The sequence below is a fragment of the Devosia sp. ZW T5_3 genome, assembly GCF_044987315.1.
Lineage (GTDB): Bacteria > Pseudomonadota > Alphaproteobacteria > Rhizobiales > Devosiaceae > Devosia.
Map to the genome: position 1 here is coordinate 1 of NZ_JBJDRE010000013.1, position 110,066 is coordinate 110,066.

Here is a 110,066-nt window from a genome sequence, read left to right on the forward strand (position 1 = left end):
AAGTGGACAGAACCCGCTCCCCAAGCTAAGCAAACCGCGCCTCTAACTTCCGGTACGCGTGCCATGCCCGAATTGCTGCTCGAACTTTTTTCCGAGGAAATCCCCGCCCGCTTTCAGCGTCGTGCGGCTGAGGACCTGCGCAAGGGCGTGACCAATGCGCTGGTGGATGCGGGCCTGGTCTATGAAGGCGCCAAGGCCTTCGTGACGCCCCGCCGCCTGGCGCTGACCGTGACGGGCCTGCCCGCCCGCTCGCCCGACACGCGCGAAGAAAAGAAGGGCCCCAAGGTCGGCGCACCGCAACCCGCCATCGATGGCTTCCTGCGTGCTGCGGGGCTGGCCTCGATTGATCAGGCCAAAATCGAAAGCGATCCCAAAAAGGGCGATTTCTACGTCGCCCATATCAGCAAGCCCGGCGCCGATGCCGTTGATCTGCTGTCGGCCATTCTGCCCAAAATTCTCACCGATTTCCCTTGGGCCAAATCCATGCGCTGGGGCACAGGCACCTTCAATTGGGTGCGCCCGCTGCGCGCCATCACGGCGACGTTCGGCGCCGAAAACGAAGAGCCGGTCGTCATCCCCTTCGCCTCCAATGAGCTGAATTCGGGCCAGACCACGTTCGGTCACCGGTTCCTGGCGCCCGATGCCATCAAGGTGCGCCGTTTCGACGATTATGCGGCAGCGCTGGAGCGCGCTAAAGTGGTGCTCGACATCGACCGCCGCAAGGACATCATCAAGACCGATGCCGAGCACTTGGCCTTCGCGCAGGGCCTGACGGTGATTGCCGATGAAGGCCTGCTTGAGGAAGTGGCGGGGCTGGTCGAATGGCCCGTCGTCATGATGGGCTCGTTCGATCCCGATTTCCTCAAGCTGCCCGAAGAGGTGATCATCGCCACCATTCGCGCCAATCAGAAATGCTTCTGCCTGCGCGATGCCAATGGCAAGCTGGCGCCCAATTTCATCATCACCGCCAATACCATTGCCATCGATGGCGGCGCAGTGATCACGGCTGGCAATGAGCGGGTGATCCGCGCCCGCCTTTCTGATGCGGCCTTCTTCTACCAGGGCGATCTGGCGCTGCCGCTCGAACATGGCCTGCCCAAACTGGAAGACACCGTGTTCCACGCCAAGCTTGGCACCCAGTTCCAGCGCGTCGAGCGGCTGGTCAAACTTGCCGGCGAAATCGCCCCGCAAGTGGGCGCCAATCCCGAGCGCGCCAAGCGTGCCGCCATGCTCGCCAAGGCCGATCTCACCACCGGCATGGTCGGCGAATTCCCGGAATTGCAGGGCCTGATGGGCCGCTACTATGCCACTGCGCAGGGCGAGCCCGCCGATATCGCCACCGCCATCGAGATGCACTACAAGCCGCTCGGTCCCACCGACAAGGTCCCCACCGAGCCGACATCCATCGCTGTGGCGCTGGCCGACAAGCTCGATCTGCTCACCGGCTTCTGGGCCATCGACGAAAAGCCCACCGGCTCACGCGATCCCTTCGCTTTGCGCCGTGCGGCACTGGGTGTGATCCGCATCATTTCGGAAAATGGGCTCAAATTCCCGCTCAAGGTCGAGCCAGACCTGTTGGCCTTCTTCCACGACCGGCTCAAGGTGTCCCTGCGCGATGCAGGTGCCCGGCATGACCTGGTCGATGCGGTCATCTCGGCCGATAGCAACGATATCCTGACCGTCACCCAGCGCGCCGAGGCCCTCTCGACCCTGCTGTCGTCCGAAGATGGCAAGAACCTGCTGGCTGGCTACAAGCGGGCTGCCAATATCCTCGCCGCCGAGGAAAAGAAGGACGGCAAGAGCTACGCCGGTACTGTCGATCAAGACATCTTGCAGCTCGCCGAGGAAACCGCGCTGGCCTTCGCCGTCGATGCCGTGCACGCCGCCGTCTCGGCCCATGTGGCCAAGGACGACTACAAGGGCGCCATGGCTGAACTCGCGACCCTGCGCGCGCCGGTGGATGCCTTCTTCACCGCAGTCCTGGTCAACGACGCCGATCCGGCCGTCCGTGCCAACCGCCTGAACCTGCTGGCCCGCCTGCGCGATACCATGCATCTCGTGGCTGATTTCTCGAAGGTTGCCGGGTAAGGCAAAACGCCTGTGGGTCTGTGGGCCCCAATATCTCCACAACGTCACCACCGGGCTTGTCCCGATGGTCCATGGGATATTGCAGCACCGCTGGATTACCCGGACGAGCCGGGTAATGACGGCGTGGGTATGTCGAGCGAACTACCTTAGGCCGGCGTGGCGCACAAAACGCTGCCCATGTTCGTGCTGAACATGAACGAGGTCCTGCCGCCCTCGGTGCTGAAGCTGCCCGTGAGCCCGATATCGGCCAATGGGCCGCTGATGGCATTGACGCTATTGCCCGACGACGCCATTTGGCCTGTGCCGCCAATGGCGGTGCTGGAGCGGAAATCGTAGTCGCCCGCCGGCGCAAGGCTCAGCGTGCCGAAGGCGGCGCCTTGCATGTCGACGCAGAGATAAACGCCGGGCGGCGGGAACTGGGCGAAAGCGGGGCTCGTTAGCGCCATGGCCAACGCCGCACTGATCAAAAATCGTTTGCTCATGGGATGATATTGCGCTCGGTTGGCATCAACGCCAAATTAAACCGGCGCCGCTGCAAAAGGAAATATGCCAATGAGTGTCGGTTTGCTCGCTCTGCTCGATGACGTGGCTGGCCTGGTCAAGGTCGCCGCAGCCTCATTGGACGATGTTGCGGGGCAGGCGGCCAAGGCCGGCGTCAAGGCTGCGGGCGCGGTGATCGACGATGCGGCGGTGACCCCGCGCTATGTCGATGGCTTCACCGCCGACCGCGAATTGCCCATTGTCGGCAAGATCGCGCTGGGTTCGATCAAGAACAAGCTGATTTTCCTGCTCCCCGCAGCTCTCCTGCTCAGCGCCTTCGTGCCCTGGCTGATCACGCCATTGCTGATGATCGGCGGCGCCTATCTCTGCTATGAGGGCGCCGAAAAGGTGCTGCAGGCGCTGTTCCCGCATGCGGCCCATGGCCACGAAGCACAGGTGGAGGCCGCGCCACCCAATGCGACCGCGCTCGAGGAATCCAAGATCGCGGGGGCAATCCAGACCGATTTCATCCTCTCTGCCGAGATCATGACCATTGCCCTGGCGGCGATCGAAACCGGCAATATCATCAATGAAGCCATCATTCTGGCGGTCGTCGGCATCGGCATCACCGTCGTGGTCTATGGCGGCGTGGCGCTGATCGTGAAGGCCGACGATGTCGGGTTGTGGCTGGCAAAGAACGGGCGGACCGGCGGTGGCCGCGCCTTTGGCCGAGGCCTTGTCACCGGCATGCCGGTCTTCATGCAGATCCTGGGTGTGGTCGGCACGGCCGCCATGATCTGGGTCGGCGGCGGCATCGTCATCCACGGGCTGGTGAGCTTTGGCCTCTCCGCTCCCGAGCATGTGGTTGAGGCCGCGGCAGAGTGGGGTCAGCATTTGCTGCCGGCCATTGGCGATTTCGCCGCCTGGTTCATGACGGCTTTGGTCGACGGCATTGCCGGTCTGGCCCTGGGCGCCGCGCTGATCCCGATTGCGGGCTACGCCATCATGCCGGCCTGGAAGGCGATCCGGGGCCTGTTCGGCGGCAAGAGCGCCGCGAACCATTAATCAAAGATTGGACCGCGACGGCGCGCCACCGCGTTTGAACGGCGCCATGCCTTCATTGGCCAACTGATCGGCGCGTTCGTTCAGGTCGTGGCCATTGTGACCCTTGACCCAGTGCCAGGAAATCGTGTGGCGCTTGGTCGCTTCGTCCAGCGCCTGCCAGAGTTCGAGATTCTTCACCGGCTTCTTGTCAGCGGTCTTCCAGCCATTCTTCTTCCAACCGTGCATCCAGCTCTGCACGCCGTTTTTCACATATTGGCTATCGGTATGCAGCTCGACAATGCAGGGCCGCTTCAGCGCGTTGAGCGCCTCGATGGCAGCGGTCAGCTCCATCTTGTTATTGGTGGTCAGCTGCTCGCCGCCACTCAATTCCTTGGTCTTATCGCCATATTGCAGAATAGCGCCCCACCCGCCGGGCCCCGGATTACCCGAACAAGCGCCGTCGGTATGGATGATCACGGTGTCGGTCATGGGGCGGGCCGTTTCAAATCGTAGAATTGGTGGGGCATATCGGCAAACATCGCCGCATAGGTCGGCCGCATGCCGATCTTTTCGAGGACACGGCGAGACGCCGTATTGTCGCGATGTGCGAAAGCGATGAAATAGTCCTCGGGCCGGGTGGCAAAGAACCAGTCCCGCAGGCCAATCGCTATTTCGGTGGCATAGCCCTTGCCCCATGCCTGCGAAAACAGCCCATAGCCCAGTTCTGGCTCACCCGTCCGGGCATGGAGGCTAAATCCGGCACGGCCAAGCAATTGGGCATCGGCGCGGCTTTCGAGGCGGTGTTTGCCCAGGCCATGCTGTTCGAAATCCGCTATCCAGCCAGCAATGCGCTCGCGGCACTTCTCCATCGACCATGGAGCCCCCGCAATGTCATAAAACCGTGCCACCAGCGGGTCGGAATGCAGCCTGAACAGCTCATCGACCTGATCGGCCCGCCAAGGCACAATGCGCAAGCGCTCGGTCTCAAGGATCACGCGATCGCTCACCGCGCGACCGCAGCTTCAATCGTGCGCAGCTCGCGCGGGATGTTGAAGGCGATGTTTTCCTTGGCGGTGACGCGCGCTTCGACCTTGATGTCATAGCGCTGCGCAAAGGCCTCGATCACCTCATCCACCAGCTTTTCGGGGGCGGAGGCGCCGGCCGAGACACCCAACGATTTGATACCTTCAAACCGACCCCAATCGATATCGGCCGCGCGATCGACCAGCATGGCGATCTTGCAGCCGGCACGCTCGGCCACTTCAACCAGGCGCAGCGAATTGGAGGAATTGGGCGAACCCACCACGATCATCGCGTCGACTTCCGGCGCCACGGCCTTGATGGCCTCCTGCCGGTTGGTGGTGGCGTAGCAGATGTCTTCCTTGTGCGGGCCATTAATGGCGGGGAAGCGCTGCTTGAGGGCGGCGACGATCTCGCGGGTGTCATCGACCGACAGCGTGGTCTGCGTCACAAAGGCCAGCGTTTGCGGATCGCGCGGCTCGAAGCGGTTCGCGTCATCGATGGTTTCGATCAGCGTGATCGCGCCCACGGGCAATTGCCCCATCGTGCCCACCACCTCGGGATGGCCCTTATGGCCGATCAGCACGATTTCGTGGCCTTCGGCAAAATGGCGCTGGGCTTCCACATGCACTTTGGACACCAGCGGGCACGTCGCGTCGAGAAAGAACATATTGCGCGTCCGCGCATCGGCCGGCACGCTTTTGGGCACGCCATGGGCCGAGAACACCACCGGCGCGCCGGTATCGGGGATTTCGTCGAGCTCTTCGACAAAGATCGCGCCTTTATCGCGCAACCCGTCCACCACATATTTGTTGTGCACGATGGCGTGGCGCACATAGACGGGAGCGCCGTATTTTTCGAGCGCCAGCTCCACGATCTGGATGGCGCGATCGACGCCCGCGCAAAATCCGCGGGGGGCGCAGAGCAGAATGTCTAGTTGTGGCCGCTTTTCCATATGAGATCAGATGCTTTCGGCGCTGCGCCAAGTCAAGTCTTGTTGCAGCCGGTCTGGGTCATAGGCATTATGCACCCGTAAATATGGCAAGGACTTAACGGTGAGTTTGGCCCAGGAAATGTTCGCGATCGCCCCGGCCATGGGGAAGGCGAACCTGTCGGCCAGCCAGCTCAAGCTGCTGAGCGGCAAATCGCGCTGGATTTTTCGCGTCGGCGAAGCCGGCTTTCCAACCGTGCCCTCCATCTGCATCACCCGCGCCGCCTGGGATGCCCTGCAAGCCGAGCGGGCGCGGCGGGACGTCAAGCTGCGCACCCACTGGATCGCATGCCTCTTCAAGCTGGTGGACAAGGATGGCAATCCGCCGGTCCTCGTGGTCCGCACTTCGGCCGCCACGCATAATGGCGGGCTGATGCCGGCGAAGCTGGGCATTTCGGCCCCCGCCAATCCCGAGGATTCGGTCGATCCGGCCCGGCCACTGGCCAAGGCGATCAAGAATGCCTTTGACAGCTATGGCTTCGGTCAGGGCTGGACCAGCCCCCGCCAGGACGATGATCGGGGCAAGCAGATCGTGCTGGTGCAGGCGCTGGCCGATGGCGAGATCGAGCAATTTTTGACGCGCAATGCCGTGACGGGCGCGCTGGGTGCCTCGCCGATCAATGGCGGCCCGCTCCCCCGGCTGCCGGAGACTATCGAGCCGCTGGTCGCTTTGCTCGACGCCAAGGCCGGGCGCCATATGGTGTGTTCGGTCGCCATCAAGCGCGGTCAGGTGACGTTTGTTTCCGCGCGACCCATGCAGGTGACGGCGGCCGCGGATCTGGAAGCCGCGGTCGACCGCGTCAATCGCAAGGTCTGGTCGGCGCAAAATGCCGTCTCCCGCGTCGATCCGACGCGGCTGGCCCAATTGCTGCATCCGCGCATCCGCTCGACCGAGGGCGCGACGCCGATCGCGACGGGCCTGGGCGTATCGCCGGGCGCCGCCAGCGGCATCATCGTGTTCAACCCCGAAGACGCGGCGCGGCTGCGGGCGCGCGGCAAACACTGCATCCTGGTGGTCAACGAGACCGGCCCGGCCGATATCGAGGGCATGAAGGCGGCGACCGGCATCCTGACGGCGCGCGGCGGCATGTCCAGCCATGCCGGCGTCATCGCCCGCATCACCGGCAAACCCTGTGTTGCCGGGGTGCGCACGCTCTCGGTCGATGCCGCCGAAATGGTGTGCCGCATCGGCGACCGCGAATTCCGCAGCGGCGATAGACTCACCATCGATGGCAGCGACGGCTCGGTTTATCTGGGCACCCTGTCGCTGGCACAGCCCCATATCGGCGGGGCCATCGGCACGCTGCTGGGCTGGTCCGATGCCAGCCGCACCATTGCCGTGCGCACCAATGTGGAAACCGTGGAATCGGCCAATACGGCGCTCAGCTTCGGCGCCGAAGGCATTGGCCTGGCGCGGTCGGAGCACATGTTCTTTTCGCCCGAGCGCATGGTGGCGCTGCGCCGCATGATCCTTTCCGAGGACGAGGAAGACCGCAGCCGTGCCGTCAACGGCCTGGTGGATTTCCAAACCGGGGACTATTCGGCCCTGTTTTCGGCCATGAAGGGCCTGCCGGTCACCGTGCGGCTATTCGATCCGCCCTTGCACGAATTCCTGCCGCGCAGCGACGAGGATATCGAGGAAACCGCCGCTTCGCTGGGGCTGGCCGTGCGCGCGCTACGCCTGCGGCTTGAGCGGATCGCCGAGATCAATCCCATGCTGGGCCATCGCGGCGTACGGCTGGCCATCACCTATCCCGAAATCCTGCAAATGCAGATGCAGGCCATCATGGCCGGCGTGCGGGCGGCCAGCGAGAAGCAAAGCGAGCCGGTGGCCGTCGAGGTCATGGTGCCGTTCGTATCGACCGCCAGCGAAGTCGCCTGGGTGCGCGAGCGGGCCCATGCCATTGCCGCCAATTCGGGCCTGCTGCGCTCCGAGCGCGTGAAATTCTCCTTCGGCACCATGATCGAGCTGCCGCGCGCCTGCCTGCGCGCCGGGGACATCGCCAATATGGTGGACTTCATCTCCTTCGGCACCAATGATCTGACCCAGACCACGTTCGGCATTTCCCGCGACGACGCCCCAACCTTCCTAGCCGCCTATCAGCGCAAGGGCATCTATGAACGCGACCCCTTCGTCACCATCGACGAAAAGGGCGTGGGTGAAATGATCTCCATTGCCATCGAGCGGGGTAGGGCGGCCAATCCCCATCTCAAGATCGGCATTTGCGGCGAACATGCCGGCGATCCGGTCTCGCTCAAGTTCTTTGCAGGGCTCGGCGTCGACTATGTCAGTTGCTCACCCTATCGTGTGCCGGTGGCACGGCTGACGCTGGCGCAGACTTCTGCTTAAATAGTGCCCGACACTCCCCATATAAGGGCAATGAAGACTGGCGCCAATCGACCGGTCAGTTTGGGACGGGAACAAAGACCAAGTGAAATTCTTGCCGGTTTTGGCGCTGCTGCCGCTGTTTTTCGCAACTTCGCCACAGGCATTCGCGCAAACCAGCGGCGAGCAATGCGCTGCTATTGCTGGCGATGTCGAACGCCTGATCTGCTATGACGGAATATTCCGTGCCGCCACGACCAGCGGGCAAGACGTCAGCGTTTCCCTGGAATCCGAGCAGTTGATCCCCGCGCGTCCCAGCGGCCGCGCTCCGGCTGTCATGACCGTCTCCTGTGACGCGGGCCTGCTCAGCGTCGCCTTTGCTTTTGCGGGCAATACCCTCTCGGCACTGGGCAATGATGCCGGCCTGACGCTGCAATATGATGTGCAGGCCGCCCGCAGCCGTACCTTGCCGGTCAATGCCGACAATACCGCCGTGCTGATCAACAATAGCCGAGATGCGGAGGCGTTTCTTGATGGTCTCGTGGGTACGACCAACCTGACGGCGCGGGTGACCCCGGCCAATTCGCGGTCGCTGTCGGTGCGGTTCCGGGTGGATGGATTTATCGAGCAAGTCGCCCCGGTTCGGGCCGCCTGCAACTAGTCCTGCGACAAATCAGCCTTCACATTTCGGCCGGATAACGGCCATGTTGAGTCCTTTTGCGTGCCGGATTGCTCGTTTACGCGCTGCTAACCCTAATAAGCGATAACTTCTTCTATCGGCATTTTAGCGTCACTTTCGCCGATCAGTAGTTTTGTTGCGTAGCGTTGAGTAGTGTTTGATGGCCAGTCCACACCGGACCGCGGCGCGTTTGCGCCCGGCTAGAGCGGTTCGTCGGGGGCATCCCTTTGCCAAGCTGATGGCGGTAGGGGTGTTTTGCACCCTAAGCTATGCCGGCCTGACCGGCGGGGCCTTCGGCCCGGCTGCTGATCCCCTTGGTGATCTGGGCCTGCCCGGCGTCAAGATTGCCGAAGCCAGCCTGTCCTTTACCGGGACCGATGCAGTCATTACCGGTTCGGTCGATCACCTCTTCCAAACTGCCAGCTTCACCGGCCCCAACCGTGCCGAAAAGACCGACCGGGTCAGGCCAAAGGTCGATGCGCTCGCCATTTCCCGCAGCTTCGAGGAGGTGCGCACCCGCCTTGCCGCGCTTCGCTCCCCGCCACCGGACCCGACCGATCTGGGTCAATCCCGCCTTGCGGCCGTCACCGGCCAGGGTACGGGCGATGTGGAAGAGGGGCCGCGCATGTCCGTGGCCATGATCAATCCCAATGCTGCCGCGGCGCTCGACGCCATTGCCGGCATCGCCCCCAATGCTGGTGGCCCCATGGCGGCGCTGCCGCCGGGCGATCCCATTCCCGCCGTTGCCTCCGAACAACTGGCCTATGCCCGCGCCAATGCGCCGGTTACCGGCGGTTTCTCGGAAGGCGCTGTCATGCAGGCGTCCACCAAGGAACTCTGGTGCCTGGCCACTGCGATCTATTTTGAGGCGCGCGGCGAGGCCTATCGCGGGCAGGTCGCGGTGGCTCAGGTCGTGCTCAACCGCGTTAGGGATCATCGCTATCCCGATACGATCTGCGGCGTGGTGTTCCAGAACCAGCACCGGCGCAATTCCTGCCAGTTCTCGTTTGCTTGCGATGGCATTCCTGAGGTCGTTAATGACCAGAAATCCTGGGCGCAGGCTGAGGACATTGCCAAGCGCTTCACCGATGGCGAGCTGTATCTGACCGAGGTGGGCGACGCGACCCACTATCACGCCACCTATGTGCGCCCCGCCTGGGCTCCGCGCATGCAGAAGGTGACCCAAATCGGCCTGCACGTCTTCTACAAGTTCAAGAACGGCTGGATGTTTGGCTGATCAGCAGACGCGAACCGAGGCTGTGGCGATGCAGACGACGTCGCCCACCTGGCTCAGCGCAACGGCGCCTGTGTTGAGATAAAACCAGGAATTGCCGGGCTTGCTGTTGAACGAGGACCACCCGCCATTGCTCCAGAACGAGAAATGGTTGCGGTTTCGGTTATGCGGCCAGGGCGCGCGCTCGACCGAGATGCCGGGATACTGGATGTGGTTGGAGAACATCGCGTCGGTTGAATAGGTGCCGGTCGAGGTTGTGGTGATGTCGACATAGGACACTTTGCCCCTCTCGATCTTTTTGACCCGCGTGCTGGACAGCGGGGTGGTCGAAACCCAATCCTCGTTCTCTACCAGATAGTTAGTGCCTTCGAACTTGACGAGTTGGGAGGGATCAAATCCCGGCGCCGCAAACTCATCCCCGAATGCCTTGACCACAAAGCCAGGCCCGATTGCTGCCAGAACAGTGGCGCAGACGGCGCCGAGGGCCATGCCCAACAGCATATGACGATCTGGCAGATCCATGGTTTCCGTCCCGAAATGAAGCGTCGGCAGAGTTCTGTTAACGCTTCAGTAACCACGGCGGACGGCGCGTGGCAAAATTCATCCCTTGTTAGGGTTAATATCCACGGCTAGAGGGCGATGGCCTCGAAGGCGTCGACGAAGCGATCATGGGCTTCGCGGGTCGGCCAGGGCCGGATCAGGCGATCGAAGGCTTCGACGTCGAAGGCCGGCATGCTGGGTTCGCCGAAGAGTTTTCGCGCTTCGGTATCTTCGAAGCCGGCGAGATGGATGGCCTCGAAAAACGCGGCTTCGCGGTCGGCTTTCTTGATCAGCTTGGCAAGTGCGCCGGTCTGCGCAGAGGGCAGCGAGAAGCGCAGGTAAATCGCTGACAGCAAACGATTTTCGACGTCTTTGTAATTGCCGCCCATGGCCGCCTTGAAGGGCGAGATGATGTCGCCCATGACATATTCAGGGGCGTCATGCAGCAGGGCCTGCAACTGGGCGACGCCCTCGCAATCGGGATTGTGGGCACGGAAGAGTTCGAGCACCAGCACAGAATGCTGGGCGACGGAAAAGGGATAATCGCCCAGTGTTTGCCCGTTCCAGCGGGCCACACGGGCAAGGCCATGCGCGATGTCGGAGAGCTCGACATCCATCGGCGAGGGATCGAGAATATCGAGCCGGCGACCCGACAACATACGTTGCCAGGCGCGTCCACTAGCGCGTGCCATGATGCCCCGAAAACCAGGAATGAGTTACCTGACTGTTAACCCTGACGGCTCGATTCGCCAACAATGGCTACTCATCTGCGACAGTCTCGCCGAACTGATAGGTGGCCCAGCCCGGCAGGCTGACCGATACCGGTTTGCCATCGACCGTGACCGCAGCCGGATCGGTAATGCGGTCGAGCCGCAAAATGGCGACAGCCTTGCCATCGACCACGGCGCCAATGCTGCCGGCCTCACGTGTGCCGGCCATGACGGGCGTGCCGGCCGCGGCCTCGATGCCAGAAACAATCACCGGCCGCCGCCTTGCGGTTCCGCGATGCTTCATGCGGGACACGACTTCCTGGCCGACATAGCAGCCTTTGACGAAATCGATGCCGTCCAAAATATCCATGCCCAGATCATGAGCGAAGGCATCCATGCCGGGGAAATCGGGACCAAGCTGGGGAATGCCGCGGGCAATGCGGGCGGCGTGGTAGGCTCGGTCATCGGCCGCCCACCCGGCCGTCGCTTCAACCGGAGCGATGATGCGCCAACCCAATTCGGTCCCATCCCGGTGGGAGATCAACTCGGGCGCGGGCGCATCGGAAAAGCCGACGCGGTGGCTTTCCCGCAGATCGTCGATCACCACCTGGGCGCGCAGGCGATACATTTTCATGCGCTTGAAGAAATCGTCGGCCACCGACTGATGCACGTCGAGCCAGAGCGCGTCGTCGGCCCAACCGGCCAGTCCCTCGGCCAAAACCTTGCCCTGCGCGGAGAGCAGCGCCCACCAGGCGGCGACGCCCGGCTCGTGCGGAATGGGACCGGTGACCACGTCATTGACCAGTTTATGCGCATCCGGCCCCGAAAAGCGGAAAACGGCACGGTCGGCACGCAAAAGAATGGTCATCGGACGCTCCGAACAGAGGCTCCCGCTGTGGCGGGAATGACCCGGTGATGGGATGGACAGGCAAGGCCGCGACCTTTTAGAACCAGACGCAATCAACCATCGGCGGGACCACAGACATGGCGCACTACGACACGATTTTCAAGAACGCTACGCTGGTCAACCATGACGGCGAGGGGCAATCCGATATCGGCGTCAGCGGCGGGCGGATCGCGGCTCTGGGGGCGCTGGCGGGCGACACTGCCGATGCGGTGGTGGATTGCAAGGGGCTGCATATCCTGCCCGGCGTCATCGATACGCAGGTGCATTTCCGCGAACCCGGCCTGACCCATAAGGAAGACCTTGAATCAGGCTCGCTCTCGGCGGTGATGGGCGGGGTGACGGGCGTGTTCGAAATGCCCAATACCAACCCGCTGACCACCAGCCGGGAAACCTTTGAGGCCAAGATCGCCGCCGGCACCAATCGCATGCATTGCGACTTCGCCTTCTATATCGGGGGCACCCATGAAAATGTCGGCCAATTGGCGGAGCTCGAAAAGCTGCCCGGCTGCGCCGGCGTCAAAGTGTTCATGGGGTCTTCGACGGGCTCGCTGCTGGTGGCGGACGATGATGGCGTGGAAGCCATTCTGCGCACGATTTCCCGCCGCGCGGCCTTCCACTCCGAAGACGAATATATGCTCGAGCAGCGCAAGCATCTGCGCGTGCCGGGCGATCCCTCCAGCCACCCGGTCTGGCGCTCGCCCGAAGTGGCGCTCAATTCCACCAAGCGTCTGGTGGGTCTGGCCCGCAAGACAGGCAAGCGCATCCATGTGCTGCATATCTCGACCGGCGAAGAGATCGCCTATCTGGCCGACCACAAGGATGTGGCCAGCGTCGAGGTGACGCCGCACCATCTGACGCTGGACGAGACGGCTTACACTCGGCTGGGCACCTATGCCCAGATGAACCCGCCGGTGCGCGACAAGGCGCATCGCGAGGCAATCTGGGGCGGCGTGCATAATGGCGTCGCCGATATTCTGGGCTCCGACCACGCCCCACATACGCGCGAGGAAAAGGACCACGCCTATCCCGATTCCCATTCGGGCATGACCGGCGTGCAGACGCTGGTGCCGACCATGCTCGATCACGTCAATGCCGGAAAGCTGAACCTGGCGCGGTTTGTGGATATGACCAGTCATGGGCCCAACCGGCTGTTCGGTATCGCCAATAAGGGCCGCATCGCTGTGGGCTACGATGCCGACCTGACCATTGTCGATCTCAAGCGCCGCGAGACCATCACCAATCAATGGGTGAAAAGCCGGGCCGGCTGGACGCCCTATGATGGCGTGACGGTGACCGGCTGGCCCGTGGGTACGATCGTGCGCGGCAAGACGGTGATGTGGCAGGGGGAATTGGTGACGCCGTCGACAGGGCAGCCGATGCGGTTTTTGGAGGCGTTGGCGGCGGGGTAGGGGGCTATCGCTGGGGGACCATTTTTCGCGCCGATACATCGCGCGTGTTGCGCGCGCTTGGTGCATGGAGAAGGCAAGAGGGCGGCCCATTGGTCATAATCAGACCCGCCGAGCGCGGTGACGCACAGACGCTCACCACATTGATGCATCAATCGAGTGCCTATGCCGGCACTTATGCCAGCATTCTGGACGGCTATGCGGTTACGCCCGAGCAGATAGACGGTGACATTTTCTACGTCGCTGACCTTGAGGGAGCGATTGCTGGCTTTTACAGCCTGACGCTGGGCGATGAGCCGGAGCTCGATCTTATGTTCATTGCGGATCACGCGCAGGGAATGGGATTGGGTGCCAGGCTGTTTCAGCACATGATTGCCCAAGCCCAGGGGCGTGGCATCGCTTCAATCACGATCGTCTCCCATCCGCCCTCCGTCGGGTTTTACCAAAGGATGGGTGCCACGATCACCGGAACCAAAGCGCCTAATGTGAAGGTGAGCTGGGAACGTCCAATCCTGAGGCTGGTCGTCTCAGAGTAGGGCTTGGATTACGACGCGAGCGGGAATGACGCGGTGGTGAGAGGCGTGAGTTTGGCGCGTAGGGAGTGCGTGCTTGGCGGGATGGTTTGAACCGACCTCGTCGCGGGCATTGGCGCCGCTTGGGTCGCCGGCTACAAACTGACACACATCATGAGGACGATGACGATGGCCGAAGTGTTGGACGCGGGACCGTTTTTTCACGGTACGATTGCGGATTTGCGGGTGGGGGATTTGCTCAAGGCGGGGTATCGGTCGAACTATCGTCCTGAAGTGGTGATGAACCATATTTACTTCACCGCCCGTGTGGACGGCGCCGGGCTGGCCGCCGAAATCGCGGCGGAACTGGCCGGAGGCGGAGCGGTGCCGCGTGTTTATGCGGTGGAGCCGACCGGGACATTCGAGAATGACCCGAACGTGACCGACAAGAAATTTCCCGGCAATCCCACCCGGTCATATCGCAGCAGCGCACCGCTGCGGGTGGTTGGCGAAATCACCGATTGGACCAAGTTGACACCCGAAGCATTGCAGATGTGGCGGGAACGACTGATCGCGGTGCCCCCGGACAAGCGGGGCGAAATCATCAATTGATGGTGGGTGCCAGAGGGCGGCACTTGGCCGGCTGCTACTGCAAAACCCGATCCAGATTGTATTCGCCCGAACGGATGCGGTCGGGGAGCATGGCGATGAGGTCCGCGGTGGCTTCGTCGCCGTGGAGTTTGACGAAGGTGGCGAGCGCGGCGAACAGCGAGGCGTGGGCCAGGGCCGCGCTTTCCAGGCCATCGTCTTCGGCGTGGTTCCAGGCTTCGGCCAGATATTCGAGCGCGAGTTGGCGCTCGCTCTGCTCGCGATCGAAGGGGCCCAGCCCGGACGCCGGCGAAAACATGGACTTGGTCGTGGTCATAGGCCTTGGGTTACCACGCTGGGAGCGTGAGATCGCGTAAGAAGTAACCCGAAGGTTAACGGGTGGTGCGAAATGCTATCGAGTTAGTAAACCGTTTAACCTCTCGTTAACCCACGGTCTATTCGGCAAACCGCGTATGGATGTCGCGCGCGGTGCGTTCGGCCTCGGTCAGCAGGCGCGTCAGGGCTTCATGCGCGGCGGGGGTGCAGGCGCGGTGAAAGCGGGCATAGGCGGTGTAGCCGCCGTTGAACGCTCCGGCGAGGCGCTGGCGGCGATCTTCGTCGGGTTCGTCAAGGCTGATCAGATCGGACATCTGGGCACGCCAATCGGTAGTGCCGGCCTTGCACAGCGGCTGCAGAAAATAGAGGCTGCCCATGATCTCGGCCAGCCGCTCCATTTCGCGCTGGTAGAGCGGATCGATGGCCATGGCCGGCGGGGCAATGAGGCCCAGCGTCAGCAGCACGATCATCGCTTTGAACAGTCTTGCCATAGGTCCCGTCGCCCTTGTCCGCGGCGCTTGTATCAGCTTTGCGTCACCGCCGCGAAGGCCTTCGCGAGGACGTCATCGAGGCGGCTGGTGGTGCGGAAGGCGACGAGGGCTGCCGGGGCCACCCATTTGTGATCGCTGATTTCGTCGGAGGCAAAGAAGGCGCCGGAAAAATCGGTGCTGGCGAAGACGGCGAGCCGGAAGGTCTCGCCCTGGCCCAGCAATTGCACCATGACGGGTTTCAGATTGCGCACGGCAAGCCCCACTTCCTCGCGGATTTCCCGTGTCGCGCATTGCTCGATGGTTTCGTCCGCCTCAATGCGGCCGCCGGGCAGGGTCCACAAATGCTGGTAGGGCGCATAGGCGCGCTTGATCAGCAGCACCTTGCCATCGCGGATCAGGGCAACACTGGCGGCGTTCGGGGTCTCGGTCACTGATGGGTCCATTTGCGATTCGCGTTTCCACAGACTACCTCTTTGGCGACCGATTCCGGAGACCCCTCACATGTGCGGACGCTATGCATCGACCTTGCCGCCCGAGCAGATGGCGGAGCTGTTCAAACTGCTCAACAGCGTTGAGTCGGTGCCGCGCTATAATATTGCGCCGACGCAGCCGGTGATTGCCATCTGGGAGGAGTCCGGCCGGCGCGAGGGACACTTTGCGCGCTGGGGGCTGGTGCCGCGCTGGGTGAAGGACCCGCGCGAATTTCCGCTGCTGATCAATGCTCGCGTTGAGACCATGGCGGAAAAACCCGCCTTTCGCGACGCGCTCAAGCATGGCCGCTGCATCATTCCGGCCAGCGGCTATTACGAATGGCACACCAATCCCGATAAATCCAAGCAACCCTATTACATCACCCTGGCTGATGACCGGCCGATGGCGCTGGCCGGACTCTATGCCACCTGGGTAGGGCCCGAGGGCGAGGAAATCGACAGCGTCGCCACCATCACCGTGCCGGCCAATGGGCAGCTTTCCGCGGTGCATGACCGGATGCCGGCCATTCTTGAAGGCGACGCGATCGAGCAATGGCTCGATGTGCGCGGGGTTACGGCCAAGGCCGCCCATCAATTGGCGCTGCCGCTGGAGGATGGGGTGGTCAAGTTCCATCCGGTGTCGACGCGGGTCAATTCGGCGCGGGATGATGATCCGGGGCTGATTGCTGAGGTCACGGTGGAGCGGCCGGCGCCGGTGCGGAAGAAGGCGGCGGGTGGGCAGCTGGATCTGTTTTAGACGCCGATGCTGAAATAGCCCAGCGCGTCGCCCATGGCGTCTTCTTCATAGCCCAGATGGGACAGCAGCACGCGTTCGAGCGCGTGGTAGATGGTCAGCGTGGTCTCGAAATTGGTGGGATTGGGATCGCCGGCGAGGGCGTTGAGCGCGTCGACCAGGCGGATGAGCAATTCATGCACCACGACATGCTCGGCCCGCAGGCGATCGGCGATTTTGCGGAAGGCTTCGCCTTGTTCGGCCAAAGCCGGGAAGATCGCATAATCCTCGATGGAATGGTGGGTGTTGACGATCTGGCAATGCTGGCCGCAGAGGTTCCCGAAGCGGCGATAATTGGCGACGATGGCCAGCTCGGACGTTTCCGCCTCGATTTCAGCCGCGGTGACACTGCCGGCCCTGGCGCGCTCGATCAGCTTGCCGAGCGTGCGCATATTGTGGCGCAGATGATCGTGGATCATCCGCAGGTGCTGGCCCGGCTGGCGCTGTTCCTCGGTGAGGTTTTCCAACGCAACCGGAGGCGGACGGGTGGCGTCGTCAAGGAATTCGACGCCGGCAAGGGGCAGGATCTGGGTCATGGCGCTGAAATGGCGCCTAAGGTGCCATTTCGCAAGTAGGTACTAAAAAGTGACTGTTCAGGGCAGCATCTTGCCCGGATTGAGGATGTTCTTGGGGTCGAGCGCGGTCTTGATCGCCCGCATCATATCGAGCGCGACGGGGTCTTTGACCTGGCGCAACAGATCGATCTTGAGCTGGCCGATGCCGTGTTCCGCTGAAACCGAACCGCCCAGCTTGAGCACGATTTCGTAGATCGCTTCGTGCAGCTTCTCGTCGGCCTCAGCCATGAAGGTCTTGGGATCGGCCCCGACCGGCTGGCTGAAATTGAAGTGGATATTGCCGTCGCCCATATGGCCGAACGGCACCGGGCGGATGCCGGGGAACAGGCGCTCGGCGGCCGCGGAGCCTTCGGCAATGAGCTGGGGTACGGCGGCGATGGGCACCGACACGTCATGCTTGATCGAGGCGCCTTCCTTGGATTGCACTTCGCTCATCTGCTCCCGGAAGGCCCACATGCGGGTGCGATCGGCGAGGGACTCGGCGAGCACCGCATTGTCGATCAGCTGGCGCTCGAAGGCGGTCTCGATGGCGGCCTGCAACAGCCCGGCCTGCCCGCCCGCCATGCGCGAAATTTCGATCAACGCATACCAGGGGGAGGGGCCGGCAGTGGGATCACGATCCAGCATGGCATGGCGCAGTTGCATGTCGAGGCCAAGCGAAGGCACGATCTCGAAGGCATTGAGGCGCCCGCCCAGCCGTTCGCGCAGGAGTTGGAACAGGGTGAGCGCCGCTTCGGGGCCCGCGATATTGACGATGCAGGTCTCGTAATCTTCCGGCTTGGGGAAGAGCTTGAGGGTTGCCGCGGTGATGATGCCCAGCGTGCCCTCGGCGCCCACCAGCAGGTCCTTGAGATCGTAGCCGGTATTGTCTTTTTTCAGCGAATTGAGGCCCTGATAGAGCCGCCCATCGGCCAGCACTGCCTCGACGCCCATGGTGAGTTCGCGGGCATTGCCATAGGTCAGCACATTGACGCCGCCGGCATTGGAGGAGAGCAGGCCGCCAATGCGGGCGGAACCCTGCGAGGCGAGCCAGAGCGGAAAAATCGTGCCCTGCGCTTCGGCCGCCTTGTGCGCGTTTTCGAGGATGACGCCGGCCTCTGCCGTCATGGCGCCGGCCGCGGGATCGACGCTGCGGATTTTGTCGAGGCGGGTGAGGCTGATGATGACTTCATCGCCGCGCAGCGGCACTTGTGCGCCCACCAGCCCGGTATTGCCGCCCTGGGGGATGAGGCCCACGCCGTGCTCATTGGCCCAGCGGACAATGGCCTGCACTTCGACAACCGAAGCGGGCAGCACGATCGCGGCGGCGCTTTTGTGGAAGCGCTTGCGGGGCTCGTTGAGATAATTGCCCATCTGTTCTGGCACGCCGATGACGGCGGCGGGGCCTACCAGAGTGGTGAGTTGTGCAATGATATCGGTGACGGAAAGGGGCATGAAAAAACCGGACTTTGGCGGCCGGACGGCCGGGGCACGAACTTGCCTTGTCGGGACAACCATTGCGGCAAGTGAGCGCCACAATGGCCCCTCGATGGTGGGCAGGCAAGCGCGGCATGGCTGCTTTCCAATTTGGACGGTGGCGTGACCAGGGGAATCCGCTACGGTGAGTGCCATTCACTCTGATAGGACGCGTTGCACAACGCGGGAATAAGCACATGACAGCCTTGGTCTGGCCGGAAATCTACTTCATCCGGCATGGTGAAACGCCCTGGAACGCCGAACGCCGCTATCAGGGGCGCAAGGACATTCCGCTCAACGAAAAGGGCAAGGGCCAGGCCAACCAGAACGGGCTGACGCTGGCGGCTCTGTTCAAGGCGCGCGGGCTCGATCCCAAGGCGTTTGAATGGCACGCCTCGCCGCTCAATCGCACCCGCGACACCATGGATCGCGTGCGGGCGGGCTTTGATATCCACCTGCCCGAGGTGAAATACGATGTGCGGCTGATGGAGATTTCCTTCGGCGTGCTCGAAGGCGAATTGTTCGAGCAGCTGCCGGCCAATATGGCCGTGGCACCGGGCGAGCGCACCGAAGATTATTGGGATTTCCGCCCTGAGAATGGCGAGAATTATCGTGACGTCGAAGCCCGGCTTGAGGAATTCGCAGCGGTGCTGACTGGCCCGTCCGTGGTCGTTGCCCATGGCGGCATCGCCCGCACTTTGCGCGTGCTGATCGAGCATGCCCCGATCGTGGAAGTCATCAACTGGGCGCCCCCACAGGACGCGGTGATGCACTTCACGCCGGGTAAGATGGAACTGCTGCGGGTGGGCGACGTCTGAGGCATCTTGTCGTCTCGTCTCATCAGGCATATGTTGTGGCATATGCCTGAATGGAGGCGCCTATGAGCGAGATCAAAACGGCAAGCCTGTTCCGCAACGGCCGCAACCAGGCCGTACGTATTCCGGTGGAATTTGAGATGCCGGGCACCGAAGTCACCATCCGCAAGGACGGCGACAAGCTGGTCATCGAGCCCAAGGCACACAAGACCTTGGGAGAAATTCTGGCGTTCTACGGCCCGGTTGATTTCCCAGACATCGATGATTCCGATCTCTTGCCGCTCGACGAGCCCGACCTGTGACGTTCCGCGCCATGCTGGACACCAACATCATGTCCACCATGATGCGGCAGGGAGCGGGTCGGCTTTGGCAGCGCGTCGAGCGTTTTGGCACAGGCAATATTTGCGTCAGCGCGATTGCCACCGCAGAACTGCGTTATGGCGCCGAATTCCGGCGTTCGCCACGTTTGCATGCTGAAATCGATGAAATTCTGACGGTTATCCGTTCCGTGCCTTTCGAGGCTCCGGCCGACGCCATTTATGGCTCAATCCGCACGCATCTGCGGCTTGCCGGAACGCCCATCGGCGGCAACGATCTCTTCATCGCGGCCCACGCCTTGGCGCTCGATCTCACGCTCGTTACCGCCAATGTCGGCGAGTTTTCCCGGGTGCCCAATCTAAAGATCGAGAACTGGCTTGATTGACCTGACCGTCCCTCCTGCCTAGAAAGCCCTCAACCATGGGGCCGCGTCATGTCGTTCAATACTTTCGGACATCTCTTCCGTTTCACCACCTGGGGCGAGAGCCATGGGCCTGCGCTTGGGGTGGTGGTGGATGGGTGCCCCCCGGGCATCGTGTTGACGCCGGAGTTGATCCAGCGCGATCTTGATCGGCGCAAGCCGGGGCAATCGAAATATACCACGCAGCGCCGCGAGGCCGATGAGGTGAAAATCCTGTCTGGCGTGTTCGAGGACGAGCGCACCGATGGATCGCGCACGACCGGTACGCCGATCTCGCTGATGATCGAGAATACCGATCAGCGCTCCAAGGACTATGCCGAGATTCGCGACAAATACCGGCCCGGCCATGCCGACTATACCTATGACCAGAAATACGGCATTCGCGACTATCGTGGCGGCGGCCGCACCTCGGCGCGCGAAACCGCGGCGCGGGTAGCGGCTGGGGCGGTGGCGCGGCAGGTTTTGGCGGGGATTTCCATTCGCGCGAGCCTCGTGCAGGTCGGGCCACACAAGATCGATTACAATAATTTCGATTGGGACCAGGTCGACCAGAACCCGTTCTTCTGCGCCGATGCCCAGGCGGCGGCGATGTGGGCCGACTATCTCGATGGCATCCGCAAGGAAGGCAATTCGGTGGGTGCGGTGATCGAGGTGGTGGCCGAGAATGTGCCGGCCGGCTGGGGCGCACCGATCTATGGCAAGCTGAGCGCGGATCTCGCGTCTGCCATGATGAGCATCAATGCGGTCAAGGCGGTGGAAATTGGCGCCGGGTTCGAGGCGGCAAGCCTGACCGGCATCGAGAATGCTGACCAGATGCGCAGCGGCGAGAACCGGCCCTATTTCCTGTCCAACCATGCCGGTGGCATTCTGGGCGGGATTTCCAATGGCGATCCGATCGTGTGCCGCTTTGCGGTCAAACCGACCTCCTCGATCATCACGCCGCGGCAGACGGTGACGACGATGAACGAGGACACCGATATTGTCACCAAGGGTCGGCATGACCCCTGCGTGGGCATTCGCGCGGTGCCGGTGGGCGAGGCTATGATGGCGCTGGTGCTGGCCGATCATTATCTGCGCCATCGCGGGCAGACTGGGCGCGAGGGTGCGGTGGGGTTTGAGCGGAACTGAGGGTTCCGAGTACCCCCTCCTAGCCTCCCCCTGATAGGGGGAGGGATCTCTCCACTCTTGGAGCTGGATCGAGTTCTAACCACAAGGCGGTTCCTCCCCCTATCAGGGGGAGGTTAGGAGGGGGTATCCCCTACCGAGCAAACACCAACACCGTCTCCACATTCCCATCGCCACCGGCAATCGGTGAGGTCACCGAGTTCCGGTGCTGGAAGCCCTGGGCTTGCATGAAGGCGATGACGTCGGTCAAGGCGGCCTGGATGGCCTCTTCGCTGGTCACGATGCCGCCCTTGCCGACATTGCGGCGGCCGACTTCGAATTGGGGTTTGAACAGGATCACCGCGTCGGCGCTCGGAGTGCAGAGCGCCAGCGGAGCTTCGAGCACCTTGATGACCGAGACGAAGCTGACATCGGAGACCAATAGGTCAATCGGCTCGGGGATCATCTCAGCGGTCAGGTCGCGGGCATTGACGCCCTCCATGCTGACCACGCGGTCGCTGCCCTTGAGGCGTTCGTGCAATTGGGCGTGGCCGACATCGACGGCGTAGATGCGGCGGGCGCCGCGTTCCATCAGGACCTGGGTGAAGCCGCCGGTGGATGAGCCGACATCAATGCAGGTTTTGCCTGTGGCGTCGATATTGCCAGCTTCGAGCCCGGCCACCAGCTTGAGGGCGGCGCGGGACACGTAATTGGCTGCGGGATCGCTGAGGGCGAGCTTGTCGTCGCGGCCAACCATCTGGTTCTGCTTGACGGCGGTGACGCCGTTGACGGTCACCGTGCCGCGCAGAATGGCGTCGCGCGCGCGGGCGCGGCTGGGCACGAGGCTCCGTTGTTCGAGCGCCAGATCGAGCCGGATACGCTCACTCATCCTTGCACCAGCCGCTTGACCTTGGCGAGCGCGGTGCTGCCCGCCTCTTCATAGGCGACGGTGCCCTCGAACTTGCCTTCGGCGTCGATCAGGAAGGTCAGCGCGGTGTGATTGACCAGATAATAGGGATCGTTGGGCTCGCCGGCCTTTTCGGAGAAGACGCCGAAAGCGGCTTTGATCGCTTCGGTCTGCGCCGCGTCGCCAACCAGGCCAATGATCGAGGGATCAAAGCCTTCGACATAGCCTTTGACGGCGTCGAGCGTGTCGCGTTCGGGATCGACGGTGACGAAGATGATGCGGAGCTGATCGGGCGTCAGGCCGAGCTGGGTGCGCCAGGCGGTGGTTTCGGCCAGCGTGGTCGGGCACACATCAGGGCAGAAAGTGTAGCCGAAGAAAATCAGGCTTGGTTTGCCCTTGAGATCGTCCTGCGTGAACGTGCCGCCGGCGGTCGAGGCCAGGGCGAATTGCTGGGTGGCGAAATTGAGCGGCGCCGGCCTTGCGGGCGGGCGCAGCACATAGAGCGCGGTGGCGCCCAAAGCCACGACGGCGACCAGGCTCCACAATACGATGCGGAAATTGCGGAGGGATTTGCTGGTCATGGCAGGGCGCTAGGCGTCCAGCGGCTCGGTGCCGGTGGGCTTGCCATCGCGGGACAGGGTGATCTTTTCGATACGGGCTTCGGCCGTGCGCAACAGGGTTTCGCAATGGGCCTTCAGGGCCTCGCCGCGCTCATAAATGGCGATGGATTCGGCCAGCGGCGCGCGGCCCGACTCGAGCTTGCCAACGATTTCCTCGAGCTGGGCCAGAGCGGCCTCAAAGCTCAGCGTTTTCACATCGTCATTGGTAGCTTCGGCCATGCGGGGCTCCTTAGATTATGCGTCCAGTTCGGTGATGGAGGGCTGCAAATGGCGGTTTCCTCCGCTTCCGGTGCTCACGTACCCAAAAGTACGTTGCGCTCCGGTTCTCGAAAACCACCATTTTCGCCTCTCCCTGACCGAATTGTCCGCACAATCTAGTCTTCGAGGCGGCCTACGGCGCCGTCCATCAGCATGGCAACGTGATGCGACGCACCGCCCGCCAGCCCTTTGAGGTCATAGCCACCTTCGAGCAGCGACACAATGCGGTTGCCGCAGCAGCGTTCGGCCACATCCATCAATTTTCCGGTGAGCCAGCTGAAGTCCGAGGATTCCCAATTGAGCTGGGCCAGAGGATCGAGGCGATGGGAGTCGAAGCCGGCCGAAAGCAGCAGCAGGTCGGGTGAAAAATCGATCAGCGCGGGGATGATGCGGGTGAGATAGGCGTCGCGCATGGCAGCGCCATCCGAATTGGCGTCGAGCGGCACATTGACGATATTGCCGACGCCGGTTTCGCGGGGATGTCCGGTGCCGGGATAGAGCGGCATCTGGTGGCTGGAGGCGTAGAACACCGTCGGATCGGCTTTGAAAATATCCTGCGTGCCATTGCCGTGATGCACGTCGAAATCGACAATGGCGATGCGCTCGGCGCCATATTTGCGCTGGGCCTCGCGGGCGGTGATGGCGACGGTATTGACCAGGCAAAAGCCCATCGGCCGGTCGATTTCGGCATGGTGGCCGGGTGGCCGAATGGCGCAGAAGGCGTTGTCGGCTTGCCCCAGCAGCACAGCATCGAGCGCCATGAGGGCCCCGCCAATGCCGGTGGCGACGGCGTCGAGCGAGCGGGCGGAAATGAAGGTGTCGGGGTCCAATTGGCCAATGCCCTCGGCGGGGCGGGCGGCGCGCAATTGGGGGAGATAGCGGGCATCGTGCACCAGCTCGGCCAGCATCAGATCGCCAGTCGGCGCATTGCGGCGGACCAGGGCGTCAAAGCGCGAACGGGCGAGGGCTTCTTCGATCGCGACAATGCGGTCGGGGCGCTCGGCATGACCCGGCGGGGTGACGTGATCGGCAAAATCTGGCTGGCTGACGAGAAGCGTGGTCACTCGGGGCTCCGGTTTCCCTGCACTTCGTCTTGACGTGGCGGGGCGTCATTGTCAAACAACGGCCATGACGAAGACTGGTGAATTGAGCGTTCCTGAGCCGAAAACAGTGGACGAAGCAGCCGCGATCCTGCTTGCGGGCAAGCTGTGCGCGTTTCCCACCGAAACGGTCTATGGCCTGGGGGCGGATGCGACCGACCCCGATGCAGTGCTCTCGATCTACGAAACCAAGGGCAGGCCGCGCTTTAATCCGCTGATCATTCACTGCGCGGATATTGCCATGGCCGAGACGCTCGCCGTGTTTTCGCCGGCGGCGCACAAGATTGCCGCGCTCTGGCCGGGGCCGCTGACGCTGGTGCTGCCGGCGCGAAAGGACAATGGGCTAGCCGATGTGGCGACCGCCGGGCTCGACACGGTGGCGATCCGTATTCCCGACCATCCGGTGGCGCTGGAGCTGCTGGCAGCGGTGGGGCGGCCGCTGGCGGCGCCATCGGCAAATCCATCGGGGCGGCTATCGCCGACCAATGCCTATCAGGTGCGGCTCGGCTTTGCCGGGCGGGTGCCGGTGCTGGATGGCGGGCCGTGCCGGGCGGGGGTGGAATCCACCATTATCCGGGTCGATGGCGATCGGTTGATCCAGTTGCGGTCCGGCGCCATGGCGCGAGGGGATATCGAACTGGTGCTGGGGACAGTGGTGGAGCTGGCGGAGAAGGATGCCGCGATTGCAGCGCCCGGCATGCTGCTCAGCCATTATGCGCCCGATGCGCTGATGCGGCTGAATACCGAACCGCGCGAGGGGGAGGCTTATCTGGCGTTCGGCGCGGCGGTGGCGTTTGACGGGCCGGTGCGCAATCTGTCGCCGTCGGGGGATTTGAAGGAAGCGGCGCGGAACCTGTTTGCCATGCTGCATGAGCTGGATGCGGAGGGGCGTGGGGTGATCGCGGTGGCGCCGATTCCGGATGAGGGACTGGGCGAGGCGATCAATGATCGGTTGCAAAGGGCTGCGGCGCCAAGGGGGTAGGGAGAGGAATGCTTCTTCCCTTCTCCCCCCGTGGGAGAAGGTGCCCGAAGGGACACCGAATTCGCGAAGGCGAATTTCGGTTGGGATGAGGGGGCCTTCCGGGCTACTGGGCATGGCGGACGCAGTACCCCTCACCCTGTCATTTCTGCTGAACGCAGAAATGCCGTCCCTCTCCCACAAGGGGCGAGGGGGGCTCTGTGGGTGGGCTAGTTGTCCCGCACCTTATACGGCTTCTGATCGCGCATGAATCTTGCCAGGGCTTCGAGATCCGCGTCGCCGCCGGGGGGTAGCACGACTTTCAGGTTCACATAGAGGTCGCCGCCGCCATGGAGGCCCTTGCCTTTGAGGCGGAGGGATTTGGCGGTGTCGACGCCGGGGGGCAGGGTGAGTTCGACCGATCCGTCGAGCGTGGGGACGCGCACCTTGGTGCCCAGCACGGCTTCGTAGAGCGTGATGGGGACATCGGTGCGCAGGTCCGCGCCGTCGCGGCGGAATTGCTTGGATTTTTCAAAGCGCACGGTAACCAGGGCATCGCCCGGCTCGCCGAAGGGATTGGGATTGCCCTGGCCCTTGAGGCGGATCTGCTGGCCTTCCTCGACCTTTTCGGGAAGCTTGACCGACAGCACCTTGCCCGAGGGCATGCGCACGGGGATCGACGCGGCCTTGTGGGCATCCTCGAGCGAGACGGCCGCAGTGACGACGACGTCATCGCCCTTGGGTGCGCCTCGTGCGCCGCCAGCGGCTGCGCCGGCAAAGGGGTCCCATTGGGCGCCACCGGCCGGGCCGCGACCGGCACCACCGCGAGGCTGGCCGCCAAAGCCGCTCATAAATTCCTTGAGAATGTCCTCGGCCGAGAACCCGCCCTGGCTGGAACGGCCGCCACGTGCGGCGCCCGGATTGAAGCCGGCAAATTTGGGATTGCCGTCGGCATCGATCTCGCCCCGGTCAAACTGGGCGCGCTTTTCCGCATTGGTCAGCAGGTCATAGGCATTGGTCGCCTCGGCAAACTTGCCGTGCGCTGAGGTATCATCGGGATTTTGGTCGGGGTGATACTTCTTGGCGAGTTTGCGATAGGCGGACTTGATGTCCTTCTCGCTCGCCGAACGTGGCACCCCAAGCACGGTATAGGGATCGCGCATCTGGTCCATTCAATGAGTCTGGCGTTGCTTCGCCAAGGTTTCCCGTCCTATATGGCGACCACCCCCCGCCTTGTCCAGTTTTTGGGTGCATAGAGATGTTGCAAACCCTCACCGAACGCCTGTTCGACGACGGCGACCGGGCCGATCTCGACCCTTTTGCCGTGTTTGAGGAATGGTACGCCCTGGCCCAGGAGGCCGAGCCGAACGATCCCCACGCCATGGCATTGGCGACAGTCGACGATGAGGGCATGCCCGATGCCCGCATGGTACTGCTCAATGCCCGCGATGCCAGCGGCTTTTGCTTCTTCACCAATTTCGAAAGCGACAAGGGCCGCCAATTGCTGGCGCACCGAAAGGCGGCGCTGCTGATGCACTGGAAATCGCTGCGCCGGCAGGTGCGGATTCGCGGCAATGTGGAAGTGGTGACGCCGCAAGAGGCCGATGCCTATTTCGCTTCGCGCGCCAGGGGGAGCCAGATCGCATCGTCGGCATCGGCGCAATCGCGGCCGCTGGCCAGCCGTGCAGAATTGTCGGCGCGCGTGGATGCGTTGACCGCCGAAGTGGGCGAAGGGCCGGTAACGCGGCCGGCGCATTGGTCGGGCTTCCGGGTGGTCCCGCAAGTGTTTGAATTCTGGAAAGACGGGCAATATCGTCTGCATGACCGGGTGCGGTTTGTCCGCGAGGGTGCGCACTGGGTGAGTACACGGCTCTATCCATAGGGATTCGGCCGCAAACCCATGAGCGAAACACACGATCCGGCGGGCCATAACGCATTTGACGATCTGGCGCGAGACGCCGTTTATCAGGCAATTTTCGGCCGTCGCGATGTGCGCAGCCAGTTCAGCACGGCGCCATTGGACGATGCCGTGCTGGCGCGGCTGCTCAATGCTGCCCATCACGCGCCCTCGGTGGGCTATATGCAGCCCTGGAACTTCATCATTATCCGCGACATGGCGCGCCGGCAGGCCATGCGCGAGCTGTTCCTGGCGGCGCGCCAGCAGGAACTGCCCCAGATCGAAGCGGACCGGCGGGCGCTTTATGCCAAGCTGAAGCTGGAAGGCATCTGCGAAAGCGCGGTCAATATCTGCGTGACCTGTGACCGAAATCGTAGCCGGAACTCGCCGCTCGGCCGCTGGCACAACCCGCAAATGGACCTCTACAGCACCGTCTGTGCCGTGCAGAATTTCTGGCTGGCGGCGCGGGCGGAAGGCATTGGCGTGGGCTGGGTGAGCATTGTGGATACGCCGGCTCTGCAGCGCCTGCTGGGCATGCCCGACCATGTCGTGCCCATTGCCTATCTCTGCGTCGGACCGGTGCATGGCTTTTCCAATAAGCCCGATCTCGAGCGGGTTGGCTGGGGCACGCGCCTGCCGCTGGCCGACCTGATCATGAGCGATTGTTTTGGCGGCGAGGGTGAGGCCGAACTAAAGCAGATCGCCAGGACCTTGTCCGGCTAGCCGCGGCCGATCTTCAAACTCCCGCAAGACCTTGGCGTTACCATGCGCAGCGAACTGAACTGACGGCGGCAAGTTGCGCATTCTGATCCGGACATCGAGATGGGCTATCTGGGCGCGACGCCTGGGCACGCTGGCCCTGCCGCTGGTGGTGATCCCGGTGCTGCTGCATCGCGAGCGGTTCATTACCGGCGATCTGTTTCTGGTGGCGGTGCTGCTGGCTGGGTTGGTGGCGCTGTTCGCCTTGCTGATCTCGCTGATCGCATTGGCCCGGCTGTGGCATACGGGCGACCAGGGCTGGGGCAAGGCGCTGGCCGGGCTGGCGCTGGCCTTGGTGTGTCTGGCCCCGTTTGGCTGGTATGGGAGCCTGGCCCTGCGCTATCCGCCGGCGACCGACATGGCCACCACCGAGCGTGGGGCCCTACCGCTGGTATTCGAGCCGGGAACGGCCGCCATGCCGGCGCCCAGGCTGCTGACGCCAGCGCAACAGGCGGCGATTTTCCCCAATGCGCAGATGCGCACCTATCCGCTGGCCCCCGAGCAGACCTTTGCCATGCTCGAACGCATGGTGGCCGATCGCGGCTGGGACGTGCGGCTGCTGCGCGAACCCGCTGCCGATAGCCCCGGCCGGATCAATGCGCAGGCCATGACCTTGCCGGGTTGGCGGGAGGAGGCGGTGCTGCGGGTGACGCCCATTGCGGAGGGTTCGCGTGTCGACATGCGCTCGGCCTCGCTCAATGCGCTGCACGATTTCGGCTCCAACGGGCAGCGGATCGAGGAATTTCTGATTGCACTGGATGACGCGGTAACAGTGTTGCTGCGGGATAATCCGGTGGTGGAGCCGGTGGAGGGCGAGGCGGAGACGGCGCCGCTGGCGGTGCCGGTGAATTAGCTGGGCGCTTACTGCCCACACCCACCCCATACGCGGTGTCATTGCCGCGCAGGCGGGAACCTGCGTGGTTGGATGTGGGATCGGAGTGAGGACTGGGGCTACGCCTCCAGCCGCGTTCCAAACCATCCCCGGTGCACCCGCAACAATCCCTGCGCCTCCAGATATTCCACATGCGCTTTGATGGTCATGGCCGCCGCCCGCCGCACCATGAGCGGCTGGGTCGGATAGATCGCCTTCACCACCGCGCCGATGCTGCGCGCGCCCGCCCTGACGGCGGCAAGGGTCTGATCGTTCCGCCATTGCCGATGCGCCAACAAGGTCTTGGCATAGACCGGGCCATCGGCGATGGGGCCGCCATGGGCGGGGACATAGCGGCGATAGGGCAGGGCGATGACCTTTTCCAGCGAGGCCAGATAATCGGCCATCGAGCCATCGGGCACGCTGACCAGCGTGGAATTCCAGCCCATGATGTGGTCGCCGCTGAGCAGGATATCCGTGCCGGTGAGGCCAAAAGCCAGGTGATTGGCGCAATGGCCCGGCGTGGCGTGGACCGTGAGTTCGATATCGCCGGCGGCGATGACCTCGCCATCGATGATCGTGCGGTCGGGCACCAGATCCCAATCGCAGGAATTGCGAATCGGATTGCGCTCGAAACGGCGCAGCGGGCGCGACAGCCGATGCGGGCCGCCAAACCACAGCGGCGCCGCAAGCATGGACGCCATGCGCCGGGCCAGCGCGCTATGGTCGCGATGGGTATGGGTGAGGATGATGAAATCGACCGGGCGACCGGCAATGGCCGATATGAGCGCGGCGATATGGGCTTCGTCTTCCGGGCCCGGGTCGAGCAAAGCCAGCCGTTCGTGGCCGACGAGGAAGCTATTGGTGCCGGTGAACGTATAGGGGCTGGCATTGGGCGCGGTGATGCGGACAAGGCCCGGCGCCACGCTGACCGGCTGGCCGGTTCGCGGCGCAAAGCTCTTGTCATAGGCCGGGGAGGGGGCTGGTCTGGTCATTGCGCTGGCTTTGTCGAGGGACTAAGAAGTCAGGAGTAATGCGCGCCCCGGACGGGCGGCGCTTTGATTTGAAGCATGGAAGGTATGAAATGGCCGTGACTTTGACCACGCCCAACACGCTGCTCGGCGTATTCCAGCCCAAGGGCGACGCTGCCAAGCTGGCGTCCACTCTCGCCACGGTCGTGCTCGGCACGCTGCTGCTGACCATTTGCGCCAAGATCAATGTGCCGGTCTGGCCTGTGCCGGTGACGCTGCAGAGCTTTGCCGTTGCTGCGCTGGCTGCCGCTTTTGGCGCCCGTATCGGGGTTGCTACCGTCGCGCTCTACCTGGTTGAAGGCGCGCTTGGCCTGCCGGTTTTCGCGCTCGGCGGTGGCCTTGCCTATCTCGTTGGCCCCACTAGCGGGTTCCTGTTCGGCTTCCTCGCCATGGCCGCCATTATCGGCTTTGCCGCCGATCGCGGCGCTTCGGGCAAGCCGCTGACCCTGTTCGCCGCCATGCTGGCCGGCGGCGCGGTGATGTTCGCACTCGGCTTTGCCTGGCTGCTCGCCATGTCCGGCCAGGCCGGCTGGATCGACCAGGCCAATGTGGTGGGCTCCGCCTTCGCCAAGGCCGTGCAGCCCTTCATCATCTGGGACGTGCTCAAAATGGCCCTGGCGGCCTTGACCGTGACCGGCGCCTGGGGCCTGTTCGGCAAGAAGCGCTGATCCCTCTCCAATCGAATTGAAAAAGCCGGCCCGTGTGGGCCGGCTTTTTTGTTGGCGCGAGGGCGATTGGCGGCAACGTGCAGGCTTCCGGCGCGTTGATGGGCCGGAGGGCAAAATGGCCAATCACTATGTCGTCGCCGAACAGGACCGCGCCTGGCACTATAGCTTCAAGGGTGCACTGGTGGGGCCCTATACATCCAAGCAAGCGGCCATCGACGCCGCCATCCAGCAGGCCCAGGCCTCGGGTGACGGCGATATCGAAGTGGTGGTGCGCGACGCCGATATGCGCAGCGAAACGGTGTGGCGGCCGAAATAGTGTCGGGAACTGTGTCGGCAAAACAAACCGGGCGCCGCCGATCTCTCGGAGACGCCCGGTTCTATTGGTCGGAGTAGAGTGATTCGAACACTCGACCCCCTGCTCCCGAAGCAGGTGCGCTACCAGGCTGCGCTATACTCCGTCAGGGATCGCGACAATCGGGTCTGCGGCGCCGTGCGGGCGCCATGTCGTGATTGGGCGCTTTATAGCGATGCTTCCGGCAGCACACAAGCGCCTCCACACGCGTTTTTCAACACCCTTCCAGCCATGTTGCGAAGCGCCCCCAAACCGTGTACGAACCGCCCCAGTTGGGGTATCGCCAAGCGGTAAGGCACCGGTTTTTGGTACCGGCATTCCTAGGTTCGAATCCTAGTACCCCAGCCAGATTTCCGCTAAGTTGTTGAAAACGCTGGATTCCGGTCAGGAGTCGCGCCGCAGCGGAAGCCCGCTGTATTACATGGGTGTGTTACATGCTGCTCTGAAGCAAGCCATGGTCACCTATCACGGCGGCCCGAGGCGGCTGATAGCGGATTGAGTAAAGAACATTCCCTCGCTGGACGATTTCGTATTCAACGAGCTTCCAGCCTGTAAACGGGATGATGATCCACAAGATCTATACCCACATTGGCTGCCTTAAGAGGTGTTCATAGCTTGCTCGCCTGAGCCGCACCTCGCGCCCAGGCAATTGCCAGCAGCGAGAATGTCCCCAGAATGAGCGCCCCCCAAACGAAGGACTTAGGTGTCCCATCATAACCCTGCCCAATGAGCGAACCGAGCAGCGTGGCCCCGAGCGCCTGGATAGCGCCAAATGCCGACGCCGCGGTGCCGGCAACCTTGCCCAAGTTCTCCATCGAGAGCGCGCCCAGGGTAGCGTCGGCCCAGGTAAACATTGCCATCATTGCAGTGACCAGCAGGAAAAACAGCCAGAACGGCAGCATCCCAAGAGAGTGCATCAGCACCAGCACAGCCGCAAATCCAACATAAGACGACAGGGCGGTCAGCCCAATGGCAGGCGCACCGAAGCGGCGGATGAGACGGGAACAGACGAAGGCCGCACCCGACTGGACAATGGCGGTTGCCGCCATGGCGAACGGGAAAAACCCGCCCAGACCGAATGCTTCGCCATAGACTGGCTGGGTCGTTGCGATAAAGCCATAAAGGGCACCAAGCAGGAACATGGCGGCCAAGCCGTAGCCAACGGCGTTGCGGTCGCGTGTGATGATGCCCAGGCCCGCCCAGATTGATGCCAAACTGAGAGGCCGCCGGTCCTCCGCGGCCAGCGTCTCGGGCAACTTGAGCCACGTCCAGGCGAGCACAGCCGTCCCAAGTGCGGCCATCGTCAGAAAGATCGCCTGCCAGCCCGCAACAACCAATATGCCCTGACCAATCAGGGGAGCAACAACGGGGAGTATGAGAAAGGCCATCAGCGAGAGTGACATGGCTTCAGCCATTTCACTGCCGGAGTAATGATCCCGCAACACGGCTTGGGAAAGCCGTGTCGTGCCAACGCCGATACCCTGGACGAGGCGAAGAGCAAGCAGCATTTCCATGCTTTGTGCGAATGGAGCCAGTAGGCTAGCGACCACGAACAATGTCAGCCCAGTCAGGATCGGCAGCCGGCGTCCATAGGCGTCAGCAACCGGCCCGACAAAGAACGCCGAGATGGCTGCACCCAGGAGGAATACGCCAACGGTCAACTGCGCCAGATTGGGCGCAGTTGTCTGCATCGCGCGACCTATATCAGGCAGCGCGGCGAGCATGCTGTCGAGAGCAATGGAACTGAGACCCATAAGGGCCGCAACAAGCAGGACGAGTTCGCGTCGTCCCAGACCAGCTATGCTAGATAATTCGTGCACCTACCGGCAGCGACATGACCGTCCAGACCAGCCTTGGATCGTGCGGTCGCTACCCACACAAAATTGCATAGGATCATTCGCTCCGCAATGGGTGGCGTAACCACTCTGGCGCGAGGTTCACCCTGGCGCTTCCAGTGCGTTGTCTGGCAGGACCGATATGGGGTCAGGAGCCGTTGGGCTGCGAGTTGTCCCATTCCAGTCGTTCGAGCGCGGCCGCAAACGACGACTTGAGTGGGCTGATGGGTGGACGCCCCGACGCCATCGATGTGCCACGGGCGTCCACAGATGGGAGGCTGGCGCTGACGCCAAAGCGGCCTTCAATGAGGGGCCGTGACGCTCGCTAAGCCCCAGCGCGACTGCCACCATTTGGGCGATTGTGAGCTCGCGCAAGGTGAGGCATTTCGACATGGCCAGCGGGTTGTCGCGTTCGGCGGATAGTTCAGCCGCCGATATGGGTGAGCTTGTCGGGATTGCGGATCATGTAGATGGCGGTGATCTTGCCGTTTTCGATGGCAAAGGCCGTGGTCTGCAGGATAGCGCCCCGTTCGCGGCTGACATAGCCGGGTAAGCCATCGATCCAGGCCGGGCGGATGAACTGGGTCCAGTCGGGGCCCAGCTTGCGGTAGAGACCGCCATACATGCGCAGCACATGCTCCAGGCCGATAATGGGGCGCAGGAAGGCGAAAACCTTGCCCCCGCCGTCCGAATGCAGCACGACATCGTCGGCCAGCAGAGCCCGCAATGCGGTGACATCGCCCGAATGGGCGGCGGAGAAGAAGGCCTGGGCAATACGGTCGCCATCCTCCCGGGCGACGGGGAAACGGGGGCGAGCCTGCTGCACGTGCTTTCGGGCGCGCGAGGCAAGCTGGCGCACCGCGGGCGCGTCGCGGCCAAGCGTCGTTGCAATCTCCTCGAGCGGCTGGCCGAAGACATCGTGCAGCAGGAAGGCGGCGCGTTCGAGCGGCGACAGACGTTCGAGCGCGAGCATGAGCGTCATGGTCAGCTCGTCGGTGTCGATACCCGGTTCTTCCGGCTCGATGATGGGTTCAGGCAGCCAGCTGCCGACATAGAGTTCGCGCCGGGCGCGGGCCGATTTCAGCTCATCGAGGCAGAGCCGGGTGACGATGCGGGTGAGGAAGGCACCCACATTGTTGACCGCGGACTGATCGGTGTTGGACCAGCGCAGCCAGGCATCCTGCACGATATCCTCGGCAGCGGCGCGGCCACCGAGCATGCGATAGCCCAGACGCACCAGCCGGGGCCGGTGCGTCTCGAACAGATCTGAAGCCTGCTCAGGCGCCATGTGTATCCTCGGGGAAGGGCGGGGGCACGGCAAAGCCGACCTGCAGGCGGTTCCACACATTGATGGCGCCGATCGCCAGCGTCAGGTTGACTTGTTCCTCCGGCGTGAAGGCGGCCTCGAGGATTTCATACTCAGCCTCCTCGATATCGGTTTCCGATAGCCGCGTGAGGCGCTCCGTCCAGGCCAGGGCTGCTCGCTCGCGTGCCGAGTAGTGTGGCGCCTCGCGCCAGGCATCCAGCAGGTAGAGTCGCATGTCGCTTTCACCCGATTTGCGCAGCGAGGTGGCGTGCATATGGATGCAATAGGCGCAGCCATTGATTTGCGAGGCGCGCAGCTTGACCAGCTCCAGCAATCCCGTTTCAAGACTACTCCCCTTGAGCGCGGCTTCAAGAGCCATCAAGGCCTTGATCGCGGCAGGCGCCTTGGCGAGGTGATCGTCCAATCGTGCTTTCATCGTAGTGCTCCTCAGCGCGGCGTCTGGCTGGCGAGCCAGTCGGTATAGCCAACGGTGCCGAGGCGGGCCGTACCGCGCGGCAGCAGGGTGTCATCGGCGAGGCGGGCGCCGAAATAGGGGGCGTCCGGGCTGCCGATTACGGCGCGGGTGTCGCCGACATCGCGCAGATACCGGCTCAGCAGCTCAGACATGCGCACCTTGTCCGGACCGGCGATTTCGAGAGTAGCATTGAGCGGAGCGCCGAGAGCGACATCGGCCATGACCGCCGCAACGTCGGGGGATGCGATAGGCTGGATGAAGGCGGTCGAGAGCGTGATGGTGCCCTCGGCGCCGGCCGACTTGGCGATGCCCCCGAGGAACTCGAAAAACTGGGTCGAATGCACGATGGTATAGGGGATGGGCGAGGCTTTTATCAGGGCTTCCTGTGCCTGTTTGCCGCGGAAATAGCCGCTTTCGTCAAGGTCCTGCGTGCCCACCACCGAGAGCGCGACGTGATGGCGAACGCCTGCGGCTTCTTCCGCGGCCAGCAGGTTGCGCCCCGCCGTCTGGAAGAATTCGAGCACGGCCGCATCCTCGAAGGAGGGTGAATTGGCCAGGTCCAGCACCACATCCGTTCCGGCCATGGCCTGGGCCAGGCCCTCGCCGGTGATGGTGTTGACGCCAGAACTGGGGGAGGCGGAAATGACTTCATGGCCGCGCTCGAGAAGAAGGCGCACGGTCTTGGAGCCGATAAGGCCGGTGCCGCCGATGACGAGGATCTTCATAGTCTTGTCCTGCTGATTGACGCCGGGCCGCGATTGGCAGCGTCTTCAGCAGCAAGACGAGATGACGCGGACCGGTTGTGACATGGGCGGCAAAAAGATTCTGCGCCTGGCATGTCACACTGCTGGCGGCGGTTTCGTCCTGGATGCAGCAACCTTGAGTACGGGGCATCCCATGCATGTCGGAAGATCCTATAGACCAATCGAATTCGCGCTGTGGTCTCGCGGCAGCATAGTGTTCATGGTGGCGGTGAGCCTGTGTGCGATCGGGGTCTACAACATCCCCTCCATTGCCGGCTTCTCCGTGCCCTGGCCGATTGTCGTGGTGCTCGGCACGACGGTTTCGCTGATGGCCGGTTTCAAGAACTCGCAAGTGCTGGTGCGAAGTGCGGAGGCCCTGCAGGCCTTTGCGCAGATATCGGCGAGCAGCCGCATGCTGTCCCGGTTCTGCGCCGATTTCACCGATGAGCCAACCATGCGCGTGCTGGTCTACCGGCACATCGCCTGGATGACCGCACTGCGCCATTGCCTGCGCCGGCCGATGCCCTGGGAGTCGATGGGCCGCAAGGCCAATGCGGAATTTCGCAAGCGGTATCACATCGTCGAGGATACGACGTCGCTGACCCATGAATTGGAGACATTGCTAGGCAAGGAGGCGGCCGCAAAGATACTCGCCAATGGCATGCTGGCTGCGCCGTTGCAGCTGCTCGACAGTCAAGGGTACCAGATCAATCTTCTGTTCCGCGACGCCCGCCTGCCGCCGCAGGTCTATGCCGAACTGCTCAAGCTGATGCGGGATTTCCATGACCAGCAGGCACGCTGCGACCGCATCAAGAACAGCCCCTATCCGCGCCAATATGCCATTGTCAGCGCGATGTTCGTAGCCATTTTCTGCACGCTGCTGCCGTTCGGCGCCGTGCCGGTCTTTGCGGAGATGAGCAAGCTTGGTGGCGTGTGGAGCGTGATTTCCATCTGGCTGACCATTCCGTTCAGCGCGCTGCTGGGCTGGATGTATATGTCGCTCGACCAAGTGGGCGAGAGTACATCAAATCCGTTCGAGGGCGGCGCGAACGACGTGCCGATCTCCCAGATCTGTCGTGAGATCGAGATCGAACTGCGCGCCGCCATGGGCGAGACGGAACTGCCCGCGCCGCTGCTCCCTCGCAATGGCATTGCCACATAGACGCAGGGGCGCAGCCGAGCAACTACGCCGACGGTGGTTGGCTGACGTCGAGGAACGCGGGCAGCCGACCTCTTGGGTCTTGGCTACAGATCGGGGTGGCGCCGGTATTGTGGACGTCTCGTATTATCGCACTGGCGGCGGAGCCGGCATTCGCACTCAGTTTGCCTCACACAACCAATGGCAGCTTCAGGTTAAGTAGGCTTCTAAGCGGCCTGTCACGCGGTCGCCCTGCGTATGTCCTCGGCGAATCCCGCCACCGCCAGGAGTTTTTCGCGGCTGCCAGTGAAGTTCTGGCCACGTTCGCCGTCGAAGGCGAGGTCAATCAGCGTCCGCCATTCCACATCGTCAATGCCGTAATGGCTGTGGTTGGTGGCGACGCCCAGCTTGGTCAAGGTTGCCGCCAGCTGATTGGCTGCGTTTCCGATGTCGCCGCCAAAGATGGCGTGCAGGCCCTCGGCGCACAGACCGCCGTCCCCCTCCACGCCGCGCATGATCATCGGCAGCGAGAAGGAACAGGCTATCCCGTGCGGTACGCCGTAACGCAGCGTGATGGGGTAGGACAGGGAATGCGCGATTGCCGACTTGGTGTTTGAAAAGGCAAAACCGGCCAGCGTTGCGGCACGCGCCATGTGGTCCCGCAATTGGGGGTTGCGCAGATCATTGGCCAGAAGAGGCAATGTCGAGAGCACGCCTTTGGCGGCAGCAACGGCATGCGCCATCGACACCGGATTGGCATTGCGGTTCCACAGGCTCTCCAGCGCGTGGGACAAGGCGTCGAGGCCCGTCTGGATGGTCAGGTCGCGCGGCTTGCCGATCATGAGGTCAGGGTCGACGAGTGCGACTTCGGGATAGAGACCCGGATGGGCCAGCGAATATTTGAGGCCGGCGGCATTGTCCCAGATCGTGCCCCAGCAGGTGACTTCGCTGCCAGTGCCGGCCGTGGTGGGGACGGCGATCAGGGGCAAAGGCTTTACCGTCTCGGCGCCAGCGCGCTTGTTGAGATAGGCGTCGACCACGCCGAAGTCGCCCCGCGCTGCAGCAAAGACCTTGGCAGAGTCGATGACTGAACCGCCGCCGAGCGCGACCACGACCTCGGGCGGTGTACTCAGCCCGGCGAACCGTCCCGCCTGCGCTTCAAGCAGCAAAATATCGGGGTTTGGCGCGATATCGTCGATGACCAATACCGGGGCGCCCGCCTTGGCTTTGAGCTCGGCCGAGAGCGTGCGGAAATATGGCTCGCCATAGGTCACGAGCGCATAGCTGCGGCCGCCGATAGCGTCCGCGAGCATTGCAAAACTGCCGCGGCCAAAGCGAACATCAACGGGATTTCGATACGACCACACGGCAAATTCCTGACCTGATTTCGTTGGGCCAGAGGAAACTGTCGAAAATTCAATCCATTGACTAATACAAATTTTTGCGGATTATCATAGGCTGTGGCTATAGTATTTACTCACCTTCGCTCCTTCCATGCCGTCGCCGAAAACCGCGGCTTCACGGCCGCAGCTGGTGCTTTGAATATCAGCCAGCCGACCGTCACCACCCAGGTCAAAGAGCTTGAAGAGCGCTACGGCGTGGAACTTCTCGTGCGCCGCGGCCGTCGTGTAGAGCTGACGGAAACGGGTGCCGCGCTGTTCGATATCACCCGACGGATCATGAGCCTGCATGGCGAGGCCGAGGAACTTTTGCTCAGCAGCGGGCAATTGACCACCGGCCAGTTGCGGGTGGCGGCGGTGGGACCGTTTCATGCCACCGAGATGGTGGCGCGGTTCCTCGCAAAGTACCCCTCGATAAAAGTCAGCATGCTGCTGGGCAATTCCGACCAGACGCTGGATAGAATTCTGGAACTGGAATCGGACGTGGCGATCCTTGCCCATGTGGTCGAGGACCCTCGGATCTATTCGGTGGCTTTCGCCACGCACGAAGTCGTCGCGTTCGTCAATTCGCAACACCCCTGGTATGATCGCCAGAGTATCACAATGGCTGAGCTCGCCGGCCAGCCACTGATCCTGCGCGAAACCGGATCGACCACGCGTCGTGCGTTCGAAACTGCCGCGCGGCAGGCTGGTGTGCCGATTGAGCCGCTGCTCGAGATTGGTAGCCGAGAAGGCGTGTGGAAGGCAGTCGAGCAGGGACTGGGCATTGGGGTTGTCGCGGATTTTGAGTTTGTGCCACACCCCCATCTCAAGACTGTCCACATTGCCGATGCGGTCATTCAAACCGAATACCGACTGGCCTGCCTGTTGGAGCGGCGTCATTCGCCCAAGATCGAGGCATTCATGCATTCCGTGCTGCAGCCCTGAACGCACTTGCCCGCAATGCATAGAGCCAAGCTATTGATGCATTGAAACTAACTAATTGACCCGCAAGCGAGCGGGGCATGACATCGGGCCAGTCTGCAAAGGCAAGCCCATGCACTTCTCGCTCATCCTGCTCCATATGGCCGGCGCCACCATGCTGTTGCTTTACGCCGTACACATGGTGCGCATGGGTATGGAATTGGCCTTCGGCCACACCCTGCGCAGCATGCTCGGACAGGCCAAGCGGGGCCAGCTGGCAGCGGCAGGCGGTGGCCTGGCCATGGCAGTCATGCTGCAAAGTTCGACCGCGGTTGCCATGCTCGCCTGCGGATTTGCGGCGAGTGGAATTCTGGCAACGCCGACGGGATTGGCGCTGCTGCTCGGCGCCGATCTTGGTTCGGCCCTTGTCGTGCGAATTCTGACATTTGATCTGGGCTGGCTGGTACCGGTTTTCCTGTTCGCCGGCGGCGTCATGCACCTCAAGCTGTCGGGCGAACGGGTCCGCGAGGCCGGCCGGATGGTATTGGGCATAGGCTTGGTTCTTTTGTCGCTGCAACTCATCGCGGCGGCCACCGGGCCATTGCGCAACAGCGCCATGTTGCCGTCGCTATCCGCTTATCTGGCCGACGACTATTTGACGGCGTTCCTGATTGGCGCCCTGTTTACCTGGCTTGTGCATTCGAGTGTGGCCGCTATCCTCATGGTGTCGGCCCTGGCCGCCCAGGGGCTGATCCCGCTAGAGGCGGGCGTTCCGCTTGTCCTCGGTGCCAATCTCGGTGGCGGACTGATCGCCGTCTGGTTATCGCGCGGCATGCCAGTCGCGGCGCAACGCCTCCCGATGGGAAATCTGCTCTTTCGTGCGACAGGGGCCGTTCTGGCCCTTGCCGTCATCAATACCAGCGGCTTGTCGATGCAGGCGCTGGGGGCCGATCCCGGCGCGGCGCTGGTCAATTTCCATCTTCTGTTCAATGCCGCTCTGGCGTTGGTCAGCCTGCCACTGGTGCGGATCGTGGGCGATCTAACCTGTCGGTTGCTGCCGGACCGCCCCGTTGCTGGGACGGCGCATCGGGTCAGCGCGCTCGATCGCTCGGTCATCGGCACGCCGCATCTGGCGCTTGCCAGTGCGACGCGCGAATTGCTGCGCATGGGCGAGCTGGTCGAGGTGATGGTGCGGCCGGTCACGGAGTTGATACGAGCGGGCGACCGAGCAGCCATCCTGCGCGTGCGCGAAATGGACGAGGCCGTCAACCACACCCATACCGCCATCAAACTCTACCTTGCCGAACTCAATCGAGGGCAGATGAGCGTGCAGGAAGCCAAGCGCAGCATCGAGCTGACCGACTTCGCCATCAACCTCGAACATGTCGGTGACGTCATCGCAAAGAACCTGCTCGTGCTGGCGCAGGAGCGTCTCGACAAGAACTGGCGCTTTTCCGCCGAGGGGTGGGCAGAGCTGGTCGCGTTGCATGAACGACTGATCGAGAACATGCACCTCGCGCTTAACCTGCTCGTAACCCGGGATCTTCCGTCGGCGCGTCAGCTTGTCGTTGAAAAGGAACGGATGCGGCGGCTGCACCGCCATAGTTATAGCGAGCATCTGAAACGCCTGCAGTCCGGAACTCCCGAGAGTATCGAGACCAGTGGCATGCATCTCGAGATTGCTCGCGGGTTCAAGGAAATCAACTCGCTGCTGGTCACTGTCGCCTACCCCATTCTGACCGAAAGCGGGGATCTACTGGAGAGCCGCCTCTCCAAGGTGAATTAAGCTATAGCTTTGGCCTATAGGTTCAATTCAGAAATGCGATTTTCCAAATGGAGCCGCTGGGTTCAAACAGTTTGGGAACCGAAGCAACACAATACCAGGCCAAGGAAACCCTATGAACCAGATGTCCCCAATTGCGGTGAATGCGAACGGACGCAGTTATCCTTGGCCGCGCGTGCCGGCAATTGCTATCTGCCTGGACGGCTGTGAGCCGGCCTATCTGGACGAGGCGATCAAGGCCGGATTGATGCCGGCGCTGGAGCGGATCAAGGCCAAGGGTACGGTGCGGACCGCATTCAGCGTCATTCCCAGCTTTACCAACCCCAATAATATGTCGATTGCGACCGGGCGGCCGCCGGCCGTGCACGGCATTTGCGGCAACTACCTCTACAACCCGGAGACGGGTGAAGAGGTGATGATGAATGACCCCAAGTTCCTGCGGGCGCCGACAGTGTTCCAGGCGTTCTACGACGCTGGCGCCAGGGTGGCCGTGGTGACGGCCAAGGACAAGCTGCGCTCGCTGCTCGGCCACGGACTGCGCTTTAACGAAGATCGGGCGATCTGCTTTTCGTCGGAAAAATCCGACACCACCACAATGGCGCAGCACGGCATCGACAACGCTTCCAAATGGCTGGGCCGGCCGGTGCCGGAAGTTTATTCGGCCGAATTGTCGGAATTCGTGTTTGCGGCGGGGGTGAAGCTGCTCAGAGAATGGCGTCCCGACGTCATGTATCTTACCACCACCGATTATGTGCAGCACAAATACGCACCAGGGGTGAAGCAGGCCAACGACTTCTACGAGATGTTCGACCGCTACCTGGCGGAGCTGGACGCGCTGGGCGCCGCCATCGTAGTGACCGCCGATCATGGCATGAAGCCCAAGCACCATGCGGACGGTTCGCCCAATGTGGTCTATGTGCAGGACCTGCTCGACGAGTGGCTGGGCAAGGACGCGGCCCGGGTCATTCTGCCGATTACCGACCCCTATGTGGTGCACCACGGGGCGCTGGGCTCGTTCGCCACTGCCTACCTGCCCAAGGGCGCTGACCGCGCCGATATCATCGCCCGGTTGCAGGGCGTCGAAGACATGATCCTGGTGGTCGATCGCGAAGAGGCCTGCTGCCGGTTCGAACTGCCGGAGGACCGGATCGGGGACATCGTGATGATCTCGGGCGAGAACAAGACCATCGGCACCAGTGAACACCGCCACGACCTGGCGGCGCTCAACGAGCCGTTGCGCTCGCATGGCGGGCTCACCGAACAGGCAGTGCCGTTCATCACCAACCGCGTGCTGCCCGACCAACCCGACGCGCCGGCCTTGCGCAATTTCGATGCGTTCTACTACGCGACGCTGGCTGCCGCGCAGCCCGCAAATTAGGGGCGGCCATCATGAACGTGGTAGAAAAGAACGTGGCGGTACGGCACGAGCCGATGCGCATTGCCGGCCAAAAGGTCGATGCCGAAGGCGTTGTCAAAGTTTATTACCCTTGGGACAACCGTGTCATTGGCACTGTTCCAGCGGGCGGGGCCGAACACGCGCGACGTGCCTTCCAGATCGCGGCAGCTTACAAGCCCAAGCTGAGCCGCTACGAGCGGCAGCTGATCCTGCTCAAGACCGCCGATGCGCTAAACGCGCGCAAAGAGGAGATCTCCGACCTCATCACGCTGGAGCTGGGCATTTCCAAGCTGGATTCGCTCTATGAGGTTGGCCGTGCCTTCGACGTCTTCACCCTGACCGGGCAGATGTGCATCCAAGATGACGGGCAGATCTTTTCCTGCGACCTCACTCCACACGGCAAGGCGCGCAAGATTTTCACGACGCGCGAGCCGCTGAACGCGATCTCGGCAATCACCCCGTTTAACCACCCGCTCAACATGGTGTCGCACAAGGTGGCGCCGGCCATCGCCACCAACAATTGCGTCGTGCTCAAGCCGACCGAGCTGACCCCAATGACCGCGCTCGTCCTGGCGGATATTCTCTATGAGGCGGGACTGCCGCCGGAGATGCTGTCGGTGGTCACTGGCTGGCCGACGGATATCGGCGACGAGATGATCACCAACCCGGACATCGATCTCATCACCTTCACCGGTGGTGTGCCGGTGGGCAAGCTGATTGCGTCCAAGGCCGGCTACAAGCGCCAGGTTCTTGAGTTGGGCGGCAACGATCCGCTGATTATCCTCAACGATCTGTCTGACGACGATCTGGCGCGCGCCGCAGACCTGGCCGTTGCCGGCGCCACCAAGAACTCCGGCCAACGCTGCACCGCGGTCAAGCGCATCCTAGTGCAGGAGCGCGTGGCAGACCGGTTTGTCCCCCTAGTGCTGGAACGCGCCAAGAAATTGCGGTTCGGTGACCCGATGGACCGCTCGACGGACCTGGGGACTGTCGTCAGCGAGCGCGCGGCCAGGCTCTTCGAAGACCGCGTCCATATCGCCGCAGAGCAGGGCGCCGAAATCCTCTACCACCCGGGCCGTCGTGGTGCGCTATTGCCCCCCATCGTGGTCGATCACGTGCCGCACGGCTCCGAGCTGGTTATGGAAGAGACCTTCGGTCCGATCATCCCGATCATCCGCGCGCCGGACGATGACGATGAACTCATCGCGCTGTCAAACTCGACCGCCTTCGGGCTGTCCTCGGGGGTCTGTACCAACGATTTCCGGCGTATGCAGAAATACATCGCCGGGCTCGAAGTTGGCACGGTAAACATCTGGGAAGTTCCGGGCTACCGCATTGAGATGAGCCCCTTCGGCGGCATCAAGGATTCGGGGAACGGCTATAAGGAAGGCGTCATCGAAGCGATGAAGAGCTACACCAACGTCAAGACCTTCTCCCTGCCGTGGTGATCTGTTGCCACTGCGGCTGAGTTTGTCGCCGCAGTGGCCATCCAGCGCTCAGCCGCCCAAGTTGCTGCGTTATCTCCATGCCTGCACCCGCTCAAGTACTGTCGCAAAACTGTCATTTGATCAATGTAACTCGCCGATCGATAGATTTGATCTATACACTCCATAGATAGATGAGATTGGACCGGAACGTAGTGCGGTGCGAGCCTGCCTTATCGCTCCTGGCATACGTCGCCGTAAAAGACGCCGAGATCAGGTCGCATGAGTGAAAGTTTGGGATGGCTCGCCGCGCTGTCGCGGCAGAAACTGGAGCACGACGTGACAACGATTTCCAAAAGAGATTTTTTGAGACTGCTAGGGTTCGGCGCATCCACACTCGGCTTGCAGTCAATGCTCGGAAGTTTTGCATTCGCGCAGGACGGAGCGCTTCCAGGCTGGGCCGCGCTGCCTGACGGCGCCGTGCCGAAGACGGGCGGCAAGCTGGTCTACGCTCAGACCTACCCCAATTGGGCCGTCGGTACCTCCGACAATGGCAAGCATCCCTATTACTGGATCGATCTGCTGACGCGTTCGGTGTGGAACAGCCTGGTATGGGTCGATCACGACTATAATCTGCAAGGTGAACTGGCCGAAAGCTGGGCCGCGACCGATGAAACGCTCAAGGTATGGGATTTCAAGCTGCGCGAAGGCGTGCTGTTCCACAACGGCAAGGAAATGACGTCGGATGACGTGGTTGCCTCTTTCAATGCGCATATTGCGCAGAAGGGCAGTAGCTTCATTACCAAGTGGTTCGAAAAGATTGAGGCGCAGGGTCCCTATGCCGTCCGGTTCACTCTGAATGCGCCTTACGCCGAATGGCCCTATGCCCTGGCCGAATATCGGTTGGTGGTCGTGCCGGCAGCCGAACCGGATGTCATTTTTACGGATGGCATTGGCACAGGTCCGTTCAAGCTGGTCGAGGTCGACAATCGTCGCGGCTTCAAGGCGGTTCGAAACGAGAACTACTGGCTGACCGGACGTCCATTCCTCGATGAACTCGAAGGTTATGTGGTCAATTCCCAGACCGCGATCAACGGCTTCCGCTCGGGGCAGTTCAATGCCGTTTTCAATATCGATCCGACCACCGCTGGCCAGTATGAGACCGATGGCGGCATCATCCACAAATCTGCCGGTGGCGACCAGTTCCTGATCGCTCTGCCCAAGAACCTCGATATCGCCTGGAATGATCCGCGCGTTCGCCTCGCCGTGAGCCTGAGCATCGACCGCCAGGCGATCAACAGCATCGTCTACAATGATCCGGGCACCTGGGTCGGAAACGATACCCAGATGTCGGGGCTCAACGCAGAGTTCCTGGCGCGCGACAAGGCGTATGATGTCGAGGCCGCAAAGAAGCTATTGGCCGAGGCCGGCTATGCGAACGGCATCGACCTGCCGCCCATCGTGTTCTCGCCCTCTTTCCCGGAAATGCCTCGCATCATGGCGATCGTGGTTGAATCGCTGAAAAAGGGGGGGATCAACATGGAAATCCGTGAGATGCCGACCGACGGTTTTGACGCCTACGTAAAGTCGGTCAACGAGCCCTACGGACGTCCTTCGGCTGGTGTGGTGGGGCCACGCAACGCGGCGATCAATCTTGGACGCATGGTGGCAAACGAGCAGGAAAAGGGTGCCTGGACAGGCGAGAGCGCGGATGCATTTGCCAAGCTCTACGCCGAAACGATCGCCGAGCCGAGCGCGGAAAAACGCCTGGGAATGTATCAGGAGCTGCAGCGGATCATCCAGTCGGATACCCCTGCCATTGTGCTGGGGGGCCGCCGCAACATGTTAGCGCATGCTCCGACCGTGAAGAACCTGAAATCGCACTCGCAGAACTGGTCGAGCCGGTTTGATGACGTCTGGATCGAATCCTAAGACCTGAACCGAGGGGCGCGTCACGCGCCCCTTTCCACATCCAGGATCGCGCTATGTCACAGATATTAGCAATGACCGGGCGGCGCCTGCTGATGGCGTTTCTCATTCTCAGCGTCACGGCTTTGATCGTGTTCCTGGGAACGGAGGTGCTGCCGGGCGACGCGCTGACAGCCACCATTCCGGCAGAAGAGCTGCAGTTCTATAGCCCGGCCCAGCTCGATGAGATGCGCAGCGAGCTGGGACTTGACCGTCCCATCCCGGTCCGCTTCCTCGAAGTATGGACCCGGCTGATGACCTTCGATTTCGGCACCACGATCATCAAGCACGAGCCGGTGGCGGCGCGAATCTTTCATCCCATGGTCAACTCCGCCATCCTGGCCGGTGTCGCGCTCGTCGTCATGTTGGCCATGGTGATCTCGCTGGGCACGCTGGCCAGCCTTAAACCCGGCGGACGCCTCGACACGACCATCAGCGCGACGACGCTGTTCACCTATTCCATGCCCGACTTCGTGGTCAGCAACCTCTTTGTCATCGTCTTCGCGGTCTGGCTCGGCCTGGCCCCGGCGGTGATCCTGGCGCCCACCAACGCCCCCAAGCTGACTATCCTCGCGGCTTCCATTCTTCCGGTCCTGGCGCTTTGCGTTCACGGCGTCGCCTATCAATTCCGGTTGCTTCGCGCCGGCATGGTGGAGGCGCTGAACAGCGACTATGTCGAGCGCGCCCGGCTGGCCGGTATCCCCACCTGGCGCATTAGCCTTGTTCACGCCCTGCCGGCCGCGTTGATTCCGATGCTCAATGGCACGGCCACCTTTGTTGCCGGCCTGCTGTCCGGATCGGTCGTGGTGGAGGCGGTGTTCAAGTATCCGGGCGCCGGCGGCGAGTTGCTGCGTGCCCTTTCGCAGCGGGAAATCCCCACCATCCAGGCCATCGCCTTCCTCGCCGCCCTGGCGGTGATCGTCGCCAACCTGCTGGCGGACCTCGCCATCCTCGCTCTCGATCCCCGCGTTCGCACGAGGCCTCAAAATGGCTGATATCCCGGTTTCAACGCCCCTTCGCCCTTTGCCCGGCTTTCTGCGGTCGCGGCGCCTACGGCGCGCCCTGTCCGAGCCCGCGACATTGATCGGGGTCATCCTCGTGGTCGCCCACCTGCTCCTGGCACTCCTCGCACCGCTATTGGCGCCCTATGACACCAGCGCCCTGGTCGGCGCCCCGTTGCAACATCCCTCCTGGGAGTTTTTGATGGGAACGGACCAGATCGGGCGCGACTATTTCAGCCGCATCATCGCTGGTGGTCGCATCGCCTTGATGGTTTCCTTCCTTGGCGTCGCCATCGCCGTGGTGGTTGGGACCGCGCTCGGCGTCATAGCTGGTTATGTTGGTGGTCGGGCCGACGAGATCATCATGCGCATCGTCGATGCGATGATGGCGATTCCCGATTTGATCCTGATTGCCATTCTCATTCTGGCGCTGGGCACCGGACCCGGTGCGCTGATCCCCGTCGTGGCCCTGGTCTATACCTGTGGCGTGGTCCGCGTTATCCGCGCCAAGACCATCACTCTATCGACGCTCGATTTCGTGCGCTCGGCCGAATTGCGGGGCGAAACGCGCCTGGCCGTCATGCTGCGTGAAATTCTGCCCAACCTGATCGGCCTGCTTGGCGTGGAATTGGCAGTCCGGGTCTCCTCGGCAGTGCTTCGCATCAGCGCACTCTCGTTCCTGGGCCTCGGCATCAGCCAGCCCACCCCCGATTGGGGTCTGATGGTGCAGGAAGCCATGGGTGTCATCTTCACCGATCCATGGTTTCTGCTGCTGCCCGCCATCATGCTCTCCAGCCTGATCATCGGCGTCAATTTCATGGTTGATGGTCTCTCGCGCGCCTTCGGCATCACCACAGCGGAGCTTGGCTGAGATGACCACGCCCCATATTGATGTTCGCAATCTCAAACTTGTCTACAAGACCGGCCCGCAAACCGAGCTGGCCGCCATCGATGATGTCAGCTTTTCCATCGGGAAGGGCGAGACGCTCGGCATTGTTGGTGAAAGCGGTTGCGGCAAGTCATCGCTGGCCCGCGCCTTTCTTGCCTATACACGGCCCGGCGCGCGCATTGCGGGTGGCGCCCTCATGGTGGGCGGGACCGACGTCTTTGCGCTCACCGGGGAAGCGTTACACCGGTACCGCGGCGGCCACGCTGCCATGGTGCCACAGAACCCACTTTCCGCGCTAACCCCGCATCGCACTATCGGGCAGCACCTGGTCGAGTTGATCCGGACACACAACGCGGCCGGCGGCGTTTCGCCCAGGCAGAAGGCGATCGAGCTGCTGGCCAGCATGGAACTGCCCGATCCTTCGGCGATCTTCGCGCGCTACCCCCACCAGCTGTCCGGCGGCCAGCGCCAGCGGGTCGTCATTGCCGCGGCGCTGGTGGCCGAACCGGAGCTGATCGTCCTCGATGAGCCGACCACAGCCCTCGACAAGACCGTGGAGACGCAGGTGCTCGATCTGGTCAGCCGCTTGCAGAAGCGTACTACTACCACGCTGATCTATGTGAGCCACGACCTGAACGTCGTCGCCCGCATGTGCGACCGGGTCCTCGTCATGCAGCATGGCAAGGTGCTGGAGGATGGCCCGACCAGGGAGGTCTTCACCGCACCCAAGACCGACTATGCCAGAACGCTCATCGCGGCCATCCCCAAGCTGCGGACGAACTCGCGGTCCGAGCCGGTCCGACTGGCCACAGCGCCGCCGATCCTGAGCATTCGCGATCTCGATTTCAGCTATGGCGGCAAACGTTCGCGGTTGATGTCACGATTCTTCCCGGCGCCGCCTGCCCGTCACACCCTCAAGGACATTACATTGTCCATACCTGCCGGCTCCACCTTGGGCGTCGTCGGAGAATCGGGCAGCGGCAAGTCCACGCTTGCCAGCCTGGTTGCCGGTCTGGTGCACGGCAATAGTGGCAAGATCATCTTCGACGGCCAGCCCCTTTCGGGCCTGGCCAATGGTCGCGGCCGTGAATTGCGGCGGCGCGTTCAGCTCATCTTCCAGGATCCCGCATCCTCGCTCAATCCGCAGCATAGTGTGGAGCAGATCATCGCCCGCCCGCTGCAGATCTTCTTTGGCATGACGCGCGCTGCCAGCCGCGACCGGGTGGTGCAATTGCTCGAAGAACTCGATCTCGATGCACGCCTGCTCACCCGCTCGCCACGGCAGCTATCGGGCGGTCAGCAGCAACGTGTGGCCATCGCACGGGCGTTCGCTTGCAAGCCGGACTTGGTACTGTGCGATGAGGTGACATCGGCGCTCGATGTCACGGTTCAGGCTCAAGTGCTCAAACAGATGAAGCGGCTGCAGCGCGAGCACAATACGGCCTATCTCTTTATCTCGCATGATCTGCCTGTAGTCGCCGAGATGTCAGACCAGATGCTGGTGCTGGAGGCGGGCGAAATCCGCGACTACGCCGACACCGGCACCATCCTGTCCAATCCCAACTCGACCTACACGAAAAATCTATTGCAAGCGTTTGCCAGCGCTTCTGCGCATTCCACCAACAGGACTCTCCAGCATGTCAGCTAACGCCTTTTCCGCCCCGGGCCGCTTCTACAAGGGCAATTTGCATACCCATTCGACGCGTTCCGATGGCCTGCTGGACCCGGAAGAAGTCTGCAAGCGCTATCGTGAGCGCGGCTACGACTTCCTCTGCCTGTCCGATCATTTCCTGCCCGCCTATGACTATCCGGTGGTCGACACGTCGGCCTACCGCACCAATAGCTTCACCACCATTCCCGGCGCCGAATGCCATGCCCTTGCCACCGAGGGCGGCGAGCACTGGCACATCCTCGCCGTCGGCCTGCCGCTCGATTTCGAGCCGAACCGGCAGGACGAAACCGGCTCGAAGCTCGCCCAGCGCTGTCTCGACGCCGGCGCCTTCGTCGTCATCCCGCATCCCGAATGGTACGCGCTGACGCTGGGCGATGCCCAGTCCATCCCGGGCGCCCATGCCGTGGAAGTCTATAACCACACCAGCCAGGTCCGGCAGGCCCGCGGCGGCGGGGCCTATTATCTCGATGCGCTCCTCACCGCCGGCCGGCACATCAACGCTACAGCCGCCGACGACGCGCATTGGTTTTATGAGGGCGACCGTAACCGCGACGCCTTCGGCGGCTGGGTGATGGTGAAATCCGAGCGCAACGAACCGGAAGAGCTGGTTGAAGCGCTAAAAGCCGGCCATTACTACTCAACCCAGGGTCCGAGCATCGAGAATATCGTCGTCGCCGAGGGAACGGTGGCCATCGAGTGTTCGGAAGCCATCCAGATTATGGTCGTCGGCCGCGGGTCCAAAAACGAAGCGATTTCGGGCGATGGCATAACCTCCGCGCGTCTCCCGTTGAAAAAATTCGAGGGGAGCTGGTACCGCGTTATGGTGATGTCCGAAGATGGCAAGCTCGCCTGGTCAAACCCATTTTATTGTTAGCGAACACGGCGGAGCCCGCCTTCGTCGTGATCGACGTCGATTGCATCTGCCGTCCAGTGTGGCCGTGGGTCCCCGTGGGCTATACGCCCGAGCCATGCGCGCATAAATCCTCAGTCCGCTAGTGAGCTTGGGCGTCAGCAATGAAGTGGTCACGCCGTTGGCGGAAGCAAGAGGGCTTCCCTCGTGACAAGGGACCTCTCCGGCGCACGTGGTTATGGCGGCAATCTTTGGGTTGGTCGGATATGGCCTGTTCAAGCTGGGTTCGAAGCCGCGCCCTGGCACTGGGCTTCGTGCTGGGCGACCTGCTCGAGCAAAAGCTGCGTCAGGCGCTGATCATTTCCAATGGCGATCCCTCAACCTTCATTCACTCCCCGCTCTCGGCCGGGTTGCTGCTGGTGGCTGTCATCGCGCTGGTCATGGCCGTGCTGCCATCCATTCGACGCTCGCGCGACGAAGTGTTTGCCGATTCCTGATCTTGGTGGATCCCTGGGCGCAGTTCCGGCGGTCTGCTAACGCTGAACGAGAACAGCGACGCATCAAACTCATCGATCAGCGGCCGTGCCAGCGGCTCGAGCTCGCGGCCAATGGCGGTGGGCGTCACCTGTCGGGTCGTGCGCTGAAACAACTGCCCCCCACTGTGCCTTCCAGCTTCTGGATACGCCGAGATAATGCTGGCTGTGACATGTTGAGAACGTCGGCAGCACGCCGGAAATTGGCAACCTCCATTAGAGCGATGAAGGCTCTCAGATCCAGCGTGTAGCAGTTGAAAATCACTCGATAAACTCCGGACCACCCAAGCGCGGCCGGCGGACGACAGGCGCTTTCTTGGAGCTATCGTGGGCAGGATCGGCCCGCCTGAGGGGAAAGACAACCCAGGCCGTTGCATAGGTGAGCAGCCAGTGCTCGGCTGCCCGCATTTGGATCGGCGCTGAACGACGCCGTGTGATTTGTCCGCAACTGGCTTGAGTTTACCTGTGGCTCGCGGCGGATGAAAGCTGCCCCGCCAACCCGCTTGCGAGCGCCCGCGCCACACCCCTCAGTTCCGCCAATCCCTTCAACCGGCCGATCAGCGGATAGCCTGGCTGCCCGCCACGGTTCAGGTCGTCGAGAATGTCCTGGCCATGATCGGGCCGCATCGGGATTATCGCGTCGGAGCGTCCGGCGGCCTTGCGCCGCGCTTCCTCGTCAACGATTGCTCTGATCAGCGCGACCATGTCGACGCTGCCGTCCAGATGCTCGCTTTCGTGGAACGAGCCGCCCACGCCGTCGCCTTCCAGCCGCACATTGCGCAGATGCAGGAAATGCACGCGATCGCCCAGGCGCCGCATGATGCCGGCAAGATCGTTATCCGGGCGCGCCCCGAGCGCGCCGGAACACAGGGTCATCCCGTTGGCCGCATCCGGCAGATGAGCGAGCATGGCGCGATAATCGGCTTCGGTCGACATGATGCGCGGCAGGCCCATCAGGGAAAACGGGGGATCGTCCGGATGGCAGCAGAGACGTATGCCGAGCCCCGCCGCAAGCGGCACCACTTCTTCAAGAAAATCGAATAAATGCCGGCGCAATCGCTCGCTCGATATGTCGCCATACCGCGCCAGATGTTCCTGCACGGTGTCGACCGACAATCGGTCAGCGGCTCCGGGCAATCCTGCCAGCACGCTTGCCGCCAGCTTCTGTTTGTCGGCGTCGCTCATGCGCTTGAAGCGTGCCATGGCTTCGGCTGCGACAGCTTGCGAAACGCTCTCGGCCGCGCCTTTGCGCTGTAGCAGGTGAATGTCGAAGGCTGCGAAGTCGATCGCGTCGAACCGCATGCAGGTGCCGCCATGCGGCAGTCGCCAGGCTAGGTCGGTGCGGGTCCAGTCGATGACCGGCATGAAATTGTAGCAGACCGTTGAAATACCGGCGGCTGCCAGGTTTTGCAGGCTCAGCTTGTAATTGGCAATGTGCTCGCGCCACCCACCGGTCTGCCGTTTGATGTCCTCTGACACCGGCAGGCTTTCCACCACCAGCCAGACCAAGCCCGAAGCGCGACCGTCGAGTGTCGTGCCGATCTGAGCCTGGCGTCTGGCGATCTCGCTCGCGGACCAGACTGCGCCGTCGGGAACATGGTGCAAGGCGGAGACGATGCCGGTGGCACCCGTCTGCATGATGTCGGAAATGGTGGTGACGTCGGACGGGCCGAACCAGCGCCAGGTTTCGATCATGCCTGGCGCTCGATGGCGGCCCCGTCGGCGCCGAACAGGTGCCAATGGTTTTCGCGCGGCGCCAGATAGAGCACGTCGCCGCGCTTGGCCAGGCTCTGGCCGGCCTCATGCACCAGGATCGGCACCTCGCCCGCCAGGGTGCAGTGCAGGTAGCTATTGGCGCCATATTGCTCGGCGACCCCAACCGTGACCGGCCAGCCGCTCTCTGCATTGCGGGACACCACGAAATCCTCGGGCCGGATTCCCAGCGTTGCTGGAGCCGCGGCCAGCGGCTGTGCCAAGGCACCCGGCAGGGTCAGCGGCGGCAAGCCGGGCGCTTCGAACACCACCTGCCCGGAGGCAGCGGCGGACGCCTTGCCCTCGATGAAATTCATCCGCGGCGAACCGATAAAGCCCGCGACAAACAGATTGCGCGGCTGGTTGTAGAGTTCGAGCGGTGCGCCGACCTGTTCGATAACGCCCTTGCGCAACACGACAATCTTGTCTGCCATGGTCATGGCCTCGATCTGATCATGCGTCACATAGATCATCGTATTGCCCAGCCGTTCATGCAGCTTGGTAATCTCGACCCGCATCAGCACGCGCAGTTCCGCATCGAGGTTGGATAGCGGCTCATCGAACAGGAATATCTTGGGATCACGGGTGATGGCGCGGCCGATGGCGACACGCTGGCGTTGTCCGCCCGACAATTGCTTTGGCCGTCGCTCCAGCAATTGCTCGATCTGCAGCAGCCGGGCGGCATCGGAGACGCGGCGGTTGATCTCGGCCTTGTCCATGCGAATGTTCTCGAGCCCGAAGCTGAGATTTTCCCGCACCGTCATATGCGGATAAAGCGCATAGGACTGAAACACCATGGCCACGCCGCGGTCGGCGGCAGGTACGTCGACGACGCTGGCATTGTCGATGCGGATGTCGCCATCCGAGACGTCTTCGAGTCCCGCAATCAGCCGGAGCAGGGTGGACTTGCCGCAGCCCGAGGGACCAACGAAAACGACGAACTCGCCATCCATGATCTCGAGGTCAACGCCAGGGATGACTTCGACGGCACCGAAGGATTTCTTGACATTTTGAAGCGTGAGATTGGCCATCAATATGGTCCTTACTTGATACCGGTCGAGGCAATGCCGCTGGTAATGTAGCGTTGCAGGAAGATGAAGGCGAAGGCGAGCGGCAGCGCCGTTAGCGTCGTCATCGCCAGCAGGATTTCGTAGCGCACGCCGTATTCGGTCTGAAACGAGGCCAGGGCCAGTTGCAGCGTGTAGGACTCGCGCCGGGTCAGCACGACCAGCGGCAACAGGAAGTCGTTCCAGCGCGACAGGATCGAGAAGATCGCGACAACCGCCAAAGCCGGGGAGGACAGCGGCAGGATGATGCGCCAGAAGATCCGCCATTCGCTGGCATGATCCATGCGGGCCGCCTCGATCAATTCGTCCGGAATGGTCAGCATATATTGTCGCAACAGGAAAACGCCGGTCGGCGTGGCCACGGTCGGCAGGATGACGCCCCACAGATTGCCGACCAGTCCAAGCTGGGCAACGATCATATAGGTGGGAACCAGCACCACGGTTGCCGGGATCATCAGGGTGGCGAGGATCGAGACCAGCGCCACGTTGGAGCCGCGGAAGCGATATTTGGACAGCGCAAAGGCCGCCATGGAATTCATCACCAGCGTGATGATGGTTGCCACCACCGTGATGAAGAGACTGTTGAACAGATAGCGCCACAACTGCCCGCCGGAACTGCTCAGCAGATTGGTGTAGTTCTCGGTGGCAAGGTGCAATTGCCGGACCGGCGTCGCATTGCCCACCGGCACCACGATCCGCTCCTGCGGATTGGCGGGATCGATCATCTGCGCCTGGATGCCGACCCGACGCAATTGCGCCAGCTGACGGGTCTGGCCATCCTCGCCCACCACGTCAAACAAGGGCAGGGGTTCATCATGGCCGTCCACCACTACGGTCTGGGCCGCATAGGGCAGCAGCGTCGGCGGAAATTCGGTGAGGTTTGCCGGCGTCTTGAGGGAGGAAATGGCCACCCACAGCACCGGCGTAAACATCACCAGCAGCCCAAGGAACAGGTAGAGATAAGTCAGCCAGTCGGTCCAATCGAGCCGCTTGCGGCCGCGCCGGCGCGTGGCGAATTCAACGATCGACACTGCTGGTTTGGCTTCGCTGAGATCAGTCATTATTGCCACCTCGCGAAATGCGCATCTGGATACCGGTGAAAATCAGGAGTGCCAGTCCCAGGAACAGCGACGCGGCAGCCGCCAAGCCGAAATTGCGGGGCTGAGTGGCGAAGCCGACTTCGTAGATGTACTGGACCATCAGCATGGTGGCCGAGCCGGGGCCACCACCGGTGAGCACATAGAGCTCGTCGAAAGTCTGCACCGAGCGGATCACCGCCAGGATGAAAACCACCAGCATGACGGGCTTGAGCAGCGGCAGCGTGATCCGGGTGAACACCCGCCACGGGGAGGCAGAGTCCATCTTGGCCGCCTCGTAGACATCGCGTGGAATGGCCTGCAGCCCGGCCAGCAGAATGATCGTGTAGAAGCCCATATGGGCCCAAACGGTCACGAAAACCGACCAGAAGAATGCCGTATTGGGGAAGATCAGCCAATTGACCGGCGTCAGGCCGGCCGCCGAAATCAGCCCGTTGAGCGCCCCGTTGCGCTGCAGGATCCACTGCCAGGTCAGCGCCACCACCACGGGGGACAGCATGACGGGAAAGAAGAAGATGCCGCGGAAGAAACCACGGCCGATAATGTCGCGGTTCAGGCAGATGGCGGTCAGCAGGGCGACGGCGATCATGCAGATCACCTGCACCGGCACGAACACCATCGTATTGCCTAAGGCCCGCCAGAACAGGTCGCGCGAGCAGGTGGAGGGATCGAGATAATTGCCGCAATCGAGCAGGCTCTGGTAATTGGCGCCGCCGACAAAAGGACGATCCCAGGGGAACAACCGGTCGCTGCCGCTAACCGAATAGAAGATGTTGATGAAGACCGGCAGCAGGGCGAACAGCACGACGGCGACCAGGTTGGGCAGCAGGAAGACCCACGGCATCCGCTTGATGCCGACCCCTCGCTGGATACCCGACATTGCCGGCTCGATGAGGCGCGCCGGCAATGACAGGATCGCGCCAGCGGCCGAGGCGAGTTGAACCCTTGCGCTCATGAGACTGTTCCTTGAATTGGATGGATAAGGCCGCCCCGCACAGAACGGGGCGGCCGCTGCGATCAGGGCTGTCCGCCGACCGCTTGAATGGCGAGGTTGACGTCTTCCTTGATGCGTTCCATCGCGGCATCCACCGTCAGCTCATTGTTGAGCACCTGGCTGATGCGGGTGGTCAGTGCATTCATCATCGCCCGCTGATAGCGCCAGCCCTGGAAACGATAGGCGGCGGCATCCATCTTTGGAATCTGGTTGATGAATGTAGCCAGCGCCTCGGAGGTACGGGCCGAGGCCGTTGGATATTCCACCCCATTGGCGATTTGCGAGGCCGCGGACGGAATCTCGACTTCGGTTGAGATGTAGTGATCGAGGTTTTCCGGCTGGGCAAAAAAGTTGATCAGTTTCCCGGCAATCTCGGCATTCTGGGTATGGGAGAACACGGTCATGGCGCCGCCGCCCGGCATCACCGTGCACGACGATGGCCCGCAAGGCGCCGGAACGACGGCCCAGTCGAACAGATCGCCGACTTCGCTATCCATCTGCGCCAGCGTCCAGGAGCCGCCGAAATAGAGAACCGTGTTGGCATTGAGGAAATCGGAAAACAGTTCACGATGCGTCGCGCCGCCGACGGCGCCCCAGAGGTCCATCGGCATGGTGCCGTCCTGGTGCCAGGCGACGAATTGCTCGATGGCGGCACGCAGGCCATCGTCGACCACGGGGTGCCCCGCCTCATCGACCAATTGCGCGCCATAGCTGATGGCAAGGCTGGCAAAGCGGTGGCCTGACCGGTCCATTTCCATGGCAAATTCGGTATTGGTGGCCTGTGCGACCTGCCGCGTTGCCTCGGCCCATTCCTGCCAGGTTGCGCCCTCGGCGGGAACCGGCACGCCAGCCTGCTCGAACAGGGTCAGATTCACATAGGCGCCGTTGACGGTGAGCGTCGTCGGCATGCCGTAAATGGCCGCGCTCGCCGCATCGCCGCCGCGCAGCCATTGCAGCGTCTGGCCCCATTCCTGCTCGAAATAGGCCGCGTCAACATAGGGTGTGATGTCCTGATAGAAGCGGCTCAGCCCACCCAGATCGGTGATGATGGCGATGTCCGGCCCTTCGCCGGCTTCCAGTTGCACGGGCAAGCTTTCCACCAGCGTCTGGTAGCTCACTTCCTCCACATTGACCGTGACGCCGGGATTTTCGGCCTCGAACGTCTTGGCCATTTCGGCGAAGATCTTGCCCCCGCTGCCGGTATCGCCGGCCCACAGGGTGATCTGCTGCCCGTAAGCAAGGCTAATCGGCGCGGCGGCAATCACCAAAGCCAGCGCGGTCGTGGTCCTCAATCCAGTGCGTTTCAATTCCAATTCCTCCCTCCAGGAATGCGCTGCGTTTGAAACAGCCGCTGGACTCAAGCTTGTTTTGGTAAGACCACAATGTCAAGCCTTCTGGTATGACCAGATTGGGCGGAACACGATAGGGACCAAAGAATGCCAAGGTTTGTACGTGATAATTCCACAGAAAGGCGAAAATTTCGGACTTTCTGGTCAGCCATTGGTCCTTGACAGGAAAACAGAATGCCTATCTGGTTTGACCAATTAATGAGCCTGCACTGGCTCGCCAGTAGTGGAGGAAATGCCTGAAATGGTTAGATTTGCGGTCGTCGGCATCGACCACGGACATATTTTCGATCATGCCAAGGGGCTGATCAAGGCCGGCGCCGAGTTTGTCGGCTATTGCCCCCAAACCTCGATTCCAAGCCTGGTCGAGAGCTTTGCGCAAACCTATCCGGAAGTTCCCCAGATTGATCGAGAAACGCTGTTTGCCGATTCCAGCATTGACGTGATCTGCATTGCCGCCATTCCGAAAGACCGTGCGGGCCTGGCGATCCAGGCCATGCGGGCGGGCAAGGATGTCATGGTCGATAAGCCCGGCCTTACCACCTACGCCCAGCTCGAGGCGGTGCAGCAGGCCGTGAGCGAAACCGGGCGCATCTTCTCGATCTGCTTCACCGAGCGGCATAGCGTTCGCTCGGCAGTCAAGGCTGGCAAGCTGGTTGCCGAGGGCGCCATCGGCAGGGTCATCCAGACCTTGGGCACCGGGCCGCATCGCCTGGGCAATTCCCGGCCCGACTGGTTCTGGCAACATGACGCATTCGGCGGCATCATCGTCGACATCGCCTCCCACCAGATCGATCAATTCCTGTTCTACACCGGCTCCGAAACCGCCGAAATCGTCACGTCCCAGGTCGCTAATTTCGCCAATCCGCAGGCGCCTCAATTCGAGGATTTCGGCGATCTGCTGCTGCGCAGCGACAAGGCCTCCGGTTATGTCCGCGTCGATTGGTTCACTCCGGATGGCCTGCCGACCTGGGGCGATGGCCGGCTCACCATATTGGGCACCGAGGGCTATATCGAGTTGCGCAAATATGTCGATATCGCCGGCCGCGACGGCAAGGACCACCTTTTCCTCGTCAACAAGCATGGCGTAGAACATATCGATTGCTCCAACGAAGAGCTCGACTATTTCGCCAGCTTTGCCGCCGATGTCCGCGACCGCACCGCGACTGCAATGTCCCAGCAGCATGTCTATGAGGTCTGCCGGCTGTCCCTCGATGCGCAGAGCAGAGCCGTCAACATTTCTTCCCAGCCTAAAGGATAGCTCCCATGACCCGGAAACTGCGCGTCGGCCTGATTGGCGCCGGCATCGCCCAGCGGCACCTGGCCGGTTACAACTGGAACAAGGACCTGTTCGAGGTTCCCGTGCTCTGCTCCCTTGATGAGGACCGCGGCCGCCAGGCCGTCGCTGAATTTGGCGTCGGCGAATATACCAGCGACGTCGAAACCCTGTTCGCGCGCGACGATCTTGATGTCATCGACATCTGCACGCCGCCCGATTCCCACTTCGCGCTCTCAAAACGCGCCATCGAGGCGGGCAAGCACGTCATCTGCGAGAAGCCGCTTTTCGGCTCCATCGCCGATGTCGATGCGATGAGCGAAATCGTCGCCAAGACCGATCGCAAATTCATGCCCATCTTCCAGTACCGCTACGGCACCGGGTTGCAAAAGCTCAAGCGGCTGATCGAACTGGGTCTGGCCGGCAGGCCGTTCCTCACCACGGTCGAAACACATTGGTGGCGGGGGCCGGCCTATTACGAGGTGCCATGGCGCGGCAAATGGGCAAGCGAACTGGGCGGCGGCCTGCTCGGCCACGCCATTCACGCCCATGACATGCTCAACTATGTCCACGGCGCCTGTGCCGAAATCTTCGCCCATGGCGCGACCTTGGTGAACAAGATCGAGGTCGAGGACACCATGACCCTCTCGGTCAAGATGGCGAACGGTTCGCTCGCCGCCCTGTCCATGACTCTGGGGTCGCGCAAGGAAATCTCCCGCCTGCGCTTCTGCTTCAGTGAAATGGTGGCTGAGAGCATTCTGGAGCCCTATACGATGGGTCGTGACCCTTGGACCTTCATCGCCGGCAGGCCGGAGCACCAGGCCAGGATCGATGCGGCGCTCGCCGAGCACCAGGTCACCGAAGATGGCTATACCAGGCAGTTCGAGCTGTTCCACGAAGCGGTGATGACCGGGGGGGAGCCACCAGTGACCCTCGAAGATGCGCGCAATTCGCTTGCTTTGGTGACCGCCGCGTATCATTCCCAGAGAACGGGCCAGCCGTCACAATTGCCAATCACGCCAGCGCATCCGCTTTATGGCTCCTGGCTCCCTTGATCGGCGGGCCGACGGCTGGGAGGTCAAAGATGCAAAAGGACCGGAGCTATCCGCGGCTGCAGGGCAATCAACGGCTCTACCAGGTCGTTGCGCGCCAAATCGCCAGGCTGATCGAGCAGAATGCTGCCGATAAGTCCTGGCGCATGCCATCGGAGCGGGAACTGGCCGAAGAACTTTCGGTCAGCCGCCCAGTGGTGCGCGAGGCTGTGATCGCACTGGAAATGCGCGGCATCGTCGAAGTGCGCGGCCGGGCCGGGATCATGGTGTTGCCCAGCCGGCTGTCGCAGGTGAACTTCGAGCTGTCCGTAAGCGACATCGGGCCCGGACCGTTCGAACTGTTGGAAGCGCGCCTTGCCATCGAGTCGAGCGCCGCGGCGCTGGCTGCCGAGCGGGCGACCAATTACGATATTCTGGTATTGGAAGAATGCATCGCCCAGATGGAGCAGGAAACCGAAGTGGTCCTGCTGCAGGAAAAGGGCGATCGGGACTTCCACATGACGATTGCCAGGATGACCAACAATGCCATCATCGTCTCGATGATCGAGGCGCTATGGGCGCAGCGCGATGAATCATTGATGTGGAAGAAGCTACACGAGCACATCCACGCCGAAAGCGTGCGCCCGCTCTGGATCGGCGATCATCACGCGATCCTCTCGGCCCTGCGCATGCGCCATCCCGACGCCGCCTACAAGGCAATGGCCCGCCATATCCGCAACGTCACCAATGAACTGCTCGAAGCCGACGAACGCGGCCGCGTGGTCACGGAGTAGGGGCTGGTCAAGCGATCAGGTTGCGATAGATGCCTGGGCCGTGGTCGGCGCAACGATCGCCCATAATGGGACTAGCATTATAAAGGCGGCGCGATGCTGCGACTGCTTTGCTGATGCTGCGACAGCATGGCAACGAAGGCGATGACCTTGGGTGGCCGGAAGCGGGCCGCCGGATAGACGGCATAGATGCCGCCGGCGGGCAAATCCCAGGCCGGCACGAGCTGGACCAGCCTATTGGCTGCCAAATGTTCCGCGGCCAGAAAGTCCGGCAAGACTGATATCCCCCCGCCGGCCAGAGTGGCGGCCATGGCGGCTGGCGTGGAATTGGTCAGGATGCTCTGGCGGAGCCTGACCGTTGTGGGGTCGAAGTCATTCTTGGTGAAGCGCCAGACCAATGGCTCCTTGAGGGAGGCATTGGCAATGAAGGGCAGGCTGACCAGATCCTCCGGTACCATTGCAGTCTCGGCCTGCAGCAGCTCCGGCGAAGCCACCAGCAATTGCCGGAACGAACCGATACGCCGGGCCTGATAACTGGAATCGTCCAGCCAGCCGACGCGGATGGACAGATCGAAATGATCGGCAATGAGGTCGACCTTGGTATCGGAGAGCCGCAATTCGACATTGCAGGCTGGGTATCTTCGGGTGAATGCGGCGATGAGCGGGGCAATCGTTGCTGCGCCGTAATCGCTCGGCGCCGCTATTCGCAGGGTCCCGGTAGGCTCAGAATTGATCTGCGCGATCTCGCCAATGGCTTCTTCCACTGCACCGAAGATCATTACGCATCGGGCATGTAGCAGCCGTCCGGCCTCGGTTGGCTCGACCCGTCGCGTGGTCCTGACCAGCAGGCTGGTCTGCAGCTCTTCTTCGAGACGGCTAACCTGCTGGCTGACCACCGCTTTGGTGATCCCCAGCCGCTCGGCCGCCTTGGTGAAGGAGCCGGTTTCGGCCACGGCGGAGAAATAGGCGAGCCGGTTGAGTCTGATGGCCTGCATCGTCTGTCCGATTGTATGTCAAAGGAAAACATTGTGTCAGGTTTGATGCTCTCGATCAATCAATGGCGGAGGCATAGCTTCCAGCCAACAATTTTGAGGACATCGGGCCCATGCACATCACCTACCTGTTCGACCCCCTTTGCGGCTGGTGCTATGGCGCCACCGGCGCGCTTGAGCAAATCAGCCGGCTGGGCGGCGTCACCATCCAATTGTCGCCCACCGGCCTGTTTGCCGGCGAAGGCGCCCGCCCGATGGATCAATCCTTCGCCGCCTATGCCTGGCAGAACGATCAGCGCATCGCCCGCCTGACGGGGCAGGCTTTCAGCGAGACCTACCGCCAGCAGGTGCTTGGCGCGGTCGGCTCCACCTTCGACTCCGCGCCGGCAACTTTGGCCATTGTCGCCGTGGGCCTGCAGGCGCCCGCCCAGGAGATGGCGGCGCTCAAGGCGCTCCAGCAGGCCCGCTATGTCGATGGCCGGGACAACGGGAACATGGACGTTGTGATCGACATCCTCGCGGCTGCCGGTTTCAGCGATGCCGCTGGTCGTCTTCGGGCACCGGACCAGCAATTGCTGGCAGCCTACCGGACGCGGATCAAGGCCGCCCGTGCCGACATGGCGCGTTTCAGCGCCAATGGCGTGCCGGCGCTGATCATTGGCAAAGACGACAAACGTCGCCTGCTGCCCAGCGGCACTTTGTTTGGCGACCCGCAAATCCTGGCGGCTCAGCTCGAAGCCGCCTGAACCCTCGCAACGATTACGACTTTCACCAAGGAGTGACCACCATGACAATTACCCTGAATTGGACCCATTTTCCTGCCGGTGGGAACGGCTTCTTCCGGGCGCCGGTGTTGCTGTCCGGGCCGAGCGAGGCGCTATTGATCGATGGCGGCTTCACTTATCCCGATGGGCGCGCGCTGGCGCAGGCCATAGCGGCGACGGGCAAGACGCTGACCACGATCTATATCAGCCAGTCCGACCCGGACTATTATTTCAGCCTGAAGCCGGTGCTCGAAGCTTTCCCCAACGCCAAGGTCATTGCCGCTTCCGCCACGGTGGACGCCCTCAAGGGCAATGTGGACAAGAAACTGGCCGCGTGGGGACCCAAGCTCAACGAGAATGGACCGCAGACGCAGGCCGATATCATTTTCCCCGAGGCATTCGATGGCCCGACACTGACCGTGGATGGTGAAACCGTCGAAATCGTTGCGGCCGAGGGCCTCGCCAATCGCCGCTATCTGTGGGTCTCCACGCTGAATGCCGTTTTTGGTGGTGTGCTGATCTTTTCGGGCGTGCATGTCTGGACGGCCGATACCCCCACCAAAGAGCAGCGTGCGGCCTGGATTGCCAATCTCGACGCGATTGCCGCCCGCCATCCTGCCATCGTCATTCCGGGCCACATGGATCCGGCGGCCGCGACGGGTCTCGCCGCGATCGAGCATACCAAGGCTTATCTGCTGGCGTTCGAAGAAGAACTGGCCAGAGGTGGAGACTCCACCAAGCTCAAGACCGCAATGGAAGTCCGCTTCCCCGATCTGGGCATGGGCGTGGCTCTCGACATTGGCTCCAAGGTCGCCACCGGCGAAATGCAGTGGGGTTGAAATGAGCACCAATCTCGAACTGATGAGAAGCACTTATGAAGGAACCTCGGCGGACAACGGCCGCAACCTGCGGGCCGTACTATCCGCCGATGTCGAATGGACCGAGGCAGAGGGCTTTCCCTATGCGGGAACCTATGTCGGGCCGGAGGCGGTGATCGCCGGCGTATTCCACCGTCTTCAGACGGAATGGACGGGCTATCGCGCCCAGGTCCACACCTATCTTGCCGATGGCGATCGCGTTGCGGCGTCTATTCCGGCACCTATAACGCAACGGGCAAGTCCATGACCTCGCCCTTTGCCCATCTCTACCACCTCAAGGACGGCAAGATCATGCGCATGACCCAGTATGTCGACACTGTCCTGGTATCCCGCGCACTCAGCTAAACCTCGCAAAGATCTAAAGGAGACAAGGCAGTGCCTTGGTAGCCTCCGTCGCGGGATCGGCCGTGCCGGTGCATGCCCAGGACACTGCCCCGACCCATATCGCCGGGGGCACTGGCCAGACTGCGACCTGCAAAGCGGCGTATCGGGTTAAGTTCGCCCGCTCTTCAACGCCGCTTGGTAGGCGCGCTCTGCCCATTCCCGGAGACTGTCGTCATCTTCGAGTATGTCGGGGGGAACGGCCCAGTAGGACTTGAGCGCGTGATCCTGGCCTTCAGTCGTATAGCCGAGCGCTTGAGAACCCGCTTCCTCGTATTCCGGGCGTGAATCGGCATCGACCTTGAAGTAAAGCGCGCCCTGCCAGACCATGGCAAAGACATGCTCATTGCGATAGAGCGCCACCGCACCGAACAGCGGCTTTGTGGTGATTTTGGCCCAATCCGACAGCTGATCGACATAGTGCTCGGCAAGATGCCTGGTCTGTTCGGATTGCTTCGACATCTGCTTTGTCCTTTGCTGGGATGATAGGCGCGTGAATGAGATTGGTCGAGACCGACCTCATATTTACCCAGCCCAGTCAGGTGGCGAAGCAGATCGAGTTGGTCCACGCCGGTCGCGCCAGTGCCGCCGAGTAGGCTCAGCGGCACTTGCACGGCCGATTGTGGCGAAGAACTACGCGCGACTTGCCAGCCAGGCCTTGTAGCGTTCTTGGGTTTCGGCGTTGGGAGGGTAGACGCCAACGGTCGGCTTGCCCGACTCGATCTCGAGCTTGAGGAATTCTTCCTGCCGGTCCATTGCCACCGCCTCGTCGGCAATCTCGTCGGCCCACTTGCGCGGGATGACGATGACGGCTTCGGCATCGCCGAACATGACGTCATCGGGGTAGACAGCAACCCCACCACAGGCGATCGGCTGGTTCATGTCGGAGGCGTGGTGCGCGACCAGGTTTGCCGGTGCGGCGGCACCAGTGCAGAAGGTGGGCAGACCCAGTTCGGCAATGTCCATGGAATCGCGCACGCCGCCATCCAGCACCACGCCGGCGACCTGCCGGAAAATCAGCCGGCGCATCAGCACCGCTCCAATGCCGGCGATCTCGGGGATGTTGCGGCAGTCGAGCACCAGCACATGGCCCGCTTCGATCGTATCGATCGCCTTGCGCTGGAAATTGTCCGGGCTGGAACTGTATTCGGAACCGTCGATGTCCTCACGGGCCGGGATATAACGCACCGTCAGGGCCGGTCCCACCATGGGTTCGAGATCGGTCCGCAGAGGGCGCACGCCGCGGATGGCGGTGTTGCGCAATCCGCGCTTGAGCAGCAGCGTGCTCAGCGTGGCCGAATTGGTCGTCTTCAGTTTTTCGATCGTCTCGGCGCTAAGACCCGTCATGCGCTCCTCCTCTGTCGCCAGTCACATAGCAGGCTGGTGCAGAAAAGTTCAATAGGGGTCCATAGGTTTCTTATTTGGATTTTTGCGCAGCGCCGCCAAGAAGCTGGGTCAGGCTGTCGGCCACTTCGGTCACTTCCTTGCGGATAGTGCGCTTGCGATCCGGCGTTGCGTCGCCGATGAACGGAACGCTGACAGCGGCAACCAGCGCGCCGGCGGCGTCGAAGACGGGAGCCGCGATGGCGCGCAGGCCTTGGCTGGATTCCAGGTTGTCTTCGGCATAGCCGTCGTCGCGGATGCGGCGTAACTCGTCCATCAGCACGTCGGCATCCGTTATGGTATGGGCGGTGCGGGCGGGTAGGCCCTTGGCGCAATATTCGGCAATGGCCTCGTCGCTCGAATGGGCCAAAGCGAGCTTGCCGGAAGCGCCGACATGCTTGGGTGAGCGGCTGCCAACACGAACGGAAATTGCATATTCCGCGGGGCTTTGCGTCGCTAGGATGGTCAACATTTCATCGCCCTCGGGCGCTGACAGCTTGAACGATTCACGGATGCGATCGGCCGCCGATTGCATGATGGGATGGGCGGCTTCGGCCATGGTGGCGCGATCGGCGCCCGGCGAAATGCGCCGTGCCAATTCGATGAAGCGCGGCCCGAGTTGATAAGTCGCGCCGCCATTGACGCGGGCGACGAGGCCGTGAGCGGCCAACGAATTGAGGATGCGGTAGACCGTGGACCGGGCGACGCCAAGCTGTTCGACCAAGTCGGAAAGCGAGATGCCATGCTTGGCCTCGGCGATGGCGCCTAGCAGATGGGCGGTCTTTTCAACGACTGGCGATCCATGTCTAAGTTCATTCATGAAACTTGCATGCCCTATTTGGAACTAAACTTGACAGGGGAATAGCGATGTGATGTGTCTTGTCCATACCCGATGTCGTATTTGAAACTAATCCATCTGTGAGCATCGGTACAGGGAGGAATATCAATGCTGCACAAGTCCACGCTCCGCGGGAGCGCGCTTCTCATCGCCACCATGCTCAGCACTGCGCTGGTCCAGCCTGCATTGGCGCAGTCCGATCTGGTGACAGTGGTGGTGACCGACGAGCCCAAGTCGCTGGACCCCTGCGACACCGATCTGTCGAACAACGCCCGCATCCTGCGCAACAATGTCACCGAAACCCTGGTCAATCTGGACCCGGCCAATGGCGCAGTTCTGCCCAGCCTGGCCACCGAATGGCGCCAGATCGATGACCTGACATGGGAATTCAAGCTGCGCGAAGGCGTCACGTTCCATGATGGCAGCGCCTTCGACGCGGCAGCCGTCGTTGCCGCACTGGCGCGCGCCACCAATCAAGATCTCGGCTGCGAAGTTGGCCTCGCGACGCTGCAGGGCAATACGTTCACCGGCGAAGCGGTCGATGCCACAACGCTGGTGATCAAGACAGGAACCGTCGAGCCGATCCTGCCCAACAAGCTGTCAGCGCTCGACATCGGTGCACCTGTCACCCCGGCCGATGCCAAGACTCGCGAGCCGATCGGCACTGGTCCCTATGCCCTAAAGGCCTGGACCGCCGGCCAGTCCGTTGCCCTGCAAGCCTTTGACGGCTATTGGGGCGACAAGCCGGCCATCGCCAATGCCAATATCGTCTGGCGTGGCGAATCTGCAGTGCGTGCGGCCATGGTCGATACCGGTGAGGCGCAGATCGCCTTCGAAATCGCCCCCCAGGACGCCACCAGCGCCAACGACATTGCCTTCCCCAATGCGGAGACCTCGCTGCTGCGTATCGACCAGGCCATTGCCCCGCTCGATGACAAGCGCGTGCGAGAAGCGCTGAACATGGCTATCGACCGCGACGGGCTGATCGGCACGGTGTTCAACGAGGGCGCCACCAAAGCCATGCAGGTCGTGCTGCCGTCGGTGTTCGGCTACAATCCGGACATTCCGGTCTGGCCTTATGATCCCGATCGCGCTCGCGCGCTGCTGGATGAGGCGCGTGCCGCCGGCGTGCCGGTCGATACCGAGATCGTGCTTTACGGTCGTATCAGTATCTATCCGAACTCGGCCGAGAGCATGGAAGCCATTCAGGCCATGCTGCTCGACGTCGGTTTCAACGCTCGCCTCGAAATGATGGAAACCACGCCCTGGCTGGAAAAGCTGATCGGACCCTTTCCGGCAGAGCGCCAACCGTCCCTCCTGCAGACCCAGATCGATAATACCGAAGGTGACGCCGTGTTCACCCTGCCGAACCGCTTTACCTCGGGCGGCAACACCTCGACGCTTGCCGATCCAACAGTGGACGATCTTATCGCCAGGGCCTCGGCAGCCACCGGTGACGAGCGCCAGTCGCTGTTCCAGCAGGCCTTCGCCAACATTGCGGTGGAAGCGATCAACATCGTGCCGCTGTTCCATATGGTGACGATCGCTCGTGTCTCGCCTGATCTCAATTATGTGCCGGACGTTCAGGCCGGCAACGAGATCAAGCTGCGTTCGATCAGCTACAAGTAAGCCGCAATTCTAAAGTCCGCCGGCCACCGGGGCGGCGGACACCACGCAAAGCATTCAGGTCCATGTCACCCAAAATCCTCCTCAGACGCACGGCGCTTGCGGCATTGGCCCTGCTGGCACTGATGGCGGCGACCTTTTTTCTCGTGCGGTTGACGGGTGATCCGGTCAATCTTTACCTGCCGGTGGACGCCTCCCAGGCGGCACGCGACGCCATGCGGATTCAGCTGGGTCTGGACCGGCCGCTCGTGGTTCAGTTCTTCGAATTCCTGTTCAATGTGCTGCGGCTCGATTTTGGCACTTCGCTCTGGCACAATCGGCCCGCAATGGAGGTCGTGCTTGAAGCACTGCCGCGTACCTTGGCACTGGGCGCCATTGCGCTGGCACTGGCCTTTGCGATCTCGGCTCTTGTCGGCGTCATTGCCGCGGCCAATGCCGGCAGCGCCGTTGATCGCGTCATCAATGTCGTAAGCCAAGCGGCCGCCAGTGTCCCCGATTTCTGGCTTGGCCTGATGTGCGTGCTGGTCTTTGCCGTCAATCTGCGACTGCTGCCCACCTCCGGCTTTGGCGGACCGGCCTATTGGGTGCTTCCCGTCGTCTGCCTGATGGCGCGGCCTTTTGGCATGCTGGTGCAGATTATCCGCGGCTCGATGATCGAGGCGCTCAATGCCAGTTATGTGCGCACTGCGCGTGCCAAGGGGGCTCGTGAGGGGCGCGTCGGCTTCGTGCATGCCTTGCGCAATGCTCTGCTGCCCGCAGTCACCGTAACAGGCGACCTCGCAGCCCAATTTGCCGGTGGGGGCGGCGTCGTCGAAGTGGTGTTCGGCTTCCCCGGCATCGGCAAGCTGCTGATCGATGGCATCCTGCGCCGCGACTTCGCCATCGTGCAAAGCTCGATCTTTGCGGTCGCTGTGGTCATCTTCCTCATCAACATCCTGGTCGACATTCTCTATGCCACCATCGATCCGCGCGTGAGGGTGGAATGACCGAGATTTCCGGGATTGTGCCCGCACGCAAGGCAAGTCGCTTCACATGGTTTGCCCGTGCGCTGGCCGGCGACCCGATGGCGTTGTGCTCGGTCATTTGGCTGGTGCTGGTTCTCGCGCTGATCCTGGCCGATACATTCGGGGCCTTCAGCGGGAGCCGCATCGCGCTCAAGGCACGCAATCTGCCGCCGTTCGACTTTACTCAGGATTGGCGGCTGTGGATCGGCGCCGATTCCCTGGGCCGCTCGCTACTGGGTCGTCTTGCAGAAGCAGCGCTGACTTCGATCGGCATTGCATTGCTGACCGTTCTGCTCAGTCTGGTCATGGGCACCATGCTTGGCCTGATTGCGGGCTATTTTGGCGGCCCGGTGGGCGCGCTGATCATGCGCATTTCCGACGTCGTCATGGGTTTTCCGACCCTGCTGGTCGCGTTGGTCGGGCTCTATCTCTTCGGTCCGAGCGTCACCAACCTCGTCATCGTGCTCGCGATTACCCGCATGCCTTCCTACATCCGCGTCGCCAGGGCGGAGACGCTGGAGGTGCGCGAACGGCTCTTTGTCGATGCGTCACGTGTGTTTGGCGGCGGGCCGATCTGGATCATCCGTAACCACATCCTGCCCATCGTCGCACCGACAATGCTGACCCTGGCCTCGGTGAATGTTGCCATGGTCATGCTGTTTGAATCCGGGCTCAGCTATCTGGGCCTGGGGGTGCAGCCGCCTGCAGTCAGCTGGGGCCTGATGATTGCCCAAGGACAGGGATACCTGTCTTCGGCATGGTGGCTGGGCTTTTTCCCCGGCCTTGCCGTCATGCTAACCACCATGAGTTTCAACCTGCTCGCCAATTGGTTCCGCATCGTCAACGATCCGTCCCAGCATTGGCGGCTGATCCGCCGGAAGCGATGACCATGACCCTTTTGGACATTCGCGATCTCGCCGTTTCCTTCGACACCGCCGCTGGCCGCATCAAGGCGCTCAATGGTGTGTCGTTCTCGCTGCAACGCGGCGAAGTCCTGGCGCTGCTTGGCGAAAGCGGCTCCGGCAAGTCGGTGACGGCCTCGGCAATCATGGATCTGGTGCCCAATCCACCGGGTGCCATCGATGGCGGTTCGATCACTTTCGATGGCACTGACCTGCTTGATCTGCCGCATCGGGAGCGGCGGGCGATCTGTGGCACCCGTATTGCCCTGATCTTCCAGGATGCGCTGGCTGCGCTCAACCCGGTCTATTCGATTGGCTGGCAGATCGGCGAAATGTTCCGCATCCACCACAAGAAGCCAGCGGGCGAGATCGAGGGCGCGGTCATCGACCTGCTCGATGCGGTGGGCATTCCTGATGCAGCCAAACGGGCCCGGCAGTATCCGCATGAATTCTCCGGTGGCATGCGCCAGCGCATCATGATTGCGATGGCTGTGGCGCTCGAACCCGACATCATCATTGCCGACGAGCCCACCACGGCGCTGGATGTCACCATCCAGGCGCAGATTGTCGATCTGCTCAATACCATCCGCAAGCGCAGCGGCGCCGGGATGATTTTCATCACTCACGATCTCGGCGTGGTGGCCGAACTCGCCGATCGCGTAGCCGTCATGTATGCAGGGCGCATTGTGGAACAGGCCAGCGTTTATGAGCTGTTTGCCGACCCGCACCATCCGTACAGCATCGGCCTTTTGGCTTCGCAACCACGTATCGACGTGGCGACATCGGAACTGGTGCCCATACCCGGATCGGCGCCCAATCCCGCCGATTTGCCATTCGGCTGCGCGTTTCGCACCCGCTGTCCGCGGGCAAAGGAGCTTTGCGCCCAGGTAGTCCCGATCCTTGCTGATGCCGGACCAGGGCGTCTGACCGCCTGCCATTTTCCGGGGAACGCCGCATGAGCGCGCCACTGCTTGAAGTCGATAATCTCAGCAAGCACTTCGGTGGCGGCTCCGCGCCGGTCCGCGCCGTCGATGGCGTGAGCTTTTCCATTGCCAAGGGCGAGACATTGGGCCTGGTTGGCGAGAGCGGCTGCGGCAAAACGAGCCTGGTCCGCACGCTGTTGCGTCTCAACGCCGCTACGGCGGGTCACGCCATGCTGGATGGTGTCGACATCGCCCAGGCCAAGGGTGCTGAATTGCGCGCCATGCGGCGCAAGATGCAGATCGTCTTCCAGGATCCCTATCAATCGCTCAATCCGCGCATGCGCGTCGACCGGCTATTGTCCGAACCATGGGCGCTGCATCCCGATGTCCTGCCGCGCGCCCAATGGTCGACCGAGACCGCACGGCTGCTCGAGGCGGTCGGGCTGCGTCCGGAACATGCCTTGCGCTATCCCAACGAGTTCTCCGGCGGCCAACGCCAGCGGCTCGGCATTGCCCGCGCGCTGGCGCTCAACCCGTCGCTGCTGGTTTGTGACGAGCCGGTCTCGGCCCTCGACGTATCGGTCCAGGCCCAGGTGATCAATCTGCTCGCCCGCCTGCGCAAGGAGCGAAACCTGGCCATGCTGTTCGTCGCCCATGATCTGGCGGTGGTGCGGCACGTCTCGGATCGCGTCATGGTCATGTATTTGGGGCGCATCATCGAGACCGGGCCGACCGAAGAGATTTTCTCGGCTCCGCGGCACCCTTATACCCAGGCCTTGCTTTCCGCTGTGCCAACCCCCGATCCGACGCTCCGCGGCATGCGCCGCCGCATCGTGCTGCAAGGCGACTTGCCCAGCCCATCCAATCCGCCCAGCGGCTGCCGTTTCCGCACCAGATGCTGGAAAGCAACCGAAAAATGCGCCGTGGAAGCACCTGAGCTGGTGGCCCATGGGAACACCAGTCTTCTAACCGCCTGCCACTACGCCGAAACCATGCCTGATTTGGCGTAGGGCAGGATGAAAACTGTCTCCTCACGCACGCCGGAGCAGCAGTGCCTGGTATGGTTTCGGCTTGAAGTGTAGCAATTGGCCGCGCTCGACATCTCTGGCGATCTCGGTTTCGGTCATCTCCCAGGTGTCGATCAGGGTGGCAGTGTAACGCTCGTCCGGCGGCACATTGGCGGCCACTTCGCCCGGCTGGTTCTCGCCAAAATAGCTCAGATAATAGCGGTGCGGCTGCCCGGCGGTGGCGAAATGCATGCCGACGCGGCTCCAGCCTTCCTGGCCGGGAAATGGCGCGATCAGCTTGCGCAGGTCGGCATGATCCAGCCCGCCTGCTATTTCGATCTGGTAGTGACCGGTGCTGGGCACCGGGTCCAGCCCCTCGTCCGGCCCTGCCTCAAGGATGCGGCGGAGGAAGGCAATGCGGCTGACACTGTCGCCAATCAGCTTGCCGCCCTTGGCCCACCATAGCGTCTCGCTGTCATTGTAATAGGTTTCGCCATGGGTAACGTAGCCGCCATTGACTGTGCCCTTCCAGAAGCGGTGCACCAGCTCGCGGCCCGAAATATTGCCCCAGGCTTCGGCGATATCCCCCTCGTAGCAGACCTCGTCGAGCGAGACCGGCTTATTGAATTGCTCCCGCCAGATCATGCTGCGCTCGGTATAGGGACGCTGGATGCTGACATGGGTCAGCTTGGGGTGGCTGTAGTCGAACGGGGCAAAGCCGTTGTGCACCGACACCAGATGCCCATGCGGATCAGCCTCGGCGACGATGTCGATCCAGCGGTTCCAGTCGTCGAGCGTCTTGGTGAACATGAAGTCATATTCATTGGCCATCGACCACCACACATTGGGGAAGGCGGCGAGGCGCGCGATCAGATAGCGCAGGTAAGTGTCGTCCTGTTCGGGCGACATGCGCGCAAAGCCCCAGCGGTCATAGGGATGGAAGATGATGAGATCGGCCTCGACACCGATCGCCGCCAGATCATTGATGCGTTTTTCCAGATGCCGGAAATAGGCCGGCTCGAAACGGTCGAAATCGAACTCCCAACCATAATCGCCGTTGAAGCTGCCGCCCCACTCGCTACTGCCCTGCTTGATGAGCGGGAAGGGATAAAGCTCGGGCTCGACCTCGTTGTAGCGATAATGCTTGGGGAACACGCACATGCGGATCTTGGTAAAGGGCGCTTCGGCCAGCGTCGCCAGCGTCTGCTCTTCGAGCGCATCGCCTTGCAGGTTCCACACATAGGCGGTGGTGCCGATATTGATGTAGCGGGTGCCATCGGCATGGCGAAAGTGATGGCGGTTCGACACGCGCACGGGGCCATGGTGCCCAGGCTTGGCCGGCCCGACCTCGATCGTTCCGTTGATGCCATCCAGCGCCGGGGCATTGCTCGACGTCACATAGCTCCAGCTCCCCGTCGTATCGGGCAGAAAGCGGATTTTGTAGTTGCCGCCGCCGTCATAAAAGCCGGTGACCGGGACCTGCCGGTCGCCCTGGCGGAAGCTGGCGCGCAGCTCTACATCCCTGAACGGGTTGCCTTCCATGGGGCCAGAAAGCGTGAGTTCGAACGTGGCCCACAGCGTTGCGGCGCCATTGGCCGTTGCAGAATTGGTCATGATCTATCCTGTCGTCTAAATGAGGGCGCCCGGCGCCGGCGATGAAACTTGATCAGGCGGCCGCGGGTGTGCGTGGACGCCAGCGGCTGCGGGTGGTCGGAATGGAGTCGAGCAGCAGCCGCGTATAGGCATGCTGGGGATTGCTCATCACCTCGCGTGCGGCACCGAACTCCACCACCTGTCCCTTGTTCATCACCGCCACATAGTCGGAGATGTAATAGGCGGTGGCGAGATCGTGGGTGATGTAGAGAAAGCTGCGTCCCTCTTCGTCGCGCAGCCGCTTGAACAGGTTGATGATGATCATGCGCCGGGAGGCGTCGATCATGCTGACCGGTTCGTCCGCCACGATCAGCTTGGGCTGCGGAATGAGCGCTCTCGCGACCGAGATGCGCTGCAATTCGCCGCCCGAGAACTGGTTGGTATATTTGCCCCGGATTTCCGCATAGTTGAGGCCCACGCTGTTGAGGGCCTCGGCCACCGCAGCTTGGGCCTGGGCCTCGTCCATGCCGGCAACGCGTCGCGCTGTTTCGTGAAGATAGGCGTCCACCGGCCGATAACGGCTGAAGGCCTCGAACGGATTCTGGAAGATGGGTTGCACAAGGCCCAGGAATTCACGCTTGGAGGGTGTTGCCCCCGCGCCTGCCACCACGCTGTCATAGACGATGGCCCGGCCCGACGTGGGTGTCTCCAGCCGCAGCAATGTCTTGGCCAGGGTCGTCTTGCCGCTGCCCGACTCCCCGACGACGGCGATCACCACCGGCTTGTCGCTTTCAACCGTGATATTGACGTTGCTCAATGCATGGATGTGCCGGGCCCCGACCAGTCCGCCCCGGCGATAAACTTTGTTGAGCCCTTCGGTCTTGAGGATGGTGGTCATGCCGCGGCTCCCGCGTTCTGCACGGCTGGGCGCGCCACGAAATGGTTGGGTTTGACCTCAACCAGTACCGGCTCCACGCGAAAGGCTCGATCGCCGCCCGTTGCGGCGGCGCTTGCCATCACGCCGCGCATGCTGTCGTCGCCAATGGCCGGCAGGGAGTCGATCAGCATCCTGGTATAGGGATGCTGCGGATCGGCGAAAACGCTCTCGGTATCGCCATATTCTACGACGCGGCCGGCATACATGATCAGCATTTTGTGGGTGGTCTGATAGTGAACGCCCATGTCATGCGACACCACCAGAATGGTGTTGCCCATCTGCTCCTGCAGGTCCATCAGCAGCATCAGGATTTCCTTCTGCACCACCACGTCGAGCGCGGTGGTCGGCTCGTCGGCAATGATCAGTTCCGGCTGGAAGAAGGTGGCGAGCCCGATCATGACGCGCTGCCGCATGCCCCCCGACAATTGGTGCGGATAGGAATCGAGGGTTTCCGGCGCCAATCCAAGCTTGCCGATATAATCCCGCGCCCGCTCGAGGACCCGCCGCTTATTGCTGTCGGTTCCAGGGAAATCGATGAACTGGTCACGAATGCGGATAACCGGATTGAGGGAATTCATCGAACTCTGCGGAATGTAGGAAATGGACTTGAACCATTCCTGGCGCACGCTCGCAGTCGTCACCGGCCGGCCATCGGCGCCCTTGAGGCCATATTCGATATTGCCGCGCGAGAGATACATCGGTGCCTGGATGTCACCGTAGATGGCTTTCATCAGGGTCGACTTGCCGCATCCCGATTCACCGGCAATGCCCACGATGCAGCCATCGGGAATGGTCAGCGTCACGCCGTCCACGGCGTCGATGACCCGGCTGCCGATGTGATAGCTGATCTTGAGATCGGACAGACGGATCATGATACACCGCGCTTGCTGGCAAAGGCCTGGTTGAAGCCTGTGGAGGTAAGGAACAGACCGAGGAACAGCGTGATCGTGGCGATGATCGGCGCCACCAGCCAGACATATTGCCCGGTGAACAGGGCATTGTAGTTCAGCGCCCAGAAAATGATGGAGCCCAGCGTGGGCACCTCCACCTTGGACAGCCCGATCACCGCCAGCGTGGCCTCGGTATTGATGGCGAACAGCACGGTGTTGATGAAGCCGACCACCATATAGGCCGATACATAGGGGAAGATTTCCCGCAGCAGGATCTGCATGGTGTTGGCGCCGGAAAAGCGCGCCATATTGATGAATTCACGCTCGCGCAGCGACAGCGCCATGGCCCGCACGGTGCGCGCATCCCAGGCCCAGCCAAACAGCACGATGATGAAGCCCACCGTGAGGAACGAGGTATTGCCGCGGATCAGGGCTCCCATGATGATCAGGATGGGCAGCAGCGGCACGGTAATAAAGGTATCGACGAACAGCATGACGATGCGCTCGAAGCGCCCGCCGATATAGCCGGCGCTAAGCCCGACCACGGTGGCGATGATGGTGACGCCGATAGCCACGACAATGCCCAGCGTCAGCGAATTGCGGATGGCAAAGACCAGGAACCAGAAAATGTCCTGCCCCAGCGCATTGGTGCCGAGCAGGTGCACGCCGGAAACCGGCAGGTTGCGCATATAGCTGGCCTGGATCGACGGGTCGACCGGCGCGAAACTGGGCAGGATGAAGCTGCCCAGCCCCAGGACGAACAGGATGATCAGCCCCAGGGTCAGCCGGACATTGAGCAGCCAGATCAGGCTGCCCTTGCGGCTGGTGGATGCCGGGGTCGGCGCCACCACGATGGCCACCGGGTCGATATCGTTGACGTCGATGCTCATTTGTGGCGGATCCGCGGATCGAGGAGGGGATAGAGCAGGTCAATGACCAGCCCGGCGGTCGCCACGGCGATGATGGAGATGGTGATGGCGCCATAGAGCACGTTGTAGTCGCCACCATTGGCGGCGGTGCGCATGACCAGCCCGATGCCGGGATAGGAGAAGATCATCTCGGTCAGCAGCGCGCCGTTGAACACCATGCCCAGCGACAGCGCCAACGCGGTCACCTGCGGCAGCAGCGCATTGCGGAAGACATAGCGCGTCATCCGCGTCCAGTTCGAGGTGCCCTTGAGCCGGGCATAGGTGACGTATGGCTCTTCAGTCGTCGCCACCGTCAGCGCCTTCATCGACAGGATATTCCAGCCGAACCCGGCCAGCACCAGCGTGATGCCGGGCAACAGGGAATTGTAGATGACCATGCCGAATTTCTCCGGCGTCATCTGCCCCACCGGAAAGGTCGCCGACAGCGGAAAGACCGGGAAGATATAGGCCAGCAACAGCAGCATGGTGACGGCCAGGATGTAATAGGGGATGGGATAGAGCAGGATGCCGACGAATTCGAGGAGCGAGGCGGCCTTCTGCTTGTGGAAGTAGCCGGCGACCAGCCCGACCATATTGCCGAGCAGCCAGGCGATCACTGTCGAGGTCAGCAGCAGGCCCAGCGTCCAGGGCAGTGCATTGAGGATCATCGCTGAGACGGGCTGGGGGTAATAGGTGAAGGAAGGGCCGAAATCGAAGCTGAGGACGATGCGCTTTAGGTAGGACACATATTGCGTGAACACGTCACCCTTGAGCCCGTAAAGCTGCTCGAGATTGACTCGCAGTTCGGCAATCGCCTCGGCCGTCAGCGTGCCATTGGCCCGGCTCTGGATCTGGCCGATATAGCCATCCACCGGATTGATCGGCATCAGGCGCGGCAGCATGAAGGTAATGGTCAGGCCGATGAACAGCACGGCCAGATAAAGGCCGATGCGTTTGGCCACGAAGCTAACGACACCCATGGATCAAACCTCAAGGCTGAAGAGGGAGGCGAGACGGCCGGGAGAATGCCGCCTCGCCCACAGGCCGGCTATTGCTGGCCGGTTGGCTCGATGTTCACCACCGTCTGCTTGAAGGAACTCCACCAGGTATAGGGCGCAGCGTAGAAGTTGTTCTGCTTGGGGAAGTTCGTCCAATAGGTGCTGTTGGTCGGGATCGTGGTGGGGATGTTCATCAGGTTGATGATTTGCATCTCGCTGGCGATCCGCATGGCGATCTGCTGCCCGTTCTGAACGAATTTGGGATCGTCGAGCGGCAGCGCCGCGCCTTCAGCTACCAGGTCCAGCACTTGCTGGTCGGTGATGCGGGCATAATTGCCGCTCAAGGGATCGGTGGAATCCGCCGGCTTGATATTGCTCTCGCGGAACTGGTTCCAGTTGCCCAGCCAATTGCTGTTATAGACGCAGGTATTGGACCAGTTGATCTGCAGTTCGTTGCGCGAATTGGTGTTCTGCACGGTCGTGTATTCGCCATTGTCCACCTGGCGCGCATTGACGTTGAAACCGGCCTGGCGCCAGCTGTCCGCGATGGAAAAGCCGAGGCGTTGCAGCACCTTGTTCCAGTCGCCGGGGATGACGAACTCGATCACCCATGGTGAGCCGTCCGGCAGGGCGTAAAAACCATCCGCGCCCTTTTTGATGCCCACCGAGCCGAGGAGTTTTTCGGCTTCCGCCGGATCGTGCTTCCACCAGCCGGCACCGAAGCCCGAGCGGATTGCGTCGCCGGTCGGCAGCAAGGACGGATCAATGCCCTGGGCCTTGAGCGTCTCGACCAGCTGGGTGCTGAATTCTGCATCGAATGGCTTGTAGCCATCGCCGATCGTCAGGTCCTTGAGCGCCTGCAGATTGGCTTCGTAAAAGATCGGGCCGGTAATCGGGGTGTCGGGCAGGGGCAAGGCCGCAGCCTTGAACTGGCCGCTCATGGCGCTGATGCCGATCTGGGAAAGGTCCAGCGACAAGGCTAGTGCCCAGCGCACCTCCGGCTTGTCGTAAGGGGCGCGTTGCTGGTTGATATAGACGCCGTAGGAGCAGGCATCGTTCATGTCGTGATAGGGGAAGGTCGCCGAGAAGGTCTCGACCTTGGGATTGCGGGCCTTGGCAGCATCGATGCTGTCCGGGCTCATGAACGTGTCGACATCGTACTGGTTCTGCACGAAGGCCAGGGCGCGCGTCTCTTCGGCACCGAAATCCTTGTAGAGAATGAATTTGGGTTTTGGCGTACCGAGATTGCCCCAGCTCGACTTTTGCCAGTCTTCGCGCAATTCCCACAGCTGCCAGAAGCCATTGGGGTCGAATTCCTTGACCTTATAGGGCCCCAGGGTCACTGGCGGCGCATTCTGGAAGCTGACGACCTGGTCGCCCTGCGCTTCGAATATGTGTTTGGGGACCCAGTTGAACGGCGTACCCCAGGTATAGACGCCCAAGCGGGTCGTCAGGTCGTAGGACGGGTTCACCGTCTCGACCTCGAAGGTGTAGTCGTCGATCTTCTTATAGCTCTTGAGATAGACGGTGACGCTGGCGACATTGGTCAGCTGCTCGCGATATTTGAAGGCGGTGTCGAGCGAGTAGATGATGTCGTCGGTCGTGAACTCGACGCCGTCGCTCCACAGGATACCCGGGCGAATCTTGATGCGGAACTGGGTATGGGCGTCGTTCAGCACTTCGGGGAAACCGTCGGCCATTTCGGGATAGGATTTGCCCGTGGCGGTATCCATTTCCCAGAGATAGCCCCAGCCGAGCTCGCGGAAACCGCGCCAGATGGCGTAGGAGTTCAGCGGGTTCTGTGCCGACGGGTTGGCGGAGCGCCCGTCGAAGGTTTGCACGATGAGAGTTTCGCTGCGTGGCGTTCCCACATCGGTCATGGCGCCTTGCGCGAAGGCGGCGGTGGTCATCAGGCCGCCCATTGCGGACGTCAGCAGAAATCGGCCAAGCCGGGTCATCTGTATCCTCCTCGACCGGCCGTGCGCTTATGCGAGCATCGACCGGTTAAATCAGGCATTCCGGGCACGGATCGGCCACAACCTGGCGTCGGCTGCTGCGTCAGCAACATGCCTGTCAGACCAGGGATGACACCTCCGTTCCACGCGCTTACCTGCGGGGCGCATCGCAGTAATTGTTTTTATTTTCGTTATTTTTGCGATTTCTAACGAATATGGTCGAAGCGAACCGCTGTCAATGCCCTTTTGGCGGAACACGCAGCTAAACGTTAGAAGGCGAAAATGATGCGCTTAGTCGGCGACGAGCACTTCGACGCCGCGGCGCTCGAAGGCTTCGCGGTCGGCCTTGGTGATGCCGTTGTCGGTGATCAGGGTATGCACTAGCTCCACCCCGCCGAGCGAAGAGAACGAGACCTTGCCGATCTTGGTCGAGTCAGCCAGCAGATAGACGCGCGAGGCGGCTTTCACCATGGCGCGCTTCACATAGATGTCCCCGATGGCCGGATAGGTCAGGCCCGCCTCGAACGAGATGCCGGCGGTGGCCAGGAACAGCTTTTCGGCATAGATGCCGACGAAAAATTCCGCCGACTTTTCTCCGCTCAGCGACAGGGTGGGCGCCTTGAACTGGCCGGCCGGCATATGCACCGTATTGGTGGGAATTGCCCCCAGGATCAACGCGATGTTGAGGGCATTGGTGATGATGTTAAGTTCTTGTCTGGACTTCAAATTCTCGGCAAATTGCGTTGTCGTCGTGCCGGAGTCGATGATGATGGTTTCGTTGTTGCGAACCAGTGATGCGGCGACCGCTCCGATCAGTTTCTTGCGGTCCATGTTCTGGCCATGCTGCAGGGACATGGACTGAACCTGCTGGGGGATGGAGCGCAGATAGGCGCCGCCATGTTCGCGCGAGATATAGCCATCGGCATCCAGCCGCTCGAGGTCCTGGCGGATCGTTGCTTCGGACACGGCGAAGGCCGCCGAAAGATCGCGTACCCGGGCGCTGCCTTCTTCCTGCAGCCATTCGAGAATTTTCATGCGGCGCGGCTCGGCCAGCAAATGCTGCCGCCCGCCCTCGACACTCCCGTGCCCGGCTTTGGATGATCTTGGTTTCTGCATTCCGCATCCCTCACACAGGGGTAAAGTGCTAGCATCTGGTTATCCGTTTGAAGCACCAAAACGCGCTTGTCACCCGAAAAAGCGCAAAACAGGTGCACAGGCAAAGTTAGAAAAAACACATAAATCGAAACTTTTCGCCATTGCATGAAAGCAAAACGCAGGATAGCAATCATGCAAACAAAGAGGTGCAGCAACCGCACCCTGTCTGTGAGGAAGCATTTTCGCTGTGGCATGGCCGGCGCCCATTGGAGGCGTTTGCATCTCTGCAACAATTTGCTCGCCACGCCCGACAGGGGCGGCCCGTGCCGGCCCGACCCGCTGGAGACCAGATTGTCATCACCTGCGCCAACGCTAAGAAATGACCTCGTTTCGCTCATCGCCAGCAAGGCCCTGTGGATTCGCCGGCGCAGCTTCCAGATGGTGTATGAGGCCCAGCAGGGGCATCCCGGCGGCGATTTCAGCGCTGCGGATGTGCTGGCAACGCTGTATTTCGGCGCTATGCGCTACGATCCGAAAAACCCCCGCGATCCAGCACGCGACCGTTTTGTGATGAGCAAGGGCCATTGCACCGGCGCCTTTTATTCGGTGCTCGCCGCTGCCGGCTATTTCCCGGAAGCTGACTTATCGAGCTATATGAAGCCCCTGAGCATGCTCAACGGGCACCCCAATCGCAATTACCTGGCGGGCGTCGAAACCAATACCGGTCCACTCGGCCACGGCCTGCCCGTTGCCATCGGCATCGCCATTGCCGGCCAGATCGACAATGCCGATTTCCGCACTTTCGTGCTGACCGGCGACGGCGAATTGCAGGAGGGCAGCAATTGGGAGGCCGCGCTTACCGCCGGTCATCGCAGGCTCGAAAACCTCACCCTGATCATCGACCGGAACCGGTTGCAACAGGGCGCGCGCACCGAGGACACCGCCTCGCTCGATCCGCTGGACGACAAATGGCGGGCCTTTGGCTGGCATGTCGAAATGGTGGATGGGCACGATCACGCCGCGCTCCTGAGCGTACTCAGCGCCAATCCGAAAGGCCGGGGCAGGCCGCTCTGCGTCATCGCCAATACGATCAAGGGCAAGGGCGTGAGCTTCATGCATGACAATGTAGCCTGGCATCATGGCGTGCCCAACAAACAGCAATATGAGCAAGCCATGGCGGAGTTGGTCTGATGAGTGCAGCAGCCCCGGCCAAGGCCGGCTTGTTCGATTGCCGCGACAGTTTCGCCGCCACTATCGAGTCGCTTGCTGCCGCCGACCCGCGGATCGTCACCGTGGTCAGCGACAGCGTGGGCTCGTCCAAGCTGGCCGGCTTCAAGCAGAAATGGCCCGAGCGCATGGTCAATGTCGGCATTGCCGAGCAGACCGTCGTGGCGGTTGGTGCGGGCCTTGCCAATGGCGGTAAGGTGCCGTTCGTGTCGGCGGCGGCGTGCTTTCTCAGTGCCCGCGCGCTTGAGCAGATCAAGGCCGACATTGCCTATTCTAATGTGAATGTGAAACTGATCGGGCAATCGAGCGGCGTCGCCTATGGCGAACTGGGCCCCACCCATCACTCGATCGAGGACATGGCCTGGCTGCGCCTGTTCAACAATCTGACGCTGATCGTTCCGGCTGATCCGTGGCAGACCGAGCAGGCCATTCGTGCCGCCGCTGCCATGGACGGCCCGGTCTTCGTACGCGTCAGCCGCATGCCGGTGCCTGCGCTGGAGCGTAGCCATGCATGTTTCGAGATCGGCAAGGCCGAGACGCTGGTCGAAGGCGACGACATCGCCATCATCGCCAATGGCACCATGGTGCACCGCGCCGTCGCTGCTGCCAAAATCCTCGCCAACGAGGGCATCCATGCCCGTGTCGTCAATATGGCGACGGTCAATCCGCTGGACGAGGCGGCCATTCTGGCCGCAGCGGAAACTGGCGCTATCGTCACCGTCGAGGAGCATTCGGTGCGCGGCGGGTTGGGCGGCGCCATTGCCGAAATCGTCACCGCCAACACGCCGGTCCCCATGCGTATCATGGGTTTCCCGGGCTTTGTGCCCACCGGCTCGGCCGAGTGGCTGATGGAGCATTTCGGCCTCACCGAGACCGGCATTGCCGAGGCCGCCCGCCAGACCATCGCGCGCAAGAGATGAGCCAGCCGGATCTCGTTCTCGCCATCGATCAGGGCACCACCAATACCAAGGCGCTGCTGGTCGATGCGGCTGGCCGCATATTGCAGCAGGCCTCGGTACCCAATGCCGTGTCCTATCCGCAATCGGGCTGGGCCGAGCAATCGGCCACGGCGCTGCTCGATGGCGTGCGGCAGGTCATTGCTGCGATTGTTAGCAAGGCGGGTGCCCAGAACATCGCGGCTGTAGCGATCTCCAACCAGCGCGAGTCGATCATCGTTTGGGATGCGGCGACGGGCGAGCCCATCGGGCCCTGCATCATTTGGCAATGCCGCCGATCCGCCGCCACCTGTGAGGCCCTGCGCGTCGCCGGCCATGCCGAAATCATCGAACAGAAAACCGGGCTGGCGCTCGACCCGCTCTTTCCCGCCGGCAAGATCGCCTGGCTGCTCGACACGATGCCGGGCGCCCGCCAGCGGGCCGAAGCCGGCCAATTGCGGACTGGAACAGTTGACACCTGGCTGTTGTGGAATCTGAGCGGCGGCGCCGTTCATGCCACCGACCATTCCAACGCCTCGCGCACGCAGTTGTTCAATACCCAGACCATGGCCTGGGATGCCGAACTGGCGCGCCTGTTCGATGTGCCACTGACGCTCCTGCCCGTCGTCATGCCATCGGACTCCCGCTTCGGCGAGACGGTCGCGGGAGCCTCGGCGCTACCGGGCGGCATTCCCATCCACGCCATGATCGGGGATTCCCATGCCGCGCTTTATGGCCATGGCGTGCGCAAGCCCGGCATGGTCAAGGCGACTTATGGCACCGGCACTTCGCTGATGGCGCTCACCGGCGAACGGGTGCTGTCACGCCATGGCATTTCCAGCACCATTGCCTGGAGCACCTCCGCCGGGCCAGTCCATGCGCTTGAGGGCAATATCTCGGTTTCGGGGCAGGCGGCGGCATTCATGGCCGACATGCTCGGCCTTGCCGATGCCACAGCCCTGTCCGAACTCGCCGCGACGGTTTCGGACAGCAATGGTGTGGCCTTCGTGCCCGCCTTGGTGGGCCTGGGCGCGCCGCATTGGCGGGCCGATGCGCGCGGCACCATTACCGGTATGACGCTGGGCACCAACCGCGCTCATCTGGCCCGTGCCGCGCTCGAGGCCATTGCGTTCCAGGTGGCGGACGTATTGGCCGCCATGGAGCAGGATACCGGCACGGCGCTTGCCGAGTTGCGCGCCGATGGCGGCGCCTCGCGCAACGGCTTCCTGATGCAATTCCAGGCCGACATTATCGGCCGACCGGTGGCCGTTGCTGCCGCCGCGGAAGTCAGCGCCCTTGGCGCCGCCGCATTGGCGCATGCAGCCCTCGGGCATGACACGGCGCCGGTGGCGGCGGCCGAACTGTATGCACCCGCCATGTCGGCGGCGGAGCGAGATGAGCATCTGACGCGCTGGCACATGGCCGTCGCGCGCACCCTGAGCCAACCCGAAACGGGACCCGAAAGAGGAGGATTTCGATGAGCAACCAGCGTTATGGCGCCGGCATCTGGCATTTTGCCACCTATGTGGATCGCTACGCGACCGATGGCTATGGCACGCCGCGCAGCGTCATCGAGGCCATCGACCTGGCCGGCCAGGTCAAGGACCTCTCGGTGGTCGATATCAACTACCCGTTCTTCGGCGGTGAATTCAGCAATGCCCAGATCAAGGCGGCGCTTGATCGCAACAATCTCGGGGTCATCGGCATCACGCCGGAAATCTATACTCGTGAATTTGCCAAGGGCGCCTTCACCAATCCGGATGCCGGGGTGCGCCGCCGCGCTCATGAACTCATCACCGAAGCCTGCGACGTGGTGCGCTTCTTCAAGGCCGATTATGTCAAGCTGTGGCCCGGCCAGGATGGCTGGGATTATCCCTTCCAGGTCGATCATGGCACGCTGTGGAAGCACTCGCTCGATGGCGTCGGCCAGCTCGCAAGCGAAAACCCGGACCTCAAATTCGTCATTGAATACAAGCCGCGCGAGCCGCGCGTGCATATGAGCTTTGATTCCCTCGCCCGCACCCTGCTCGGCATCGAAAAGATCGGGCTACCCAATGTCGGCATCCTGCTCGATTTCGGCCACGCTTTGTTCGGCGGCGAGTCCGCGGCCGATTCAGCCCAGATGGCGATCGACTATGGGCGGCTCTTCGGCATGGACGTCAACGACAATTACCGCTCCTGGGATGACGATCTGGTGGCGGGCAGCCTGCACCCGATCGAACTGTTCGAGTTCTTCTATGTGCTTCGCAAGAACAAGTGGGAAGGCGTCTGGCAGCTCGATCAATTCCCGTTCCGCGAGGACAGCGTCGCCACGGCGACTCATGCCATCGACTTCCTCAAGGCGGCTTCCCGCGGCCTCGAGGCGCTCGATATCGACGCGCTCAAGGAGGCGCAGAGCAAGCACGACGCCATCGGCGCTCTTCGCATCGCCCAGAAAGCCCTGTTCGGCTCGTTTTGAGCCGGACCTGACCGCCATTAACAGGATAGCCGCCATGCTGCCCCGCGAAAAACGCGCCCGCCTGATCCTTAATACCGACGCCAAGAACGAGGCCGACGATCAGTTCACCATCGTCCATGCCCTGCTGACGCCGACTTTTGATTTCCACGGCATCATCGCCGCCCATTTCGGCGCCCATCGCTCGCAAACCAGCATGCTCGATAGCCGGGAGGAGATCGATAAATTGCTGGACCTGATGGATCTGTCCGGCCGCATCCCGGTGGCCAATGGCGGAGCAAATGCCTTGCCCGACGAGAGCACGCCCGTGCCGTCGCCCGGCGCGCAGCTGATCATCGACCAGGCCATGGCAGACGACGATCGCCCGCTTTATGTGGCATTTCTGGGCCCATTGACCGACATGGCCTCCGCATTGCTGCTGGAGCCGCGGCTCAATGAGCGCAATGTCATCTGCGTATGGATCGGGGGCGGGGCCTGGCCGGTGGGCGGGCGCGAATTCAACCTGATGAACGATATCGCCGCCGCCAATGTGGTGATGCGCTCGAATATCCAAGTCTGGCAAATCCCCTCCACCGTCTACCGCATGATGGCGGTGAGCTATGCCGAGCTACAGGAACGTTGCGCCGGCCGCGGCGCTATCGGGGATTATCTCGTCGAGCAGTTGATCGACTGGAATTTGCGGGTGCATCCGGGTCCTATCGAACACCGTTCGCTGGGCGACACTCCGGCCTTGTCGGTCATCCTCAACCCCCATGGCGGGCTATCCGACTGGCGCCCTGCGCCCGAATTCACCAGCCACATGAACTACGTTCATACCGGCAAGAACCGGCCCATCAAGGTCTACGACAATATCGACGTGCGCTACATCCTTGAGGATTTTTACGCCAAGCTGGCCCGCTTCCACCGCGGCGTGCAGGACCTGGCGCAATTTGGTTAGCGACGCGAGCAGCAACAGCACAAAACGCTAAAACTGTCCGGACAGGCCAAGCCTGGCGCCGATGGAGCGCTGGCCATTGCCGTCGATGTCGAGCAGAAAATTGGTATCGACGGACCAGCCTTGCCTTGTTGCGACGGACACGCCAAGCAGCAGCTGCCCGAAGGCGCCGGAACCATCTAGCCCGGCAAAGCCGCCGGTCAGGCCCAGCTTGGGCAGGAGGGTCATGCCGTCTTCCAGCACATAGAGGCGGGCTATTTCGCCGCCGAGGCTGACGCGGAATTGCTCGTTGGTGAAGCCGGGCAGGTCGATGACATTGCCAAGGCCGTTGGTGACCGTGTAATCCGCCGCCGTTTCCGAGAGATAGACCGCCCGCAGTTTTGGGGTGAGCGTGGTCACTTCGTCGAGCAGCCATTGACCGGTGATTGCGGTGTCGGCCATCCAGCGTTGCGTGTCGAAGGTGCCATCCCAGGCCCTGGTATCGATATCGTTGGCGGAACCGCCATAGCGCAGGCTTGTGTCCCAGAACACGCCTTGGCCCAGTTCCAGCGACGCATACGGACCGGCAAGCCAGCCATTGCCGCTCAATTCGGCGTCCTCGCCCGGATCGGTCATGCGATCGAAATGGACTGACAAGCCGATCAGCGCCTGGTCGGTGACGAGATAATCGGCACCGGCCGAGATCATGCCGAAACTGCCCCATTGGTTGTCGCCGGCATCGCTCTGGTGCATCAACAGCGTCCCGTCGACCCACATATTGAACGGCGCTGCAACGGCCACCGCAATGCCCGCATCGGCCGCTTCCAGTTGCGCCAGGCTGGTGGAGAAGCCCAGCGCCATCCCTTGCTCGGTTGGCTGCAAGCGCGATGCTATCGGATCGGCGGATAGTGCCATGTTGCGCCGGTCCACCAGACCGGGAACCTTGATCGTCGAGGCGATCAGGCCCTGCCGGGCCTGCACGAAGTCCTGCACCAGCCCGCCGATCTCGGCGGCGATCGCCGCTGAATCATGGGCGAGCACATAGGTGACGGTCCCGGTATTGGAGCTTCCCAAAGCGCTGGTCAGCCGGAAACCGACTTGCACGCGGCCGGAAAAGGCGGGGTCCGGAATGAACTTCAGATACCAGCCGAGCGGCCCGGCCGGTCCGGCCTGAGCGAATTCGCCGCGCACGATGGAGGCGGTGCCGGCATTGGACGGCGTGACGGAGATGATGTCGGCGGCGCTGAAGGGGCCGCCGGTGGCCCCGCGGGTGAGATCGACATTAACCGGGGTGGAGCCGGGCGGGACCTCGATCTGCTGATCGGGCACCGTGACGGTGCGTTCACCGACCTTGAGCGTGTAACTGGCTGCACCGGTCGCGCCGGTATTGTCGCGGACCTGAATGGTGAAGCTGTAATCGCCCTGGCTATTCGCATCCAGCGGACCGCTCAGCGTGCCGGTGGAAACGTTGAGGACCATGCCGGCCGGCAATGTGCCGGAGAGCAGGCTATAGAGCAGGGGGGCGGTGCCGCCAACAGCCGATATCGGCTGATTATAGTCTTCGCCAACCATGGCATCGGGCAGGGCGCCTGAGGGTGGAGAGAAGCTGAAGTCCGGTGTCGGCGTATCCCCGATCACGGCTATGGTCTGGATGGCTTGGCGCGAGGCGTTGAAATTGGCGTCGCCCGGATGCTGCGCGCTCAGCACGCAATCGCCGCCCTTGAGGAACGTGACCACGCCATTGGAAATGGCGCAGATGCCACTGCTTTCGACCCTCACCTCGACGGGCACGCTCGCACTGACCCGGATGGCGTGGGCGCTCACCGCATAGGTCTGCCCCACCACCGCCTCCCGAGGCGCAATGGTGTCGAAATAGATGCTCTGCTCCGCCTTGGCGATGTCGATGGTAACAGGGCTGCTGACGCCTGGCTCATGGTCGACGTCACCCGAATAGATGGCGGCAATGGTATGCAGGCCGGCGGCAAGTTGGTCGGTTGCCAGGGTGAGGCTGGCACCGCTGCCGGATTCGAATGTGGCGCCACCAATCCTGGTACTGCCGTCCATGAAGGCTATTTCGCCACTGGGCGGGGCACTGGTTCCGATGACCAGGGCCTTTATGACGACGGTTTGCCCATAGACCCTGCCGCTTGGAAGGTCATCCACGATCACTATTGAAACCGCCTTGGTGAGCGTCAACATCGCGGGTCTCGAATAGGCGGTCTCGCCATCCTTGCTGACCACGACGCGATAGCGGTGACCGCTATCGGCAACGCGAACCGGTTTGAAGGTATGGCTGCTGCCATCTGCTCCCGGAACGGTCGCGAAACTCAAACCATCGGTGCTGACTTGCCATTGGTAGGAGACGTCATCTTCGGCGACCACAACCGAGAAGGTGACGAATTGCCCTGCCGCTGTCGTCACATCAGCCGGCTGCTGCATGATGGTGGGCGGGGCGGCCTGCACTGGCGCGCTGAGCAGCACCGTGAGCGCCGCCAGCATAAGGGCGGAAAACCAAGTGCGGCATGCGCTCTTCCACCCGGATTGGAATGCCGCATGCTCCATGGGTCGGGAAAACAAGGTCACGATCAATGCCATGCCAATGCTGAATCTCGGTCGAGGAAATAGCCGGCCCGTCCCCGCGCCGGACGGCTGATGGGTGACAGCCGCGCACGAATGTCACCCATACAAAGGCCTAGAATTTTATGCCGAGACCGACCTTGAGAGCATGCTGGTCGACAGCGACATTGACGCCGCCAAGATCGCTGTCGCCGTAGTCGCTGTAACGGTATTCGACGCGGCCAAACACATTGTCGGTGAAGGCGTAATCCACGCCCGCGCCGATCGTGTAGCCGTTGAAGGTTTCTTCGGTTTTGCCAAGGCCCGGGAAATCCACATAGCCCTGCGTCGTCGCCCAGCCCGCCGTGGCGTAGATCAGCGCGCGATCGAAGGCGTAGCCCAGGCGGCCACGCACCGAACCCGCCCAGTCGGTGCCGAACTGGGCACCGAAGATTTCCTGTTCGTTCCAATTGTATTCGAGGTCGCCCTCGATCCCGAGCACGACATTATTGTCCAACTGGTAATTGTAGCCCGCGAAAGCACCGAAAATGCCGCCATTGGCTTCCTCGGAACTGGAGATGCCAAGGCCGGAAAACTCGCCGCTCGCCCAGGCGCCGCCGCCCTGGATACCGAGATAAGCGCCGGACCATGCATAGGAGGAGGGCACGATTGGAAGCGGAGACTGTGCGGCAATGATATCGGCGGCTTGTGCCGTCGACGCGCCAAGCGCGATGAAGGCGGAAAGAACGAGTTTTTTCATAATGGCATACTCCAACTGCTGAAATTCGTGGCATTGGCAGATAGCGGACAGGCGGCATCACGCGCCGGCAAGCTGACCTGCCGAGCTTCTCCGAATGCCTGACGCTCAATAGGACGAGGCCCCGATCCGCTGCGCAATCGAGGTCAAAAAATCAAATTTGGGCCGTAAAGATAAGCCGCCAGGGGCGACGCGTGGCGAATCTATCTCAATGCGCAAACCGGACCGGGCAAAATACTCCGGACGCGCAACGTCACGTCACCGGGCCAGGGCACGAGCCCCTATCGCCCCCAAAGCGTGGCCCGATCGAACCAGTTCGCCGATTCGCCCGTTCGGCCACTTTGCGCCAAAACGCGGATTTCACGTGGGGTAAGTCCATGCAGGCGTTGAAATGCGCGCGTAAAATTATGCGCATAGATGAAGCCGTGCTCGAGCCCGATTTCCGCTATTGATTTGTGGGATTGGGCTGGGTCGCGCAAAGCTGCGCGCGCCAGGTTCAGCCGCCGCTTTTGAAGATAGCTCGCAACGCCCCCCTCGCTGGAAAACAGATAGGTGAGCTTGCGCAGCGAGATGCCGAAGGCGGCAGCAATCTGGGCCGGAGAAATGTTCGGATCGAGGGCGTGCGCATCGATATAGCGGCGGATTTCTCCAAGCTGGGCAGCGGCTACCCCCAGCGATAGATCAGCTCTTTTTACTCCGTTCAGCGTAGCGGCGACGAGTTCCACAGCGGGTAGCGCAAGAGCGGCCGCCTGCTGCTCGTCAAGCAGCGGCAGCGCACGCCAGAGCGCGACCATGTGGTTGCGCAACAATGTGACCATCGGCTCGTCGGCGGCAAGAACCCGCATATTCTGCTCGTCCGGGTGAGTGAGCAAAGGCGCCAGCAGGGACCTCGGGACAAACAGGGTCAGATTGGCGAAGTCGCTGGCCGATCCCGCATGAGCCTGCCCGGCGTCGTGAATGACCAGATCGCCCGGCCCCGCTTGTGCCTCCCCGCGGCCGTCCTGGCGGCTCCACTGGCCCGCCAGGAAAAACTGCACCTCGAAATGATCGTACCCGTCCGCCCCGATACGATAGCTGGAACGGCTCAGTTTCTGGGCAACGCTAAGGCAATATGTCAGCAGCAATTCGCCGACGCGGAAGGTGGTGTGCGTCGTGTGAAATGCTTCGGGCCGGGCAAGATTGACGTCATACAGCGAGCCGGCGGAGTCCTGCCAGAACTCCAGCGCCCGTTTCAAAGGCAGCTCTCGGGTGTTGGTTTTGAACACCAGGGTTGGATGTGCGTCGTTCATGGCAAGACACTCACAATTTCAGTGTGCCCGTCGCTGCGAAAGTGACCGGTGCAAAGCAAGCGGGACTTGTCCTCTAATCAGCCTGCTGAGAAATCACCTGAAATGGAACATTGACCACTATTTAGCGGACCGGAAGCATTTGGAAAACTGCCAGGTCGATCTGGACGGCCGCTCTCATATGGCCGGGGCTGCCCCCCGGCCGAGTGGGGCGTCCCCGTGGTGCGGCACTTGCTACGGCGCTTGTCGTGATCACAACGGGGGCAATTCTTGGGTCATTTTGCTTCTAATTTAGGCAATCGAAGTTTCTGGCGACGCCTTGTGCGTTTTATCCTTGCGCTGCGAAATTCTGTACGCTTTGTTTTGGCGGAACAACAAACATCGGGTCCACATTCATGCTGAATCGCAGGCTGTTTTCTGCCTCCACCCTTGCCGCATTTGCCTTGGCAGGCTTCGCCACTGTGCCGGCCTTTGCCCAGACCGCCGTCAAGCTGACGCTGGACTGGCGTTTCGAAGGCCCGGCTGCCGGTTTCCTGTTGGCGCAGGATAAGGGTTACTTTGCAGAAGAAGGCCTGGATGTGACCATAGACACCGGCAATGGCTCGGTAGAAGCCATTCCGCGCGTCGCCACCGGCGCCTATCAGTTCGGATTTGGCGACATCAATTCGCTGATCAAGTTCCTCGATGAAGATCCGGCCCAGCCGGTCAAGTCGATTATGATGGTCTATGACAAGCCGGTGTTTTCGATCATCGGCCGCAAGTCGCTGGGCATTACCGACGATCCCAAATCGCTGGAAGGCAAGAAGCTGGGCGCGCCGCCGCCGGACGGCGCCTTTGCCCAGTGGAAGGCCTTCATTCCGGCAGCCGGGATCGATGCTTCCAGCATTACCATAGAGAATATCGGCTTCCCGGTGCGCGAACCGATGCTGGCTTCGGGCGATGTGGATGGCGTGTTCGGCTTTGCCTTTTCGGTTATCCTCAACCTGATCGCCAATGGCGTGCCGGAAGACGATATTTCCACCATCCTGTTCGCCGACCACGGCCTCAACCTCTATGGCAATGCCATCCTGGTGAACGAAACCTTTGCCGAAGCGAACCCGGACGTCGTGAAGGGCTTCCTCCGGGCGCTGGCCAAGGGCTTTGCCGATGCGGTGGCTGATCCGGCGGCGGGCGCCGCGGCGGTGCTGGCTCGCAACGAGACGCTGAACCTCGATACCGAAATAGCGCGCCTGACCATGGCCAACGAGATGAACATCAAGACGCCCTATGTGGTCGAACATGGCTTTGGCGGCATCGATGAGGCCCGGCTCACCGCGTCGCTCGAGACGCTGAAACTGTCGCTCGGCCTTAAGGGTGCGGTGACCGCGGCGGACGTGTTCGACGCACAATATTTGCCCCCCGCTGAAGAGCGCATGCTGCCTTAAGCGGCCTTCCCAGCCTCCCCCGGACAGGGGGAGGAACGGTGCCGCGAGCAGCGCGGCACCGCAATTTTCTCCAATACCGGAACCGCCATGCCCCTGGTTTCCATTGAAAATGTCGACATGCGCTATGGCGGACCGGGCGGAACGCTGGCCGTGAGCGGCCTCAACCTGCGGATCGAGCGCGGCGAATTTGTTGCCGTGGTGGGGCCGTCCGGCTGTGGCAAGTCCACGCTGATGAAACTGACGACCGGGCTGCACATTCCCCAGAGCGGTACGGTGATCGTTGCCAACCAGGAAGTGAGCAAGCCCGTTTCGATCGTTGGCATGGCGTTCCAGAACCCGACCATGCTGCCCTGGCGCACGACGCTGGAGAATATCCTGCTGCCGCTCGAAATTGTGGAGCGACACCGCCATCGGCTGCGGGCGCACAAGAAGGAATATGTCGAAAAGGCCGAGGCGCTGCTGGAAACGGTTGGGCTCAAGGGCTTTGGCGACAAGTTTCCCTGGCAGCTTTCCGGCGGCATGCAGCAGCGGGCCAATCTTTGCCGGGCACTGATCCATGAGCCCGAACTGCTGATGCTGGACGAGCCCTTCGGCGCGCTGGACGCATTCACCCGCGAAGAGCTGTGGTGCGTGATCCGGGACCTGCACGCCAGCCAGGATGTCACCATTGTTCTCGTCACCCATGACCTGCGGGAATCCGTGTTCCTGGCCGACAAGGTCGTGGTGATGAGTGCGCGTCCGGGGCGGGTTATTTCCGAATATGTCGTGCCATTCGAGCGGCCACGGCAGCTCGACATTCTCTATCAGCCGGCATTCAACGAAATGGTGCAGGCGCTGCATGGCGAGATTGCTGTCGCGAGGGTCGCCGCATGACCAATCTCGAAACCGTCACCGTCGCATCGACCCCGCCGGCGCCGCGGGTTGCGTTCAAGATCAACTGGCTGCGCCTCGCGCCGCTGCTCTACACGATTGGCCTGTTCGTGATCTGGGAGGTCGGGGTGCGGCTCTCGGGCCTGCCGCATACGATTTTTCCGGCGCCAAGCCGAGTGTTCGAAGCGATCGTGCAATATTGGTCGCCGATCTGGAAAAACTCCCTGCAGACGCTCTATACCACCGTGTTGGGCTTCCTTATCGCCGTCGTCGCGGGACTGGGGATAGGCTTGTTCATCGGCTGGTCCAAGACGATTTATGCCGGGCTTTATCCGATCATGATCGGCTTCAATGCAATTCCCAAAGTAGCTTTAGTACCGATCCTGGTCATCTGGTTCGGCATTGGCACCGTACCGGCAGTGCTGACGGCGTTCCTGATTTCGTTCTTTCCCATCGTGGTCAATGTCGCGACGGGCCTCGCCACGATCGAGCCGGAGACCGAGGACGTGTTGCGGGCGCTCGGCGCAAAGAAGCTCGACATCATGCTCAAGGTCGGCATTCCGCGCTCGATGCCGTATTTTTTCGGCTCGCTGAAGGTGGCAATCACCCTGGCCTTTGTCGGCTCGGTGGTCAGTGAAACCGTGGCGTCCAACAACGGCTTGGGCAACATGATGGCGTCTGCTCAATCCAATTTCAACGTGCCGCTGGTATTTGCCGGGCTACTGATGCTCGCGATCGAGGGCATCACCATGTACGCGCTCATGGCGTGGCTGGAGAAGCGGATGACCGGCTGGGCGCACCGCTCGACAATGAGCAACTGATCCGAGCAAGATCAATGGCGCGCTGCCGCTCCGAGCGCTGCGGCAACCACGTCGGCCAGGCCGCGCCCGGCGCTGCCATCCTCATCAAGGCGCGGATTGTAGATGGTGATCTCAAGTCCGACCGCCTTGCCACTGGCCAGCGCAATCCGCAGCGCGGCCCCTAGTTCGTCCCACGACAACCCGCCCGGTACGCGGAAATCGACAGCCGGCATGATCGCGTCGTCGAGACAGTCGGCGTCAAGATGGATGAAAAAGCCGTCCAGTTCGCCTCGCGTCAGGTGATCAACCGCTTCGCCTGCGGCGGCCTCGATGCCTTTGGCGCGCACGGCAGGCAGCTCAAGCGCCTTGAGCTCTGCGGGGAGCGGCTGGCTGCCATACTCCTCCTGATCCTTGTGGTCGCGATAGGCAAACGCGACAGCGTCTTCAGGCCGGACCAGAGGCTTGCGCCCTTCGATGTCGGTCAGCAGCGGCGGCCCGTAGCCGGTGACGAAAGCGAGATCCATGGAGGCGCCCTCGCCATTGGGTTCTGCCGCGGGCTGGAAGAAATCGGCATTGCCGTCGATGAAGAGCAGGCCATACCGGCCGCGCCGTCGAAGCGCGAGCATCGAGCCAATCAGGATCGTACAATCGCCGCCCAGCACCACCGGAAACTCTCCCGCATCGAGCACCGCTTCCACCGCGTCAGCGAGCTTGGACGACCACGCCGCAATTGCCGTGGCGTTTAGAACACCGGTCTCGGGATCGGGCGTGGGGTCCTTGCGAGGCACGCCCAACCGTCCGGCGCGGCGCGCGTGAATACGCTCCGCAAGACCAAGATCAAGCAGCCGACCAGCCAGACGCTCGACGCCCTCGGTCGCCAGGCCCAGCGTGGAAGGAGCTTCGAGAACAGCATAGGGGCCGGGCATGGGCGCCTCCTGTTTGTGGCTTAAGTCAGTCCTTCGACAACGGTCGCTGCTGCGCCTTGTTCCCTGCCACGCCGCATTTGAAGTGGGACAATGGCAAGGCCTTGCCGGCTTTCGCTTGCGCCGCGGCGGTAGAGGCTGGATACGTAATTCCATAATTTTCCGAGAGAATTGCCGTGAACCCCTGGGTCCTGATCGATACCGTCCCGCTCCCCGATGGCCGCGGTGATATCCGCCTGATCCAGCGCGCCGACGAATTCTCTATCATGCTGGGCACGATTGCCTTGATGAACAGCCGGCTCAGTGGGTCCGAAGAAGCAATGGCCGGGCTGGCACGGGCGCGGATCAGCGATCGGCCGAATGCCCACGTGCTGATCGGTGGGCTCGGCATGGGCTTCACTTTGCGTGCGGCGCTCGCCGAGTTCCCGCAAACCACCACCATCACCGTTTCCGAGCTGATGCCCGCCGTGGTGGCCTGGGCGAAGGGCCCAATGACGCCCATTTTCGGCGATTGCCTTGAGGATCCGCGCGTCGACATCAAGGTCGTCGATGTGCGCCGGCTGATCAATTCGGCCAAGGCGAGCTACGACGCCATCCTGCTCGACGTCGACAACGGTCCCGATGGATTGACTGTCGAGACCAATGACGCGCTCTACAGCATGACCGGCCTTAAAGCCGCCAGTGCTGCGCTGCGTCCGGGCGGCGTGCTCGCAATTTGGGCCTCCGCACCCGATCGAGCCTTCACCCAGCGCCTGCAACGCGCCGGATTTACGGTGGAGGAAGAGCGGATCCGCGCCAATGGCAAGAGCCGAGGCTCCCGCCACGTCATCTGGCTGGCCACCCGCCCAATTACGCACTCGCCTGGAGTTCGCTCCGCATCGAGGAAACTATAGAAATCGCGATCTGCTGCCGTGTTAGTCCGCCGGCAGGGCGCCGGCGGGGCCATGGTCAGATTACCAGGGTTGGGTTTCGTTGACCGACCCCGTGAAGGTGCCGGTGGGGCCTTCGCCGTCGAGGAGGGCGACGCGGACGGCTTCGGCGGCGCCTTGCTGGACGGTTTCCGTGCCTTCGTAGTTGTTGAGTGCAGTGCTGGTGAAGCCAGGGGTCACCGCATTGACCTTGATGCCTTCGGCTTCAAGATCGATGGCAAAGGCCAGAGTGATGGCGTTGAGCGCGGTCTTGGAGGCGCCATAGCCAGGGTTGAACGTTGCCCGGTAGGGGTTGGTCGGTGAAAGCATGGCGAGCGAGCCGAGATTGCTCGATACATTGACGATGCGTGCGGCTTCCGATTTGCGTAACAGGGGCACGAAAGCCTGTGTGACGGCGATGACGCCGAAAACATTGGTCTCCCAGATAGTGCGCACTTCGTCGACCGGGATCAGTGTGGCCCGCGAACGCTGAATATAGTCCTGCATGGTCTCGACCTCCTGGCCATTGGCCCGGGAAATGGCGGCATTGTTAATGAGAATGTCGAGGCGGCCAAATTGCCGTTCAACCTGTGCGACGGCGGCACGGATCGACGCTTCGTCGGTGACATCGAGCTGGATAGGGTGAACATCGCCGGCAAGGGTTTGGGCTGCCGATTTACCGCGCTCGAGGTTGCGCGAGCCGAGCAACACCGTGAGACCGCTGGCGGCAAGGTCGGTTGCGATCTGCAGCCCGATGCCCTGATTGGCGCCGGTGACGAGGGCAATGCGTGAATTTTGAGGCATGGCGTGATCCTGTTCTTGATTGGCCGAACAGGAGATAGTCATGGGCAGCTGGACGCTCTATATTTAAACGTCCAAGATTATGTCGAATGAGTCCAGAATGGCTGATCCTCTTGCGCAGATCGTTGGCTTGCTGCAGCCGGGCGCACCGTTTTCCAAATGTGTCACTGGATCGGGGCCATGGCGTGTGCGGCGGACGCAATCGCCCAACCCCTATTATGTTGCTGTGCTCAAGGGGAGCCTGCGCTACCGGGATCAGCTAAGCGGCGAGGTCATCGTCAATGCGGGCGACTTTATCCTCATCCCTTCGGCGCAGGACTTCATGATGTGGAGTGAGGCGCCCAGCGCTGACAATGACCTGGTGATCGATCCGGTCATCCTACCCGGAGGGGGGTATCGCGTCGGTAGTATCGATGGTCCGATCGATATGCGGGCGCTGGTGGGCTATTGCATATTCCAGTCCGAAGACGCGACGCTATTGTCGTCGCTGCTGCCTGAACTGGTGGTGGTTCGGGGCGAACATCGCCTCGCTATGCTGATGCAATTGCTGGGTGACGAGGCGGTGGGCAGCAAGCCGGGGCGAGAGGTGGTGTTGCAGCATCTGCTGGAAGTGCTGCTGATCGAGGCGCTGCGCTCGACGGCCGAACTGGGCGATTCACCGGGATTGTTGCGCGGCCTGTCGGACGAGCGGCTGGCCGTGGCGATACGGAATATGCATGCAAGACCCGGACGCGGCTGGACCGTGGCCGAACTGGCGCGCGAGGCAGCTTTGTCCCGCTCGGGTTTCCATGAGCGCTTTCAAAGCGCAATAGGCATGGCGCCGATGGAATATCTGAAGGCCTGGCGACTGGCTTTGGCCAAGGACTTGCTGCGCAAGCGAGAGGCAAGTGTCGGTGAAATTGCCCGGCAGGTTGGCTACCGTTCGGCAAGTGCCTTCAGCGTGGCTTTCCTGCGTGACGTTGGTGTGTCCCCGGCACGCTACGCCCGCGAAACGCCGGGCCTGTCCGGCATGGCGAAGGAATTTGAAGGCGCTATCGCCTGAAGTTGCATAAGTCCGTCAAACCCCGGTCGCACGTTGCCTCAGTAGACTAGCTTAGCCGGTGTACAAGCTTTGCGTGCAGCCGCGCAAAACTTGGGGCGGTGGCGGCGGTCACTGATCGTGCGGATATGCCGCGAAGCTCGAGCGCTCTCCGATAGCGCAGCGCTTCTGGGCTGGCACCAACGACGAGGACCGGCGCCTGTTGCAGGGGCCATTCGGCCTGGGCTTCGGCAATTTCCGCGCCAATCAGGAGGCCGGCAATATAACCGCTGATCTCGTTCGCCGGCATGCGCTCGAAGAGCACGAGGCTCCGCGCAGAAAAGACACGGCGCAGAAGGCCGCCTGGCATGTCGCCGAGCCAGGCCGTGCGCAGGCCACGCTCGAAACCTACATCGTCAATAGCGGCATCTGCCGGAATGAGCCGGCTGACCAGCGAATCCTTGCGCAGCAGGTTGGCTATTTCGCCGCCCATATAGGTCGCCAGGCCGGTGATCTGGCCACCCGCGATGCTCACATATTTCGTGTGCGCACCGGGTAGCACCACGACGGCACTGGCCATCCCATCACCGGCCGCCAGTGCCTTGAGTTCTTCGCCGCGCATTACGTCAGGCAGTGCGCCTGTCGTTGATACGCCGGGCAAAAAGACGTGCGGGATACCTTCGCCTGGCAGTGTCGTCGCGGCGCCGGCAAGGTCGCCAAATCCGGCCGGTGCGGGCACAAAACCGGTTTCGACCCACCCATTGCGCCCGGTAACCATGCCCGAAAGATAGGCCGCATCCGCCTGTCCGAGCCAATCCGCAGGCAGCAATTTGGCAAAGTGCTTCGCAAAGTCCCCACCCCCGACCGCATTTGTTCCGACTGGGTGATGCGCCTGCGCGAGGACTTCGCCCTCGTCGTCCATCAGCTCCGCACCAAAACTCGATGACGTCCATTCTACACCGATGAGCATGGGCACTCCTTGCATGGGGAAAGGTGGACCGCGCGGGTCGCACTTGACCGCTAGCACAGCTCATGTATGTTGTTCCACATAAAAGAATATGGTTCCACATAATGGAACTAGTATGAAGGGTCGTCGAACATGCTGCTCGGGGTATTGCCAGTTCTGCCAACGCCGTTTGCTGCTGGAGGCGGGGTCGACCCGGCCGCCATGGCACGCGTGACGGCCTTTGCGCTTGAGGCCGGCGCAGATGGCGTGGTGTTCCCCGGTGTGGCGAGCGAGTTCGATTATCTGAACGCCGAGGAGCGGCAGGCGTTGGTGGAAGTCGTGGGCAGGACGCTGGCGGGTCGCAAACCCTTCATCGTCGGCGCTAGTGCCGCGACTCCTGCCGAGGCGATTGCCTTCTGCCAGAGCGGCAAGACCGCTGGCGCGACGGCCGCGATGGTAATGGCCCCGGCCAGCGTTGGGAGCGATCTCAGTGCGCTTATTGCCTTCTTCTCGGCAGTTGCAAAGGGCAGCGGTCTCGACCTGATTCTGCAGAATGCGCCCGCACCGGTCGGCTCGGGCCTGCCGGTGAACACGATTGCCGAAGTGGTCAAAGCCGTGCCCGCCATCCGCTACGTCAAGGAAGAAACTCTGCCATCGGGTCCGCGTATCACGGCGCTGATCGATGCTACGGGCGACCGGCTCGCTGGCGTCATGGGTGGCGGTGGCTCGCGCTATGTTCTCGATGAACTGCAGCGCGGCGCCATTGCGCTGATGCCCGCCGTCGAAATCACCGATCTGCATGCCGCCCTATACCGGGCTTTCACGGACGGGAACATTGAACGGGCGCGCGAGCTCTATATCCGCTCGCTGCCAATCCTTTTGGTGCAGATGATCTATCGCATGGCATTGACCAAGGAAGTGCTGGTGCGCCGGGGCGTTTTCACCTCCGCCGCAGTTCGCGCACCGCTGCCGGCCTTCGATGCCCAGGGCCATGCAGAAATCGACATGATGCTGACCGAGATTGCCGATCTGCTGACAGTAGAGCCGGTAGAGACGCAACGCGCCGTGGGAGAGGCAAGATGACCAGTCGCATCAAATCCGTCGAAAGCTTCACCATCCAGATCGCCCGTCAGGACGAGCCCTATCTCGGTGGTCCCAAGCCCGGCGAAACCACCAATGCGGCCGGATATTTCGTCCGCGGCGGCAATCGCACCGTCTACCCGACCAAGGACCGCACGGTGATCTGCCGTATCGAGACGGTGGATGGCACAGTGGGTTGGGGCGAGACCTATGGCATCGTGGCGCCGGCCGCGGTGATGGCGATCATTGATGATCTGCTCTCGGGCTTCGTCATTGGCCGCGACCCGTTCGATGTCAGCGTGATCTATGAAGACCTCTATGATCTGATGCGCGTGCGCGGCCACGATGGTGGCTATTACCACGACGCCCTGGCAGCGGTGGACATTGCCCTCTGGGATATCTGCGGCAAGCTGCGCAACGCTCCTGTCGCCAAGCTCTTGGGCGGCGCCCGCCACACCGAAATTCCGGCCTATGTCTCAGGCATTCCCGGTCCCTCGCTGGCCGAGCGCGCCGCCTTTGCCAAGAGCTGGCAGGACAAGGGCTTCAACCAGTTCAAGTTTGCCTCGCCACACGCCGATGACGGCGTGGTCGCCGAATTCCGCTCCTTGCGCGAGGCGCTGGGGCCAACGGCAATGATTGCCGCGGACCTGCATTGGACGCTCTCGGATGTCGAGACCATTGCGCTGGCGCATCAATGCCTGCCCTATAATCCCTGGTTCCTCGAAGCGGTCTGCAAGCCCGAGGATATCGAAGGCATTGCCCGGGCGGCCGAGCATGCCCCGGCGCTGATCGCTGCGGGCGAGGAATGGCGCACCGTATTCGATGTGCGCCGCCGGCTTGAAGCGGGGCCGCTGGCCATCATCCAGCCCGAAATGGGCCATGTCGGCATTACCGCCTTTCATCGCATGGGCCTGTTTGCGGCGGCCCATCATCGCGCGGTCATTCCGCATGCCACGATCGGCACCGGCATTTTCCTTGCGGCGAGCCTGCAGGCCAGCGCGGTGCTGCAGAATGTCCGCGCCCACGAATTCCAGCACTCGGTGATGGCGCGCAACGCGCCCTACATCACCACTGCCCTCGAAGTGAAGGAGGGACGCTACATCGTCCCTGACGCACCTGGCATCGGCGCCGAACCATCGGCCGAAGCCATCGCCATCATGCACAAGTAACTATGACAATCGGGAGGAACGTCATGAAACTTACCAAAACCCTGGCCAGCCTGTTGCTGGCTGGCACCATCCTGCTACCAGGCGTAGCCGTCGCCCAGACCACGCTCAGTTTCGTTTCCTGGCAAAAGGGCGAAAAGGGCTATGGCGACTGGTGGGACCTGCTGATCAAGGAATTCGAGGCCACCCACCCGGACGTCAAGATCGATTTCACGCTGGTGCCGCGCGATGGCTATAGCGACGCCATGATCACCCAGTTCGCGGCCGGTGCACCGCCCGACATCGTGCACCTGACTTCGTTCGAATACCAGACCTTTGCCGAAAATGGCTGGCTGGAAGACCTCGACCCCTGGATCGAGAAATCCGGCCTGGACCTGACCGGCTGGGCCGGCCAGAGCGCCTGCACCTGGGACGGCAAGACCCAGTGCATCATGATGCTCTATTTCGGCTATATCCTGGCCTATAACGAAGCCTTGCTGAACGAAGCCGGCGTTGCGGTTCCCACCACTTGGGACGAGTTCCTGGCCGCCGCCAGAGCCACCACGATCGACCGCGACAATGATGGCATCAAGGACGTCTATGGCACCGGCATCCATCTGGCCACCGCCAATTCCAGCTACACCAATGACGTGCTGATGTTCGTGCTGTCGGCCGGCGGTCGCTGGACCAATGCCGAGGGCAAGGTGACGATCAACACGCCCGAAGCCATCGAAGGCATCAACCGCTGGCGCACGCTGGTGGAAGAGGAACTGACCCCACTCGGCATGGTGGGCGGCGATACCGACCAGCTGTTCATGGAGGGCAAGGTCGCCATGCGCATCAACGGGCCGTGGATCAACGGCTTCGTCCAGCGCGCCGAGCCTGGGATCAAGGAGAACCTCAAGTTCGCCGCCGATCCGCTCTCGCCCCCGCTGGGTGGTTCGTCCAACGTTTTGACGCTGGCCTCCGAAACGCCGGCCGAAAAGAAGGAACTGGCCTGGGAGTTCATCCAGCTCGCCACCAGCCAGAAATTCCAGGAGCTCTATTCCGAACTGGGCGCCTCCCCGGCTCCCAAGCCCGGCGCGGTGAGCGAAGCCGCCTTCAAGGCCGTGCCGCATATGCAATTGCTTATCGATGCTTCCGCCGCCGCTTCGGCTGCCGGCGTCGACCGCATTCCCACCGGGCTCGAAGCGCAGAACAACGAGTTCACCAAGATGGCTGCCGAAGAGCTGCAGCGCATGCTGATCGAAAAGCTGCCAACCGAAGACGTCGTGGCCGTGATCCAGCAAAAGGCCGAAGCCCTGCAATAGCAGGCGCATGGAGGTCGCCCCGATATGGGGCGGCCTCATCCATCACCCGCAGATTTCGAGGAGGAAACGATGCGGAGATATGCCTTGCCCGGCTTGCTGCTCGGGGCGCTGATGAGCTCGGTCGCGCCTGCAACGGCCGAAACGCTGACCTTTGTGACCTGGCAATTGACCGAAGACACCTACGGCCCCTGGTGGGAAGCGGTGATCGCCAAGTTCGAGGAAACCCATCCCGGCGACACGATCGAGGCGACCCAGATCGCCCGGCAGGAATTCGCCGATACGATGATGACCCAATTTGCGGCGGGCGCAGCGCCCGACATCGTCCATCTGGCCTCGTTCGAATATCAGCCCTTTGCCGAAAACGGCTGGCTGGAAGATCTGGGTCCCTGGATCGACAAGGCGGGCCTCGATCTCACCGGCTGGGCCGGGCAGGGGCTCTGCACCTGGGACGGCACCACGCGCTGCATCAACATGCAGTATTTCGGCTACATTATGGGCGTGAACCAGGCGCTTTTCGATGCCGCCGGGGTGCCCGTGCCGACCAATTGGGACGAGTTTATCGACGCCGCCCGCAAGCTGACGCAGGACACCGACGGCGACGGCATTACCGACGTCTATGGCACAGGCCTGCATTTAGCGGCGGGCAATAATTACCTCAACGACATGCTCAATTTCGTGCTCGATGCCGGCGCCAGCTGGACGACACCCGAAGGTGTTCCGGCGATGGACACGCCCGAAATGATCGCGGCCATCGAGCATTGGACGACGCTGATCAAGGAAGGTCTAGTGCCCGCCGATACGACCGGCGGCGATGCCAGGCAACTCTTCGTCGAAGGCAAGGTGGCGATGCGGATCGAAAATCCTGGACTGGCTGGGGTGATCGAGACGACCGCTTCCGACGAGATCAAGCCATCGCTCAAGCTGGTGCCCTCGCCGTTCGATCCACCGGTTGGCGGCGCCTCAGCAGTGCTGACCATGCCGGACGAACTCTCCGACGAGAAAAAGCAGCTGGTCTGGGATTTCATCGCCATCGCGGCCTCCCAGGAGATGCAGGAGCTGTTCTCCGAAATTGTTGGCGCGCCGGCACCGCGTCCGGGCTCAGTTACCCAGACGGCGCTGGATTCATCGCCCGAATATAGCCTTGTCGTCGACGCCATGAACCAGGCCGCGGCCGCCGGCGTCGATCGCGTCCCGGTAGGCCTTGAGACCCATTACAACGAAATCGCGGCCATCGTGCGCGAGGAAATCCAGCGCATGCTGATCGAGGATCGTTCCGCGGCCGACACGGCCGCCACCTTGCAGGAGCGCTTTCTTGCCGTGCAATAATCACTTCGCCGGCGCGGTGGACACCCACTGGGCCGGCATCGATATCGCTAGGAAAATGGTGAGATCATGAGCGAGTTCAGCCAATCACGGCCAACGACCCCAATCGTGCGGCGCTCGCATGGATTGTTCGGCATCGACCTGGCCAGCCCCCGCCACGCCAATAAGCTCGGCTATCTCCTATTGGCGCCGGCCGCTTTGCTGATCCTGGCCATTCTGGTCTATCCAATGCTGCTGGCCATCGATCTCAGCTTCCACGATGTCAAATTCGCCACGCTGTCGTTCGGCGCCGACGACTATACGCTCAAGAACTACCAGCGGCTGTTCTCGTCGCCCGAGTTCTGGAACGCCATCCGCACCACCTGCATGCTCCTACTGGTCGTCACCAGCATCTCTCTTTGCGTCGGCATGGGCACGGCCCTGCTGGTCAATCAGCAATTCCGTGGCCGCAGTTTTGCCCGCATGCTGATTGCCTTGCCATGGGCCGTACCGGAAGTGGTGGCGGTGGTCACCTGGGTGTGGATTCTCGATGCTTCTTTCGGCGTACTCAATTGGCTGCTGCTCAAGGTCGGCCTGATCGGCGGACAAGTCAGCTGGTTCTCTTCCCCCGGCAGCGCTTTCTCCGCCGTTACCATGGTCATGGTGTGGAAGGGCTATCCGTTCATCTCGATCATGATCCTGGCCGGGTTGCAGTCCATCCCCGAGGAATTCTACCAGGCGGCCAAGGTCGATGGCGCCAATGTATTCCAGCGTTTTTTCTGGATCACCGTGCCGTGTCTGGCCCCCGTGCTGGGTGTCACGCTGGTGCTAACCGTGCTCTGGGTATTTCGCGATTTCTCGATCATTTACGTGCTGACCGGCGGCGGACCTGTCGGGGCCACCGAGACACTGGCCATCATGACCTATGAGGAGGCTTTCTCCTTCTTCCGCATGGGCTATGCCTCGTCCATCGGCGTGGTCACGCTCCTCATCTGCGCGGTCATCAGCGCGTTCCTGGTCAAAAAGACCAGCCACGCGATCTATTAGGAGGCGCCGCGATGAAACGCACTCTGCTCCAGTCCATCCTGCTCTACGCCACGGTCATTGTGGTCTGCGGATTCCTGCTGTTCCCCATCTATTGGATGATCATCACCTCGCTGGCGCCCGCCAGCGCGCTGCGCAGCTTTCCACCGCAGTTCTGGCCGGCCAATCCGCAGTGGAGCACCTATACCAATTTGATCTTCAACACCGACATGCCCCGGTGGCTGTTCAACTCGGCCCTGGTGGCCGTCGTCTCCACCGCGATTTCGCTGCTTGTTTCGGTGCTCGCCGCCTATAGCCTGTCGCGCTACACCATGAAGGGGGGCGAAGCGGTCGGCCTGTTCATCCTGATGAGCAAGATGCTGCCGGCGACCATGCTGATCATTCCCCTCTTCGGCATTTTCCGCAGCCTGGGGCTGATGGGCTCGCTCTGGTCGCTGATCATTGCCCATGCCACCGCCATCGTGCCCTTTGCCACCTGGATGCTGAAGGGCTATTTCGACTCCATCCCACAAGAGCTCGAGCAGGCAGCACAGGTCGATGGCTGCACGCCATGGGGCGCGCTGTTCCGGGTCATCCTGCCGGTCTCGGCGCCGGGCCTGGCTGCAACTGCCCTTTATGGCTTCGTGCTGTCCTGGGCCGATTATCTCTATGCCCGCACCTTCCTCGCCAGCGCCACCCATAATTGGACGGCCAATATCGGCATTGCCACCTTCAAGGGCGAATACCAGACCGATTGGAACGTCATCATGGCAGCCTCGCTCCTGGCAGCCCTGCCCATCATGCTCGCCTACCTGTTCCTGCAACGCTATCTCGTCGGCGGCCTGACCGCTGGCTCGGGGAAATAGACCCATGGCCGACATCCAGATTCAAAATCTCAGCAAGTCCTTCGGTGCCTTCAGCGCCCTCAAGGACATGTCCCTCCAGATCGATGACGGCGAGTTCGTGGTCTTTGTCGGACCTTCCGGCTGCGGCAAATCCACAGCGCTCAAAATCCTGGCCGGTCTCGAAGCGGCCAGTGGCGGCCGCATCATCATCGGTGGTGAGGACGTCACCGAGCTTGCTCCCGGCAAGCGCGACATCGCCATGGTGTTCCAGAATTATGCGCTCTATCCGCACCTGACCGTGCGCCAGAATATCGGCTTCGGCCTCAAGATGCGGAATACCGACAAGGCCGAGATCGATGCCCGTGTCGAGCGCGCCGCGCAGGCGCTGGAGATCACCGACCTGCTCGACCGGCGGCCCAAGGCTCTGTCAGGCGGCCAGCGCCAGCGTGTCGCGCTGGGCCGGGCCATCGTGCGCGAGCCGCGCGTCTTCCTGATGGATGAGCCATTGTCCAATCTCGACGCCGCCCTGCGCGTGCAGATGCGCGCCGAGATCACTGCCCTGCAGCGCCGCATCGGCGTCACCACCATCTATGTGACGCACGACCAGACCGAGGCCATGACCATGGCCGACCGCATCGTCATCATGCGGCGCGGCGTGGTGCAGCAGATCGGCACACCCGACGAGTTGTTCAATCGGCCCAACAATATCTTCGTCGCCGGCTTCATCGGCTCGCCCTCGATGAACTTCATCACCGGCACCCTGGCGCGCGACGACAAGGGCGTCTTCGTCGAGGCTGGTGGCCTGCAATTGCGGCCCGAAGGCGCGGTGGCGCAAGCCGCTTCGGCCTATATCGGCAAAAGCGTCATCTGCGGCATTCGCCCCGAAGCGCTGGGTCTTGCCGCACCCGGCGAGGCAGCGCTCGACGTCGAGCCCATGCTGGTCGAAAGCCTGGGTAGCGAGGCCTATGTGCATTTCCGCCTGCCGGGTCAGCAGGTTGCAATCCCCGTGGCCGGCGAACATGAACACGAGGGCCGCGCCTCGGGCACGCTGATCGCCCGGCTTTATGATGTGGACCAGTCGCTGATCGGCAGGCAGGTGCGGCTGGCGATCAAGCCAAACACTTCCATACACCTGTTCGATCCGGCTACAGAAGAAGCCATCAAGTAGCAGGATCCGGCATGGCAATAGAACTCAAGCGCATCGGCGAGCACGAGATGCCCCAGGGCACCTCGGCGCTCGGCAAGGGCCTCTACGTTCTCGACCTGCTGGGCGAGGTGGATCGACCGCAGCGCTTCACCCAATTGATCAAGCTCACCGGCTTTCCCAAGGGCACGCTGCACCGGATTCTCGAAGCCCTGCTGGAGTTCCGGCTGATCCGCTTCAACGAGGCCGACCAGACCTATCGCCTAGGGCCACGCCTGTTCGAATTGGCCCATAAAGTTTGGGACGAATTCGATCTGCGGGGCGCCGCAGCGCCCGAGCTCGACCGGCTGGCCGATATGACCAGCGAGACCGTGTCGCTCTGCGAGCTGGAGAACGGCTCGATCCTTTATATCGACCGACGCCTGTCCGCCGATGCCTTCGGCTTCCGCATCGAGGTCGGCAGGCGCGCGCCGCTCCATTGCACGGCGGGCGGCAAGGCGCTGCTCAGCTTCCTGACGCCGCATCGGCAACGCGAGCTGATCGCCGAACTGCGCGCTTCCAACGATCCGGCCAAGGTGCCGGGCAACGAGGCCGAACTGCTGACCGACCTGGCGCTGACCCGGGCGCGCGGCTATGCGCTCTCGATCGAGGAACATGTAGCCGGCGTCGTCTCGGTCGCGGCTCCCGTGCTCGATCACCGGCACGAACCCATTGCGGCCATCGGCGTCTCCGGTCCCCGCGAGCGGCTGCCGATCGATCGCCTCCACATTATCGGCCGCGACCTGATGGAGGCCGCGCGACGCATTTCTGGCAATGTCGGAGCGACCGCCATGAGCATCAATGCGCCCGAGCGTCCGCGCACCCTGGTTCACGCCAATGCCGAATGTGTGCTGCCCGTCGCCGCCCATCTGGGGGAAGGACCAACCTGGAGCGAGCAGGAGGGCAAATTGCTATGGCTCGATATCCTGTCCCCCAGCGTTCACGCTTTCGATCCCGCCACCGGCAACAATACCACCACCAAAATGTCGCGCATGGTCACCTCCATCGCGCCGCGTCTGCAGGGTGGTCACGCCGTCATGACCCAGAACGGACTTGAGTTCCTCGACATCGCCACGGGGGAGTTGACCCCGGTGGCCGACCCGGAAGCTGACATAGCCACTAACCGGTTCAACGACGCCAAATGTGATCGCCGTGGCCGGTTCTGGGCCGGCAGCATGGCGCTCGACGCCTCGGGGCCTTCGGGCAGCCTGTACTGCATAGAACCCGATGCCAGCTGGCGTCGCGTCGATACCGGCTTCACTGTCTCCAACGGCATGGGTTGGAGTCCGGACGACAAGATCATGTACTTCGCCGATTCCGCGCTGGGCTGCATCTTCGCCTATGACTTCGATCTTGCGGCCGGCGCCATCGCCAACCGCCGCATCGTCGTGCAGATCCCGCCCTCCGAGGGCAAGCCGGATGGTATGACCGTCGATGCCCAAGGCTATCTCTGGGTCGCCGTCTGGGACGGCTGGGCGGTGCGCCGCTACGCCCCCGATGGCAGGCTCGACCGTGTCGTCGGCGTGCCGGTGCCACGGCCCTCGAGCTGCACTTTCGGCGGCCCCAATCTCGACCGGCTCTATATCACCTCCGGCCGCATTCGCCTTGCTGAGCGCATGTTGGTGGAAGCGCCCCTGTCAGGTGGCCTATTCGCGTTCGATCCCGGCGTGCGCGGCCAAAAGGGCGGAGCCTTTGCCGGATGAGCCGGGAGAACAGCTACCATAGTCTTGCCGGCAAGCCGGTCATCGTCACGGGCGGGGCGGCGGGCATCGGCAAGGCCATGGCTCTGGCCTTTGCCCGGCACGGTGCGCATGTCGGCATCATCGACCGCAACAGCGAGGGCGCCGGCGCGGTGCGCGACGCGATCATCGCCGCGGGCGGAACCGCGGCGGCAGCCAGTGCCGATGTCGCTGATATTCCTGCCCTTACCGCGGCTATATCAGCGCTGCGCCAGCAGCTGGGGCCGATCCAAATTCTGATCAACAATGCCGGCCACGACGAGCGTCACGATTTCGAAACGATGACGCCCGACTATTGGGATGATCGCATGGCCGTAAACCTGCGGCATCTGGCCTTTGCGGCCCAGGCCGTCACCCCGGACATGAAGCAATCGGGCGGCGGCGCCATCATCAATCTGGGTTCGACCTCCTGGATGCAGGGCGCCGCCGGGCTCATCGCCTATGGCACGGCGAAGGCGGCCATCGGCGGCTTCACCCAATGCCTCTCCCGCGACCTCGGCCCACATGGAATTCGCGTCATGTGCATCGCGCCCGGGCGTACGCTCACCGAACGGAGCCAGGCTTTGGCAAACGACCCCGCCTATGTCAGCGAAACTCTGGGCCGCCAGGCAGTCCAGCAATTGGTTACCCCCGATGACATAGCCCGCCTCGCCCTTTGGCTTGCCTCCGACGACGCCAGGATCATGTCCGGTCAGACCATCATTGCCGATGGCGGGCACATGCAGCGCTGAGGCGTCAGATGCGCTCGATGCGGACGGGGAATTCGCCTCGCACCAATAGCGGATCGAAGCCGTCATCAAAGCGGCCGAGGCGGATCAACCCGTCCCAGCGATAGCCTCCGTAAAACAGCGCCAGATTGCCCCATGGCCGGAAGTAGCAGAGGTCGCCCGGCTGCTCGTTGCTAAAAGGCCCCGCGCCGTCCTCAGTGAGTTTGCGCGGCAGATGCACGATCTTTTCATTACCGCCGAAATCCTCGATCGTCAGATCGAGTGGCAGCATGGACGCAAAATCGCGCGCGGACGGATTGTCGTAGAGGCTGGCCGTCATGGTCATGCCATTGAAGATCAAAGAGATTTTCATGCCATTCGGCTCCTGGCTTGTTGGATCGGTATCAGCCTGCGCCCGCACAGTGCCCGGGAGGATTGCTGTGGCAAAGGCTGCTTGCAACAGTGTGCGTCGAGTGAACTGCGTGGGCGCATCGGCCATGATTTAGCCCTTCTGATCAGACCGGCTGTGCCGTCGGGCGGAACAGGATTTCGTTGATGTCGACGTCATCGGGCTCGTTTATGGCAAAGGCGACGGCGCGGGCGAAGGTGTCCGGGCCAACGGCGATCTTGCTGACGAAATCCCTGGTGCCCTGCTGGATATCCTTTTCGCTGATATGCTCGAGCAGTTCGGTGCTGACGGCGCCGGGCGAGATGATCGTCGTGCGGATATTGTAGGGCTTTACTTCCTTGCGAAGCCCTTCGGACAGCGCCCGCACGGCGTGCTTGGTCGCACAATAGACCGTGGCGCCGGGATCCACGACATGGCCATAGACCGAGGAAACATTGATGATGTGCCCGGACTTCTGTGCCTGCATGTGCGGCAGGGCGGCGGCGATACCGTAGAGGACGCCCTTGAGGTTGACGTCGATCATGCGATCCCACTCGTCGACCTTGAGGCGCTCGAGCGGCGCCAAAGGCATCAGGCCGGCATTGTTGAGCATCACGTCGATGCGGCCGAATGTGTCGACCGCTGCCTGCACCAGGTTCTTGACCTGATCGCGATCAGTGACGTCCGTGGCCACGGCCTTCGCCTTATGCCCGGCCGCCGTCAATTCCTCGGCCAAGGCCTGGATGCGGTCGGCGCGGCGGGCGCCAAGCACGACGGAGGCGCCCTTGGCGGCCAGATGGCGTGCGGTGGCTTCGCCCAGGCCACTGCTGGCGCCGGTGATAACGACGACCTTGTTTTTGATGCCTTCAGTCATGAGATTTTCCTTTCAGATGTTGCGGGCGAAGGCGGCGCGCGCCACCCACCTCAAGATCATCGGGGCCGGGCCATCCAGGCCCGGCCCTCGCTCACGGCTAGGTCTCGCGCGATGGGGGCGAGCAAGCTCACCAAAAGGAACGACCGGCACACGACTCCGCTGGAGGTCCTTAACTAGTCAGGCTGGCCAATTGCGACTAGACGCTATAATCTGCATGTTGTTGTGAGCGAGGTTCAGCAATGAAGCGTGACGAATTCGCCGAGATGCGTGCTTTCCTCGAGGTGAGCAAGCAGCGCAGCTTTACGCGTGCGGCCGGCAAACTGGGCGTTACGCCCTCGGCGCTGAGCCATACGGTCAAGGCGCTGGAATCCAGACTTGGCGTTCGCCTGCTGTCGCGCACTACCCGCGATGTGGCTCCGACGCTGGCAGGGGAGCGTCTCCGGGCCGGTATCGAGCCGCATTTCGAAGGTATTGCCGCCCAGATCAGCGCGCTCGGCGCCATGCGCGATCAACCGAGCGGCCATCTGCGGATCGTGTGCACCGACGACTCGGTGGACATCGTGTTCCGGCCGCGCCTTGCCAAATTCTTTGCCGACTACCCGGACATCAGCGTCGAACTGATCGTCGACAACGCCTATTCCAACATTGTCGAACAACAATTCGATGCCGGCGTCAGGCTCGGGGAATCCATCGCCAAGGACATGATTGCGGTCCGCATCGGTCCCGATGTCGCCTATTGCGTGGTGGGATCACCGCAATATTTCGAGCGGCATCCGGCGCCGGTGACGCCGCAGGACCTCACTGAACACAGATGTATCAACTACCGCCTGCCGACCTCCGGTGCTGTCTATGCCTGGGAGTTGCGGGACGGCGCCCGCGAGTTCAGCGTCCGCGTCGAGGGTCAGTTCACGCTCAACAATATGGGTCCCGCAGTTCAGGCCGCGCTCGATGGCGTTGGGCTCGCCTACGTGCCGCGCGAGCTGGTGCGATCCTATATTGAAGCCGGCCAGTTGCAGGAAGTCTTGCATCAATACTGCCCGACATTTCAGGGCTACCACCTCTACTATCCAAGCCGCCGCCACCTCTCGCCAGCATTTTCAGCCTTCGTGGAGGCGTTCCGGTTTCGGACTAAATAGGAAAACAGGAATTTGGATCGCTGGGCACTTAGCCGCGATCGGCGCTGGCGGAGGCTTCAATTCCCAGAAGTAAACGTCCGCGCGACTTGGTGTGTCGCAGGCAAGTATTGCGCATCATCCCGGCCTCTGATGATTTAGCAGGATCGCGTTGGGGATTACCTATGACAAATGACAGTTATTTCAACCGGGTCAATGCTCCCCGTCTGAAGGCTCGTCAAGTTGACGAATTGATCGGTTTGGCGAAGGGGATTGCGGCCGATGGCGAATTGGCAAATTCTGAGCTTGATTATCTTGTGCGCTGGTTGGTGGCAAACCGTGAGATTACCCAAGACCCGTTGGTATCTGCGCTCTACCGCCAAATACAGGGGATGCTGGGCGACGGCGTCTTCACAGACGAGGAAAGATCTGAGTTGCTAGGGATACTCAAGGACTTTGCTTCGCATCCAATGGAGATGGGCGAACCGATGCTTTCCACCGCTGTGCCGTTTACCAACCCTCTGCCAAGACTGGAATTTGGCGGGCGCCGATATTGCTTCACGGGCACCTTCGCCTTCGGGACGAGAAACGCTTGCGAGACCATTGTGGCTGAACGCGGAGCTGTGGCTGGTTCTCTTACGAAGAACACCGACGTACTTGTAGTTGGACACTACGTCACGGAGTCCTGGCTACATTCGCCCTATGGATTGAAGATAATCAAAGCAAAGGGGATGCAGGACAAGGGGCATCCCATCGCCATTATCCCTGAACACCATTGGTCGATGCATCTCTGACCACCTCTAGCGAGTTCCACAAACATCGCGCACGTGAGGCTGGCACCCCGATCAGCCGAGTTCCAGGCTGGAAATGCCGAACACAGCAGGCATGTGCGTAGCAGGCGGTTTGCCCCTGTACATGCGATGCGTCGTAAAGCCCCTCCTGAAGCCAAGGCCGGCCAAGGTTGCGAGCCATTCAGTCTGGAAGGCCGGGACGTCGATGTGGACGGAGCCGGATTGGGTGGCCAGGATGTTGGTGGCAGCATTCACTGTGAGAGCGAAAAGGGGCCCGATC

The 110,066-nt window shown here is 62.1% G+C and carries 111 protein-coding genes and 2 tRNA genes (1 of these 113 running past the window's edge); 63 read left to right on the top strand and 50 right to left on the bottom strand.

What is annotated here, in order from left to right:
- Positions 1-63 precede the first annotated feature (63 nt).
- On the top strand, positions 64-2,088 hold the full coding sequence (glyS, locus tag ACI3KW_RS16125) for a glycine--tRNA ligase subunit beta (protein WP_404848917.1): 2,025 nt from the start codon (positions 64-66) through the stop codon (positions 2,086-2,088).
- Between the two features lie 146 nt (positions 2,089-2,234).
- On the opposite strand, the gene ACI3KW_RS16130 is transcribed toward glyS, so the two are convergent.
- Positions 2,235-2,570, bottom strand: a complete 336-nt coding sequence (locus tag ACI3KW_RS16130) for a hypothetical protein (protein ID WP_404848918.1) — start codon at positions 2,568-2,570, stop codon at positions 2,235-2,237.
- 70 nt (positions 2,571-2,640) lie between these two features.
- Here ACI3KW_RS16130 and ACI3KW_RS16135 point away from each other — a divergent pair, with 70 nt between their 5' ends.
- Positions 2,641-3,633 carry a DUF808 domain-containing protein gene (locus tag ACI3KW_RS16135; protein ID WP_404848920.1) on the top strand — a complete coding sequence of 331 codons (993 nt, stop codon included), beginning with the start codon at positions 2,641-2,643 and terminating at the stop codon, positions 3,631-3,633.
- On the opposite strand, the gene rnhA is transcribed toward ACI3KW_RS16135, so the two are convergent.
- From rnhA to ispH, 3 genes are read right to left on the bottom strand one after another with little or no spacing between them, the layout of a single operon-like run.
- Positions 3,634-4,101 (bottom strand): ribonuclease HI, encoded by a 468-nt coding sequence (gene rnhA / locus ACI3KW_RS16140; RefSeq protein WP_262169448.1) that lies wholly within the window; start codon positions 4,099-4,101, stop codon positions 3,634-3,636.
- Entirely contained in the window at positions 4,098-4,607 is a 510-nt protein-coding gene (locus ACI3KW_RS16145; RefSeq protein ID WP_404848921.1) for a GNAT family N-acetyltransferase, read from the bottom strand. Before ACI3KW_RS16145 ends, rnhA begins: the two co-directional genes overlap by 4 nt.
- Positions 4,608-4,615: 8 nt before the next feature.
- Complete coding sequence (ispH, locus tag ACI3KW_RS16150) at positions 4,616-5,587, bottom strand: 4-hydroxy-3-methylbut-2-enyl diphosphate reductase (RefSeq protein ID WP_404848922.1); 972 nt, start codon at positions 5,585-5,587, stop codon at positions 4,616-4,618.
- A gap of 100 nt (positions 5,588-5,687) precedes the next feature.
- Between ispH and ACI3KW_RS16155 the strand changes: the two genes are divergently transcribed.
- The 3 genes from ACI3KW_RS16155 (at position 5,688) to ACI3KW_RS16165 (ending at position 9,865) form a co-directional block, all read left to right on the top strand.
- Positions 5,688-7,973, top strand: coding sequence for a putative PEP-binding protein (locus ACI3KW_RS16155; RefSeq protein WP_404848923.1), 2,286 nt, complete (start codon positions 5,688-5,690; stop codon positions 7,971-7,973).
- 82 nt (positions 7,974-8,055) lie between these two features.
- Complete coding sequence (locus ACI3KW_RS16160; RefSeq protein ID WP_404848924.1) at positions 8,056-8,610, top strand: hypothetical protein; 555 nt, start codon at positions 8,056-8,058, stop codon at positions 8,608-8,610.
- A 268-nt stretch (positions 8,611-8,878) separates the two neighbouring features.
- Positions 8,879-9,865 (top strand): cell wall hydrolase, encoded by a 987-nt coding sequence (locus tag ACI3KW_RS16165; RefSeq protein ID WP_404848925.1) that lies wholly within the window; start codon positions 8,879-8,881, stop codon positions 9,863-9,865.
- Here the strand turns inward: ACI3KW_RS16165 and ACI3KW_RS16170 are convergent, their stop codons facing one another.
- The 3 genes from ACI3KW_RS16170 to ACI3KW_RS16180 form a co-directional block, all read right to left on the bottom strand.
- Positions 9,866-10,384: a hypothetical protein gene (locus ACI3KW_RS16170; protein ID WP_404848926.1), complete on the bottom strand. Its 519-nt coding sequence runs from the start codon at positions 10,382-10,384 to the stop codon at positions 9,866-9,868. It abuts the gene before it with no gap.
- A gap of 107 nt (positions 10,385-10,491) precedes the next feature.
- Entirely contained in the window at positions 10,492-11,094 is a 603-nt protein-coding gene (locus tag ACI3KW_RS16175) for a hydrolase (RefSeq protein ID WP_404848927.1), read from the bottom strand.
- Between the two features lie 67 nt (positions 11,095-11,161).
- The gene (locus ACI3KW_RS16180; RefSeq protein ID WP_404848928.1) at positions 11,162-11,980 is read right to left on the bottom strand and encodes a YgfZ/GcvT domain-containing protein; all 819 of its coding nucleotides are present in this window, start codon (positions 11,978-11,980) and stop codon (positions 11,162-11,164) included.
- A gap of 116 nt (positions 11,981-12,096) precedes the next feature.
- On the opposite strand from ACI3KW_RS16180, the gene ACI3KW_RS16185 reads away from it, so the two are divergent.
- From ACI3KW_RS16185 to arr, 3 genes are all read left to right on the top strand, one after another.
- Positions 12,097-13,428 (top strand): dihydroorotase, encoded by a 1,332-nt coding sequence (locus ACI3KW_RS16185; protein ID WP_404848929.1) that lies wholly within the window; start codon positions 12,097-12,099, stop codon positions 13,426-13,428.
- An 89-nt stretch (positions 13,429-13,517) separates the two neighbouring features.
- The gene (locus ACI3KW_RS16190) at positions 13,518-13,961 is read left to right on the top strand and encodes a GNAT family N-acetyltransferase (RefSeq protein ID WP_404848930.1); all 444 of its coding nucleotides are present in this window, start codon (positions 13,518-13,520) and stop codon (positions 13,959-13,961) included.
- A 159-nt stretch (positions 13,962-14,120) separates the two neighbouring features.
- Complete coding sequence (gene arr / locus ACI3KW_RS16195) at positions 14,121-14,549, top strand: NAD(+)--rifampin ADP-ribosyltransferase (protein ID WP_404848931.1); 429 nt, start codon at positions 14,121-14,123, stop codon at positions 14,547-14,549.
- A gap of 34 nt (positions 14,550-14,583) precedes the next feature.
- Here arr and ACI3KW_RS16200 read toward each other — a convergent pair whose 3' ends face one another.
- From ACI3KW_RS16200 to ACI3KW_RS16210, 3 genes are all read right to left on the bottom strand, one after another.
- Positions 14,584-14,862, bottom strand: a complete 279-nt coding sequence (locus ACI3KW_RS16200) for a hypothetical protein (protein ID WP_052153269.1) — start codon at positions 14,860-14,862, stop codon at positions 14,584-14,586.
- 118 nt (positions 14,863-14,980) lie between these two features.
- Entirely contained in the window at positions 14,981-15,352 is a 372-nt protein-coding gene (locus ACI3KW_RS16205; protein ID WP_404848932.1) for a TIGR02301 family protein, read from the bottom strand.
- A gap of 32 nt (positions 15,353-15,384) precedes the next feature.
- Positions 15,385-15,783, bottom strand: a complete 399-nt coding sequence (locus ACI3KW_RS16210) for an NUDIX hydrolase (RefSeq protein WP_404848933.1) — start codon at positions 15,781-15,783, stop codon at positions 15,385-15,387.
- Positions 15,784-15,853: 70 nt separating this feature from the next.
- Here ACI3KW_RS16210 and ACI3KW_RS16215 point away from each other — a divergent pair, with 70 nt between their 5' ends.
- Positions 15,854-16,579, top strand: coding sequence for an SOS response-associated peptidase (locus ACI3KW_RS16215; RefSeq protein WP_404848934.1), 726 nt, complete (start codon positions 15,854-15,856; stop codon positions 16,577-16,579).
- On the opposite strand, the gene ACI3KW_RS16220 is transcribed toward ACI3KW_RS16215, so the two are convergent.
- Positions 16,576-17,151: a hemerythrin domain-containing protein gene (locus ACI3KW_RS16220; protein ID WP_404848935.1), complete on the bottom strand. Its 576-nt coding sequence runs from the start codon at positions 17,149-17,151 to the stop codon at positions 16,576-16,578. The two genes, ACI3KW_RS16215 and ACI3KW_RS16220, sit on opposite strands and share 4 nt — an antisense overlap.
- A gap of 57 nt (positions 17,152-17,208) precedes the next feature.
- Positions 17,209-18,624, bottom strand: coding sequence for an FAD-binding oxidoreductase (locus tag ACI3KW_RS16225; RefSeq protein ID WP_404848936.1), 1,416 nt, complete (start codon positions 18,622-18,624; stop codon positions 17,209-17,211).
- Positions 18,625-18,842: 218 nt separating this feature from the next.
- Here ACI3KW_RS16225 and ACI3KW_RS16230 point away from each other — a divergent pair, with 218 nt between their 5' ends.
- The 4 genes from ACI3KW_RS16230 (at position 18,843) to aroC (ending at position 21,327) form a co-directional block, all read left to right on the top strand.
- Positions 18,843-19,463, top strand: coding sequence for a histidine phosphatase family protein (locus ACI3KW_RS16230; protein ID WP_404848937.1), 621 nt, complete (start codon positions 18,843-18,845; stop codon positions 19,461-19,463).
- A gap of 62 nt (positions 19,464-19,525) precedes the next feature.
- On the top strand, positions 19,526-19,762 hold the full coding sequence (locus ACI3KW_RS16235; protein WP_404848938.1) for an antitoxin: 237 nt from the start codon (positions 19,526-19,528) through the stop codon (positions 19,760-19,762).
- Positions 19,759-20,163: a type II toxin-antitoxin system VapC family toxin gene (locus ACI3KW_RS16240; protein ID WP_404848939.1), complete on the top strand. Its 405-nt coding sequence runs from the start codon at positions 19,759-19,761 to the stop codon at positions 20,161-20,163. The genes ACI3KW_RS16235 and ACI3KW_RS16240 overlap by 4 nt, the downstream gene beginning before the upstream one ends.
- 48 nt (positions 20,164-20,211) lie before the next feature.
- Positions 20,212-21,327: a chorismate synthase gene (gene aroC, locus ACI3KW_RS16245; protein WP_404848940.1), complete on the top strand. Its 1,116-nt coding sequence runs from the start codon at positions 20,212-20,214 to the stop codon at positions 21,325-21,327.
- A 130-nt stretch (positions 21,328-21,457) separates the two neighbouring features.
- Here aroC and ACI3KW_RS16250 read toward each other — a convergent pair whose 3' ends face one another.
- The 4 genes from ACI3KW_RS16250 to ACI3KW_RS16265 form a co-directional block, all read right to left on the bottom strand.
- Positions 21,458-22,192 (bottom strand): TlyA family RNA methyltransferase, encoded by a 735-nt coding sequence (locus tag ACI3KW_RS16250; RefSeq protein WP_404848941.1) that lies wholly within the window; start codon positions 22,190-22,192, stop codon positions 21,458-21,460.
- On the bottom strand, positions 22,189-22,791 hold the full coding sequence (locus ACI3KW_RS16255) for an SCO family protein (protein WP_404848942.1): 603 nt from the start codon (positions 22,789-22,791) through the stop codon (positions 22,189-22,191). The genes ACI3KW_RS16250 and ACI3KW_RS16255 overlap by 4 nt, the downstream gene beginning before the upstream one ends.
- A 9-nt stretch (positions 22,792-22,800) precedes the next feature.
- The gene (locus ACI3KW_RS16260) at positions 22,801-23,049 is read right to left on the bottom strand and encodes an exodeoxyribonuclease VII small subunit (RefSeq protein WP_404848943.1); all 249 of its coding nucleotides are present in this window, start codon (positions 23,047-23,049) and stop codon (positions 22,801-22,803) included.
- Positions 23,050-23,204: 155 nt separating this feature from the next.
- Entirely contained in the window at positions 23,205-24,152 is a 948-nt protein-coding gene (locus ACI3KW_RS16265; protein WP_404848944.1) for a histone deacetylase family protein, read from the bottom strand.
- 64 nt (positions 24,153-24,216) lie between these two features.
- On the opposite strand from ACI3KW_RS16265, the gene ACI3KW_RS16270 reads away from it, so the two are divergent.
- Positions 24,217-25,170 carry an L-threonylcarbamoyladenylate synthase gene (locus ACI3KW_RS16270; protein ID WP_404848945.1) on the top strand — a complete coding sequence of 318 codons (954 nt, stop codon included), beginning with the start codon at positions 24,217-24,219 and terminating at the stop codon, positions 25,168-25,170.
- A gap of 206 nt (positions 25,171-25,376) precedes the next feature.
- Here ACI3KW_RS16270 and ACI3KW_RS16275 read toward each other — a convergent pair whose 3' ends face one another.
- Positions 25,377-26,309, bottom strand: coding sequence for a DnaJ C-terminal domain-containing protein (locus ACI3KW_RS16275; protein WP_404849056.1), 933 nt, complete (start codon positions 26,307-26,309; stop codon positions 25,377-25,379).
- Positions 26,310-26,404: 95 nt separating this feature from the next.
- Between ACI3KW_RS16275 and pdxH the strand changes: the two genes are divergently transcribed.
- The 3 genes from pdxH (at position 26,405) to ACI3KW_RS16290 (ending at position 28,655) form a co-directional block, all read left to right on the top strand.
- Positions 26,405-27,028, top strand: coding sequence for a pyridoxamine 5'-phosphate oxidase (gene pdxH, locus ACI3KW_RS16280; protein ID WP_404848946.1), 624 nt, complete (start codon positions 26,405-26,407; stop codon positions 27,026-27,028).
- A gap of 18 nt (positions 27,029-27,046) precedes the next feature.
- Positions 27,047-27,766 (top strand): 5,6-dimethylbenzimidazole synthase, encoded by a 720-nt coding sequence (gene bluB / locus ACI3KW_RS16285; RefSeq protein ID WP_404848947.1) that lies wholly within the window; start codon positions 27,047-27,049, stop codon positions 27,764-27,766.
- A 73-nt stretch (positions 27,767-27,839) separates the two neighbouring features.
- Positions 27,840-28,655, top strand: coding sequence for a DUF1499 domain-containing protein (locus ACI3KW_RS16290; protein ID WP_404848948.1), 816 nt, complete (start codon positions 27,840-27,842; stop codon positions 28,653-28,655).
- A gap of 98 nt (positions 28,656-28,753) precedes the next feature.
- Here ACI3KW_RS16290 and ACI3KW_RS16295 read toward each other — a convergent pair whose 3' ends face one another.
- Positions 28,754-29,668 carry an MBL fold metallo-hydrolase gene (locus ACI3KW_RS16295; RefSeq protein WP_404848949.1) on the bottom strand — a complete coding sequence of 305 codons (915 nt, stop codon included), beginning with the start codon at positions 29,666-29,668 and terminating at the stop codon, positions 28,754-28,756.
- Between the two features lie 89 nt (positions 29,669-29,757).
- On the opposite strand from ACI3KW_RS16295, the gene ACI3KW_RS16300 reads away from it, so the two are divergent.
- Positions 29,758-30,372, top strand: a complete 615-nt coding sequence (locus ACI3KW_RS16300) for a biotin transporter BioY (protein ID WP_113120828.1) — start codon at positions 29,758-29,760, stop codon at positions 30,370-30,372.
- A 115-nt stretch (positions 30,373-30,487) separates the two neighbouring features.
- A complete protein-coding gene (locus tag ACI3KW_RS16305; RefSeq protein ID WP_113120827.1) occupies positions 30,488-30,688 on the top strand; it encodes a DUF2188 domain-containing protein in 201 nt (66 codons plus the stop codon).
- Between the two features lie 65 nt (positions 30,689-30,753).
- Here ACI3KW_RS16305 and ACI3KW_RS16310 read toward each other — a convergent pair.
- A tRNA-Pro gene (locus tag ACI3KW_RS16310) sits at positions 30,754-30,830 on the bottom strand.
- Positions 30,831-30,997: 167 nt separating this feature from the next.
- Between ACI3KW_RS16310 and ACI3KW_RS16315 the strand changes: the two genes are divergently transcribed.
- A tRNA-Gln gene (locus tag ACI3KW_RS16315) sits at positions 30,998-31,072 on the top strand.
- A gap of 260 nt (positions 31,073-31,332) precedes the next feature.
- Here ACI3KW_RS16315 and ACI3KW_RS16320 read toward each other — a convergent pair.
- From ACI3KW_RS16320 to ACI3KW_RS16335, 4 genes are all read right to left on the bottom strand, one after another.
- The gene (locus ACI3KW_RS16320) at positions 31,333-32,478 is read right to left on the bottom strand and encodes a multidrug effflux MFS transporter (protein ID WP_404848950.1); all 1,146 of its coding nucleotides are present in this window, start codon (positions 32,476-32,478) and stop codon (positions 31,333-31,335) included.
- A 505-nt stretch (positions 32,479-32,983) separates the two neighbouring features.
- Positions 32,984-33,847, bottom strand: a complete 864-nt coding sequence (locus tag ACI3KW_RS16325; RefSeq protein WP_262169377.1) for a sigma-70 family RNA polymerase sigma factor — start codon at positions 33,845-33,847, stop codon at positions 32,984-32,986.
- Positions 33,837-34,301 (bottom strand): carboxymuconolactone decarboxylase family protein, encoded by a 465-nt coding sequence (locus tag ACI3KW_RS16330; protein WP_404848951.1) that lies wholly within the window; start codon positions 34,299-34,301, stop codon positions 33,837-33,839. The genes ACI3KW_RS16325 and ACI3KW_RS16330 overlap by 11 nt, the downstream gene beginning before the upstream one ends.
- A gap of 11 nt (positions 34,302-34,312) precedes the next feature.
- Complete coding sequence (locus ACI3KW_RS16335; protein ID WP_404848952.1) at positions 34,313-35,065, bottom strand: SDR family oxidoreductase; 753 nt, start codon at positions 35,063-35,065, stop codon at positions 34,313-34,315.
- 172 nt (positions 35,066-35,237) lie between these two features.
- On the opposite strand from ACI3KW_RS16335, the gene ACI3KW_RS16340 reads away from it, so the two are divergent.
- Complete coding sequence (locus ACI3KW_RS16340; RefSeq protein ID WP_404848953.1) at positions 35,238-36,245, top strand: bestrophin family protein; 1,008 nt, start codon at positions 35,238-35,240, stop codon at positions 36,243-36,245.
- A 215-nt stretch (positions 36,246-36,460) separates the two neighbouring features.
- Here the strand turns inward: ACI3KW_RS16340 and ACI3KW_RS16345 are convergent, their stop codons facing one another.
- Entirely contained in the window at positions 36,461-37,588 is a 1,128-nt protein-coding gene (locus ACI3KW_RS16345) for a phosphonoacetaldehyde reductase (protein ID WP_404848954.1), read from the bottom strand.
- A 93-nt stretch (positions 37,589-37,681) separates the two neighbouring features.
- Between ACI3KW_RS16345 and ACI3KW_RS16350 the strand changes: the two genes are divergently transcribed.
- The 10 genes from ACI3KW_RS16350 (at position 37,682) to ACI3KW_RS16395 (ending at position 50,004) form a co-directional block, all read left to right on the top strand.
- On the top strand, positions 37,682-38,548 hold the full coding sequence (locus tag ACI3KW_RS16350) for a LysR substrate-binding domain-containing protein (protein ID WP_404848955.1): 867 nt from the start codon (positions 37,682-37,684) through the stop codon (positions 38,546-38,548).
- 109 nt (positions 38,549-38,657) lie between these two features.
- A complete protein-coding gene (locus ACI3KW_RS16355) occupies positions 38,658-40,310 on the top strand; it encodes a Na/Pi cotransporter family protein (protein ID WP_404848956.1) in 1,653 nt (550 codons plus the stop codon).
- Between the two features lie 112 nt (positions 40,311-40,422).
- Entirely contained in the window at positions 40,423-41,685 is a 1,263-nt protein-coding gene (phnA, locus tag ACI3KW_RS16360) for a phosphonoacetate hydrolase (protein ID WP_404848957.1), read from the top strand.
- A gap of 11 nt (positions 41,686-41,696) precedes the next feature.
- Entirely contained in the window at positions 41,697-43,151 is a 1,455-nt protein-coding gene (phnY, locus tag ACI3KW_RS16365; protein ID WP_404848958.1) for a phosphonoacetaldehyde dehydrogenase, read from the top strand.
- A gap of 258 nt (positions 43,152-43,409) precedes the next feature.
- Positions 43,410-45,059, top strand: coding sequence for an ABC transporter substrate-binding protein (locus tag ACI3KW_RS16370; RefSeq protein WP_404848959.1), 1,650 nt, complete (start codon positions 43,410-43,412; stop codon positions 45,057-45,059).
- A 53-nt stretch (positions 45,060-45,112) separates the two neighbouring features.
- The gene (locus ACI3KW_RS16375) at positions 45,113-46,090 is read left to right on the top strand and encodes an ABC transporter permease (protein ID WP_404848960.1); all 978 of its coding nucleotides are present in this window, start codon (positions 45,113-45,115) and stop codon (positions 46,088-46,090) included.
- Entirely contained in the window at positions 46,083-46,967 is an 885-nt protein-coding gene (locus ACI3KW_RS16380; RefSeq protein ID WP_404848961.1) for an ABC transporter permease, read from the top strand. Before ACI3KW_RS16375 ends, ACI3KW_RS16380 begins: the two co-directional genes overlap by 8 nt.
- A gap of 1 nt (position 46,968) precedes the next feature.
- On the top strand, positions 46,969-48,633 hold the full coding sequence (locus tag ACI3KW_RS16385) for a dipeptide ABC transporter ATP-binding protein (protein WP_404848962.1): 1,665 nt from the start codon (positions 46,969-46,971) through the stop codon (positions 48,631-48,633).
- The gene (locus tag ACI3KW_RS16390; RefSeq protein WP_404848963.1) at positions 48,623-49,531 is read left to right on the top strand and encodes a PHP domain-containing protein; all 909 of its coding nucleotides are present in this window, start codon (positions 48,623-48,625) and stop codon (positions 49,529-49,531) included. The genes ACI3KW_RS16385 and ACI3KW_RS16390 overlap by 11 nt, the downstream gene beginning before the upstream one ends.
- Before the next feature lie 242 nt (positions 49,532-49,773).
- Positions 49,774-50,004: a hypothetical protein gene (locus ACI3KW_RS16395; protein WP_404848964.1), complete on the top strand. Its 231-nt coding sequence runs from the start codon at positions 49,774-49,776 to the stop codon at positions 50,002-50,004.
- Positions 50,005-50,128: 124 nt separating this feature from the next.
- On the opposite strand, the gene ACI3KW_RS16400 is transcribed toward ACI3KW_RS16395, so the two are convergent.
- From ACI3KW_RS16400 to ACI3KW_RS16425, 6 genes are all read right to left on the bottom strand, one after another.
- Positions 50,129-50,257: a LysR family transcriptional regulator gene (locus tag ACI3KW_RS16400; protein ID WP_404849057.1), complete on the bottom strand. Its 129-nt coding sequence runs from the start codon at positions 50,255-50,257 to the stop codon at positions 50,129-50,131.
- 242 nt (positions 50,258-50,499) lie between these two features.
- Positions 50,500-51,735 carry a mannonate dehydratase gene (gene uxuA / locus ACI3KW_RS16405; RefSeq protein ID WP_404848965.1) on the bottom strand — a complete coding sequence of 412 codons (1,236 nt, stop codon included), beginning with the start codon at positions 51,733-51,735 and terminating at the stop codon, positions 50,500-50,502.
- Complete coding sequence (locus ACI3KW_RS16410; RefSeq protein ID WP_404848966.1) at positions 51,732-52,823, bottom strand: ABC transporter ATP-binding protein; 1,092 nt, start codon at positions 52,821-52,823, stop codon at positions 51,732-51,734. Before ACI3KW_RS16410 ends, uxuA begins: the two co-directional genes overlap by 4 nt.
- A gap of 11 nt (positions 52,824-52,834) precedes the next feature.
- Positions 52,835-53,920 (bottom strand): carbohydrate ABC transporter permease, encoded by a 1,086-nt coding sequence (locus ACI3KW_RS16415; protein WP_404848967.1) that lies wholly within the window; start codon positions 53,918-53,920, stop codon positions 52,835-52,837.
- A complete protein-coding gene (locus ACI3KW_RS16420) occupies positions 53,913-54,911 on the bottom strand; it encodes a carbohydrate ABC transporter permease (RefSeq protein WP_404848968.1) in 999 nt (332 codons plus the stop codon). The genes ACI3KW_RS16415 and ACI3KW_RS16420 overlap by 8 nt, the downstream gene beginning before the upstream one ends.
- Before the next feature lie 62 nt (positions 54,912-54,973).
- Complete coding sequence (locus tag ACI3KW_RS16425) at positions 54,974-56,257, bottom strand: ABC transporter substrate-binding protein (RefSeq protein ID WP_404848969.1); 1,284 nt, start codon at positions 56,255-56,257, stop codon at positions 54,974-54,976.
- A 283-nt stretch (positions 56,258-56,540) separates the two neighbouring features.
- On the opposite strand from ACI3KW_RS16425, the gene ACI3KW_RS16430 reads away from it, so the two are divergent.
- The 3 genes from ACI3KW_RS16430 to ACI3KW_RS16440 are packed head-to-tail and all read left to right on the top strand — an operon-like array spanning position 56,541 to position 59,397.
- Entirely contained in the window at positions 56,541-57,557 is a 1,017-nt protein-coding gene (locus tag ACI3KW_RS16430) for a Gfo/Idh/MocA family protein (protein WP_404848970.1), read from the top strand.
- 5 nt (positions 57,558-57,562) lie between these two features.
- Positions 57,563-58,627, top strand: coding sequence for a Gfo/Idh/MocA family protein (locus tag ACI3KW_RS16435; protein WP_404848971.1), 1,065 nt, complete (start codon positions 57,563-57,565; stop codon positions 58,625-58,627).
- A 29-nt stretch (positions 58,628-58,656) separates the two neighbouring features.
- Complete coding sequence (locus ACI3KW_RS16440) at positions 58,657-59,397, top strand: FCD domain-containing protein (RefSeq protein ID WP_404848972.1); 741 nt, start codon at positions 58,657-58,659, stop codon at positions 59,395-59,397.
- A 77-nt stretch (positions 59,398-59,474) separates the two neighbouring features.
- Here the strand turns inward: ACI3KW_RS16440 and ACI3KW_RS16445 are convergent, their stop codons facing one another.
- Positions 59,475-60,389, bottom strand: a complete 915-nt coding sequence (locus ACI3KW_RS16445; RefSeq protein ID WP_404848973.1) for a LysR family transcriptional regulator — start codon at positions 60,387-60,389, stop codon at positions 59,475-59,477.
- A 110-nt stretch (positions 60,390-60,499) separates the two neighbouring features.
- Here ACI3KW_RS16445 and ACI3KW_RS16450 point away from each other — a divergent pair, with 110 nt between their 5' ends.
- From ACI3KW_RS16450 to ACI3KW_RS16460, 3 genes are read left to right on the top strand one after another with little or no spacing between them, the layout of a single operon-like run.
- Positions 60,500-61,132: a DsbA family protein gene (locus ACI3KW_RS16450; RefSeq protein ID WP_404848974.1), complete on the top strand. Its 633-nt coding sequence runs from the start codon at positions 60,500-60,502 to the stop codon at positions 61,130-61,132.
- A gap of 41 nt (positions 61,133-61,173) precedes the next feature.
- Positions 61,174-61,989 (top strand): MBL fold metallo-hydrolase, encoded by an 816-nt coding sequence (locus ACI3KW_RS16455; protein ID WP_404848975.1) that lies wholly within the window; start codon positions 61,174-61,176, stop codon positions 61,987-61,989.
- Between the two features lies 1 nt (position 61,990).
- Complete coding sequence (locus tag ACI3KW_RS16460) at positions 61,991-62,275, top strand: nuclear transport factor 2 family protein (RefSeq protein WP_404848976.1); 285 nt, start codon at positions 61,991-61,993, stop codon at positions 62,273-62,275.
- 245 nt (positions 62,276-62,520) lie between these two features.
- Here the strand turns inward: ACI3KW_RS16460 and ACI3KW_RS16465 are convergent, their stop codons facing one another.
- The 3 genes from ACI3KW_RS16465 to ACI3KW_RS16475 form a co-directional block, all read right to left on the bottom strand.
- The gene (locus tag ACI3KW_RS16465; protein WP_404848977.1) at positions 62,521-62,871 is read right to left on the bottom strand and encodes a TfoX/Sxy family protein; all 351 of its coding nucleotides are present in this window, start codon (positions 62,869-62,871) and stop codon (positions 62,521-62,523) included.
- A 171-nt stretch (positions 62,872-63,042) separates the two neighbouring features.
- Positions 63,043-63,756 carry a ribonuclease activity regulator RraA gene (locus tag ACI3KW_RS16470; RefSeq protein WP_404848978.1) on the bottom strand — a complete coding sequence of 238 codons (714 nt, stop codon included), beginning with the start codon at positions 63,754-63,756 and terminating at the stop codon, positions 63,043-63,045.
- A gap of 70 nt (positions 63,757-63,826) precedes the next feature.
- Positions 63,827-64,612, bottom strand: coding sequence for an IclR family transcriptional regulator (locus ACI3KW_RS16475; RefSeq protein ID WP_404848979.1), 786 nt, complete (start codon positions 64,610-64,612; stop codon positions 63,827-63,829).
- Positions 64,613-64,786: 174 nt separating this feature from the next.
- Here ACI3KW_RS16475 and ACI3KW_RS16480 point away from each other — a divergent pair, with 174 nt between their 5' ends.
- From ACI3KW_RS16480 to ACI3KW_RS16500, 5 genes are all read left to right on the top strand, one after another.
- Positions 64,787-66,259, top strand: coding sequence for an ABC transporter substrate-binding protein (locus ACI3KW_RS16480; protein ID WP_404849058.1), 1,473 nt, complete (start codon positions 64,787-64,789; stop codon positions 66,257-66,259).
- Between the two features lie 62 nt (positions 66,260-66,321).
- Positions 66,322-67,242, top strand: a complete 921-nt coding sequence (locus ACI3KW_RS16485) for an ABC transporter permease (RefSeq protein ID WP_404848980.1) — start codon at positions 66,322-66,324, stop codon at positions 67,240-67,242.
- Positions 67,239-68,147: an ABC transporter permease gene (locus tag ACI3KW_RS16490; protein ID WP_404848981.1), complete on the top strand. Its 909-nt coding sequence runs from the start codon at positions 67,239-67,241 to the stop codon at positions 68,145-68,147. Before ACI3KW_RS16485 ends, ACI3KW_RS16490 begins: the two co-directional genes overlap by 4 nt.
- Before the next feature lie 2 nt (positions 68,148-68,149).
- Positions 68,150-69,121 (top strand): ABC transporter ATP-binding protein, encoded by a 972-nt coding sequence (locus tag ACI3KW_RS16495; protein ID WP_404848982.1) that lies wholly within the window; start codon positions 68,150-68,152, stop codon positions 69,119-69,121.
- Positions 69,118-70,095, top strand: coding sequence for an ABC transporter ATP-binding protein (locus ACI3KW_RS16500; RefSeq protein WP_404848983.1), 978 nt, complete (start codon positions 69,118-69,120; stop codon positions 70,093-70,095). The genes ACI3KW_RS16495 and ACI3KW_RS16500 overlap by 4 nt, the downstream gene beginning before the upstream one ends.
- A gap of 21 nt (positions 70,096-70,116) precedes the next feature.
- Here the strand turns inward: ACI3KW_RS16500 and ACI3KW_RS16505 are convergent, their stop codons facing one another.
- The 7 genes from ACI3KW_RS16505 to ACI3KW_RS16535 form a co-directional block, all read right to left on the bottom strand.
- Positions 70,117-71,706, bottom strand: a complete 1,590-nt coding sequence (locus tag ACI3KW_RS16505; RefSeq protein ID WP_404848984.1) for a DUF5060 domain-containing protein — start codon at positions 71,704-71,706, stop codon at positions 70,117-70,119.
- Positions 71,707-71,758: 52 nt separating this feature from the next.
- Positions 71,759-72,583, bottom strand: coding sequence for an ABC transporter ATP-binding protein (locus ACI3KW_RS16510; protein WP_404848985.1), 825 nt, complete (start codon positions 72,581-72,583; stop codon positions 71,759-71,761).
- Complete coding sequence (locus ACI3KW_RS16515; RefSeq protein ID WP_404848986.1) at positions 72,580-73,494, bottom strand: ABC transporter ATP-binding protein; 915 nt, start codon at positions 73,492-73,494, stop codon at positions 72,580-72,582. Before ACI3KW_RS16515 ends, ACI3KW_RS16510 begins: the two co-directional genes overlap by 4 nt.
- Positions 73,491-74,402 (bottom strand): ABC transporter permease, encoded by a 912-nt coding sequence (locus ACI3KW_RS16520; protein WP_404848987.1) that lies wholly within the window; start codon positions 74,400-74,402, stop codon positions 73,491-73,493. Before ACI3KW_RS16520 ends, ACI3KW_RS16515 begins: the two co-directional genes overlap by 4 nt.
- Complete coding sequence (locus ACI3KW_RS16525) at positions 74,399-75,400, bottom strand: ABC transporter permease (protein ID WP_113122595.1); 1,002 nt, start codon at positions 75,398-75,400, stop codon at positions 74,399-74,401. Before ACI3KW_RS16525 ends, ACI3KW_RS16520 begins: the two co-directional genes overlap by 4 nt.
- A gap of 68 nt (positions 75,401-75,468) precedes the next feature.
- Positions 75,469-77,376, bottom strand: coding sequence for an ABC transporter substrate-binding protein (locus tag ACI3KW_RS16530; protein ID WP_404848988.1), 1,908 nt, complete (start codon positions 77,374-77,376; stop codon positions 75,469-75,471).
- Positions 77,377-77,664: 288 nt separating this feature from the next.
- The gene (locus ACI3KW_RS16535) at positions 77,665-78,489 is read right to left on the bottom strand and encodes a DeoR/GlpR family DNA-binding transcription regulator (protein ID WP_404848989.1); all 825 of its coding nucleotides are present in this window, start codon (positions 78,487-78,489) and stop codon (positions 77,665-77,667) included.
- 375 nt (positions 78,490-78,864) lie between these two features.
- Here ACI3KW_RS16535 and ACI3KW_RS16540 point away from each other — a divergent pair, with 375 nt between their 5' ends.
- Genes ACI3KW_RS16540 through ACI3KW_RS16560 form a run of 5 tightly spaced genes read left to right on the top strand, consistent with a single transcriptional unit; the run spans position 78,865 to position 84,022 of the window.
- A complete protein-coding gene (locus ACI3KW_RS16540; protein WP_404849059.1) occupies positions 78,865-79,659 on the top strand; it encodes a transketolase in 795 nt (264 codons plus the stop codon).
- Positions 79,659-80,615 (top strand): transketolase family protein, encoded by a 957-nt coding sequence (locus ACI3KW_RS16545; protein ID WP_404848990.1) that lies wholly within the window; start codon positions 79,659-79,661, stop codon positions 80,613-80,615. Before ACI3KW_RS16540 ends, ACI3KW_RS16545 begins: the two co-directional genes overlap by 1 nt.
- A complete protein-coding gene (locus ACI3KW_RS16550; RefSeq protein ID WP_404848991.1) occupies positions 80,612-82,111 on the top strand; it encodes an FGGY family carbohydrate kinase in 1,500 nt (499 codons plus the stop codon). The genes ACI3KW_RS16545 and ACI3KW_RS16550 overlap by 4 nt, the downstream gene beginning before the upstream one ends.
- Complete coding sequence (locus ACI3KW_RS16555; RefSeq protein WP_404848992.1) at positions 82,108-83,088, top strand: sugar phosphate isomerase/epimerase family protein; 981 nt, start codon at positions 82,108-82,110, stop codon at positions 83,086-83,088. The genes ACI3KW_RS16550 and ACI3KW_RS16555 overlap by 4 nt, the downstream gene beginning before the upstream one ends.
- A 34-nt stretch (positions 83,089-83,122) precedes the next feature.
- Positions 83,123-84,022, top strand: coding sequence for a nucleoside hydrolase (locus ACI3KW_RS16560; protein WP_404848993.1), 900 nt, complete (start codon positions 83,123-83,125; stop codon positions 84,020-84,022).
- A gap of 27 nt (positions 84,023-84,049) precedes the next feature.
- Here ACI3KW_RS16560 and ACI3KW_RS16565 read toward each other — a convergent pair whose 3' ends face one another.
- The 3 genes from ACI3KW_RS16565 to ACI3KW_RS16575 all read right to left on the bottom strand — a co-directional run bounded on the left by ACI3KW_RS16565 (position 84,050) and on the right by ACI3KW_RS16575 (position 88,600).
- A complete protein-coding gene (locus tag ACI3KW_RS16565) occupies positions 84,050-86,497 on the bottom strand; it encodes an Ig-like domain repeat protein (protein ID WP_404848994.1) in 2,448 nt (815 codons plus the stop codon).
- A 193-nt stretch (positions 86,498-86,690) separates the two neighbouring features.
- The gene (locus ACI3KW_RS16570) at positions 86,691-87,314 is read right to left on the bottom strand and encodes an outer membrane protein (RefSeq protein WP_404848995.1); all 624 of its coding nucleotides are present in this window, start codon (positions 87,312-87,314) and stop codon (positions 86,691-86,693) included.
- Between the two features lie 278 nt (positions 87,315-87,592).
- Entirely contained in the window at positions 87,593-88,600 is a 1,008-nt protein-coding gene (locus ACI3KW_RS16575; protein ID WP_404848996.1) for a helix-turn-helix domain-containing protein, read from the bottom strand.
- 392 nt (positions 88,601-88,992) lie between these two features.
- Here ACI3KW_RS16575 and ACI3KW_RS16580 point away from each other — a divergent pair, with 392 nt between their 5' ends.
- The 3 genes from ACI3KW_RS16580 (at position 88,993) to ACI3KW_RS16590 (ending at position 91,712) form a co-directional block, all read left to right on the top strand.
- Positions 88,993-90,021, top strand: a complete 1,029-nt coding sequence (locus tag ACI3KW_RS16580; protein WP_404848997.1) for an ABC transporter substrate-binding protein — start codon at positions 88,993-88,995, stop codon at positions 90,019-90,021.
- Between the two features lie 117 nt (positions 90,022-90,138).
- Positions 90,139-90,894, top strand: coding sequence for an ABC transporter ATP-binding protein (locus ACI3KW_RS16585; protein ID WP_404849060.1), 756 nt, complete (start codon positions 90,139-90,141; stop codon positions 90,892-90,894).
- Positions 90,891-91,712, top strand: coding sequence for an ABC transporter permease (locus ACI3KW_RS16590; protein WP_404848998.1), 822 nt, complete (start codon positions 90,891-90,893; stop codon positions 91,710-91,712). The genes ACI3KW_RS16585 and ACI3KW_RS16590 overlap by 4 nt, the downstream gene beginning before the upstream one ends.
- Positions 91,713-91,723: 11 nt before the next feature.
- Here the strand turns inward: ACI3KW_RS16590 and ACI3KW_RS16595 are convergent, their stop codons facing one another.
- The gene (locus ACI3KW_RS16595; RefSeq protein WP_404848999.1) at positions 91,724-92,617 is read right to left on the bottom strand and encodes an arginase family protein; all 894 of its coding nucleotides are present in this window, start codon (positions 92,615-92,617) and stop codon (positions 91,724-91,726) included.
- Between the two features lie 173 nt (positions 92,618-92,790).
- Here ACI3KW_RS16595 and ACI3KW_RS16600 point away from each other — a divergent pair, with 173 nt between their 5' ends.
- On the top strand, positions 92,791-93,507 hold the full coding sequence (locus ACI3KW_RS16600; RefSeq protein ID WP_404849000.1) for an MnmC family methyltransferase: 717 nt from the start codon (positions 92,791-92,793) through the stop codon (positions 93,505-93,507).
- Between the two features lie 60 nt (positions 93,508-93,567).
- On the opposite strand, the gene ACI3KW_RS16605 is transcribed toward ACI3KW_RS16600, so the two are convergent.
- A complete protein-coding gene (locus ACI3KW_RS16605) occupies positions 93,568-94,326 on the bottom strand; it encodes an SDR family NAD(P)-dependent oxidoreductase (RefSeq protein WP_404849001.1) in 759 nt (252 codons plus the stop codon).
- Positions 94,327-94,423: 97 nt separating this feature from the next.
- On the opposite strand from ACI3KW_RS16605, the gene ACI3KW_RS16610 reads away from it, so the two are divergent.
- On the top strand, positions 94,424-95,365 hold the full coding sequence (locus tag ACI3KW_RS16610; RefSeq protein WP_404849002.1) for an AraC family transcriptional regulator: 942 nt from the start codon (positions 94,424-94,426) through the stop codon (positions 95,363-95,365).
- A gap of 46 nt (positions 95,366-95,411) precedes the next feature.
- Here the strand turns inward: ACI3KW_RS16610 and ACI3KW_RS16615 are convergent, their stop codons facing one another.
- Positions 95,412-96,311 (bottom strand): 2-dehydro-3-deoxygalactonokinase, encoded by a 900-nt coding sequence (locus ACI3KW_RS16615; RefSeq protein WP_404849003.1) that lies wholly within the window; start codon positions 96,309-96,311, stop codon positions 95,412-95,414.
- Positions 96,312-96,440: 129 nt separating this feature from the next.
- Between ACI3KW_RS16615 and ACI3KW_RS16620 the strand changes: the two genes are divergently transcribed.
- From ACI3KW_RS16620 to ACI3KW_RS16660, 9 genes are all read left to right on the top strand, one after another.
- On the top strand, positions 96,441-97,370 hold the full coding sequence (locus tag ACI3KW_RS16620; protein WP_404849004.1) for a dihydrodipicolinate synthase family protein: 930 nt from the start codon (positions 96,441-96,443) through the stop codon (positions 97,368-97,370).
- A complete protein-coding gene (locus ACI3KW_RS16625; protein WP_404849005.1) occupies positions 97,367-98,536 on the top strand; it encodes a mandelate racemase/muconate lactonizing enzyme family protein in 1,170 nt (389 codons plus the stop codon). Before ACI3KW_RS16620 ends, ACI3KW_RS16625 begins: the two co-directional genes overlap by 4 nt.
- A 23-nt stretch (positions 98,537-98,559) precedes the next feature.
- The gene (locus ACI3KW_RS16630; protein WP_404849006.1) at positions 98,560-99,822 is read left to right on the top strand and encodes an ABC transporter substrate-binding protein; all 1,263 of its coding nucleotides are present in this window, start codon (positions 98,560-98,562) and stop codon (positions 99,820-99,822) included.
- A gap of 69 nt (positions 99,823-99,891) precedes the next feature.
- Positions 99,892-101,148 carry an ABC transporter substrate-binding protein gene (locus tag ACI3KW_RS16635; RefSeq protein WP_404849007.1) on the top strand — a complete coding sequence of 419 codons (1,257 nt, stop codon included), beginning with the start codon at positions 99,892-99,894 and terminating at the stop codon, positions 101,146-101,148.
- Between the two features lie 66 nt (positions 101,149-101,214).
- Positions 101,215-102,171 carry a carbohydrate ABC transporter permease gene (locus ACI3KW_RS16640; protein ID WP_404849008.1) on the top strand — a complete coding sequence of 319 codons (957 nt, stop codon included), beginning with the start codon at positions 101,215-101,217 and terminating at the stop codon, positions 102,169-102,171.
- Positions 102,172-102,182: 11 nt separating this feature from the next.
- A complete protein-coding gene (locus ACI3KW_RS16645) occupies positions 102,183-103,013 on the top strand; it encodes a carbohydrate ABC transporter permease (protein WP_404849009.1) in 831 nt (276 codons plus the stop codon).
- 4 nt (positions 103,014-103,017) lie between these two features.
- On the top strand, positions 103,018-104,160 hold the full coding sequence (locus ACI3KW_RS16650; RefSeq protein WP_404849010.1) for an ABC transporter ATP-binding protein: 1,143 nt from the start codon (positions 103,018-103,020) through the stop codon (positions 104,158-104,160).
- Between the two features lie 11 nt (positions 104,161-104,171).
- Positions 104,172-105,878 (top strand): SMP-30/gluconolactonase/LRE family protein, encoded by a 1,707-nt coding sequence (locus ACI3KW_RS16655; protein WP_404849011.1) that lies wholly within the window; start codon positions 104,172-104,174, stop codon positions 105,876-105,878.
- Positions 105,875-106,645, top strand: a complete 771-nt coding sequence (locus ACI3KW_RS16660) for an SDR family NAD(P)-dependent oxidoreductase (protein WP_404849012.1) — start codon at positions 105,875-105,877, stop codon at positions 106,643-106,645. The genes ACI3KW_RS16655 and ACI3KW_RS16660 overlap by 4 nt, the downstream gene beginning before the upstream one ends.
- 4 nt (positions 106,646-106,649) lie before the next feature.
- On the opposite strand, the gene ACI3KW_RS16665 is transcribed toward ACI3KW_RS16660, so the two are convergent.
- Positions 106,650-107,120, bottom strand: a complete 471-nt coding sequence (locus ACI3KW_RS16665) for a cyclophilin-like fold protein (protein ID WP_404849013.1) — start codon at positions 107,118-107,120, stop codon at positions 106,650-106,652.
- Between the two features lie 16 nt (positions 107,121-107,136).
- Positions 107,137-107,883: an SDR family oxidoreductase gene (locus ACI3KW_RS16670; protein WP_404849014.1), complete on the bottom strand. Its 747-nt coding sequence runs from the start codon at positions 107,881-107,883 to the stop codon at positions 107,137-107,139.
- Positions 107,884-108,122: 239 nt separating this feature from the next.
- On the opposite strand from ACI3KW_RS16670, the gene ACI3KW_RS16675 reads away from it, so the two are divergent.
- Together ACI3KW_RS16675 and ACI3KW_RS16680 are read left to right on the top strand one after the other, a co-directional pair.
- Complete coding sequence (locus tag ACI3KW_RS16675) at positions 108,123-109,019, top strand: LysR family transcriptional regulator (protein WP_404849015.1); 897 nt, start codon at positions 108,123-108,125, stop codon at positions 109,017-109,019.
- Between the two features lie 161 nt (positions 109,020-109,180).
- Positions 109,181-109,789, top strand: coding sequence for a BRCT domain-containing protein (locus tag ACI3KW_RS16680; protein WP_404849016.1), 609 nt, complete (start codon positions 109,181-109,183; stop codon positions 109,787-109,789).
- Positions 109,790-109,840: 51 nt separating this feature from the next.
- On the opposite strand, the gene ACI3KW_RS16685 is transcribed toward ACI3KW_RS16680, so the two are convergent.
- A protein-coding gene (locus ACI3KW_RS16685) for a GNAT family N-acetyltransferase (RefSeq protein WP_404849017.1) crosses the window boundary here: on the bottom strand, positions 109,841-110,066 show its 3' portion. Its footprint extends 587 nt past the window's final position; only the last 226 of its 813 coding nucleotides appear in the window; its start codon lies off the right edge, out of view — the gene reads right to left on this strand; its stop codon occupies positions 109,841-109,843.

What these genes read in the sequence shown, in the direction of transcription:
- glyS (WP_404848917.1), top strand. Translation starts at nt 64, where the DNA reads ATGCCCGAATTGCTGCTCGAACTTTTTTCCGAGGAAATCCCCGCCCGC.
- ACI3KW_RS16130 (WP_404848918.1), bottom strand. Translation starts at nt 2,570, where the DNA reads ATGAGCAAACGATTTTTGATCAGTGCGGCGTTGGCCATGGCGCTAACG.
- ACI3KW_RS16135 (WP_404848920.1), top strand. Translation starts at nt 2,641, where the DNA reads ATGAGTGTCGGTTTGCTCGCTCTGCTCGATGACGTGGCTGGCCTGGTC.
- rnhA (WP_262169448.1), bottom strand. Translation starts at nt 4,101, where the DNA reads ATGACCGACACCGTGATCATCCATACCGACGGCGCTTGTTCGGGTAAT.
- ispH (WP_404848922.1), bottom strand. Translation starts at nt 5,587, where the DNA reads ATGGAAAAGCGGCCACAACTAGACATTCTGCTCTGCGCCCCCCGCGGA.
- ACI3KW_RS16170 (WP_404848926.1), bottom strand. Translation starts at nt 10,384, where the DNA reads ATGGATCTGCCAGATCGTCATATGCTGTTGGGCATGGCCCTCGGCGCC.
- ACI3KW_RS16175 (WP_404848927.1), bottom strand. Translation starts at nt 11,094, where the DNA reads ATGGCACGCGCTAGTGGACGCGCCTGGCAACGTATGTTGTCGGGTCGC.
- ACI3KW_RS16180 (WP_404848928.1), bottom strand. Translation starts at nt 11,980, where the DNA reads ATGACCATTCTTTTGCGTGCCGACCGTGCCGTTTTCCGCTTTTCGGGG.
- ACI3KW_RS16185 (WP_404848929.1), top strand. Translation starts at nt 12,097, where the DNA reads ATGGCGCACTACGACACGATTTTCAAGAACGCTACGCTGGTCAACCAT.
- arr (WP_404848931.1), top strand. Translation starts at nt 14,121, where the DNA reads ATGACGATGGCCGAAGTGTTGGACGCGGGACCGTTTTTTCACGGTACG.
- ACI3KW_RS16200 (WP_052153269.1), bottom strand. Translation starts at nt 14,862, where the DNA reads ATGACCACGACCAAGTCCATGTTTTCGCCGGCGTCCGGGCTGGGCCCC.
- ACI3KW_RS16205 (WP_404848932.1), bottom strand. Translation starts at nt 15,352, where the DNA reads ATGGCAAGACTGTTCAAAGCGATGATCGTGCTGCTGACGCTGGGCCTC.
- ACI3KW_RS16215 (WP_404848934.1), top strand. Translation starts at nt 15,854, where the DNA reads ATGTGCGGACGCTATGCATCGACCTTGCCGCCCGAGCAGATGGCGGAG.
- ACI3KW_RS16220 (WP_404848935.1), bottom strand. Translation starts at nt 17,151, where the DNA reads ATGACCCAGATCCTGCCCCTTGCCGGCGTCGAATTCCTTGACGACGCC.
- ACI3KW_RS16225 (WP_404848936.1), bottom strand. Translation starts at nt 18,624, where the DNA reads ATGCCCCTTTCCGTCACCGATATCATTGCACAACTCACCACTCTGGTA.
- ACI3KW_RS16230 (WP_404848937.1), top strand. Translation starts at nt 18,843, where the DNA reads ATGACAGCCTTGGTCTGGCCGGAAATCTACTTCATCCGGCATGGTGAA.
- ACI3KW_RS16235 (WP_404848938.1), top strand. Translation starts at nt 19,526, where the DNA reads ATGAGCGAGATCAAAACGGCAAGCCTGTTCCGCAACGGCCGCAACCAG.
- aroC (WP_404848940.1), top strand. Translation starts at nt 20,212, where the DNA reads ATGTCGTTCAATACTTTCGGACATCTCTTCCGTTTCACCACCTGGGGC.
- ACI3KW_RS16250 (WP_404848941.1), bottom strand. Translation starts at nt 22,192, where the DNA reads ATGAGTGAGCGTATCCGGCTCGATCTGGCGCTCGAACAACGGAGCCTC.
- ACI3KW_RS16255 (WP_404848942.1), bottom strand. Translation starts at nt 22,791, where the DNA reads ATGACCAGCAAATCCCTCCGCAATTTCCGCATCGTATTGTGGAGCCTG.
- ACI3KW_RS16260 (WP_404848943.1), bottom strand. Translation starts at nt 23,049, where the DNA reads ATGGCCGAAGCTACCAATGACGATGTGAAAACGCTGAGCTTTGAGGCC.
- ACI3KW_RS16270 (WP_404848945.1), top strand. Translation starts at nt 24,217, where the DNA reads ATGACGAAGACTGGTGAATTGAGCGTTCCTGAGCCGAAAACAGTGGAC.
- ACI3KW_RS16275 (WP_404849056.1), bottom strand. Translation starts at nt 26,309, where the DNA reads ATGCGCGATCCCTATACCGTGCTTGGGGTGCCACGTTCGGCGAGCGAG.
- pdxH (WP_404848946.1), top strand. Translation starts at nt 26,405, where the DNA reads ATGTTGCAAACCCTCACCGAACGCCTGTTCGACGACGGCGACCGGGCC.
- bluB (WP_404848947.1), top strand. Translation starts at nt 27,047, where the DNA reads ATGAGCGAAACACACGATCCGGCGGGCCATAACGCATTTGACGATCTG.
- ACI3KW_RS16295 (WP_404848949.1), bottom strand. Translation starts at nt 29,668, where the DNA reads ATGACCAGACCAGCCCCCTCCCCGGCCTATGACAAGAGCTTTGCGCCG.
- ACI3KW_RS16300 (WP_113120828.1), top strand. Translation starts at nt 29,758, where the DNA reads ATGGCCGTGACTTTGACCACGCCCAACACGCTGCTCGGCGTATTCCAG.
- ACI3KW_RS16305 (WP_113120827.1), top strand. Translation starts at nt 30,488, where the DNA reads ATGGCCAATCACTATGTCGTCGCCGAACAGGACCGCGCCTGGCACTAT.
- ACI3KW_RS16320 (WP_404848950.1), bottom strand. Translation starts at nt 32,478, where the DNA reads ATGGGTCTCAGTTCCATTGCTCTCGACAGCATGCTCGCCGCGCTGCCT.
- ACI3KW_RS16325 (WP_262169377.1), bottom strand. Translation starts at nt 33,847, where the DNA reads ATGGCGCCTGAGCAGGCTTCAGATCTGTTCGAGACGCACCGGCCCCGG.
- ACI3KW_RS16330 (WP_404848951.1), bottom strand. Translation starts at nt 34,301, where the DNA reads ATGAAAGCACGATTGGACGATCACCTCGCCAAGGCGCCTGCCGCGATC.
- ACI3KW_RS16335 (WP_404848952.1), bottom strand. Translation starts at nt 35,065, where the DNA reads ATGAAGATCCTCGTCATCGGCGGCACCGGCCTTATCGGCTCCAAGACC.
- ACI3KW_RS16340 (WP_404848953.1), top strand. Translation starts at nt 35,238, where the DNA reads ATGCATGTCGGAAGATCCTATAGACCAATCGAATTCGCGCTGTGGTCT.
- ACI3KW_RS16355 (WP_404848956.1), top strand. Translation starts at nt 38,658, where the DNA reads ATGCACTTCTCGCTCATCCTGCTCCATATGGCCGGCGCCACCATGCTG.
- phnA (WP_404848957.1), top strand. Translation starts at nt 40,423, where the DNA reads ATGAACCAGATGTCCCCAATTGCGGTGAATGCGAACGGACGCAGTTAT.
- phnY (WP_404848958.1), top strand. Translation starts at nt 41,697, where the DNA reads ATGAACGTGGTAGAAAAGAACGTGGCGGTACGGCACGAGCCGATGCGC.
- ACI3KW_RS16370 (WP_404848959.1), top strand. Translation starts at nt 43,410, where the DNA reads ATGAGTGAAAGTTTGGGATGGCTCGCCGCGCTGTCGCGGCAGAAACTG.
- ACI3KW_RS16375 (WP_404848960.1), top strand. Translation starts at nt 45,113, where the DNA reads ATGTCACAGATATTAGCAATGACCGGGCGGCGCCTGCTGATGGCGTTT.
- ACI3KW_RS16380 (WP_404848961.1), top strand. Translation starts at nt 46,083, where the DNA reads ATGGCTGATATCCCGGTTTCAACGCCCCTTCGCCCTTTGCCCGGCTTT.
- ACI3KW_RS16385 (WP_404848962.1), top strand. Translation starts at nt 46,969, where the DNA reads ATGACCACGCCCCATATTGATGTTCGCAATCTCAAACTTGTCTACAAG.
- ACI3KW_RS16390 (WP_404848963.1), top strand. Translation starts at nt 48,623, where the DNA reads ATGTCAGCTAACGCCTTTTCCGCCCCGGGCCGCTTCTACAAGGGCAAT.
- ACI3KW_RS16395 (WP_404848964.1), top strand. Translation starts at nt 49,774, where the DNA reads ATGGCCTGTTCAAGCTGGGTTCGAAGCCGCGCCCTGGCACTGGGCTTC.
- ACI3KW_RS16400 (WP_404849057.1), bottom strand. Translation starts at nt 50,257, where the DNA reads ATGGAGGTTGCCAATTTCCGGCGTGCTGCCGACGTTCTCAACATGTCA.
- uxuA (WP_404848965.1), bottom strand. Translation starts at nt 51,735, where the DNA reads ATGATCGAAACCTGGCGCTGGTTCGGCCCGTCCGACGTCACCACCATT.
- ACI3KW_RS16410 (WP_404848966.1), bottom strand. Translation starts at nt 52,823, where the DNA reads ATGGCCAATCTCACGCTTCAAAATGTCAAGAAATCCTTCGGTGCCGTC.
- ACI3KW_RS16415 (WP_404848967.1), bottom strand. Translation starts at nt 53,920, where the DNA reads ATGACTGATCTCAGCGAAGCCAAACCAGCAGTGTCGATCGTTGAATTC.
- ACI3KW_RS16420 (WP_404848968.1), bottom strand. Translation starts at nt 54,911, where the DNA reads ATGAGCGCAAGGGTTCAACTCGCCTCGGCCGCTGGCGCGATCCTGTCA.
- ACI3KW_RS16430 (WP_404848970.1), top strand. Translation starts at nt 56,541, where the DNA reads ATGGTTAGATTTGCGGTCGTCGGCATCGACCACGGACATATTTTCGAT.
- ACI3KW_RS16435 (WP_404848971.1), top strand. Translation starts at nt 57,563, where the DNA reads ATGACCCGGAAACTGCGCGTCGGCCTGATTGGCGCCGGCATCGCCCAG.
- ACI3KW_RS16440 (WP_404848972.1), top strand. Translation starts at nt 58,657, where the DNA reads ATGCAAAAGGACCGGAGCTATCCGCGGCTGCAGGGCAATCAACGGCTC.
- ACI3KW_RS16445 (WP_404848973.1), bottom strand. Translation starts at nt 60,389, where the DNA reads ATGCAGGCCATCAGACTCAACCGGCTCGCCTATTTCTCCGCCGTGGCC.
- ACI3KW_RS16450 (WP_404848974.1), top strand. Translation starts at nt 60,500, where the DNA reads ATGCACATCACCTACCTGTTCGACCCCCTTTGCGGCTGGTGCTATGGC.
- ACI3KW_RS16455 (WP_404848975.1), top strand. Translation starts at nt 61,174, where the DNA reads ATGACAATTACCCTGAATTGGACCCATTTTCCTGCCGGTGGGAACGGC.
- ACI3KW_RS16460 (WP_404848976.1), top strand. Translation starts at nt 61,991, where the DNA reads ATGAGCACCAATCTCGAACTGATGAGAAGCACTTATGAAGGAACCTCG.
- ACI3KW_RS16465 (WP_404848977.1), bottom strand. Translation starts at nt 62,871, where the DNA reads ATGTCGAAGCAATCCGAACAGACCAGGCATCTTGCCGAGCACTATGTC.
- ACI3KW_RS16470 (WP_404848978.1), bottom strand. Translation starts at nt 63,756, where the DNA reads ATGACGGGTCTTAGCGCCGAGACGATCGAAAAACTGAAGACGACCAAT.
- ACI3KW_RS16475 (WP_404848979.1), bottom strand. Translation starts at nt 64,612, where the DNA reads ATGAATGAACTTAGACATGGATCGCCAGTCGTTGAAAAGACCGCCCAT.
- ACI3KW_RS16480 (WP_404849058.1), top strand. Translation starts at nt 64,787, where the DNA reads ATGCTCAGCACTGCGCTGGTCCAGCCTGCATTGGCGCAGTCCGATCTG.
- ACI3KW_RS16485 (WP_404848980.1), top strand. Translation starts at nt 66,322, where the DNA reads ATGTCACCCAAAATCCTCCTCAGACGCACGGCGCTTGCGGCATTGGCC.
- ACI3KW_RS16490 (WP_404848981.1), top strand. Translation starts at nt 67,239, where the DNA reads ATGACCGAGATTTCCGGGATTGTGCCCGCACGCAAGGCAAGTCGCTTC.
- ACI3KW_RS16495 (WP_404848982.1), top strand. Translation starts at nt 68,150, where the DNA reads ATGACCCTTTTGGACATTCGCGATCTCGCCGTTTCCTTCGACACCGCC.
- ACI3KW_RS16500 (WP_404848983.1), top strand. Translation starts at nt 69,118, where the DNA reads ATGAGCGCGCCACTGCTTGAAGTCGATAATCTCAGCAAGCACTTCGGT.
- ACI3KW_RS16505 (WP_404848984.1), bottom strand. Translation starts at nt 71,706, where the DNA reads ATGACCAATTCTGCAACGGCCAATGGCGCCGCAACGCTGTGGGCCACG.
- ACI3KW_RS16510 (WP_404848985.1), bottom strand. Translation starts at nt 72,583, where the DNA reads ATGACCACCATCCTCAAGACCGAAGGGCTCAACAAAGTTTATCGCCGG.
- ACI3KW_RS16515 (WP_404848986.1), bottom strand. Translation starts at nt 73,494, where the DNA reads ATGATCCGTCTGTCCGATCTCAAGATCAGCTATCACATCGGCAGCCGG.
- ACI3KW_RS16520 (WP_404848987.1), bottom strand. Translation starts at nt 74,402, where the DNA reads ATGAGCATCGACGTCAACGATATCGACCCGGTGGCCATCGTGGTGGCG.
- ACI3KW_RS16525 (WP_113122595.1), bottom strand. Translation starts at nt 75,400, where the DNA reads ATGGGTGTCGTTAGCTTCGTGGCCAAACGCATCGGCCTTTATCTGGCC.
- ACI3KW_RS16530 (WP_404848988.1), bottom strand. Translation starts at nt 77,376, where the DNA reads ATGACCCGGCTTGGCCGATTTCTGCTGACGTCCGCAATGGGCGGCCTG.
- ACI3KW_RS16535 (WP_404848989.1), bottom strand. Translation starts at nt 78,489, where the DNA reads ATGCAGAAACCAAGATCATCCAAAGCCGGGCACGGGAGTGTCGAGGGC.
- ACI3KW_RS16545 (WP_404848990.1), top strand. Translation starts at nt 79,659, where the DNA reads ATGAGTGCAGCAGCCCCGGCCAAGGCCGGCTTGTTCGATTGCCGCGAC.
- ACI3KW_RS16550 (WP_404848991.1), top strand. Translation starts at nt 80,612, where the DNA reads ATGAGCCAGCCGGATCTCGTTCTCGCCATCGATCAGGGCACCACCAAT.
- ACI3KW_RS16555 (WP_404848992.1), top strand. Translation starts at nt 82,108, where the DNA reads ATGAGCAACCAGCGTTATGGCGCCGGCATCTGGCATTTTGCCACCTAT.
- ACI3KW_RS16560 (WP_404848993.1), top strand. Translation starts at nt 83,123, where the DNA reads ATGCTGCCCCGCGAAAAACGCGCCCGCCTGATCCTTAATACCGACGCC.
- ACI3KW_RS16565 (WP_404848994.1), bottom strand. Translation starts at nt 86,497, where the DNA reads ATGCTGGCGGCGCTCACGGTGCTGCTCAGCGCGCCAGTGCAGGCCGCC.
- ACI3KW_RS16570 (WP_404848995.1), bottom strand. Translation starts at nt 87,314, where the DNA reads ATGAAAAAACTCGTTCTTTCCGCCTTCATCGCGCTTGGCGCGTCGACG.
- ACI3KW_RS16575 (WP_404848996.1), bottom strand. Translation starts at nt 88,600, where the DNA reads ATGAACGACGCACATCCAACCCTGGTGTTCAAAACCAACACCCGAGAG.
- ACI3KW_RS16580 (WP_404848997.1), top strand. Translation starts at nt 88,993, where the DNA reads ATGCTGAATCGCAGGCTGTTTTCTGCCTCCACCCTTGCCGCATTTGCC.
- ACI3KW_RS16585 (WP_404849060.1), top strand. Translation starts at nt 90,139, where the DNA reads ATGCGCTATGGCGGACCGGGCGGAACGCTGGCCGTGAGCGGCCTCAAC.
- ACI3KW_RS16590 (WP_404848998.1), top strand. Translation starts at nt 90,891, where the DNA reads ATGACCAATCTCGAAACCGTCACCGTCGCATCGACCCCGCCGGCGCCG.
- ACI3KW_RS16595 (WP_404848999.1), bottom strand. Translation starts at nt 92,617, where the DNA reads ATGCCCGGCCCCTATGCTGTTCTCGAAGCTCCTTCCACGCTGGGCCTG.
- ACI3KW_RS16605 (WP_404849001.1), bottom strand. Translation starts at nt 94,326, where the DNA reads ATGCCTCAAAATTCACGCATTGCCCTCGTCACCGGCGCCAATCAGGGC.
- ACI3KW_RS16610 (WP_404849002.1), top strand. Translation starts at nt 94,424, where the DNA reads ATGGCTGATCCTCTTGCGCAGATCGTTGGCTTGCTGCAGCCGGGCGCA.
- ACI3KW_RS16615 (WP_404849003.1), bottom strand. Translation starts at nt 96,311, where the DNA reads ATGCTCATCGGTGTAGAATGGACGTCATCGAGTTTTGGTGCGGAGCTG.
- ACI3KW_RS16620 (WP_404849004.1), top strand. Translation starts at nt 96,441, where the DNA reads ATGCTGCTCGGGGTATTGCCAGTTCTGCCAACGCCGTTTGCTGCTGGA.
- ACI3KW_RS16625 (WP_404849005.1), top strand. Translation starts at nt 97,367, where the DNA reads ATGACCAGTCGCATCAAATCCGTCGAAAGCTTCACCATCCAGATCGCC.
- ACI3KW_RS16630 (WP_404849006.1), top strand. Translation starts at nt 98,560, where the DNA reads ATGAAACTTACCAAAACCCTGGCCAGCCTGTTGCTGGCTGGCACCATC.
- ACI3KW_RS16635 (WP_404849007.1), top strand. Translation starts at nt 99,892, where the DNA reads ATGCGGAGATATGCCTTGCCCGGCTTGCTGCTCGGGGCGCTGATGAGC.
- ACI3KW_RS16640 (WP_404849008.1), top strand. Translation starts at nt 101,215, where the DNA reads ATGAGCGAGTTCAGCCAATCACGGCCAACGACCCCAATCGTGCGGCGC.
- ACI3KW_RS16645 (WP_404849009.1), top strand. Translation starts at nt 102,183, where the DNA reads ATGAAACGCACTCTGCTCCAGTCCATCCTGCTCTACGCCACGGTCATT.
- ACI3KW_RS16650 (WP_404849010.1), top strand. Translation starts at nt 103,018, where the DNA reads ATGGCCGACATCCAGATTCAAAATCTCAGCAAGTCCTTCGGTGCCTTC.
- ACI3KW_RS16655 (WP_404849011.1), top strand. Translation starts at nt 104,172, where the DNA reads ATGGCAATAGAACTCAAGCGCATCGGCGAGCACGAGATGCCCCAGGGC.
- ACI3KW_RS16660 (WP_404849012.1), top strand. Translation starts at nt 105,875, where the DNA reads ATGAGCCGGGAGAACAGCTACCATAGTCTTGCCGGCAAGCCGGTCATC.
- ACI3KW_RS16665 (WP_404849013.1), bottom strand. Translation starts at nt 107,120, where the DNA reads ATGGCCGATGCGCCCACGCAGTTCACTCGACGCACACTGTTGCAAGCA.
- ACI3KW_RS16670 (WP_404849014.1), bottom strand. Translation starts at nt 107,883, where the DNA reads ATGACTGAAGGCATCAAAAACAAGGTCGTCGTTATCACCGGCGCCAGC.
- ACI3KW_RS16675 (WP_404849015.1), top strand. Translation starts at nt 108,123, where the DNA reads ATGAAGCGTGACGAATTCGCCGAGATGCGTGCTTTCCTCGAGGTGAGC.
- ACI3KW_RS16680 (WP_404849016.1), top strand. Translation starts at nt 109,181, where the DNA reads ATGACAAATGACAGTTATTTCAACCGGGTCAATGCTCCCCGTCTGAAG.